This window comes from Pseudomonas helvetica (genome assembly GCF_039908645.1).
GTDB classification, from domain to species: Bacteria; Pseudomonadota; Gammaproteobacteria; order Pseudomonadales; family Pseudomonadaceae; genus Aquipseudomonas; species Aquipseudomonas helvetica.
Map to the genome: position 1 here is coordinate 5,367,433 of NZ_CP150917.1, position 115,343 is coordinate 5,482,775.

The 115,343-nt window shown below is 57.8% G+C and carries 98 protein-coding genes, 3 tRNA genes, 1 other RNA gene and 2 pseudogenes (2 of these 104 only partly in view); 39 read left to right on the forward strand and 65 right to left on the reverse strand.

From position 1 onward, the window contains the following. The 4 genes from AABM55_RS24810 to AABM55_RS24825 form a co-directional block, all read right to left on the reverse strand. Window positions 1–1,343, reverse strand: the 5' portion of a protein-coding gene (locus AABM55_RS24810; RefSeq protein WP_347928020.1) for a methyl-accepting chemotaxis protein. 688 nt of this gene lie to the left of the window's left edge; the window shows 1,343 of its 2,031 coding nt (coding positions 1–1,343); its start codon is at window positions 1,341–1,343; its stop codon lies off the left edge, out of view. Between the two features lie 313 nt (window positions 1,344–1,656). After that, window positions 1,657–2,493: a regulatory signaling modulator protein AmpE gene (gene ampE, locus AABM55_RS24815; RefSeq protein ID WP_054594053.1), complete on the reverse strand. Its 837-nt coding sequence runs from the start codon at window positions 2,491–2,493 to the stop codon at window positions 1,657–1,659. Then, window positions 2,490–3,050: a 1,6-anhydro-N-acetylmuramyl-L-alanine amidase AmpD gene (gene ampD / locus AABM55_RS24820; RefSeq protein ID WP_347928021.1), complete on the reverse strand. Its 561-nt coding sequence runs from the start codon at window positions 3,048–3,050 to the stop codon at window positions 2,490–2,492. Before ampD ends, ampE begins: the two co-directional genes overlap by 4 nt. A 53-nt stretch (window positions 3,051–3,103) precedes the next feature. Then, window positions 3,104–4,228 carry a DUF1631 family protein gene (locus AABM55_RS24825; RefSeq protein ID WP_347928022.1) on the reverse strand — a complete coding sequence of 375 codons (1,125 nt, stop codon included), beginning with the start codon at window positions 4,226–4,228 and terminating at the stop codon, window positions 3,104–3,106. A gap of 353 nt (window positions 4,229–4,581) precedes the next feature. On the opposite strand from AABM55_RS24825, the gene nadC reads away from it, so the two are divergent. Further along, entirely contained in the window at window positions 4,582–5,430 is an 849-nt protein-coding gene (nadC, locus tag AABM55_RS24830; RefSeq protein ID WP_347928023.1) for a carboxylating nicotinate-nucleotide diphosphorylase, read from the forward strand. Window positions 5,431–5,468: 38 nt separating this feature from the next. Here the strand turns inward: nadC and AABM55_RS24835 are convergent, their stop codons facing one another. Continuing rightward, entirely contained in the window at window positions 5,469–5,774 is a 306-nt protein-coding gene (locus AABM55_RS24835) for a DUF6388 family protein (RefSeq protein ID WP_054598178.1), read from the reverse strand. Window positions 5,775–6,076: 302 nt separating this feature from the next. Here AABM55_RS24835 and AABM55_RS24840 point away from each other — a divergent pair, with 302 nt between their 5' ends. After that, window positions 6,077–6,583 (forward strand): hypothetical protein, encoded by a 507-nt coding sequence (locus tag AABM55_RS24840; RefSeq protein ID WP_347928024.1) that lies wholly within the window; start codon window positions 6,077–6,079, stop codon window positions 6,581–6,583. A 10-nt stretch (window positions 6,584–6,593) separates the two neighbouring features. Here the strand turns inward: AABM55_RS24840 and AABM55_RS24845 are convergent. From AABM55_RS24845 to rlmE, 16 genes are all read right to left on the reverse strand, one after another. After that, a tRNA-Thr gene (locus AABM55_RS24845) sits at window positions 6,594–6,669 on the reverse strand. Between the two features lie 190 nt (window positions 6,670–6,859). After that, window positions 6,860–8,965 (reverse strand): polyribonucleotide nucleotidyltransferase, encoded by a 2,106-nt coding sequence (pnp, locus tag AABM55_RS24850; protein WP_103318613.1) that lies wholly within the window; start codon window positions 8,963–8,965, stop codon window positions 6,860–6,862. A 197-nt stretch (window positions 8,966–9,162) separates the two neighbouring features. Beyond that, window positions 9,163–9,432 (reverse strand): 30S ribosomal protein S15, encoded by a 270-nt coding sequence (rpsO, locus tag AABM55_RS24855; protein ID WP_003197723.1) that lies wholly within the window; start codon window positions 9,430–9,432, stop codon window positions 9,163–9,165. A gap of 117 nt (window positions 9,433–9,549) precedes the next feature. After that, window positions 9,550–10,467 (reverse strand): tRNA pseudouridine(55) synthase TruB, encoded by a 918-nt coding sequence (gene truB / locus AABM55_RS24860; protein ID WP_054594058.1) that lies wholly within the window; start codon window positions 10,465–10,467, stop codon window positions 9,550–9,552. Window positions 10,468–10,470: 3 nt separating this feature from the next. Next, window positions 10,471–10,872, reverse strand: coding sequence for a 30S ribosome-binding factor RbfA (rbfA, locus tag AABM55_RS24865; protein WP_019691795.1), 402 nt, complete (start codon window positions 10,870–10,872; stop codon window positions 10,471–10,473). 159 nt (window positions 10,873–11,031) lie between these two features. Next, entirely contained in the window at window positions 11,032–13,548 is a 2,517-nt protein-coding gene (gene infB / locus AABM55_RS24870) for a translation initiation factor IF-2 (protein ID WP_054594059.1), read from the reverse strand. 26 nt (window positions 13,549–13,574) lie between these two features. Beyond that, window positions 13,575–15,056, reverse strand: a complete 1,482-nt coding sequence (gene nusA / locus AABM55_RS24875; RefSeq protein ID WP_019691793.1) for a transcription termination factor NusA — start codon at window positions 15,054–15,056, stop codon at window positions 13,575–13,577. A gap of 47 nt (window positions 15,057–15,103) precedes the next feature. Then, window positions 15,104–15,562, reverse strand: a complete 459-nt coding sequence (rimP, locus tag AABM55_RS24880) for a ribosome maturation factor RimP (RefSeq protein WP_024265126.1) — start codon at window positions 15,560–15,562, stop codon at window positions 15,104–15,106. Between the two features lie 139 nt (window positions 15,563–15,701). Beyond that, a tRNA-Met gene (locus tag AABM55_RS24885) sits at window positions 15,702–15,778 on the reverse strand. Window positions 15,779–15,874: 96 nt separating this feature from the next. Continuing rightward, a tRNA-Leu gene (locus AABM55_RS24890) sits at window positions 15,875–15,960 on the reverse strand. A gap of 22 nt (window positions 15,961–15,982) precedes the next feature. Beyond that, a complete protein-coding gene (gene secG / locus AABM55_RS24895) occupies window positions 15,983–16,366 on the reverse strand; it encodes a preprotein translocase subunit SecG (RefSeq protein ID WP_054594060.1) in 384 nt (127 codons plus the stop codon). 4 nt (window positions 16,367–16,370) lie between these two features. Continuing rightward, window positions 16,371–17,126 carry a triose-phosphate isomerase gene (gene tpiA / locus AABM55_RS24900; protein WP_347928025.1) on the reverse strand — a complete coding sequence of 252 codons (756 nt, stop codon included), beginning with the start codon at window positions 17,124–17,126 and terminating at the stop codon, window positions 16,371–16,373. Between the two features lie 66 nt (window positions 17,127–17,192). After that, window positions 17,193–18,530: a phosphoglucosamine mutase gene (gene glmM / locus AABM55_RS24905; RefSeq protein ID WP_103318611.1), complete on the reverse strand. Its 1,338-nt coding sequence runs from the start codon at window positions 18,528–18,530 to the stop codon at window positions 17,193–17,195. Window positions 18,531–18,546: 16 nt separating this feature from the next. Next, window positions 18,547–19,398 (reverse strand): dihydropteroate synthase, encoded by an 852-nt coding sequence (gene folP / locus AABM55_RS24910; protein ID WP_054594063.1) that lies wholly within the window; start codon window positions 19,396–19,398, stop codon window positions 18,547–18,549. Window positions 19,399–19,406: 8 nt separating this feature from the next. Further along, window positions 19,407–21,308, reverse strand: a complete 1,902-nt coding sequence (ftsH, locus tag AABM55_RS24915) for an ATP-dependent zinc metalloprotease FtsH (RefSeq protein WP_054594064.1) — start codon at window positions 21,306–21,308, stop codon at window positions 19,407–19,409. Window positions 21,309–21,498: 190 nt separating this feature from the next. After that, window positions 21,499–22,149, reverse strand: coding sequence for a 23S rRNA (uridine(2552)-2'-O)-methyltransferase RlmE (rlmE, locus tag AABM55_RS24920; protein WP_019691786.1), 651 nt, complete (start codon window positions 22,147–22,149; stop codon window positions 21,499–21,501). A 106-nt stretch (window positions 22,150–22,255) separates the two neighbouring features. Here rlmE and AABM55_RS24925 point away from each other — a divergent pair, with 106 nt between their 5' ends. Next, the gene (locus AABM55_RS24925; RefSeq protein WP_019691785.1) at window positions 22,256–22,564 is read left to right on the forward strand and encodes a YhbY family RNA-binding protein; all 309 of its coding nucleotides are present in this window, start codon (window positions 22,256–22,258) and stop codon (window positions 22,562–22,564) included. Window positions 22,565–22,573: 9 nt separating this feature from the next. On the opposite strand, the gene AABM55_RS24930 is transcribed toward AABM55_RS24925, so the two are convergent. From AABM55_RS24930 to grpE, 8 genes are all read right to left on the reverse strand, one after another. After that, window positions 22,574–22,978, reverse strand: coding sequence for a hypothetical protein (locus AABM55_RS24930; RefSeq protein WP_054594065.1), 405 nt, complete (start codon window positions 22,976–22,978; stop codon window positions 22,574–22,576). A gap of 28 nt (window positions 22,979–23,006) precedes the next feature. Continuing rightward, entirely contained in the window at window positions 23,007–23,483 is a 477-nt protein-coding gene (gene greA, locus AABM55_RS24935; protein WP_347928027.1) for a transcription elongation factor GreA, read from the reverse strand. Continuing rightward, the gene (gene carB / locus AABM55_RS24940) at window positions 23,480–26,701 is read right to left on the reverse strand and encodes a carbamoyl-phosphate synthase large subunit (protein WP_347928029.1); all 3,222 of its coding nucleotides are present in this window, start codon (window positions 26,699–26,701) and stop codon (window positions 23,480–23,482) included. Before carB ends, greA begins: the two co-directional genes overlap by 4 nt. Before the next feature lie 139 nt (window positions 26,702–26,840). Continuing rightward, on the reverse strand, window positions 26,841–27,977 hold the full coding sequence (carA, locus tag AABM55_RS24945; protein WP_054594068.1) for a glutamine-hydrolyzing carbamoyl-phosphate synthase small subunit: 1,137 nt from the start codon (window positions 27,975–27,977) through the stop codon (window positions 26,841–26,843). A gap of 258 nt (window positions 27,978–28,235) precedes the next feature. Beyond that, window positions 28,236–29,042, reverse strand: a complete 807-nt coding sequence (gene dapB / locus AABM55_RS24950; RefSeq protein ID WP_054594069.1) for a 4-hydroxy-tetrahydrodipicolinate reductase — start codon at window positions 29,040–29,042, stop codon at window positions 28,236–28,238. A 10-nt stretch (window positions 29,043–29,052) separates the two neighbouring features. Next, window positions 29,053–30,177: a molecular chaperone DnaJ gene (gene dnaJ / locus AABM55_RS24955; RefSeq protein WP_054594070.1), complete on the reverse strand. Its 1,125-nt coding sequence runs from the start codon at window positions 30,175–30,177 to the stop codon at window positions 29,053–29,055. Window positions 30,178–30,474: 297 nt separating this feature from the next. Next, the gene (dnaK, locus tag AABM55_RS24960) at window positions 30,475–32,391 is read right to left on the reverse strand and encodes a molecular chaperone DnaK (RefSeq protein ID WP_054594071.1); all 1,917 of its coding nucleotides are present in this window, start codon (window positions 32,389–32,391) and stop codon (window positions 30,475–30,477) included. Between the two features lie 102 nt (window positions 32,392–32,493). Next, window positions 32,494–33,060 (reverse strand): nucleotide exchange factor GrpE, encoded by a 567-nt coding sequence (gene grpE, locus AABM55_RS24965; protein ID WP_054594072.1) that lies wholly within the window; start codon window positions 33,058–33,060, stop codon window positions 32,494–32,496. Window positions 33,061–33,308: 248 nt separating this feature from the next. Between grpE and recN the strand changes: the two genes are divergently transcribed. Next, entirely contained in the window at window positions 33,309–34,982 is a 1,674-nt protein-coding gene (recN, locus tag AABM55_RS24970; RefSeq protein WP_054594073.1) for a DNA repair protein RecN, read from the forward strand. A 75-nt stretch (window positions 34,983–35,057) separates the two neighbouring features. On the opposite strand, the gene fur is transcribed toward recN, so the two are convergent. Then, window positions 35,058–35,462 carry a ferric iron uptake transcriptional regulator gene (gene fur / locus AABM55_RS24975; RefSeq protein WP_019691775.1) on the reverse strand — a complete coding sequence of 135 codons (405 nt, stop codon included), beginning with the start codon at window positions 35,460–35,462 and terminating at the stop codon, window positions 35,058–35,060. A 97-nt stretch (window positions 35,463–35,559) separates the two neighbouring features. On the opposite strand from fur, the gene AABM55_RS24980 reads away from it, so the two are divergent. After that, window positions 35,560–36,087, forward strand: a complete 528-nt coding sequence (locus AABM55_RS24980; protein ID WP_054594074.1) for an outer membrane protein assembly factor BamE — start codon at window positions 35,560–35,562, stop codon at window positions 36,085–36,087. Window positions 36,088–36,147: 60 nt separating this feature from the next. Here AABM55_RS24980 and AABM55_RS24985 read toward each other — a convergent pair whose 3' ends face one another. The 3 genes from AABM55_RS24985 to AABM55_RS24995 are packed head-to-tail and all read right to left on the reverse strand — an operon-like array spanning window position 36,148 to window position 38,303. After that, window positions 36,148–36,465: an RnfH family protein gene (locus tag AABM55_RS24985; protein WP_347928030.1), complete on the reverse strand. Its 318-nt coding sequence runs from the start codon at window positions 36,463–36,465 to the stop codon at window positions 36,148–36,150. Beyond that, on the reverse strand, window positions 36,458–36,892 hold the full coding sequence (locus AABM55_RS24990) for a type II toxin-antitoxin system RatA family toxin (RefSeq protein WP_054594076.1): 435 nt from the start codon (window positions 36,890–36,892) through the stop codon (window positions 36,458–36,460). Before AABM55_RS24990 ends, AABM55_RS24985 begins: the two co-directional genes overlap by 8 nt. Window positions 36,893–36,899: 7 nt before the next feature. Beyond that, complete coding sequence (locus AABM55_RS24995) at window positions 36,900–38,303, reverse strand: sodium-dependent transporter (RefSeq protein WP_103318585.1); 1,404 nt, start codon at window positions 38,301–38,303, stop codon at window positions 36,900–36,902. 118 nt (window positions 38,304–38,421) lie between these two features. Between AABM55_RS24995 and smpB the strand changes: the two genes are divergently transcribed. Beyond that, window positions 38,422–38,904 (forward strand): SsrA-binding protein SmpB, encoded by a 483-nt coding sequence (smpB, locus tag AABM55_RS25000; protein ID WP_019691770.1) that lies wholly within the window; start codon window positions 38,422–38,424, stop codon window positions 38,902–38,904. Window positions 38,905–39,089: 185 nt separating this feature from the next. Here the strand turns inward: smpB and AABM55_RS25005 are convergent, their stop codons facing one another. Then, window positions 39,090–39,857, reverse strand: coding sequence for an FCD domain-containing protein (locus AABM55_RS25005; RefSeq protein WP_103318583.1), 768 nt, complete (start codon window positions 39,855–39,857; stop codon window positions 39,090–39,092). 261 nt (window positions 39,858–40,118) lie between these two features. On the opposite strand from AABM55_RS25005, the gene AABM55_RS25010 reads away from it, so the two are divergent. The 7 genes from AABM55_RS25010 (at window position 40,119) to ssrA (ending at window position 48,637) form a co-directional block, all read left to right on the forward strand. Next, window positions 40,119–41,807, forward strand: a complete 1,689-nt coding sequence (locus AABM55_RS25010; RefSeq protein WP_347928031.1) for a lactate permease LctP family transporter — start codon at window positions 40,119–40,121, stop codon at window positions 41,805–41,807. 150 nt (window positions 41,808–41,957) lie between these two features. After that, on the forward strand, window positions 41,958–42,782 hold the full coding sequence (locus tag AABM55_RS25015) for a (Fe-S)-binding protein (RefSeq protein WP_347928032.1): 825 nt from the start codon (window positions 41,958–41,960) through the stop codon (window positions 42,780–42,782). Continuing rightward, the gene (locus tag AABM55_RS25020) at window positions 42,779–44,233 is read left to right on the forward strand and encodes a LutB/LldF family L-lactate oxidation iron-sulfur protein (RefSeq protein ID WP_054594081.1); all 1,455 of its coding nucleotides are present in this window, start codon (window positions 42,779–42,781) and stop codon (window positions 44,231–44,233) included. The genes AABM55_RS25015 and AABM55_RS25020 overlap by 4 nt, the downstream gene beginning before the upstream one ends. Continuing rightward, entirely contained in the window at window positions 44,233–44,904 is a 672-nt protein-coding gene (locus tag AABM55_RS25025; protein WP_347928033.1) for a lactate utilization protein C, read from the forward strand. The genes AABM55_RS25020 and AABM55_RS25025 overlap by 1 nt, the downstream gene beginning before the upstream one ends. Next, a complete protein-coding gene (locus AABM55_RS25030) occupies window positions 44,901–47,711 on the forward strand; it encodes an FAD-binding and (Fe-S)-binding domain-containing protein (protein WP_347928034.1) in 2,811 nt (936 codons plus the stop codon). The genes AABM55_RS25025 and AABM55_RS25030 overlap by 4 nt, the downstream gene beginning before the upstream one ends. 163 nt (window positions 47,712–47,874) lie before the next feature. Next, entirely contained in the window at window positions 47,875–48,150 is a 276-nt protein-coding gene (locus AABM55_RS25035; protein WP_103318571.1) for a hypothetical protein, read from the forward strand. A gap of 93 nt (window positions 48,151–48,243) precedes the next feature. After that, window positions 48,244–48,637, forward strand: a transfer-messenger RNA (tmRNA) gene (gene ssrA / locus AABM55_RS25040). Window positions 48,638–49,204: 567 nt separating this feature from the next. Here the strand turns inward: ssrA and AABM55_RS25045 are convergent. Both AABM55_RS25045 and AABM55_RS25050 read right to left on the reverse strand, forming a co-directional pair. After that, window positions 49,205–50,569, reverse strand: coding sequence for a hypothetical protein (locus AABM55_RS25045; RefSeq protein ID WP_347928035.1), 1,365 nt, complete (start codon window positions 50,567–50,569; stop codon window positions 49,205–49,207). A gap of 260 nt (window positions 50,570–50,829) precedes the next feature. Then, window positions 50,830–51,000: pseudogene (locus AABM55_RS25050) on the reverse strand (XRE family transcriptional regulator); the annotation flags it as partial. 642 nt (window positions 51,001–51,642) lie between these two features. On the opposite strand from AABM55_RS25050, the gene AABM55_RS25055 reads away from it, so the two are divergent. After that, a complete protein-coding gene (locus AABM55_RS25055) occupies window positions 51,643–52,995 on the forward strand; it encodes an OprD family outer membrane porin (protein ID WP_347928036.1) in 1,353 nt (450 codons plus the stop codon). A gap of 93 nt (window positions 52,996–53,088) precedes the next feature. On the opposite strand, the gene gstA is transcribed toward AABM55_RS25055, so the two are convergent. Beyond that, entirely contained in the window at window positions 53,089–53,748 is a 660-nt protein-coding gene (gene gstA / locus AABM55_RS25060; RefSeq protein ID WP_173860014.1) for a glutathione transferase GstA, read from the reverse strand. Between the two features lie 121 nt (window positions 53,749–53,869). On the opposite strand from gstA, the gene AABM55_RS25065 reads away from it, so the two are divergent. Further along, window positions 53,870–54,721 carry a LysR family transcriptional regulator gene (locus AABM55_RS25065; protein WP_054598182.1) on the forward strand — a complete coding sequence of 284 codons (852 nt, stop codon included), beginning with the start codon at window positions 53,870–53,872 and terminating at the stop codon, window positions 54,719–54,721. A gap of 147 nt (window positions 54,722–54,868) precedes the next feature. Here AABM55_RS25065 and AABM55_RS25070 read toward each other — a convergent pair whose 3' ends face one another. Beyond that, the gene (locus AABM55_RS25070; protein WP_347928037.1) at window positions 54,869–55,753 is read right to left on the reverse strand and encodes an EamA family transporter; all 885 of its coding nucleotides are present in this window, start codon (window positions 55,751–55,753) and stop codon (window positions 54,869–54,871) included. A 119-nt stretch (window positions 55,754–55,872) separates the two neighbouring features. On the opposite strand from AABM55_RS25070, the gene AABM55_RS25075 reads away from it, so the two are divergent. Then, window positions 55,873–56,655, forward strand: coding sequence for a helix-turn-helix transcriptional regulator (locus AABM55_RS25075; protein WP_347928038.1), 783 nt, complete (start codon window positions 55,873–55,875; stop codon window positions 56,653–56,655). Between the two features lie 88 nt (window positions 56,656–56,743). Continuing rightward, complete coding sequence (locus tag AABM55_RS25080) at window positions 56,744–57,598, forward strand: DUF1460 domain-containing protein (RefSeq protein ID WP_347928039.1); 855 nt, start codon at window positions 56,744–56,746, stop codon at window positions 57,596–57,598. Between the two features lie 294 nt (window positions 57,599–57,892). Here AABM55_RS25080 and AABM55_RS25085 read toward each other — a convergent pair whose 3' ends face one another. Genes AABM55_RS25085 through AABM55_RS25095 form a run of 3 tightly spaced genes read right to left on the reverse strand, consistent with a single transcriptional unit; the run spans window position 57,893 to window position 61,998 of the window. Beyond that, the gene (locus AABM55_RS25085; RefSeq protein ID WP_347928040.1) at window positions 57,893–59,233 is read right to left on the reverse strand and encodes an MFS transporter; all 1,341 of its coding nucleotides are present in this window, start codon (window positions 59,231–59,233) and stop codon (window positions 57,893–57,895) included. Between the two features lie 42 nt (window positions 59,234–59,275). Continuing rightward, complete coding sequence (locus AABM55_RS25090; protein ID WP_347928041.1) at window positions 59,276–60,817, reverse strand: AMP-binding protein; 1,542 nt, start codon at window positions 60,815–60,817, stop codon at window positions 59,276–59,278. A 2-nt stretch (window positions 60,818–60,819) separates the two neighbouring features. After that, window positions 60,820–61,998: an acetyl-CoA acetyltransferase gene (locus AABM55_RS25095; protein WP_347928042.1), complete on the reverse strand. Its 1,179-nt coding sequence runs from the start codon at window positions 61,996–61,998 to the stop codon at window positions 60,820–60,822. A gap of 150 nt (window positions 61,999–62,148) precedes the next feature. Between AABM55_RS25095 and AABM55_RS25100 the strand changes: the two genes are divergently transcribed. Further along, on the forward strand, window positions 62,149–62,721 hold the full coding sequence (locus AABM55_RS25100; protein ID WP_054594093.1) for a LuxR C-terminal-related transcriptional regulator: 573 nt from the start codon (window positions 62,149–62,151) through the stop codon (window positions 62,719–62,721). A 113-nt stretch (window positions 62,722–62,834) separates the two neighbouring features. Here the strand turns inward: AABM55_RS25100 and AABM55_RS25105 are convergent, their stop codons facing one another. Continuing rightward, complete coding sequence (locus tag AABM55_RS25105) at window positions 62,835–63,272, reverse strand: YciI family protein (RefSeq protein ID WP_347928043.1); 438 nt, start codon at window positions 63,270–63,272, stop codon at window positions 62,835–62,837. Between AABM55_RS25105 and AABM55_RS25110 the strand changes: the two genes are divergently transcribed. Beyond that, window positions 63,256–63,474 carry a hypothetical protein gene (locus AABM55_RS25110; protein ID WP_347930108.1) on the forward strand — a complete coding sequence of 73 codons (219 nt, stop codon included), beginning with the start codon at window positions 63,256–63,258 and terminating at the stop codon, window positions 63,472–63,474. The two genes, AABM55_RS25105 and AABM55_RS25110, sit on opposite strands and share 17 nt — an antisense overlap. A gap of 45 nt (window positions 63,475–63,519) precedes the next feature. After that, a complete protein-coding gene (locus tag AABM55_RS25115) occupies window positions 63,520–63,798 on the forward strand; it encodes a hypothetical protein (protein WP_347928044.1) in 279 nt (92 codons plus the stop codon). Between the two features lie 83 nt (window positions 63,799–63,881). Here AABM55_RS25115 and AABM55_RS25120 read toward each other — a convergent pair whose 3' ends face one another. Both AABM55_RS25120 and AABM55_RS25125 read right to left on the reverse strand, forming a co-directional pair. Further along, window positions 63,882–64,778 (reverse strand): nucleotidyl transferase AbiEii/AbiGii toxin family protein, encoded by an 897-nt coding sequence (locus tag AABM55_RS25120; protein ID WP_347928045.1) that lies wholly within the window; start codon window positions 64,776–64,778, stop codon window positions 63,882–63,884. Then, on the reverse strand, window positions 64,765–65,361 hold the full coding sequence (locus AABM55_RS25125; RefSeq protein WP_347928047.1) for a type IV toxin-antitoxin system AbiEi family antitoxin domain-containing protein: 597 nt from the start codon (window positions 65,359–65,361) through the stop codon (window positions 64,765–64,767). The genes AABM55_RS25120 and AABM55_RS25125 overlap by 14 nt, the downstream gene beginning before the upstream one ends. A gap of 269 nt (window positions 65,362–65,630) precedes the next feature. Between AABM55_RS25125 and AABM55_RS25130 the strand changes: the two genes are divergently transcribed. Both AABM55_RS25130 and AABM55_RS25135 read left to right on the forward strand, forming a co-directional pair. Then, on the forward strand, window positions 65,631–67,040 hold the full coding sequence (locus AABM55_RS25130; RefSeq protein ID WP_347928049.1) for a DUF2252 domain-containing protein: 1,410 nt from the start codon (window positions 65,631–65,633) through the stop codon (window positions 67,038–67,040). Window positions 67,041–67,207: 167 nt separating this feature from the next. Further along, a complete protein-coding gene (locus tag AABM55_RS25135; protein ID WP_347930083.1) occupies window positions 67,208–68,662 on the forward strand; it encodes a phospholipid carrier-dependent glycosyltransferase in 1,455 nt (484 codons plus the stop codon). A gap of 86 nt (window positions 68,663–68,748) precedes the next feature. Here AABM55_RS25135 and AABM55_RS25140 read toward each other — a convergent pair whose 3' ends face one another. Then, a complete protein-coding gene (locus AABM55_RS25140; protein WP_347928050.1) occupies window positions 68,749–69,423 on the reverse strand; it encodes a histidine phosphatase family protein in 675 nt (224 codons plus the stop codon). A 257-nt stretch (window positions 69,424–69,680) separates the two neighbouring features. Between AABM55_RS25140 and AABM55_RS25145 the strand changes: the two genes are divergently transcribed. From AABM55_RS25145 to AABM55_RS25165, 5 genes are all read left to right on the forward strand, one after another. Then, window positions 69,681–71,600, forward strand: a complete 1,920-nt coding sequence (locus AABM55_RS25145) for a methyl-accepting chemotaxis protein (protein ID WP_347928051.1) — start codon at window positions 69,681–69,683, stop codon at window positions 71,598–71,600. Between the two features lie 223 nt (window positions 71,601–71,823). Then, window positions 71,824–74,385, forward strand: coding sequence for a Tc toxin subunit A (locus tag AABM55_RS25150; RefSeq protein WP_347928052.1), 2,562 nt, complete (start codon window positions 71,824–71,826; stop codon window positions 74,383–74,385). 28 nt (window positions 74,386–74,413) lie between these two features. Continuing rightward, window positions 74,414–78,499: a neuraminidase-like domain-containing protein gene (locus AABM55_RS25155; RefSeq protein WP_347928053.1), complete on the forward strand. Its 4,086-nt coding sequence runs from the start codon at window positions 74,414–74,416 to the stop codon at window positions 78,497–78,499. Then, on the forward strand, window positions 78,499–82,986 hold the full coding sequence (locus AABM55_RS25160; RefSeq protein WP_347928054.1) for a SpvB/TcaC N-terminal domain-containing protein: 4,488 nt from the start codon (window positions 78,499–78,501) through the stop codon (window positions 82,984–82,986). The genes AABM55_RS25155 and AABM55_RS25160 overlap by 1 nt, the downstream gene beginning before the upstream one ends. Beyond that, window positions 82,983–85,784, forward strand: a complete 2,802-nt coding sequence (locus AABM55_RS25165; protein ID WP_347928055.1) for an RHS repeat-associated core domain-containing protein — start codon at window positions 82,983–82,985, stop codon at window positions 85,782–85,784. Before AABM55_RS25160 ends, AABM55_RS25165 begins: the two co-directional genes overlap by 4 nt. 43 nt (window positions 85,785–85,827) lie before the next feature. On the opposite strand, the pseudogene AABM55_RS25170 reads toward AABM55_RS25165, so the two are convergent. From AABM55_RS25170 to AABM55_RS25210, 9 genes and pseudogenes are all read right to left on the reverse strand, one after another. Then, a pseudogene (locus AABM55_RS25170) lies at window positions 85,828–85,932 on the reverse strand (VOC family protein); the annotation flags it as partial. Between the two features lie 17 nt (window positions 85,933–85,949). Beyond that, a complete protein-coding gene (locus tag AABM55_RS25175; protein WP_054594107.1) occupies window positions 85,950–86,369 on the reverse strand; it encodes a type II toxin-antitoxin system VapC family toxin in 420 nt (139 codons plus the stop codon). Beyond that, a complete protein-coding gene (locus AABM55_RS25180; protein WP_054594108.1) occupies window positions 86,366–86,611 on the reverse strand; it encodes a hypothetical protein in 246 nt (81 codons plus the stop codon). Before AABM55_RS25180 ends, AABM55_RS25175 begins: the two co-directional genes overlap by 4 nt. Window positions 86,612–86,693: 82 nt before the next feature. After that, window positions 86,694–87,062: a glyoxalase superfamily protein gene (locus AABM55_RS25185; protein ID WP_054594109.1), complete on the reverse strand. Its 369-nt coding sequence runs from the start codon at window positions 87,060–87,062 to the stop codon at window positions 86,694–86,696. 120 nt (window positions 87,063–87,182) lie between these two features. Continuing rightward, complete coding sequence (locus AABM55_RS25190; protein ID WP_347928056.1) at window positions 87,183–88,640, reverse strand: D-aminoacylase; 1,458 nt, start codon at window positions 88,638–88,640, stop codon at window positions 87,183–87,185. A gap of 1 nt (window position 88,641) precedes the next feature. Continuing rightward, the gene (locus tag AABM55_RS25195) at window positions 88,642–89,502 is read right to left on the reverse strand and encodes a MurR/RpiR family transcriptional regulator (protein WP_054594111.1); all 861 of its coding nucleotides are present in this window, start codon (window positions 89,500–89,502) and stop codon (window positions 88,642–88,644) included. Between the two features lie 16 nt (window positions 89,503–89,518). Further along, on the reverse strand, window positions 89,519–90,868 hold the full coding sequence (locus AABM55_RS25200; RefSeq protein ID WP_347928057.1) for a gluconate:H+ symporter: 1,350 nt from the start codon (window positions 90,866–90,868) through the stop codon (window positions 89,519–89,521). A gap of 209 nt (window positions 90,869–91,077) precedes the next feature. Beyond that, window positions 91,078–91,989, reverse strand: coding sequence for a LysR family transcriptional regulator (locus AABM55_RS25205; RefSeq protein WP_347928058.1), 912 nt, complete (start codon window positions 91,987–91,989; stop codon window positions 91,078–91,080). A gap of 257 nt (window positions 91,990–92,246) precedes the next feature. Continuing rightward, complete coding sequence (locus AABM55_RS25210; protein ID WP_054594114.1) at window positions 92,247–92,837, reverse strand: NAD(P)H-dependent oxidoreductase; 591 nt, start codon at window positions 92,835–92,837, stop codon at window positions 92,247–92,249. Window positions 92,838–93,038: 201 nt separating this feature from the next. On the opposite strand from AABM55_RS25210, the gene AABM55_RS25215 reads away from it, so the two are divergent. Then, window positions 93,039–93,353: a putative quinol monooxygenase gene (locus tag AABM55_RS25215; RefSeq protein ID WP_019691724.1), complete on the forward strand. Its 315-nt coding sequence runs from the start codon at window positions 93,039–93,041 to the stop codon at window positions 93,351–93,353. Here the strand turns inward: AABM55_RS25215 and AABM55_RS25220 are convergent. Continuing rightward, complete coding sequence (locus tag AABM55_RS25220) at window positions 93,343–94,107, reverse strand: sulfite exporter TauE/SafE family protein (RefSeq protein ID WP_347928059.1); 765 nt, start codon at window positions 94,105–94,107, stop codon at window positions 93,343–93,345. The genes AABM55_RS25215 and AABM55_RS25220 overlap by 11 nt on opposite strands. 87 nt (window positions 94,108–94,194) lie before the next feature. Here AABM55_RS25220 and AABM55_RS25225 point away from each other — a divergent pair, with 87 nt between their 5' ends. After that, entirely contained in the window at window positions 94,195–95,094 is a 900-nt protein-coding gene (locus AABM55_RS25225) for a LysR substrate-binding domain-containing protein (RefSeq protein WP_347928060.1), read from the forward strand. A 58-nt stretch (window positions 95,095–95,152) separates the two neighbouring features. Here the strand turns inward: AABM55_RS25225 and AABM55_RS25230 are convergent, their stop codons facing one another. After that, window positions 95,153–96,565: an amino acid permease gene (locus AABM55_RS25230; protein WP_347928061.1), complete on the reverse strand. Its 1,413-nt coding sequence runs from the start codon at window positions 96,563–96,565 to the stop codon at window positions 95,153–95,155. A gap of 205 nt (window positions 96,566–96,770) precedes the next feature. Beyond that, window positions 96,771–98,021: a kynureninase gene (gene kynU / locus AABM55_RS25235; RefSeq protein ID WP_054594118.1), complete on the reverse strand. Its 1,251-nt coding sequence runs from the start codon at window positions 98,019–98,021 to the stop codon at window positions 96,771–96,773. Between the two features lie 176 nt (window positions 98,022–98,197). On the opposite strand from kynU, the gene AABM55_RS25240 reads away from it, so the two are divergent. Beyond that, the gene (locus tag AABM55_RS25240) at window positions 98,198–98,671 is read left to right on the forward strand and encodes an Lrp/AsnC family transcriptional regulator (RefSeq protein WP_054594119.1); all 474 of its coding nucleotides are present in this window, start codon (window positions 98,198–98,200) and stop codon (window positions 98,669–98,671) included. A gap of 21 nt (window positions 98,672–98,692) precedes the next feature. Here the strand turns inward: AABM55_RS25240 and AABM55_RS25245 are convergent, their stop codons facing one another. Further along, window positions 98,693–99,706 carry an AraC family transcriptional regulator gene (locus AABM55_RS25245; protein ID WP_347928062.1) on the reverse strand — a complete coding sequence of 338 codons (1,014 nt, stop codon included), beginning with the start codon at window positions 99,704–99,706 and terminating at the stop codon, window positions 98,693–98,695. 562 nt (window positions 99,707–100,268) lie between these two features. Here AABM55_RS25245 and antA point away from each other — a divergent pair. The 4 genes from antA to AABM55_RS25265 all read left to right on the forward strand — a co-directional run bounded on the left by antA (window position 100,269) and on the right by AABM55_RS25265 (window position 104,670). Continuing rightward, a complete protein-coding gene (gene antA / locus AABM55_RS25250) occupies window positions 100,269–101,657 on the forward strand; it encodes an anthranilate 1,2-dioxygenase large subunit (RefSeq protein WP_347928063.1) in 1,389 nt (462 codons plus the stop codon). Window positions 101,658–101,659: 2 nt separating this feature from the next. Beyond that, window positions 101,660–102,151 (forward strand): anthranilate 1,2-dioxygenase small subunit, encoded by a 492-nt coding sequence (gene antB / locus AABM55_RS25255; protein ID WP_347928064.1) that lies wholly within the window; start codon window positions 101,660–101,662, stop codon window positions 102,149–102,151. A gap of 18 nt (window positions 102,152–102,169) precedes the next feature. Then, window positions 102,170–103,192 carry an anthranilate 1,2-dioxygenase electron transfer component AntC gene (gene antC / locus AABM55_RS25260; protein WP_347928065.1) on the forward strand — a complete coding sequence of 341 codons (1,023 nt, stop codon included), beginning with the start codon at window positions 102,170–102,172 and terminating at the stop codon, window positions 103,190–103,192. Between the two features lie 77 nt (window positions 103,193–103,269). After that, entirely contained in the window at window positions 103,270–104,670 is a 1,401-nt protein-coding gene (locus AABM55_RS25265; protein WP_347928066.1) for an amino acid permease, read from the forward strand. A 67-nt stretch (window positions 104,671–104,737) separates the two neighbouring features. On the opposite strand, the gene kynA is transcribed toward AABM55_RS25265, so the two are convergent. Beyond that, window positions 104,738–105,604, reverse strand: coding sequence for a tryptophan 2,3-dioxygenase (gene kynA / locus AABM55_RS25270; RefSeq protein WP_103318995.1), 867 nt, complete (start codon window positions 105,602–105,604; stop codon window positions 104,738–104,740). Next, window positions 105,601–106,266, reverse strand: coding sequence for an arylformamidase (gene kynB / locus AABM55_RS25275; RefSeq protein WP_347928067.1), 666 nt, complete (start codon window positions 106,264–106,266; stop codon window positions 105,601–105,603). Before kynB ends, kynA begins: the two co-directional genes overlap by 4 nt. Before the next feature lie 280 nt (window positions 106,267–106,546). On the opposite strand from kynB, the gene AABM55_RS25280 reads away from it, so the two are divergent. After that, window positions 106,547–106,891, forward strand: coding sequence for a cupin domain-containing protein (locus tag AABM55_RS25280; protein WP_019691702.1), 345 nt, complete (start codon window positions 106,547–106,549; stop codon window positions 106,889–106,891). Between the two features lie 251 nt (window positions 106,892–107,142). On the opposite strand, the gene mmsB is transcribed toward AABM55_RS25280, so the two are convergent. Both mmsB and AABM55_RS25290 read right to left on the reverse strand, forming a co-directional pair. Continuing rightward, entirely contained in the window at window positions 107,143–108,027 is an 885-nt protein-coding gene (gene mmsB, locus AABM55_RS25285) for a 3-hydroxyisobutyrate dehydrogenase (protein ID WP_103319002.1), read from the reverse strand. Window positions 108,028–108,037: 10 nt separating this feature from the next. Continuing rightward, a complete protein-coding gene (locus AABM55_RS25290) occupies window positions 108,038–109,561 on the reverse strand; it encodes a CoA-acylating methylmalonate-semialdehyde dehydrogenase (protein ID WP_054594128.1) in 1,524 nt (507 codons plus the stop codon). Window positions 109,562–109,711: 150 nt separating this feature from the next. On the opposite strand from AABM55_RS25290, the gene AABM55_RS25295 reads away from it, so the two are divergent. Continuing rightward, complete coding sequence (locus tag AABM55_RS25295; protein WP_347928069.1) at window positions 109,712–110,659, forward strand: LysR family transcriptional regulator; 948 nt, start codon at window positions 109,712–109,714, stop codon at window positions 110,657–110,659. A gap of 278 nt (window positions 110,660–110,937) precedes the next feature. Next, on the forward strand, window positions 110,938–111,501 hold the full coding sequence (locus AABM55_RS25300) for a histidine phosphatase family protein (RefSeq protein WP_054594130.1): 564 nt from the start codon (window positions 110,938–110,940) through the stop codon (window positions 111,499–111,501). A 117-nt stretch (window positions 111,502–111,618) separates the two neighbouring features. Here AABM55_RS25300 and AABM55_RS25305 read toward each other — a convergent pair whose 3' ends face one another. From AABM55_RS25305 to AABM55_RS25315, 3 genes are read right to left on the reverse strand one after another with little or no spacing between them, the layout of a single operon-like run. Then, window positions 111,619–112,122: an OmpA family protein gene (locus AABM55_RS25305; RefSeq protein ID WP_347928070.1), complete on the reverse strand. Its 504-nt coding sequence runs from the start codon at window positions 112,120–112,122 to the stop codon at window positions 111,619–111,621. Window positions 112,123–112,127: 5 nt separating this feature from the next. Further along, on the reverse strand, window positions 112,128–113,396 hold the full coding sequence (locus tag AABM55_RS25310) for a diguanylate cyclase (protein ID WP_054594132.1): 1,269 nt from the start codon (window positions 113,394–113,396) through the stop codon (window positions 112,128–112,130). After that, the gene (locus tag AABM55_RS25315) at window positions 113,393–113,965 is read right to left on the reverse strand and encodes a YfiR family protein (protein WP_347928071.1); all 573 of its coding nucleotides are present in this window, start codon (window positions 113,963–113,965) and stop codon (window positions 113,393–113,395) included. The genes AABM55_RS25310 and AABM55_RS25315 overlap by 4 nt, the downstream gene beginning before the upstream one ends. 349 nt (window positions 113,966–114,314) lie before the next feature. Between AABM55_RS25315 and AABM55_RS25320 the strand changes: the two genes are divergently transcribed. Beyond that, window positions 114,315–115,166 (forward strand): sugar phosphate isomerase/epimerase, encoded by an 852-nt coding sequence (locus AABM55_RS25320; protein WP_054594134.1) that lies wholly within the window; start codon window positions 114,315–114,317, stop codon window positions 115,164–115,166. 12 nt (window positions 115,167–115,178) lie between these two features. After that, on the forward strand, window positions 115,179–115,343 hold the beginning of the coding sequence (locus AABM55_RS25325; protein ID WP_347928072.1) for a 2-oxoglutarate and iron-dependent oxygenase domain-containing protein. The gene runs 894 nt beyond the window's last position; 165 of the gene's 1,059 nt are visible here — the first part of the coding sequence; the start codon lies at window positions 115,179–115,181; its stop codon lies beyond the right edge, outside the window.

The window sequence follows — 115,343 nt, forward strand, 5'->3', positions numbered from 1 at the left end:
TGAGCGGTGGCCGACATCTGGTTCATCGCCGTAGCAACTTGCTCGATCTGCGTACGCTGACCGGCCACCGCCTGATTGCTCCTGGCCGATACCGTTTCCACCTGACTCGCCTGACGCTCCACTTCGTTGACGGTCTTGCCGACCAACTCGATCAGGTCATGGATCTTCGCCACGGTGCCATTGAAGACGTTGCCCAACTCACCCAACTCATCACGGCTGTGGGCGGTAAACGTGATGGTCATGTCACCGGCCGCCACCTTGTCCATGACTCCGCCGAGACGCTTGAGGGTGGTGCGGGTGGAGGCATAGAAGCCGCCATAGAGGTAAAAAATCAGCACGAACACCACCGACAGTGCCACCGCCTGCAGCACCATGTGCGTGCGGTTCTGTTCCAGGCGTTGCTGCAATTGAACGCCGAGAAACTTAAGCGTCGCATCGTTCAGTTGATAGGTCTTGTCCATCAGCCCGGTAACCTGATCGTAAAAACCCTGCCAGGGTTTATCGAGGGTATCGGCCACCACCACTTGCTCTTCAAACAGCTCGCTGGCCTGTTTGAGCGTGGCTTTACTGGCATTGGCCGAGGGCTCCAGCACCTCACGCGCCGCTTTGCCGGCCGCCAGTGCGTCCTGCAACTTCAAGGCGTATTCGGCCTGAAGCTTGTCGATCTGCGCCAGCAGTTCATCGAACCGGGTGCTCGAAGCAGAGTTGAGAAACCCCTGCCCCAGCGAGTAGGCCCCCATCGCCCGGCCCTCGCCGAGGGTTTGCGTCACACGCGGGGTAACGTTGGTGATCAGCTCACTCAATTGGCGCAGATCACTCTGGTTGTCACGACTCAGGCCGGCCTGGCTGGCGATGATCTGACTGAAAATCTGTGCGTTGCCGAGCAGTTTGCCAATCAGCGCACTTTTGCTTTGCACAGACGTCTCCGTTTGTTGAGCCTTGAACGCTGCAATCATTTCATCGCGCTTGCCATCAAAAACACTGACCTGCTCAGGATCATTGGTCGTCGCGGTCAGACTTTGCAGGCGTGCTAGCACGCTCTGCTCAAGGGCGCTGATTTTCGATTCGGTATCGCCCGCCTTGCCAGACTGGCCGAGGGTCGCGTTGATCTGTACCAGGTTGTTCAGGGTTTCCAGATCTCGCCGCAGCGTCAGGCCACTGCCCAGCAGGTCGAGGCTTTGCAACTCGACCTGGGTGCCCTGGAACTCGCGATACGAATCCCGAACCAGATAGAAGTTGGTCACCAGCATGGGGAAGAAAAACAGCACGCTGATCAGACTGAATTTCATGCCGAAGCTCAGGCGATTCATCAGCGCAACGGCGGGATAGAGCAAACTCTTCACGGACGTCCCCCTTTCATTTCTTATTTTTTTGGGCAGGCACGCAGATGCAGCAGATAGCCACTATGGCGCGCTGCTTCTGTATAGCTCAAATCGAAAGGGGGTTTTGTAACTTAAGGTTAACGACTCGAACGCGATCACTCAGGCCGGAAGAAAAACCTGTGGCGAGGGGGCTTGCCCCCGCTGGGGTGCAAAGCGCCCCTAAAATCGAAGTACGCGGTTCGTCAGGAGAAGTGAGTCAACCGGTTTTACGACTGCTCTGCAGCCGAACGGGGGCAAGCCCCCTCGCCACAAAAGCGTTCGCCACACAGCTGGATCAGGGCAGCACGGTCCAAATGGCAAACCCGGCATACCAGACCACCGCCGCTCGCAGCAGCAGTTCCCAGATCTGATCCAGGTTTTGAACCCCTTCAGGCCCCGCCACTGGTGCCGGAATCTCACCCGCTACCACGCCGACGTTCTCGATCAACTGCGCGGCGCTGATATTCCAGTTCAACAATTCATGGAGCATCACCCGGCTGACCGCGACGAAGTTACCGACCAAAGCAAAACTCGCTGCCAGCAAGCGCACCGGCAGCCAGTCAAAGGCATGTCGCAATTGTGCGGCGCGCTCGACCACCGCCGGGTTCTTGCCGTGCTCGGCCGCCAGGGCCAGCAAGCGATAACTCAGGGCCGCCACCGGACCGAGCAGGAAGTACCAGAAAATCACCGCAAAAAAACTCTGATAAGCCTGCCACAGCAAATGAGCTTGAACCTTCTGCAGCAATTGCTCGCCGCTGTCGGCGCAAATATCCAGGTCACGTTTGGCGACCAGTGCCGCCGCTTGCAGATCTTCCCGGCGCCAGGCATCACGAAACGGTCCCAGGCCGCCGAGCAAATCACCACGGCCCAGGCTGTAAATCACCACCAGCAAGTGCACCGGCAGGGCCAGCAAGCCATAGGCCACCGGCTCCAGTACCAGCAACAAAAAGCCGAGTAACGCCACAGGGAACAGCACCAGCAATGCCAGCACCAGCCAGGGCCGATTCGCAAGCTTTGGGCTGGCTTCATATTTGGCCAGCTCCCGCAGCCATCCACTGTCGCGCTGAACTTGATGACGCAAGGCCGAGAACTTCTCGATCCAGACCGCCAGCAGTAACACCAGAAAACTCATTGTGCTTCCCCTTTTTCCAGAGCCCCGCGATAGCGTGCCCAGTCGAACGCCGGTCCCGGATCAGTCTTGCGTCCGGGGGCGATATCGCTATGCCCCTGGATACGTGAATGGGTGATGGCTGTAAACGTAGACTGCAATTGGCGGGTCAGGGCAATCAGCGCGTGATATTGAGCCTCGGTGAACGGCAGATCGTCAGTGCCTTCAAGCTCGATGCCAAGGGAGAAATCGTTACACCCTTCACGCCCCTCGAACCGGGACACGCCTGCGTGCCACGCCCGATCAAGACAAGAGACAAACTGGGTGATCGCGCCGTCACGCTCGATCAGAAAATGCGCAGACACGCGCAAGTCGGCAATCCCTTCAAAGTAGGGGTGCTCGGTGATATCCAGGCGGTTCTGAAAAAATTCCTGCACCTTGCCCGTCGCGAACTGCGCCGGAGGCAGGCTGATATTGTGGATTACCAGCAAGGAGATTTCGCCCGTGGGGCGCGCATTGAAGTTGGGTGACGGGCAATGGCGCACGCCTTCAAACCAACCGCTCGCGGGGTCCAACTGCATACAGGCTCCTTCAATGACGGCTCTGACGGGCTCCAGTATGCCGTGATCACCCCTCAGGTTGCGATCACTTGCCGCAATTGAGGGGCGGCGAGAATGAATTCGAGGAGCATCGCGATCAGATTGATCACATCCTCGTCCGCTACCCCGACCACCCGAGAGTTGCCACTTTTGACGCTGACCCGGGTCAGCAACTGTTCAAGCTGATTGCGCAGGTCAAAATCATCCTGGGCGCCAGGGGCCGGCACGTATTGCTGCAAGTGCGAGAGCAGGCGCAGCAGATCGCGGGTCGAGATGGGCTGGCTCTGGGCGCTGGCTTCGAGGGTCGGCGCAACATTGTCGCGCACGGGGTACAGCAACGCCTGCAAGGTGGCGAAGACTTCTTGCACGCTTTTATCGTCGTGCGTGCTGTTGGATCTGACGCCCGACTCGCTGGACTCCGCATGAACACTGGCCGCCGCCCGGCCCGTGACACGACGTGCGGGGGCGGTCTTGAGTTCAGGCAGAACGCCAGTGGCGATCAGCAATTGGTTGGCTTGCGCATAGAGCTGATCGGCATCGCTGAGCACATAGCGTTCGAACAATTTGAGGATGATCAGCTTGACCTTGATCTCCACCCCCAGATTGCGTCCGGCCTGCAAAAAATACTCGCAGAGCATCGCCGGCCCCATGGGATTGCGCGAATCATCCAGGGGCTTGCCCAGCAGAGAGCTCAGGCGCGCGGTCAGCTGTCCAAGGGCAAAGCCGTCCCGGTTGAGCGCCTTGGCGACCATGGCTTCAAGCGCCGCTTGCCGCTCAGGCTGGTCATCGGGGAGTTCGATCGAAGGGTCTGGATTCATCGCCAACGGCAAGGCGGCGTGAGTCGGGTCGTACTGGATGAGGCCGGCAAAGGCCTCGAAGAAAAGCTCGTGAAAGCCGCGCTCGATGTTTTTGCGCTTGAGGCGCAAATCGCGCATGGCTTCAAAGAAGATGTTCTGCTCGACATTGGTCTGTGCCCGGTCAGCCATTTCGAACAAGGTGTCGTCGGCATTATCAAACATCTCCTGCAAACCAAGCCTGAGTTGTTGCGCAGCCTTGTCGCGAACCTGAAGCAGAATCACCGGCAGGCGGGCGAGCGGCGATGGATTCGCCTGACCGGTAGCGGCCTTGTGCAAAGGCACTACATTCCCGTCGTTGTGCATCCAAGCCTCCTGCAAAGGGGGGATTCCTCCATTCAATGTGAAGCGACAAACGCACACGGCCGGCTCACAACGCAATCGTGATGCACCGCGCTGCATTTCAAGTGTCGGGAAGCCAAAGAAACGTCAAGGCCATGACGTCAAACGCAAGGCGCGATTATCTGCAAAAGACCTCCCGAGTGCCAGCAGACTCTGCATCGGTCCATGAAACAGCGCCCGATCACAGATCGGCATGCAGGGGTAATGCGGGCGAGTCGACCAAGTGCAGGTTTTAGAACCTGCTGAAAGTGCTGGGCGTCTTGGGTTCGCTTGCAGCATGGCCCTATAATCGAGCCACTTTGTTTGTGGAGCCCGTTATGCCGAATCTACGCCTCGCCGATTTGACCGCCGAAATCGAAGCCAACGTGCGCCGTGCGTTGCTTGAAGACATCGGCAGCGGCGACATCACCGCACAATTGATCCCGGCCGAACGCCTGGCCAAAGCCACGATCATTACCCGTGATGCGGCCGTCATCAGCGGCACCGCTTGGGTCGACGCGGTGTTCCGGCAACTGGACCCGCGCGTTGCGGTGCACTGGCAAGTGCGCGACGGTGAGCGCGTGAACCCCAATCAGGCGTTGTTTCACCTCGAAGGCCCCGCCCGCTCGCTGCTGACCGGCGAGCGTAGTGCGCTGAATTTTCTGCAACTGCTTTCCGGTGTCGCCACTCGTGCGCAATACCTGGCCGACTTCGTTGCCGATACTCAGGTGAAACTGCTGGATACCCGCAAAACCCTGCCTGGGTTGCGATTGGCGCAAAAGTACGCCGTGACCTGCGGCAGCTGTCACAACCACCGCATCGGCCTGTACGACGCTTTTCTGATCAAGGAAAACCATATCGCTGCCTGCGGCGGCATCCCTCAAGCCATCGCCGCCGCGCACAAGATCGCGCCGGGCAAACCGGTGGAGATTGAAGTGGAAAGCCTGGAGGAGCTCAAGGAGGCCCTGGCGGCGGGGGCCGATATCATCATGCTCGATGAGCTGAGCCTGGAGGACATGCGTGAAGCCGTGCGGCTGAATGCCGGCAAGGCGAAACTCGAGGCCAGCGGTGGCGTCAACGAAAGCACCTTGCGACCGATCGCCGAGACGGGCGTGGATTACATCTCGATTGGGGCGATGACCAAGGATGTGAAGGCCGTAGACCTGTCGATGCGCTTGAGTCTCTGACAAAAAGAAACGCCAGCCTCATGAGGCTGGCGTTGCTTTCAAACCACCAGATTGTTCATCTCGCAGTATTCTTCCCACTCGACGCCCAGCACTTCGGCTGCTTCCTTGTGCAACGCAAGGCGCGTCGCTTCGTATTCTTCCGGCGTTGAGGTGTACTTGAGCGTCAGCTCCCAAGGCTGCAAGCCCTGTGCTTCTGCCTCGTCCTCGAACGCCCACTGAATCTGATCTTTCTGATCGTCGGCGCTCAGGTTCTTGATCTCTTCCATCAATTCTGGCGCATCAAGCATGTACTTCTTGAGGGCCTCTTCGTGTCTTTGCTCTTGAGTCATTTCGTTCACGGTCATGGCGTTCTCGCTGATCATGGGAATGGAAGATGGATCTGGATCATCAAGGATCTCTCTGACGCAGGAAACCGTTTGAAGCCCGGTTTATCTGGCCTTCAGAACCATTCGGGATCATCTGAAAACTGCTGGGCGATGCTCATGCAGGCACCGAATATAGGACGTTTGGCCCACGAATTACACGGCTCTTTACATCTATTCCACAAAAAGTTTCACGCAGGGTGCGTCGAGAGCCTCGGGAACATAATTTCAAATCCAAAGTCATAGCGATGTGCCATATCGGTACTTCACAAGGAACCTCAGTGATGCGCAGTTTTTCGAAGCTTTCCTCTGTTCTGTCCGCCAGCGCAATGACCGCCCTGCTGGGTGTCCTGGCTCTGCCGGGCACCGCAATGGCCAGCATTGAGCTGAGCAACAGCGGTCCGTCTTACGATGACAAACTCTCCGCCATCCACTATGAATACGGCAAGGACGTTCTGGTCAAAAGTGATTTCCGCATCGACGAACTGAAAAAGATGCAGGAAACCATCAACAACCAGACGCGCCAGATCGAAGAACTCAAGCGCAGCAGCGGTTCCAGCTCAAGCTCCAGCAGCAAGGAGATCGACGACCTCAAGAGCAAGGTCAAAGAGCAGGAACGTGATCTGGATAAGCTCGGTCGGCAGGTGGAAGACCTCAAGCGCAACAGCGGCTCCAGCTCCAGCTCGAACAGCAGCGAGATCTCGAACCTGAAACGGACCATCAGCGATCAGGATCGTGCGATGGATCAGCTCAAACGTACCGTCGAGGAGCTGAGTAGAAAGGTGAAATAACAGGGGGAAGTGGTGCCCGAGACAGGAATCGAACCTGCGACCTTCGCGTTACGAGTGCGCTGCTCTACCGGCTGAGCTACACGGGCGGTGGGCTAAAGCTAGCACTGAGTTTGGGGTCGGGCAACCTGGACAAGCGCCTCATTTTTCACGGATTTGCTCTGAGCCTCTGTAGCAGCTGGCTTCGCCAGCTGCTACAAGGGCGCATTTACTGCACACAGCAAAACGCCCCGAACCAGTCGGGGCGTTTGCTTGTTCAGCGCTTAAGCTGCGGGGTAATTAAACGCCCGAAGCCTTGGCTGCTGCTACGTCTTTGATGGACAGCTTGATACGGCCGCGGTTGTCCACGTCCAGTACCAGTACTTCCACTTCCTGGCCTTCTTTCAGGATGTCGGTCACTTTCTCAACGCGAGCGTCGCTCAGCATGGAGATGTGAACCAGACCGTCCTTGCCCGGCAGGATGTTGACGAATGCGCCGAAGTCGACGATGCGCTCAACTTTACCGACGTAGATCTTGCCGATTTCAGCTTCAGCGGTGATGCCCAGAACGCGCTGACGAGCGGCTTCAGCGGCTTCCTTGGTTTCGCCGAAGATCTTGATCGAGCCGTCGTCTTCGATGTCGATCGAAGCCTTGGTCTCTTCACAGATCGCACGAATGGTCGCGCCGCCTTTACCGATAACATCACGGATTTTGTCGGTGTCGATTTTCATCGCGATCATGGTCGGAGCATTTTCCGACAGCTCGGTACGCGACTGGGCAATGATCTGGTTCATCTGGCCGAGGATGTTCAGGCGCGCTTCCAGGGCTTGGCCCAGAGCGATTTCCATGATTTCTTCGGTGATGCCTTTGATCTTGATGTCCATCTGCAGCGCGGTAACACCTTTGGAGGTACCGGCTACTTTGAAGTCCATGTCGCCCAGGTGGTCTTCGTCACCCAGGATGTCGGTCAGGACGGCGAACTTCTCGCCTTCTTTAACCAGACCCATGGCGATACCGGCAACCGGCGCCTTCATTGGCACGCCAGCGTCCATCAGGGCCAGGGAAGCACCGCAAACCGACGCCATCGAGCTGGAACCGTTGGATTCGGTGATTTCCGATACCACACGGATGGTGTACGGGAACACGTCGGCAGCAGGCAGCATGGCCTGAACCGAACGACGGGCCAGACGGCCGTGACCGATTTCACGACGACCAGCGCCACCCATGCGACCACACTCGCCCACCGAGAACGGAGGGAAGTTGTAGTGCAGCATGAACGGGTCTTTTTTCTCGCCTTCCAGGGTGTCCAGCAGTTGTGCGTCACGGGCGGTGCCCAGTGTCGCAACGACCAGAGCCTGGGTTTCGCCACGGGTGAACAATGCCGAACCGTGGGTCTTCGGCAGAACGCCAACTTCGATGTTCAGCGGACGTACGGTGCGGGTGTCGCGGCCGTCGATACGCGGCTTGCCGTTAACGATGTTTTCGCGAACGGTACGGTATTCGATTTCACCGAAAGCTGCTTTGACTTCGCTGGACGAAGGCTGGCCTTCTTCACCGGACAGCTTGGCTACAACCTGGTCTTTCAGTTCGCCCAGGCGAGCGTAACGGTCGGCCTTGACGGTGATGGTGTAAGCCTGGGAAATCGCGTCGCCGAACTCGGCACGGATAGCGCCCAGCAGTGCGGTGGCTTCAGGCTGAGGAGCCCAGGTCCAGGTTGGCTTGGCAGCTTCGGCAGCCAGTTCTTTAACAGCGTTGATCACAACCTGGAACTCGTCGTGAGCAAACAGTACCGCGCCCAGCATCTGGTCTTCGGTCAGCTCTTTGGCTTCCGATTCAACCATCAATACCGCTTCCGAAGTACCGGCAACGACCATGTCCAGGCTCGATGCTTTCAGTTGTTCGTAAGTCGGGTTCAGCAGGTAGCCAGTGCTTTCGTGGAACGCAACGCGGGCAGCGCCGATCGGGCCATCGAAAGGAATGCCGGAGATCGCCAGCGCAGCCGAGGTACCGATCATCGCAGCGATGTCCGGATCGGTCTTCTTGCTGGTGGAAACGACGGTGCAGACAACCTGCACTTCGTTCATGAAACCTTCCGGGAACAGCGGACGGATCGGACGGTCGATCAGTCGGGAAGTCAGGGTTTCTTTCTCGGAAGGACGGCCTTCGCGCTTGAAGAAACCGCCAGGGATCTTACCGGCAGCGTAGGTTTTTTCCTGGTAGTGAACAGACAGGGGGAAGAAGCCCTTGCCTGGATCGGCTTGCTTGGCACCGACTACGGTCACCAATACGCTGACGTCGTCGTCAACGGTGACCAATACTGCGCCGGAGGCCTGACGGGCGATACGGCCAGTCTCGAGGGTAACGGTCGACTGACCGAACTGGAATTTTTTGATTACCGGGTTCACGGTGTCCTACCTTCTTTGTGGCTCTTGGGGGAACTGGTTTTCTTGCGAAATTCTTGGGCAATGCCGGGAATCGGCCCGACTTTGATTGTCCAGATAAAACTGTTGTCCAGATAAAACTTGAGGCTGGGAGCCTGCCATGCGCCGGCGGGAAACCCGCTGACGCACGACAGACAACCAACCTCTAGCGCAATCGCTTATTAGCGACGCAGACCCAGGCGAGCGATCAGAGCGCTGTAACGGCTCACGTCCTTGCCTTTCAGGTAGTCCAGCAGCTTGCGACGCTGGTTTACCATGCGGATCAGACCACGACGGGAGTGGTGATCTTTACCGTTGGCCTTGAAGTGACCTTGCAGTTTGTTGATGTTGTGGGTCAGCAGTGCAACTTGCACTTCTGGCGAACCAGTGTCACCAACAGCTTGCTGGTAGTCAGCTACGATTTGAGCTTTTTCTTGAACGTCGAGAGCCATGAGGCAATCCTTTTATCAGGAAACTGTTTCAAAGAAACAGCTTCAACAGGCCAGGGACAAATCCCTGTATCTAAAAATGAGTAGTGACCGTGCCTGTTAACAGCCACCCTCGTTCGGTCATTCTGACCGAATCAGTCGACGTGGCGCGATGCGCCCATCTTCGCTCACTTCACCGATACCGATGAAGCGACCATTGTGATCCTGTACGCGTACCATACCGAACTTCGGTGCATCCGGGGCGCGTACCGGCTGGCCGTTTAGCCAGTAGAACGAGCTGTGCTCCGAGAACTGCAACAGTGGCCAATCCAGCAAGCCGCTGTCCGATGGCATCAGGAAGCGATCAACCGCTTCGTTGCCGCCTTCGGCATGTACTGCTTCCAACTCTTCCAGCGTGACCGTCTGGGCCAGGCTGAACGGACCGGCCTGGGTACGTCGCAACTGCGCAACGTAAGCGCCACAACCGAGTGCTTCACCAATATCCTCCACGAGGGTGCGGATATAGGTGCCTTTACTGCAATCTACGGCGAAGCGCGCAGTATCACCTTCAAAGGCCAGCAATTCCAAGCGCGCAATAGTAACAGAACGCGGTTCGCGCTCCACCACTTCACCTGCACGCGCCAACTTGTACAACGGCTGACCGTCACGCTTGAGGGCTGAGTACATCGGCGGTATCTGACTGATTTGCCCACGAAATTTCGGCAAAACCGCTTCGATATCGGCGCGACAAACGGTCACCGGGCGCTCCTGCAAAACCTCACCTTCAGCGTCTGCCGTGGTGGTGGTCTTGCCCAATTGCGCCAGGGTTTCATAGCCCTTGTCGGAGTCGAGCAGGTATTGCGAGAACTTGGTCGCCTCACCGAAGCACAGCGGCAACACGCCGGTGGCCAACGGATCAAGACTGCCGGTGTGCCCGGCCTTCTCGGCATTGAGCAGCCAGCGAACCTTCTGCAAGGCCGCGTTGGAGGTGAACCCCAGCGGCTTGTCGAGCAGGATGATACCGCTGACGTTACGACGGATACGTTTGACCTGAGCCACCGATTACTCCTTGGTGTCTACGGGTTCTGCCGCAACCGGGTGCTGATTGTCTTCAGCCACGGCGCGTTCGATCAATGCCGACAGATGAGCGCCACGCACGACGCTTTCGTCGTAGTGGAAGTGCAGCTGAGGAACGCTGCGCAGCTTCATCTCGCGAGCCAACTGCATGCGCAGGAAACCGGCGGCCGAGTTCAACACCTTGATGCTTTGAGCGATATCGTCTGCGCTGTCCTGCCCCATCACGGTGATGAAAATCTTGGCGTGACCGACGTCACGGCTGACTTCAACAGCGGTAATGGTGACCAGGCCGACGCGCGGGTCTTTGACTTCACGACGGATCAGCTGTGCCAGCTCACGCTGCATCTGATCGCCGATACGTTGGGTACGGCTGTATTCTTTTGCCATGTCTTGTTACCTGTTACTGCCTCACGGTGAAACCCGTGTGGTCTGAAAGCGGCAAACGCCCGGCCTGACAGAAGCCAGACCGGGCGTTGCGTTTAGAGTCCGGGTGATGCGCCGTGCATTTGCATGCGGCTGCCCATCACGGCTCTTGAAGTGCGCGAGTTAGAGGCTGCGAGCAACCTGAACCTTCTCGAAGACTTCGATCTTGTCACCGACTTTGACGTCGTTGTAGCTCTTCACGCCGATACCGCATTCCATGCCGGCACGTACTTCGGAAGCGTCATCCTTGAAGCGGCGCAGGGACTCCAGCTCGCCTTCGAAGATAACGATGTCTTCACGCAGTACACGGATTGGACGGTTACGGTGCACAACACCTTCGATAACCATGCAACCGGCGATCGCGCCGAACTTCGGCGAACGGAACACGTCGCGGACTTCAGCGATACCCAGGATGTTCTCCCGAACGTCGCTGCCAAGCATACCGGTCAGGGCTTTCTTGACGTCTTCGATGATGTCGTAGATCACGTTGTAGTAACGCATATCCAGACCTTCCTGCTCGACGATCTTGCGAGCGCCAGCATCGGCACGCACGTTGAAGCCGAACAGTACAGCGTTGGAGGCCAGTGCCAGGTTGGCGTCGCTCTCGGTGATACCACCGACACCGCCACCGACTACACGCACTTGCACTTCGTCGTTACCCAGGCCGTTCAAGGCGCCGTTCAACGCTTCCAGCGAACCACGGACGTCGGATTTGAGGACGATGTTAAGCGTCTTCTTCTCTTCCTGGCCCATGTTCTCGAAGATGTTTTCCAGCTTGCCTGCGTGAGCACGAGCCAGTTTGACTTCACGGAACTTGCCTTGACGGAACAGAGCCACTTCACGGGCTTTCTTCTCGTCGGCAACCACGCTCATCTCGTCGCCAGCGTCCGGGGTACCGTCCAGGCCGAGAATCTCGACAGGGATGGAAGGACCGGCTTCCTTGATTGGCTTGCCGTTCTCGTCGAGCATGGCGCGAACGCGGCCATAGTTCGAACCGACCAACACCATGTCGCCTTGGCGCAGGGTGCCGTCCTGAACCAGAACGGTTGCAACCGGGCCACGACCTTTGTCGAGACGCGATTCAACCACGACACCACGGCCAGGAGCCGAAGGAGTCGCTTTCAGTTCGAGAACTTCAGCTTGCAGCAGAACAGCTTCGAGCAGCTCGTCTACACCGGTACCGACTTTCGCCGAAACCGATACGAACGGAGTGTCGCCGCCCCACTCTTCCGAGGTCACGCCGTGAACCGACAGTTCGCTACGGATGCGATCGAGATCGGCGCCCGGCTTGTCGATTTTGTTCACTGCAACAACCAGTGGAACACCAGCAGCCTTGGCGTGCTGTACGGCTTCAATGGTCTGCGGCATCACGCCGTCGTCCGCTGCAACCACCAGGATCACGATGTCGGTCGCCTTGGCACCACGAGCACGCATAGCGGTAAACGCGGCGTGACCCGGGGTATCGAGGAAGGTGACCATGCCGCGTTCGGTTTCAACGTGGTACGCACCGATGTGCTGGGTGATACCGCCGGCTTCGCCAGCCGCTACCTTGGCACGACGGATATAGTCGAGCAGCGAGGTCTTACCATGGTCAACGTGGCCCATTACGGTCACGACTGGCGCACGGGAGAAAGCCTCACCTTCAAACTTCAGGGACTCGGCCAGGGAATCTTCCAGGGCGGTGTCGCTGACCAGGGTCACTTTGTGGCCCAGCTCTTCAGCAACCAATTGAGCAGTTTCCTGGTCAAGTACCTGGTTGATGGTCGCTGGAGTACCCAGTTTGAACATGAACTTGATGATTTCAGCAGCCTTGACCGACATCTGCTGAGCGAGATCGCCAACAGTGATGGTTTCGCCGATCTTCACTTCGCGCACGACAGGGCCGGTTGGGCTCTGGAAACCGTGGGCGTTGCGTTTCTTCAGCTTGGCCTTGCCGCGACCACCACGACGGAAGCCATCGCTTTCTTCGTCGGTAGTCCGTGGAGCAACGCGTGGAGCAGGCGCCTTTTCCTTGACCGAAGCGCGATGTGGAGCGTTTTTGCGCTCACCATCACCCGCGCCACGACGATTGTTATCGTCGGCACGTGGTTTGTCCGGACGACGCTGTTCGTCGCGTTTGCGAGTGTCAGCCGCTGGCGCTGCTGCTACAACCGGTGCTTCACGCACTGGCTCGGCAACTGCGACAGGTGCTGCAACAGCTTCAGTAGAAGCAGATTGCACAGCAGCAGGCTGGCGACGCGCTTCTTCTTCGGCGCGACGCTTGGCTTCTTCTTCAGCCTTCTGACGTGCAGCATTTTCTACTGCGCGACGCTCTTCCAGTTCGCGTTTGCGCTCGGCTTCGATTTCTTCCGGGCTGCGCTGTACGAAGACTTTCTTCTTGCGTACTTCAACGCTGATGCTTTTGCTGCCAGCAACACGCAGGGTGCTGGTGGTTTTACGCTGCAACGTGATTTTGCGCGGTTCTTCCACTTTCGCCTTGTGGCTGCTTTTCAAGTGAGTCAGCAAAGACTGCTTCTCACTGTCGGTCACATGTTCCTCGGCGGCGGTGTGCGGCAGACCTGCCTCACGCATCTGCTGCAGCAGGCGCTCTACCGGTGTTTTGACCTCATCGGCCAGTTGTTTCACCGTGACTTGCGTCATGCACTTCTCTCCTCAGGCCGCGCCTATTACTCGAACCAATGGGCTCGGGCGGCCATGATCAACTTGCCGGCACGATCATCGTCAATGCCGTCGATGTCGAGCAGGTCGTCAATAGACTGCTCGGCCAGGTCTTCGCGGGTAATTACGCCGCGCACCGCCAGTTCCATCGCCAAATCCTTGTCCATACCCTCAAGCGAGAGCAGGTCTTCGGCCGGATGGGCGTCTGCCAGCTTTTCCTCAGTAGCGATGGCTTTAGTCAACAAACGATCCTTGGCCCGAGCGCGAAGCTCGTTGACGGTGTCTTCGTCAAAGCCATCGATGTTGAGCATTTCTTCCAACGGTACGTAGGCAATCTCTTCCAGGCTGGTAAAGCCCTCATCAACCAGCACCTGTGCCAGATCTTCGTCGACTTCCAGCTCGTCGATGAAGTTGCGCAGGATGTCGCCGGTTTCTGCTTGCTGTTTAGCCTGGATGTCCGATTCGGTCATCACGTTCAGGGTCCAGCCAGTCAACTGGCTAGCCAGACGCACGTTCTGACCACCGCGACCGATGGCCTGAGCCAGATTGTCTGCGCCAACGGCGATGTCCATTGCATGGGCATCTTCGTCAACGATAATTGCCGCAACCTCAGCCGGGGACATGGCGTTGATCACGAACTGCGCCGGGTTGTCGTCCCACAGGACGATATCCACACGCTCACCGCCCAATTCGCCCGATACCGCCTGGACGCGCGAACCGCGCATACCAATGCAAGCACCTTGCGGATCGATACGTTTGTCTTTGGAGCGAACCGCGATCTTGGCGCGCGAACCCGGGTCACGGGACGCAGCCATTACTTCGATCAGGCCTTCAGCGATTTCCGGCACTTCGATGCGGAACAACTCGATCAGCATTTCTGGCGCGGTACGCGACAGAATCAGCTGCGGGCCGCGGTTCTCGGTGCGGATTTCCTTGAGTAGTGCACGCAAGCGCACACCCACCCGGAAAGTTTCGCGAGAAATGATGTCTTCACGAGCCAGCAGCGCTTCAGCGTTGTTACCCAGATCAACGATCACGTTGTCGCGGGTTACTTTCTTCACGGTGCCGGAGATGATTTCTCCCAGACGCTCGCGGTAGGCATCAACGACTTGAGCGCGCTCGGCTTCGCGAACTTTCTGCACGATAACTTGCTTGGCAGTCTGCGCAGCAATGCGGCCGAATTCGATGGACTCGATTTTTTCTTCGACTACATCACCGACCTTCGCGCCAGGATGCGTTTCCTGAACCTTGCTCGGCCAGGTTTCAACAGCCGGATCATCCAGGTCTGCTTCTTCGACTACCGTCCAGCGACGGAAAGTTTCATAAGCACCGGTGTGGCGATTGATTTCCACACGCAGATCAACTTCGTCTTCAAAACGCTTTTTGGTAGCGGTGGCCAGAGCCAGCTCCAGCGCTTCAAAAATTACGTTTGCCGGTACGCCCTTTTCATTGGATACCGACTCAACAACCAGCAGTACTTCTTTGCTCATCGTACGCCTCGCCTTTCGCAAGCCATTGGATCCGCGGGATCCGCGTCTCAGTCAAAACTGGGAATAATGTTGGCCTTGTCGATCATATCGATCGGCAACAGGAACTCATGGTCTTCAACCTGCACCACGACGTCCTGCTCTTCTACACCGCGCAGAAGGCCCTGAAAGTTGCGTCGACCTTCGAAAGGCGAGCGCAGCTTGATCTTCACTTGGTCACCGGCAAACTTTGCAAACTGTTCAAGCGTGAACAGCGGGCGTTCCATGCCAGGCGAGGAAACTTCAAGGGTGTATTCAACGGAGATCGGATCTTCAACATCCAGCACACCGCTGATCTGACGGCTGACGATGGCACAATCGTCCACCAGCACACCGCCTTCTTTATCGATATAAACGCGCAACAGTGAGTGGCGACCTTGAGCCGAAAACTCAATACCCCAGCATTCATAGCCAAGGGCCACGACCACCGGGGCCAACAAGGCCTGCAACTGTTCTAGCTTGCTCGACACCTGAACCCCCTCGTGCATGTAAATGCATGCTATGCAAAATAAAAAAATGGGCGAAACGCCCATCCCTGAAACGCCGTTGAACAGCGGCGTTATAAAGTGTCCAGCTAACAAAAAGCCCCTGAAAAGGGGCTCCTGAAACTGGTTGCGGGGGCCGGATTTGAACCGACGACCTTCGGGTTATGAGCCCGACGAGCTACCAGACTGCTCCACCCCGCGACAAAGCTGGGGCGGAAGTATACGACCGATCCCTAACAGGGTCAATGTAACCTTCCACCTACAAGAAAGCCCGCAACAGCGGGCTCTCCTGATAATTGGTACCGAGAAGGGGACTCGAACCCCTACACCCTATGGGCACAACCACCTCAAGGTTGCGTGTCTACCAATTCCACCACCTCGGCAATACTACGTTTGAAACCCTTCTTACTTTTGCTCTTGAGCTGGAGGCACGTCAGTCGCATTGGTTGCCGACTTTTGCTCTTGAAGCACCGGGACATCATCAGAAGCCGGTTTTTGCTTTGGAACTTCCAACACTGCTGGGTTTGGCAAACCTACTTGAGTCAGCTGGTGAGCTTTCTCTTTAGCAAAGTAACCTAACCCTAAGCTGGTTATGAAGAAACCTGCGGCAAGTATAGCAGTAAACTTACTAAGAAAGGTAGAGGAACCTTGGCTTCCGAACACAGTATTTGAAGCACCTGCTCCGAAAGACGCGCCAGCGTCCGCACCTTTACCCTGCTGCAGCAATACGAGAGCAACTACGCCCAGTGCACCCAGCAGATGAAAAACGACTACGACTGTTTCCAGCATTTTTTCAGTTTCCCGCGGCGCGACAAATCGCACCGAACTCATCTGCATTCAGGGAAGCTCCACCAATGAGCCCCCCATCGATATCCGGCATGCCGAACAGTTCGACCGCATTGGCCGCCTTCACGCTGCCGCCGTATAGAAGCCGCACACCTTGTGCGACCTCAGAATTCTCTGCCGCCAACTGCGCACGAATGACTGCATGCACATCCTGCGCCTGTTGCGGCGAAGCAGTCAGCCCGGTGCCAATGGCCCAGACCGGCTCGTAAGCGATTACTGCTTTTGCAAATACACCAACACCCAGCTCGTCGATGATGCTGCCCAGCTGATGCCCGACAACCTCAAGCGTTTTTCCGGCCTCACGCTGCTCAAGGGTTTCCCCTATGCACAACACCGGAATCAAGCCACATGCCTGCGCCGCTGCAAACTTGCGAATCAGCGTCTCATCACGCTCGCCGATGATCTGGCGACGCTCTGAGTGCCCAATGAGCACCAGGGAACAACCTGAATCCACCAACTGACTCGGCGCAATCTCACCGGTCAATGCACCTTGCATGGCTTCCACCGCAGAATTCTGCGCGCCGACCGAAATCGACGTACCTTCCAAGCCATCAATCACTTGATTGATATACAAGCAAGGCGGGAATACCGCGACCTCAACACCGCTCGGCAAGGCCAGATGACGAAGGCCGTTTATCAGCTCAGCGACGCTGGCGCGGGTACCGTGCATCTTCCAGTTACCAGCTACCATAGGGCGACGCATGCTGTACCTCGTCGGTCAAAGTGGGCGCAGATGTTACCCAACCACATCATTACTGGCAAGCCGAAATCAGGCAGAAACTTCAGCAACCAGTTTTGCCAGCTCCTCGGCGTAACCGCGAACCAGTGTTTCGTCCTCACCTTCGACCATGACCCGTACCAGCGGCTCTGTGCCAGACTTGCGCAACAACACGCGACCACGCCCAGCCATAGCCTTGGTGACGCGCTCGCTGACTTCTTTGACAGTCGCATGCTCGACCGGATTTTCGCCGCCGCCGAAACGCACATTGATCAATACCTGAGGACACTTGCGCAGTGCCTGACGCGATTGCGCAAGACCTTCGGAACGGCGCTTCAGAGACATCAACACCTGCAACGCAGCGATAATCGCGTCACCCGTGGTGGTATGACTGAAGCACACAACGTGACCGGAGTTTTCACCACCCACCAGCCAGTTACGCTCAAGCAGTTCGGCGATTACATAACGGTCACCGACGTTGGCCCGCACAAAAGGAATCCCCAGATCCGCCAGGGCCAGTTCCAACCCCAGATTACTCATCAAGGTTCCAACAACACCACCCTGCAACTTGCCACGCTCATGCAAGTCACGCGCGATGATGAACAACAATTCGTCGCCATCGACGATCGCTCCAGTGTGATCGACCATCAATACCCGGTCGCCATCACCATCGAAGGCAATGCCCAGATCTGCGTGCTCAGCCAATACAACTGCCTGCAATTGCCCCATATGGGTGGAGCCGCAATTGTGATTGATGTTCAGACCGTCAGGCTGCGCAGAAAGCACCGTCACCTGCGCACCCAACTCACGAAAAACACTCGGAGCCACCTTATAGGTAGCACCGTGTGCGCAATCGATCACGATTTTCAAACCAGCGAAATTGGTGCCGGTTGGCACACTGCTTTTGCAGAATTCGATATAACGACCTGAGGCATCGTTGATTCGCGAAACCTTGCCGATCTTGCTCGACTCAACCACGGTCATCGGCATATCGAGCAATTCTTCGATCATCAGCTCAACATCATCCGGCAGTTTCGTGCCTTGCCCAGAGAAGAACTTGATGCCGTTATCATCATGAGGATTGTGCGAAGCGCTGATTACAATACCGGCCTCAGCATTGAAGGTGCGCGTCAAATAGGCGATAGCCGGAGTAGGCATCGGCCCCAGCAGCATGACATCAGCCCCGGCAGAGGTAAGCCCGGCCTCAAGCGCCGATTCGAACATATAACCAGAGATTCGAGTGTCCTTGCCGACAAGAACCTTGCAAGCACCCTTACTGCGAAAGGCCATGCCGGCAGCCCAACCAAGCTTGAGCATGAACTCAGGGGTAATCGGATATTCGCCGACCCGACCACGAATGCCGTCGGTGCCAAAATACTTCTTAGTCATAAGTGCTCCATCATTCTTATTCGGCTGACTCAACTGCTGCGATCATCCGCACCACATCGACTGTTTCGGCCACGTCATGCACCCGCAAGATGCGCGCCCCCTTGACGACAGCCAACGCCGCGAGAGCCAGGCCGCCATGCAGCCGCTCTCCCACCGGGCGATTCAATGCCTGCCCGATCATGCTCTTTCGCGAAACCCCGACCAACAGGGGCCGTCCCAAGGCATGCAGGGCTTCCATATGCTTGAACAGACTCAAATTGTGCTGCAAGTTTTTCGCGAACCCGAAACCCGGATCAAGAATGATCCGTTCGGCCGGAATACCGACCGCAGCACACGACGCCATACGCTCGGCAAGAAACTCACCAACCTCTCTCGTCACGTCATCATAATGCGGGTTGTCCTGCATATCTCCCGGCTCACCGAGCATATGCATCAGGCACACCGGCAATCCGGTGGCTGCTGCTGCATCCAGCGCTCCGTCTCGACGCAGCGAACGCACGTCGTTGATCAGACCTGCTCCCAGGCGTGCAGTTTCACGCATGACCGCAGGTGTCGAGGTATCGACCGAGATAATAACGTCCAGTTCGCGATGAATACGCTCGACGATCGGCGCCACGCGCTCCAGCTCCTCAAGCGGCGAGACCGCCCGTGCGCCAGGCCGGGTCGACTCGCCACCTACATCAATGAGGGTCGCACCAGCAGCCGCCATCGCCTCAGCGTGTCGCAGAGCAGCATCGAGCTGACTGAAGCGACCACCGTCGGAGAAAGAATCGGGAGTGACATTGAGGATGCCCATGACATGCGCATGAGCCAAATCAAGAACCCGGTTACCGCAAGGCAACCGGGTTGAGGACTGTACAAGAGTCATTTCAAACCTTAGACGTCAGCGGCCGGGCCACCGATGGGAGTTTCCGGACGCTCTTCCTGTACGACAGGAGGAGTACCGGTACCACCCGACCAGTCACGAGGCTCACGCGGCGTGCGGCCAGCCATGATGTCATCGATCTGTTCGGCATCAATGGTTTCGTACTTCATCAGCGCATCGGCCATGGCATCGAGCTTGTCGCGGTTATCCGTTAAAATCTGCTTGGCCGTGCCGTAGCACTGGTCAATGATGCTGCGCACTTCCGAGTCGATCAGCTTGGCAGTCTCGCCCGAGAAGCTGGCGTGCTGACCACCGCCGCCGCGACCGAGGAACACTTCACCCTCTTCTTCGGCATACATCAAAGGACCGAGTTTTTCCGACAGACCCCACTTGGTGACCATGTTTCGTGCAATCTGGCTGGCACGCATGATGTCATTCGATGCACCCGTGGTCACGCCATCGAAGCCCAAGGTCATCTCCTCAGCAATACGGCCACCGTACAGCGAGCAGATCTGGCTGATCAACGCACGCTTGGACAGACTGTAGCGATCCTCTTCCGGCAGGAACATCGTCACACCCAACGCTCGGCCGCGCGGGATGATCGAGACCTTGTAGACCGGATCATGCTCGGGAACCACACGACCAACGATCGCGTGTCCCGCTTCGTGATAGGCAGTGTTCTGCTTTTCTTTTTCGGACATGACCATGGACTTGCGCTCAGCGCCCATCATGATCTTGTCTTTCGCCAGCTCGAACTCTTTCATCTCGACAACGCGCTTGCCGGTGCGGGCAGCAAATAGCGAAGCCTCGTTCACCAGGTTGGCCAGGTCGGCACCGGAAAAACCAGGCGTACCACGTGCGATAACCGCCGGAGCAACATCATCACCCATCGGCACTTTGCGCATGTGGACTTTCAGGATTTGCTCACGACCACGAATATCCGGCAGCCCTACGACAACCTGACGGTCGAAACGGCCCGGACGCAGCAGCGCAGGGTCAAGTACGTCAGGACGGTTGGTTGCGGCGATGACGATGATGCCGTCATTCATTTCGAAACCGTCCATCTCTACCAGCAACTGGTTGAGAGTCTGTTCACGCTCGTCGTGACCACCGCCCATGCCCGCACCACGATGGCGACCGACAGCGTCGATTTCATCGATGAAGATAATGCACGGAGCGTGTTTTTTCGCCTGCTCGAACATATCGCGAACACGGCTGGCACCCACACCAACGAACATTTCGACGAAGTCGGAACCGGAGATGGTGAAAAACGGCACCTTGGCTTCACCGGCAATGGCTTTGGCCAACAGGGTTTTACCGGTACCCGGTGGACCCACCATCAGCACACCGCGAGGAATACGCCCACCCAGGCGCTGGAACTTGCCCGGATCACGCAGGAACTCGACCAGCTCACCCACTTCTTCCTTGGCTTCGTCGCAACCGGCAACGTCTGCCAGGGTAGTTTTCACCTGATCTTCGGAGAGCAGGCGCGCCTTGCTCTTGCCGAAGCTCATCGGTCCACCCTTGCCGCCGGCACCGCCCTGCATCTGCCGCATGAAGAACATGAAGACGGCGATGATCACCAGGATCGGGAAGCTGGCAACCAGGAGCTGAGTCCAGATGCTTTGCTGTTCAGGCTGCTTGCCTTCAACGACTACGTGGTTATCCACCAGGTCGCCGATCAGACCGTTGTCCTGAATGGCCGGACGAATGGTCTTGAAGCTGTCGCCATCATTGCGCTTGCCAGTAATGACATAGCCGTCCACGGCTACGCGCTCGACCTTGCCATCCTTGACCTGCTGGATGAAGTCGGAATAGTTGAGGGTCTGTGGCTCGTTAGGGCTGGAGAAGTTGTTCATCACCGTCACGAGGACAGCCGCGATGATCAACCACAGGATCAGATTCTTTGCCATATCGTTCAATTAACTACCCTCTGAAGCAAGCTCCGCTACTGGCGCGCGCTTCGCATGATATTCACCGGCCTAACTTACTACATTACCTACGGCTCTGGCAGGCGCCGTCTGTAACCCTTTGTGAAACAATGACTACACAATATTCGTTATACCGGCTCTGTAAAGCGATACAAAAAAACCTATCGCCCCCTTAGAAACGCTCAACGCTCTCGGAACCTTCAACACCGCGGAAACCGCGTCCCAGCAAGTACTGCTCGCGAGACCTGTCACGCGAAGACAAAGGCTTGCGCATTTGTACTTTGTCAAACAGCTTGCGGATTTCCTTGTGGTATTCATCGAAGCCTTCACCCTGGAAGACCTTGATCAAAAAATCACCACCTGGCCGTAAAACCCGACCGGCGAGATCCAGTGCCAACTCGCAGAGGAACATCGCCCGAGGCATATCTACAGCTGCCAATCCACTCATATTGGGGGCCATATCGGAAATCACAAGGTCTACCTGCGTATTTCCGACCGCCTCGAGGATCTGAGCCAGCACCGCATCTTCGGTAAAGTCGCCCTGAATGAAGGTCACATCGGGGATGCTGTCCATTTCCAGGATGTCGGAGGCGATCAAACGACCCTGACCACCAATCAGACGACTGGTCACTTGCGACCAGCCACCCGGCGCTGCACCGAGATCGATTACGGTCATGCCCGGACGGATCAGGCGATCCTTTTCCTGGATCTCCAGCAATTTGTAGCTGGCACGCGAACGATACCCGTCTTTTTGCGCCATTTTGACGTACGGGTCGTTGAAATGCTCTTTCAGCCAGTTAAGGCTAGTCTTGGAACGGGCCACGGGCCACCTCAAAAAAATAAACGAGTCGCGATTAACTGGGCGGTCCCGGACTCGCTCGGGTAAACTGGCCGCCGCTTTTTACAAGATCAGACGCAGGGGTCAGATTATGCCGCTCACTCAAGAGCAGAAGAAACAGTACAAGTCCATTGGCCACCATCTGAAACCAGTTTTGACTGTGGCTGACAACGGTTTGACTGAAGGTGTTTTAGCCGAACTGGAACGCGCATTGGGCGATCACGAGCTGATCAAGATCAAGCTCAGCATCCTCGATCGCGAATCGCGCCTGGCAGCCATTGCAGAACTGTGCAAGGCCGGCAAAGCGGATCTGGTGCAAGTCATCGGCAAGATGGCGCTGATTTACCGCAAGAACTTCAGCGTCAACAAGCAGTTGTCGAACGTTCATCGCTTCAAGTGATGATACGGGTCAAGGGTGTGCTTCGCGCACCCTGCCACCCCATCCCGGCACCGGCTGTAAAACCAGCAGCAACCCGGAAAAACCCAGCACAAGATAGCTGAACAACAACCAGTGCTGCGCCTGCGGCCAGTCGATTCGCACGACGAAGTACATTGCACTCGCGTATAGCGCCATCAACAGCAGTTGCCCGCGAATATCGCGCCATAGACTGACAAGGCCCTTGGCCTGAACCAGCACCAAAACCTGAAAAACCACGCACGCCGCTGAAAACCCGACCAGCAGCGCACTCAGCATGCTTGAAATTTCTTCGATCAGCAGCGGTGCCAGGCCAATACGGCTCAGCACCGGCAGCAGACCGATGTGCAACAACCACAAGCCACCAACCCATAACATCTGAGTCAGTTGCCAAAGCATGGCGCCCGCACGAAGCAGGCGCTTGCCTTCAGATATGGCGGACTTCGACAATCTCGTACTCGATAACGCCGCCAGGCGTTTTGACCGCCACCACATCACCCTCTTCCTTGGCAATCAAGGCGCGAGCAAGTGGCGAACTGACGGAGATCTTGCCGAGTTTGAAGTCAGCCTCATCCTCGCCCACGATGTGGTAAGTGACACTTTCATCCGTTTCGACGTTGGCGATTTCAACGGTGGTACCGAAAATCACTTTGCCGGTGTGAGGAATGCTCGTGACATCGATGATCACCGCATTCTGCATGCGGCCTTCGATATCACGGATCCGCGCTTCGACCATACCCTGCTGCTCGCGAGCAGCGTGGTATTCGGCGTTTTCCTTCAAGTCACCCAACTCGCGAGCCGTACCGATGTCCTGGCTGAGCTTCGGACGGACGACCTTGGTCAGGTGAGCGTGTTCTTCTTCGAGGGCTTTCGCCCCCTTAACGGTCATTGGGTATTTGATCATGCCTTCAATCCTGCGTGTAGATCCTGCAAGCGGCGCACAGTCTTCTCGGGACCGAACTTCAGCGCTTCACAGATAGCTTCGCCAGCAGCAATGGTGGTAGTGCAGTAGATCTTGTGCTGCAAGGCATTACGACGAATGGAGTACGAATCAGCGATCGACTGACGACCTTCGGTGGTGTTGATGATCAACGTGACTTCGTCATTCTTGATCATGTCGACCACGTGCGGACGACCTTCGGTCACCTTGTTCACACGGCGCACTTTCAGGCCTGCAGCTTCGATCAGCTTGGCAGTACCGGCAGTGGCGACCACTTCGAAGCCCAAGTTGATCAGATCACGGGCTACGCCTGCAACCAGTGGCTTATCATCATCACGCACGCTGATGAAGGCAGTACCGCCGGTCGGCAGCACTTCGCTGGCACCCATCTGGGCTTTGGAAAAGGCTTCGCCGAAGGTATCGCCCACACCCATCACTTCACCGGTGGACTTCATTTCCGGGCCAAGGATCGGGTCAACGCCAGGGAACTTGGCGAATGGGAACACCGCCTCTTTCACGCTGTAGAAGTTAGGAATGATTTCTTTGGTGAAACCGATTTCCTTCAGGGTTTTACCGGCCATCACGCGAGCCGCGATCATTGCCAGGGAAACACCGATGCACTTGGACACGAAAGGTACGGTACGGGAAGCGCGCGGGTTGACTTCGATGACGTAGATGTCTTCGCCTTGCAGCGCCAACTGAACGTTCATCAGGCCGACCACGCCCAGCTCCAGGGCCATTTTCTTGACCTGCTCACGCATCTCGTCCTGGATATGCAAAGGCAGCGAGTACGGCGGCAGCGAGCACGCGGAGTCACCGGAGTGAACACCTGCCTGTTCGATGTGCTGCATGATCGCGCCGATCACCACGTCGGTGCCGTCGCAAACCGCATCCACGTCCATTTCGATGGCGCAGTTGAGGAAGTGGTCCAGCAGCACAGGGCTGTCGTTGGACACTTGAACCGCTTCACGCAGGTAGCGCTTGAGTTCTTCTTCTTCGTAGACGATTTCCATCGCACGACCGCCCAGTACGTAGGACGGACGCACCACCAGCGGGTAGCCGATCTTCGCGGCAGCACGAATGGCTTCGTCTTCGCTGCGCACGGTGGCGTTTGGCGGCTGACGCAGGTTCAGGCGCTGGACCATCTGCTGGAAGCGCTCACGGTCTTCGGCGCGGTCGATTGCGTCAGGGCTGGTGCCGATGATCGGCACGCCAGCAGCTTCCAGAGCCCGAGCCAGTTTTAGCGGAGTCTGGCCGCCGTACTGGACGATCACGCCTTTTGGCTTCTCGACGCGGACAATTTCCAGCACGTCTTCCAGGGTCACCGGCTCGAAGTACAGGCGATCGGAGGTGTCGTAGTCGGTGGATACGGTTTCCGGGTTGCAGTTGACCATGATGGTCTCGTACCCGTCATCGCGCAGGGCCAGTGCCGCGTGTACGCAGCAGTAGTCGAACTCGATGCCTTGACCGATACGGTTAGGACCGCCGCCCAGGATCATGATCTTGTCGCGACCCGATGGCGCGGCTTCGCACTCTTCTTCGTACGTCGAGTAGAGGTAAGCAGTGTCGGTGGCGAACTCGGCGGCGCAAGTGTCGACGCGCTTGTAGACCGGGAACACTTCAAGCTTGTGGCGATGGGCACGCAGGCTCTTCTCGGTCACACCCAGCAACTTGGCCAGACGCTGATCGGAAAAACCCTTGCGCTTGAGGCGGAACATCATGTCGCGGTCGATGCTGGTCAGACCCAGGGTCTTGACCTTCTCTTCGTCCTTGATCAGATCTTCCATCTGCACCAGGAACCAAGGATCGATCATGGTCATGCCGAAGATATCTTCAACGCTCATGCCGGCGCGCATTGCGTCAGCCACGTACCAGATACGCTCGGCGCCCGGCACGGTCAGTTCGCGCTTGAGCACGCTCATGCTTTCCGGATTGCTCAGGTCGAGCTTCTCGTCCAGACCGCACACACCGACTTCCAGACCGCGCAGGGCTTTCTGCAGGGATTCCTGGAAGGTCCGGCCGATAGCCATGACTTCGCCAACCGACTTCATTTGAGTGGTCAGGCGGGCGTCGGCTTTCGGGAACTTCTCGAAAGCGAAGCGTGGCAGCTTGGTCACGACGTAGTCGATGGACGGCTCGAAAGACGCTGGAGTTTTACCGCCAGTGATGTCGTTCGACAGCTCATCCAGGGTGTAACCCACAGCCAGCTTGGCCGCGACCTTGGCAATCGGGAAACCGGTTGCTTTCGAAGCCAGCGCCGAGGAACGGGATACCCGCGGGTTCATCTCGATGACCACCATGCGGCCAGTGTTCGGGCAGATGCCGAACTGGACGTTGGAGCCACCGGTTTCCACGCCGATCTCGCGCAGTACCGCCAGGGAGGCGTTACGCAGAATCTGATATTCCTTGTCGGTCAGGGTCTGTGCCGGAGCCACGGTGATCGAGTCACCAGTGTGCACGCCCATCGGGTCGAAGTTTTCGATCGAGCAGACGATGATGCAGTTGTCCTTCTTATCGCGGACAACCTCCATTTCGTACTCTTTCCAGCCAATCAGCGATTCGTCGATCAGCAGCTCTTTGGTCGGCGACAGGTCCAGACCGCGGGCGCAGATTTCTTCGAACTCTTCGCGGTTGTAAGCGATACCGCCACCGGTGCCGCCCATGGTGAAGGACGGGCGGATGATGCACGGGAAGCCGAGTTTCTCGAGGACCGCATTGGCCTCTTCCATGCTGTGGGCGATGCCGGAACGCGGGCAAGCCAGGCCGATGGATTTCATCGCCTTGTCGAAACGCGAACGGTCTTCAGCCTTGTCGATGGTGTCAGCGTTGGCGCCGATCATCTCTACGCCGAACTTCTCCAGAATGCCTTCGCGCTCCAGGTCCAGGGCGCAGTTCAGAGCGGTCTGGCCGCCCATGGTCGGCAGCAGCGCGTCCGGGCGCTCTTTCTCGATGATCTTGGCAACGGTCTGCCACTTGATCGGTTCGATGTAGGTGGCGTCGGCCATGGCCGGGTCGGTCATGATGGTGGCCGGGTTGGAGTTCACCAGGATGACGCGGTAACCCTCTTCGCGCAGGGCTTTGCAAGCCTGGGCGCCGGAGTAGTCGAATTCGCAAGCCTGGCCGATCACGATCGGGCCAGCGCCGAGAATCAGGATGCTTTTAATGTCTGTACGTTTTGGCATGGGTAGTCACTCAAATCCGCAGGTCCGACGGCAATCCCCTAGGAGAAGCCGTCTTGATCAATCTCTGAAGCCCTTCAGGGACCGCCGGGTTACCGGGGCCACCCTCAGGGACTTCTCGCTACATGCTCAAGCCCGGCGATTAACGTCGCTTGGCCATCTCGTTGATGAAGCGATCGAACAGCGGCGCCACATCGTTCGGACCAGGGCTGGCTTCAGGGTGACCCTGGAAGCTGAACGCGCTCTTGTCGGTACGCTCGATGCCTTGCAGGGTGCCGTCGAACAGCGATTTGTGGATCGCCCGAACGTTGCCTGGCAGAGTCGCTTCGTCTACCGCAAAACCGTGGTTCTGGCTGGTGATCATGACGACACCGGAATCCAGATCCTGAACCGGGTGGTTGGCACCGTGGTGACCGTGGCCCATTTTCAGGGTCTTGGCGCCAGAGGCCAGGGCCAACAGTTGGTGGCCGAGGCAGATGCCGAACACCGGAATCTCGGTTTCCAGGATGTCCTTGATCGCCTGGATCGCGTAGTCGCAAGGCTCAGGGTCACCCGGGCCGTTGGACAGGAACACACCGTCCGGCTTCAGAGCCAGAACGTCAGCAGCCGGCGTTTGAGCTGGCACCACGGTCACGCGGCAACCGCGCTCGACCAGCATGCGCAGGATGTTGACCTTGACGCCGTAGTCGTAGGCAACCACGTGGTACGGCAGATCGGAAGCGTCGAGGGTCGCGTGGCTGTCGGTTTTCAGATCCCAGACAGTCGAGCGCCATTCGTACTGCTTCTTGGTGCTGACGACTTTCGCCAGATCCATGCCCTTCAGGCCCGGGAAGCCGCGCGCTGCTGCAATCGCAGCTTCGTCGGAGATGTTGTCGCCAGCCATGATGCAGCCGTTCTGCGCGCCTTTTTCACGCAGGATGCGTGTCAGGCGGCGGGTGTCGATACCGGCGATTGCCACAACGTTGTTGGCTTTCAGGTAGTCGGACAGGGACATCGTGTTACGCCAGTTGCTCGCAACCAGTGGCAGGTCACGAATAACCAGACCTGCAGACCAGACGCGGTCGGACTCGGCGTCTTCCGGCGTGGTGCCGGTGTTGCCGATGTGCGGGTAAGTCAGGGTAACGATCTGTTGGGCGTAGGAAGGATCGGTAAGGATTTCCTGATAGCCGGTCATGGCAGTGTTAAACACCACCTCACCAACGGTTTGACCGTCGGCTCCAATGGCTTCGCCGCGAAAAATGCTGCCATCAGCAAGGGCGAGTATGGCTGGCTTAGTCAAGAAGACCTCCCGTAAATAAAGCCTGAAAGGGCGATCGCAGGTTGCAAAAAAGCGGAGTGACGTATGGACACGTCACCCCGCTTCTTCACTGAATTATTCTGCGCGCTTTTAGTGGACACACTAAAGCTGTAGCTTACAGAAAAAGGCTTTTTTGGTCTACCGCCAATGAGCCTAAAAGGCCGGGGAATGCGACAGGACGTCGCTTGGCGGGATAAATCGGGCTCAAACGCTGTGTTTGAGCCCGATTCCGACTGCATCTTAACGCAGGTCGAGCACGTCTTGCATGTCGTAAAGACCCGGCTCACGACCATCCAGCCACAACGCGGCACGTACCGCGCCCTTGGCGAAGGTCATGCGACTGGACGCTTTATGGGTGATTTCCAGGCGCTCGCCCTCGCAGGCGAACAGCACCGTATGATCGCCGACCACATCACCGCCGCGAACCGTGGCGAAACCGATGGTTTCGCGCTCGCGCACACCGGTGTGGCCTTCGCGCCCATAGACCGCAACCTTCTGCAGATCACGATCCAGTGCGCTGGCGATCACCTCGCCCATGCGCAAAGCCGTACCTGAAGGCGCATCGATCTTGTTTCGATGATGGGCTTCGATGATTTCGATATCAGCATCATCACCCAACACACGAGCCGCCATATCGAGCAGCTTCAGCGACAGGTTCACGCCAACACTGAAATTGGCGGCGAAGACAATTGGAATGTCCTTGCCTGCCTCGGCCAGCAACTGCTTTTGCGCAGCATCCAGCCCCGTAGTGCCGATGACCATGGCCTTGCCCACCTTGCGGCAGAACGCCAGGTTCTTCAGCATGACCTCCGGGAGCGTGAAGTCGATCAACACATCGAACTCAGCCGCCACCATTTCCAGGTTACCGGACAGCGGCACACCGATCCGCCCCAGCGCGGCCAGCTCACCAGCATCCACGCCGATCAGCGTGCTGCCAGGGCGCACGATTGCCGCCGTCAGACCAGTGAGTGGTGCGCGTTGCTGCACCGCTTCGATCAGGATCTTGCCCATGCGCCCGGCAGCGCCCATCACAGCTATACGTCGCATGCCCGACTCCTTACAGATCGCCGAAGAAGCGCTTCACGCCTTCGAACCAACCGGTGGTTTTCGGCGAATGGCTGTTGTCGTCCGCCAGGGAACTGCGGAACTCTTCCAGCAGTTCGCGCTGACGACGCCCCAGATTGACTGGAGTCTCGACCACCACACTGCACATCAGGTCGCCCGCGCCACCGCCACGAACCGGTGCCACGCCCTTGCCACGCACCCGGAACTGCTTGCCGGTCTGCGTGCCTTCAGGAATCTTCAGCCTGACCCGACCATCAAGGGTCGGAATCTCCAGCTCGCCGCCCAGCGCTGCATCGACGAAGCTGATCGGCACTTCGCAAAACAGATGCTTGCCGTCACGCTGGAAGATCGCGTGCTCGCGCACGTTGATCACCACGTACAGGTCGCCAGTCGGCCCACCTTGAGTCCCCGCCTCGCCTTCGCCAGACAGACGAATACGGTCGCCGGTATCAACGCCAGCCGGCACTTTCACCGACAGGGTCTTGTACTCTTCGACACGGCCTTCGCCATTGCAGGAGTTGCATGGATCGGAAATGATCTTGCCCTGACCATGGCAACGCGGACAGGTTTGCTGCACCGAGAAGAAGCCTTGCTGCATGCGCACCTGACCGATACCGCCGCAGGTTGGGCACGTGACCGGCGCAGAACCTTTCTTGGCACCCGACCCGTCGCACGGCTTGCAGTTGACCAGTGTTGGAACACGGATATTCACGGTTGTGCCACGCACCGCTTCTTCCAGGTTCAGCTCCAGGGTGTAGCGCAGATCGCTACCGCGCTGAGCACCGCCACGGGAACCGCCGCGACCACCACCGAAGAAGTCACTGAACACATCACCGAAGATATCGGAGAAGTTCTGACCACCAAAACCAGCACCGCCGCCACCCATGCTTGGGTCGACACCGGCATGACCGTACTGGTCGTACGCCGCGCGCTTGCTGGAATCGGACAGTACTTCGTAGGCCTCGTTGGCCTCCTTGAATTTTTCTTCCGACGCTTTGTCGTCAGGATTACGGTCCGGGTGGTGCTTCATTGCCAAGCGACGGTAGGCCTTTTTCAGGTCCGTTTCGCTCGTGCCACGCTCAACACCCAACACTTCGTAATAGTCACGCTTTGCCATAAGTCTTTGCACTCTTAAGGACGTTCGGCAAACCCCTCCTGAGCTTCGCCAAACTCGTTGAGCCCCAATACAGGCCCGGACCCAACTCACGTCAATTCAACGATCCTGGTCTTTGATTCGATGCGATACCTGTGGATCGGAAAGCAGGAGCATCCCCGTCCGCACCGCCAGCATCCGAACGCTGTCGCATGCTGTAAAAATTCGTCTACTCCAGACACGCCAACGCGGGAGCAAGCTCCCGCGCGGCGACATCCTACCAGTCACCGCACAAAGGCAGTCAACCGGCCGACCAACAACTTACTTGTGTTCTTTGACTTCTTCGAACTCAGCGTCGACAACGTCGTCAGCCTTCTCAGCTTTTTCAGCGTGCGGTGCCGCACCGTCAGCTGGCTGAGCCTGTTCGGCGTACATCTTCTGCGCCACTGGAGCGGAGACTTTCGACAGCTCTTCAACCTTGGCCTCGATAGCAGCCTTGTCGTCGCCTTTAACAGCGGCTTCCAGGGCAACCACGGCGGCTTCGATTGCGGTCTTCTCTTCAGCAGTCACTTTATCGCCAGCGTCAGCGACCATTTTGCGCGTCGAGTGAACCAGCGCGTCGCCCTGGTTACGGGCAGTGGCCAGCTCTTCGAACTTGCGGTCTTCGTCAGCGTTGGTTTCAGCATCGCGAATCATCTGCTGAATTTCTTCCTCGGACAGACCGGAGTTGGCCTTGATCACGATCGACTGAGTCTTGCCGGTAGCCTTGTCTTTGGCGCCTACGTGCAGGATGCCGTTGGCGTCGATGTCGAAGGTCACTTCAATTTGTGGCACGCCACGTGGTGCTGGTGGAATCTCGGCCAGGTCGAACTTGCCCAGGGACTTGTTCTGCGCAGCTTGCTTGCGCTCACCTTGCAGCACGTGAATGGTCACTGCGCCCTGGTTGTCATCGGCAGTCGAGAACACTTGCGATTTCTTGGTAGGAATCGTGGTGTTTTTCTCGATCAGCGCAGTCATCACGCCACCCATGGTTTCGATACCCAGAGTCAGCGGGCTGACGTCGAGCAGCAGGACGTCTTTCACGTCACCGGCCAATACTGCACCCTGGATAGCAGCACCCATGGCAACGGCTTCGTCCGGGTTAACGTCTTTACGGGCTTCTTTACCGAAGAACTCGGTCACCAGTTTCTGAACCAGTGGCATACGGGTCTGACCGCCGACCAGGATCACGTCGTTGATCGCGCCAACGTCGATACCCGAGTCTTTCAGGGCAATGCGGCAAGGCTCAATGGTGCGTTGAACCAGGTCTTCAACCAGCGCTTCCAGCTTGGCGCGGGAGATTTTCACGTTCAAGTGCTTAGGACCGGTCGCATCTGCAGTGATGTACGGCAGGTTAACGTCGGTCTGCAGGCTCGAAGACAGCTCGATCTTGGCTTTCTCAGCGGCTTCTTTCAGGCGCTGCATGGCCAGCGGGTCACCTTTGAGGTTCATGCCGCTTTCTTTCTTGAATTCGTCAACGAGGTAGTCGATCAGACGAATGTCGAAGTCTTCACCGCCCAGGAAGGTGTCACCGTTGGTGGCCAACACTTCGAACTGGTGCTCGCCATCAACTTCGGCGATCTCGATTACGGAGACGTCGAAAGTACCGCCACCCAGGTCATAAACGATCACGGTGTGATCGCCCTTGGCCTTGTCCATACCGTAGGCCAGAGCGGCTGCGGTTGGTTCGTTGATGATGCGTTTTACGTCCAGGCCAGCAATACGGCCGGCGTCTTTGGTCGCCTGACGCTGACTGTCGTTGAAGTAGGCCGGAACGGTGATGACCGCTTCAGTCACAGTCTCGCCGAGGTAGTCTTCGGCGGTCTTCTTCATTTTTTTCAGGATTTCAGCCGAGATCTGTGGCGGCGACATTTTCTGGCCGTTCACTTCAACCCAAGCGTCGCCATTGTCAGCCTTGGCGATTTTGTAAGGGACCATCTTGATGTCTTTCTGTACGACTTCTTCGTCGAACTTACGGCCGATCAGACGCTTCACCGCATACAGGGTGTTGTGCGGATTGGTCACAGCCTGACGCTTGGCCGACTGACCCACCAGGATCTCGCCATCGTTGGCATAAGCGATGATCGACGGCGTAGTACGCGCGCCTTCAGCGTTTTCGATAACTTTGGCTACGCCGTTTTCCAGCACGGAGACGCAGGAGTTGGTAGTCCCCAGGTCGATACCGATAATTTTGCCCATGTTCACTCTCCCGAAACTTTGGATTTGGTTGCCGCAGCAGTGGTGGCTAACTGCGGTAGCACTTAAACGCTTGACATCTAAATGGGGGCCTTACGGCGGATTTCAAGCCTGCTCGTCAATCGAAGGCGAAACCGGCGCCGGAGCCTTGCTGACCACGACCATGGCCGGGCGCAGCAGACGACCGTTGAGCATGTAACCCTTCTGGAACACCTTGAGCACGCTGTTGGGCTCGACGTCTGCACTTTCCTGCATGGCCATCGCCTGATGATGCGCAGCGTTGAACGGCTCACCTTCAGGATCGATCGCTTCCAACTGATAACGCTTCAGGGTGTCCTGGAACATTTTCAGGGTCAGCTGGATGCCTTCACGCATAGGGCGGATGCTTTCGTCGTCCGGGTTGGACAGCTCAAGACCACGCTCCAGGCTGTCGACGATCGGCAGCAAGTCGTTGGCGAACTTCTCTAACGCGAATTTGTGAGCTTTTTCTACATCCTGCTCAGCGCGACGGCGGACGTTCTGCAGATCGGCAGCAACACGCAAAGACTGATCCTGCGCGCCAGCCAGTTGCTCTTCGAGCACTTGTACACGAGCCGCCAGGTCTTCACCCGATGCTTCGGGAGCCTGATTGGCGTCTGGATTTTGCGTATCCAGCGTCTGTTCGTCAGCCATAGATTTCTCCTTTCAAAATCGTGCGCGAACTCGACTCGCGCTTCTGCCCCGGTATATGGGGTCGCAAATTCCAGGTTCAAGGGCTGCCGGAACTCTGAACGCTATTACCCTTACAAAACGACTGATTTAATATCCCGGCGGTTTTAAAAAAATCCATTTTCCAAGCAAATCGAGCTAAACACGGGCATTGTCAGCCAGAAACAAAACACTGTATAAATAACCAGACCTAAAGCCTGGGAGCGGCCTCTATGCTGGTGCACCTGTCCGTACATAACTACGCAATCGTTGAACATCTCGATCTGGAACTTGATCGCGGGATGAGCGTGATCACAGGGGAAACCGGTGCAGGCAAGTCGATCATGCTCGACGCCCTGGGCCTGACCCTGGGCGATCGCGCCGACAGCGGCGTGGTTCGCCCAGGCGCCGAGAAGGCCGACATCCTGGCCACATTCGACCTGGCCGATATTCCGGAAGCCAGTACCTGGCTGGCCGAGCGCGACCTCGATACCGACGGCCCATGCATCCTGCGCAGGGTGATTACCGCCGAGGGTCGCTCGCGTGGCTACATCAATGGCAGCCCCTGCCCGCTGGGCGACCTTAAAGCCCTTGGCGAACTGCTGATCGATATCCACAGCCAGCATGAACACCAATCGTTGCTGAAAACCGACACGCACCGTCGGCTGCTCGACGAATATGCCGGCGCCACGGACCTCGCCCGCCAGGTGCAACTGGCCGCCCAGCGCTGGCGCCAGACTCGCCAGGAGCTGGAGCGCCTCTCCAACTCCGGCGACGAGCAGCGCGCTCGCCACCAATTGCTCAGCTACCAACTCGAAGAGCTGGAAAACCTCGGCCTCGGCGAGAGCGAGCTGGAGCAACTGGAGCAGGAACACAAAAACCTGACCAACGCCGAAACCTTGCTGGGGATTTGCCGACAAGTGGTCGAGCAGTGCAGCGAAAGCGATTCCGGCAATGTACTGAACGCCCTGACAGCCAGCCTCAATCGCCTGTCGAGCGTGAGCAACTCGGTCGGCGCCCTGGGCGAAGCAACCAATCTGCTGACCAGCGCGCAAATTCAGGTGGAAGAAGCTGTCGGCGAGCTGAACCGTTTTCTCGACCATTTCGATGCCGATCCGGCACGCCTCCAGCAACTCGAAGAACGCCTGGATTCGATCTACACCCTGGCGCGCAAACACCGGATTCAGCCCACCGAAGTCGCAGAACTTCAGCAAAGGCTGCTGGACGAAATCGAGACACTGAATGCCAACGACGAGTCCATCGAACGACTGAGCGAAGAACTGGGTGCATTCGCCCGGCATTACCAGGAAAAAGCCCGAGAGCTAAGCGATCTGCGTCATCAGGCTTCGACCAGCCTGGCCAATGCCGTCGAACAGGAAATTCAACGCCTGGGCATGCCCGGCGGCCGCTTCACCATTGAGCTACGCCCCAACACCAGCACTGAACTGCTGCCCAACGGCCTCGAGCAGGTGGAACTGCTGGTCAGCGCCAACCCAGGGCAACCGCTCAAGGCACTGGCCAAAGTCGCATCGGGGGGTGAGTTGTCACGAATCAGTCTGGCCATCCAGGTGATCACCGCACAAACCTCGCGAGTGCCAACACTGGTGTTCGACGAAGTGGACGTCGGGATTGGCGGCCCGACAGCGGAAATTGTCGGCCAGCTCTTGCGCCGCCTCGGAGAGCGCGGACAGGTGCTGACCGTCACTCACTTGCCGCAAGTAGCCTCCCAGGGCCATCAGCATCTATTTGTCCACAAGGTGCGCGGTGACGATGCCACGCACACCGCCGTGTCCAAGCTGAGTAAAAACGAGCGTATTGAAGAAGTGGCGCGAATGCTGGGAGGGATCGACCTGACCAAGGAGTCCCTGGCCCACGCAAAGAAAATGGTCGTGACGGCAAAAATCTAAAGTCACCAGACAGCACGAAGGCGACCCTTGGGTCGCCTTCGTTCGTATCGCGGACCAGAAATCCGCGCGACATGCTTACTTTTTCTTGCGTACGTACAGCACCAGGTTGTGATCCACCAACTCGAAGCCGTGCTTCTCGACGATTGCCTTCTGAAGCTTTTCGATTTCTTCCTCGAAGAACTCGATCACTTCACCGTTCTCCACGTTAACCATATGGTCGTGGTGACCGCCGTCCGCCAGTTCGAAGACCGCGTGACCGCCGTCGAAATTGTGACGGACCACCAGACCAGCCGCTTCGAATTGGGTCAGTACACGGTAAACCGTGGCCAGACCGACATCCTCGCCAGCTTCCATCAGCGCCTTGTAAACATCTTCAGCACTCATGTGACGTTGCTCGGCGGAATCGAGCATTTGCAGAATTTTGACCCGTGGCAGGGTCACTTTAAGGCCGGCTTTGCGTAGTTCGCTATTTTCAACCATGGTCAGCTTTCTCGCGATGCTGCTTCGCAGCTACTCTTAATGCGGGTATGATCGGCGTTTACGTTGTCCCAGCCAAGATAGTGGAAGTCGCCCACCGATGCAAAACACCAAGCTCTTGCTAACCAGTTTCACCTTTGTGGGACTGCTCGCACTCGCCGGTTGTTCATTCCCCGGGGTTTACAAAATCGACATCCAGCAGGGCAATGTCGTCACGCAGGACATGATAGACCAGTTACGCCCGGGAATGACCCGTCGGCAAGTACGGTTTATCATGGGCAACCCTCTGCTGACCGACACGTTCCATGCCGATCGCTGGGATTACTTGTATAGCCTGCAGCCAGGCGGCGGTGAACGCCAACAGGAACGCATCAGCGTTATCTTCAACCCTAACGACCAGCTTGTCAGCCTGTCGGGTGATTTCATGCCTGGCGTGAGCCGTGACGAAGCGATTCTCGGCAAGAACAGCGGCACCACCGTAACCGCCCCTGCTGAAAACGCCGAGAAGCCAAAGCCAGAGAAACCGGTAAAACCAGGTTCGCTGCTGGACCAGATCCAGAAGGACGTCGACAAGGTCGAAACCGTTCCGGTCCCGACGCCAACACCGTTGGACACATCGCCGCAATAAATTGCGACACAACAAAAAGCCCGGCATGCCGGGCTTTTTGTTGCCTGTCATTTGGGAAATCTACTGATCCCGGGCCTTGGCCTGCGCCGCAGCCTTGGCCGCACGTAATCGGCGCACCTCTTTTGGATCCGCCAGCAACGCTCGATAAATCTCGATGCGGTCACCCGCCTGAACCTGACGATTCTCAGGGTCGGCAATCACCTTGCCGAAAATCCCCACGGGGCACGCCGCCAGGTCCAGTTCGGGGAATTGCTCGGCGATGCCTGATTCAGCCAATGCCGCTCGCAGTGTAGTGCCTACAGGCACCGCCACCTTGAGCAACATCTGCCGATCGACGGCGGCATACACCACCTCGACGTCAATCACCGGCTTAACCATGCAACTGCTTGGCGCGCTGACAGAACGCGTCCACCAACGTGTTAGCCGCCTGATTGAACAACGGTCCCAGGGTCGCCCGAACAATCGGCCCGGCATAATCGAACGACAGGTCCAGGCTGATCTTGCAGGCTTTCTCGCCCAATGCCTTGAACACCCAAACACCATGCAACTGATTGAACGGCCCCTCTTCGAGATGCATCTCGATCGAAGACCCGGCCACCAGCGTATTGCGCGTCACAAAGTGCTGGCTTAACCCGCCCTTGGCAACGCCTACGCTTGCACGCATGTGCACGGCAGAGCTCTCCAGCACTTCAGCCTCGGAACACCAAGGCAAAAATTCCGGATAGCGCGCCACGTCATTGACCAGGTCATACAGCGCTTGTGCCGGATACGGCAACAGGGCCGAACGTTGAATATGTGTCGTCATGTCAGCGTCACTTCCACAGCTGGGCGGCAAACACTACAAGAATGCCGATTGGCGCCACATAGCGCATCAAGAACAATGTCAGAGCAAACAATGCCGGGCTGCGCATCGACAGTTCGTCGCGCACCGCTTCACGGCCCATCACCCAACCTGCAAACACCACAAAGCACAAACCACCGAGCGGCAACATGATCCGCGAGGTGAAGAAATCGATCACACCAAAGAAATCCAGACCATTTTGCGCCCCCCACTGGTAGAGGTGAAACGCACCGCCATCATTCACGAAAAACTTGGCCTGCTTCCAGATATTGAAGGAAAACACCGTTCCCAAACCAACAAACCAGCAACTGAATGCCAGCCAGAACGTCACCCAGCCACGACGGATGTTGGTCCGCTCAACCAGGTAGGCCACCATCGGCTCCAGCAAGGAAATCGCCGAACTCCAGGCCGCAATCGCCACCAGCACGAAAAACACCACCCCCATCAACTGGCCGAATGCGACGTTACCAAAGGCAAACGGCAGGCTGACAAACATCAATCCTGGCCCTTCACTTGGGTTCAAACCGGCAGCAAACACAATCGGAAACAACGCCAGGCCGGCCAGCAACGAAACAAAGGTATCCAGTAACGCAACGCCGACGATGGTCCCGGAAATCGACGAATGCTTAGGCATATAAGCACCGTAGATCATGATCGAGCCCACACCGACGCTAAGGGAAAAAAACGCATGCCCCATGGCTGGCAGCAAGCCGTCCAGCAATTTGTCCGGGTTGAAGTCGAACATGAAATGCACGCCTTCCATGAAGTGCCCGGTGGTCAGGCTGTAGCCCAACAGAATCACCAGCATCACGAACAGCAACGGCATCATGATCCGCAAGCTGCGCTCAAGCCCCGCGACGACGCCTTTGGCGATAACGAATGCCGACAGCAACATGAAGAGGGTATGCCACAGCGTCAGACGCCAAGGGTCGGCGATCACCCCGCCAAAATAGGCGCCGACCTGATCGGCCGTCACGCCCTGGAAATCACCGCGCCCCATATCAATGATGTAATCCAGCGACCAGCCACCCACCACACTATAGAAAGACAGGATCAGCAGCGCCGTGATCATCCCGGCAAACGCGCCCCAGGACCATTTCGCCGAATGCCCGGCTTCAAGCGCCAGAACCTTCAAGGCATTTGCCGGACTTTGCCGGGCACGACGACCGATCAGGGTTTCGGCCAGCATCACCGGCACGCCGATCAGCGCAATACACGCCAGAAACACCAACACAAACGCGCCGCCGCCATAGACGCCGACCATGTAGGGAAACTTCCAGATACTACCCAGCCCCACGGCTGAACCGGTCGCAGCGAGTATGAAAACCCAACGGCTAGCCCAACTACCGTGGACTGAAACCTTGTCTGACGACATCCTGAACACGCCCAACCGATCAAAAAAGAGGGCGCATTGTCCGGGATTCACTCAATGCGCTCAAGCACGCAGGTTCACCGTAGCCGACTCGCGCGCAACTCCCTATAATGCCGCCCCTATGGCTAAACAGAAGAAACACCCCGAAGGGACCATCGCGCAGAATAAAAAGGCGCGACACGATTACTTCATCGAACATCGATTCGAGGCTGGCATGGTCCTGGCCGGCTGGGAAGTAAAGAGTCTGCGTGCAGGCAAGGCACAACTGGTCGACAGTTATGTGCTGCTCAAGGATGGCGAGGCGTGGCTGCTCGGCAGTCATATCACTCCGCTGACCACCGCCAGCACCCACGTCATCGCCGACCCGACGCGCACGCGCAAACTGCTGCTCAACCAGCGCGAGCTGGAGAAGCTGTTTGCCGCAGTGCAACAGAAGGGTTACGCCTGCGTCTGCCTGTCGTTGTACTGGAGCAAGCACTTGATCAAGTGCGAGATCGCTCTGGGCAAGGGCAAGAAGGAATACGACAAGCGTGATACCGAGCGCGAACGCGATGCCGGTCGCGAGTTGCAGCGCGCGGTGCGGAACAAGGGCAAGGAAGATTAATCTTCCAGCCCGAACGCGACCACTGTGGCGAGGGAGCTTGCTCCCGCAGGCCGGCCCGCGCTCGGGCGAAGCAGTCGTAAACCGGTAAACATATTCCGTCTGCGCGATTGTAATGACTGGCTTGAGGGCCGCTTCGCATCCCAGCGGGAGCAAGCTCCCTCGCCACACAAAATCCACTCACACAGCTACATCCCCTTGCGCCGCTCCGCCCGAGCCATGCGCTGCATTTCCTGACGCACTTCTTCGAGCACTTCCTGCACATACAAAATGTGTCGACTGGAAATTTCTCGCGCCTGCTCTGCACGCCCTTCGATAATCGCCTGATACAACTCCCGGTGCTGACTGATCAGCATGTCGCGGGTTTCGACGCGCTGCTTGTACATGCCACCGATGTTGGTCACCACGTTGCGCTTGAGCAGATCGAACAGTCCGCGAATTGTGTGCAACAGCACCGCGTTGTGACTGGCTTCGGCAATAGCCAGGTGAAAGTTCGCATCCGCCGCCCCCTCTTCCGCACGACTCACCTGATCATGCCGCGAGTAGCAATCCTGCAACTCTTCGAATGCCGCAGTCAGTCGCTCACGATCAACATCCGTCGCGCGCAATGCAGCGTAATAAGCGCATGAAGCTTCCAGCGTATGGCGAAACTCCAGCAGATCACGCTGGGCTTCGGGGTTGCTTTCCAGCAGATGCAGCAGCGGATCACTGAAGGTTGAACCGAGTGATTCAACCACATAGTTGCCGCCGCCCTGGCGACTGACCAGCAGCCCCTTGGCCGCCAGTTTCTGGATCGCCTCACGCAATGAAGGGCGCGATACACCGAACTGCTCAGCCAGAGCGCGCTCCGCCGGCAATCGCTCACCGGACTTCAGCGTGCCCTCCAGGATCATCCCTTCGAGCCGCTCGACAATATCGTCAGACAAACGGCGCTGACGAATCTGATCAAACCCCATAACTCATTCTCCACGATCCCGACGGCTCGCCGGGCTCTCTATTCTGGCCTATTGGCGTCGTGCCAGCACCTACCAGACGGCGTTTGATCGAACAGATCAGATGACCTCTGCACCGCTCATTCGACGAAAGTTTCAGGGCGGCAAATTGACACACCACACCCAAGGCTTTTACCCTAGCCAACAGCGATTGTAAATTGGTATTACCAATTAACCAAGAACGCTGACCAGTGCCTGACCAACAACAATTAGGGGCCACCCCATATGCAAACCTGGCAACAGCTCTACAGCCCGCTCGGCAGCCTCGGCTTGTCCGCACTCGCGGCCGTTATCCCCATCGTATTTTTCTTCCTCGCTTTGGCCGTGTTTCGCCTCAAAGGACACGTCGCCGGGAGCATCACCCTGGCGCTGTCGATTCTGGTGGCGATCTTTGCCTTCCAGATGCCTGTCGACATGGCCTTCGCTGCTGCCGGCTATGGATTTGCCTACGGACTGTGGCCGATTGCCTGGATCATCGTGGCCGCGGTGTTCCTCTATAAACTGACGGTCAAGAGCGGACAGTTCGAAGTGATCCGCAGCTCAGTGCTGTCGATTACCGACGACCAACGCCTGCAAGTGCTGCTGATCGGCTTTTGCTTCGGCGCATTCCTGGAAGGTGCCGCCGGATTCGGCGCACCGGTAGCAATTACCGCCGCGCTGCTGGTAGGGCTGGGTTTCAACCCGTTGTACGCCGCCGGCCTGTGCCTGATTGCCAACACCGCGCCGGTAGCCTTCGGTGCACTGGGGATTCCGATCATCGTGGCCGGGCAAGTAACCGGTATCGACGCGTTCAAGATCGGCGCCATGGCGGGTCGCCAACTGCCACTGCTGTCAGTGTTCGTGCCGTTCTGGCTGGTGCTCATGATGGACGGGCTGCGCGGCGTCAAAGAGACCTGGCCGGCAGCGTTGGTGGCGGGCTTGAGCTTTGCCGTGACCCAGTTCTTCACCTCGAACTTCATTGGCCCGGAGCTGCCCGACATCACCTCGGCACTGGTCAGCCTGGTTTCCCTGACCCTGTTCCTCAAGGTCTGGCAGCCCAAGCGCTCGTTCGCCGAAGCGACCGCCAGCGTCGGTGCCGCAACCGTGAGAAGCGCCGGCGGCTTCGGTCAACCGCGTACGACCCAGCCTTCGCCGTACAGCTTCGGCGAGATCTTCAAGGCCTGGTCGCCGTTCCTGATCCTCACCGCGTTGGTGACCATTTGGACCCTCAAGCCCTTCAAGGCAATGTTCGCCGCCGGCGGTTCGATGTACAGCTGGGTGTTCAACTTCGCCATCCCGCACCTGGACCAACTGGTGATCAAGACGGCCCCGATCGTAGCCGCCCCGACTGCGATTCCTGCAGTGTTCAAACTTGATCCGATTTCGGCGACCGGCACGGCGATTTTCTTCTCCGCACTGATCTCGATGCTGATCCTGAAGATCAACTTCAAAATTGGTCTTACCACTTTAAAAGAAACCTTCTTTGAACTGCGCTGGCCTATTTTGTCGATCGGCATGGTGCTGGCCTTCGCCTTCGTCACCAACTATTCGGGCATGTCATCGACCATGGCGCTGGTACTGGCAGCCACCGGCGCGGCCTTCCCGTTCTTCTCGCCATTCCTTGGCTGGCTGGGCGTGTTCCTGACCGGTTCGGACACCTCGTCCAACGCGCTGTTCAGCTCGTTGCAAGCGACCACCGCACACCAGATCGGCGTCAACGACGTGCTGTTGGTGGCAGCGAACACCAGTGGTGGCGTGACCGGCAAGATGATCTCGCCACAATCGATCGCCGTGGCCTGCGCCGCGACTGGCCTGGTGGGCAAGGAATCCGACCTGTTCCGCTTCACCCTCAAGCACAGCCTATTCTTTGCCACTATCGTCGGCCTGATCACACTGGCCCAGGCCTACTGGTTTACCGGCATGCTGGTGCACTAAGACTACGAGCAACACAGAAAGAACCGACGCCGGACTTTAACTCCGGCGTCAGCGACTCACCACCCGGTCTGCAAGGCTGCTGAAAGCTTCCCGCTTTATAGTCAGCAGCCTCAGCGGACGGATAACCGGGCCCACCCGGAGACACGCCTGATGAGCGAGCTTTTTTACAACGCTGTGCCGAACGCGACCCGTGTCGCCCCGCCACTGCCTGAACCGCGCCAGTACCCCAGCGAGAAACCGCAGCGGGTCTACCTGTTCGGCACGTGTGTGGTCGACCTGTTTTATCCCGACGCCGGGATGGACGCGATTCACTTGCTCGAACGCGAAGGCATTCGCGTGGAGTACCCGCAAGGGCAAAGCTGCTGCGGACAACCGGCCTACACCTCGGGTTACACCGAACAGGCCCGGACCGTAGCGCGCTCGCAACTGGCGCTGTTTGCCGGGGATTATCCGGTGGTGGTGCCTTCAGGCTCCTGCGCGGGCATGCTGCGTGAACATTACGCCGACTTGTTCAAGGACGAGCCGGACACCTTGAAACAGGTCCAGGCCCTTGCAGCACGGACTTATGAGCTGGCCGAGTTTCTGCTGTTCGTCTGCAAGGTGCAGCTCAAGGACAGCGGCAAGCCGGTCAAAGTGGCGTTGCACACCTCGTGCTCGGCACGGCGGGAGATGAACACCCACTTGCATGGTCGCGAGTTGTTGTCGCAGCTGAGCAACGTGAAGCGGGTCGACCACGATCACGAAAGTGAATGCTGTGGCTTTGGTGGGACATTCAGCGTCCGAATGCCAGACATTTCCGGTGCAATGGTCGCTGACAAGACCAAAGCCCTGAAGGAATCCGGCGCACACACGGTGCTGAGCGCCGACTGCGGCTGTTTGATGAACATCAACGGCTCGTTGGAAAAACAGAACGAAGCGTTACGCGGCCAACATCTGGCCAGCTTCCTCTGGCAGCGTACCGGAGGTGCAAAATGAGCACTTCCACGCTGATTCCAACGGTGGCGGTTGAAGAAGATTTTCGCACCCGGGCTCACGAGGCGTTGGGTGACAAGCAACTGCGAAACAACTTTCGCAGTGCAATGGATTCACTGATGGCAAAGCGGGCAGCGTCCTTCAGCGATGCCTTCGAGCGAGAACACTTACGCGCACTGGGCAATGCTATTCGTGCCCGCGCGTTATCCAAGTTGCCCGACCTGCTCGAGCAACTGGAACAGAACCTGACCCGCAACGGTGTGACAGTGCACTGGGCGGAAACGGTGGACGAGGCCAATGGCATCGTCTTGTCGATCATCCGTGCTCACGAGGCGCGGCAAGTGATCAAGGGCAAATCGATGGTCAGCGAAGAGATGGAGATGAACCATGTCCTCGCTGAACAAGGCGTTGAATGCCTTGAGTCGGACATGGGCGAGTTCATCGTCCAGCTCGACCACGAGAAGCCTTCACACATTATTATGCCGGCGATCCACAAGAATGCCGGTCAGGTCGCGTCCTTGTTCCACGACAAACTTGGCGTGGAATACACCAAGGACGTTGACCAACTCATTCAGATCGGCCGCAAGGTCTTGCGGCAGAAATTCTTCGAAGCGGACATCGGCGTCTCCGGCGTCAACTTCGCCGTGGCCGAAACCGGCACCCTGCTGCTGGTGGAAAACGAAGGCAACGGCCGCATGTCGACCACCGTGCCGCCGGTACACATCGCCGTTACCGGGATCGAGAAAGTCGTCGAAAACCTGCGCGACGTTGTACCGCTGCTCTCCTTGCTGACACGCTCGGCCCTCGGTCAGCCAATCACCACTTACGTCAACATGATCTCCGGCCCGCGCAAGGCACATGAACTCGACGGCCCGCAAGAAGTGCACCTGGTTTTGCTCGACAACGGTCGCAGCCAGGCCTTTGCCGACAGCGAACTGCGCCAGACGCTGAACTGCATTCGCTGCGGCGCCTGCATGAACCATTGCCCGGTTTACACACGCATCGGTGGCCACGCTTATGGCGAAGTTTATCCGGGGCCGATCGGCAAGATCATCACCCCGCACCTGGTTGGCCTGGCGAAAGTCCCGGACCATCCGAGTGCCTCGTCTCTGTGCGGCGCCTGCGGTGAAGTCTGCCCGGTAAAAATTCCGATCCCGGCACTGCTGCGCCGCCTACGCGAAGAAAACGTCAAAGCCCCAGACAGCCCTCATCAAGTGATGCGCGGCCAAGGCAGCAAGTACTCGCGCAAAGAGCGCTTCATCTGGAACGCCTGGGCCAAGCTCAACAGCTCGCCGACGCTGTATCGGCTGTTCGGCTTTTTCGCCACTCGCCTGCGCGCCCTCACGCCAAACAACATTGGCCCGTGGACACAAAACCACAGTGCGCCGAAACCTGCCGCTCGCTCACTGCACGACATGGCCCGCGAGCATCTGGCCAAACAGGGAGATCGCTGATGAGCGCCAAGCAAAACATCCTCGCCAAACTGCGCAATAGCCTGACCGGCACCACGCCAGTGCCTGACAACTTCGACGAAGCACTGGTGACCGAGCCTTACACCTACACCCCGGAACAACGCATCCCGCAACTGCGCAAACTGATGGAAGCGGTGCACACCGAAATCCACCTGACCAGCGAGCAAGGCTGGCCCGAGTTGCTCGCGCAATTGCTGCGCGACCGACAGTTGCCGAGCCTGCTGATCGCACCGACTACACCGCACGGTCAACGTGTCACGCAGCACTGGGCGAACAATCCCGAGCTGCCCACACTCAAGGCCTACGACCGTCCGGTGGAAGAGTGGAAGGCGGAACTGTTCAACGACACCCCTGCCAGCCTGACTACCACCCTCGGAGCGATCGCCGCCACCGGCAGCTTGATCATCTGGCCGACCCGCGAAGAACCACGGCTGATGAGCCTGGTGCCGCCGGTGCATTTCGCCCTGCTCAAGGCCAGTGAAATTCGCGACAACTTTTATCAGGTGCAACAAGAGTACGAGTGGGCCCAAGGCATGCCGACTAACGCCTTGCTGGTATCCGGCCCGTCGAAAACCGCCGACATCGAGCAAGTCCTGGCTTACGGCGCCCACGGCCCGAAAGACCTGGTGGTGCTGATCCTGGAGGACCAATGAGTCTACCGGCGGCTTTCCTGCGTGATGCGCAGCGACTGATTCCAGAGGACCGGCGTTTCGACGACCCGCTCTCGACCCTGGCCTTCGGCACCGACGCGAGTTTCTATCGGCTGATCCCGAAGCTGGTGATTCGTGTCGAGTCTGAAGATGAAGTGGTTGCACTGCTCAAACTGGCCCAGCGTGACCGGGTGCCGGTGACCTTCCGCGCCGCTGGCACCAGCCTCTCTGGCCAGGCCATCAGCGACTCGGTGCTGATCGTCCTTGGCGACAACTGGAACGGTCGCGAGATCCGCAGTCAGGGCACACAAATCCGTCTGCAACCGGGCGTGATCGGCGCACAGGCGAACGCTTGGCTGGCACCGTTTGGCCGCAAGATCGGCCCCGATCCGGCGTCAATCAATGCCTGTAAAATCGGCGGCATCGTCGCCAACAACGCCAGCGGCATGTGCTGCGGCACTGCGCAAAATACCTACCACACGCTGGCCGGCATTCGCCTGGTACTGGCCGATGGCAGCCGGCTCGACACCGAGGACGCTACCAGTGTCGCGGCGTTTCGCAACAGTCATGCTGAACTGCTGGAACGCCTGGCGACACTCGGCCGCGAGACCCGCGCCAATAGCGAATTGGCCGCAAGGATTCGCCACAAATACCGTCTGAAAAATACCACCGGCCTGTCGCTCAATGCCTTGGTGGATTTCGACGAACCTGTGGATATCTTGAGCCACTTGCTGGTGGGCTCCGAAGGCACGCTGGGGTTTATCAGCGCAGTGACCTACGACACGGTGATCGAACATCCGAACAAAGCCTCGGCGCTGATCGTCTTCCCGGATGTCGCAACCTGCTGCAACGCCGTGACGGTGCTGAAAACCCAACCGGTCTCGGCTGTGGAATTGCTCGACCGTCGCAGCCTGCGCTCGGTGCAGGACAAACCCGGAATGCCGGCCTTCGTCCAGCAACTGTCGGCCAACGCCTGCGCCTTGCTGATCGAATCCCGCGCTGCATCAACTGCGTTGTTGCACGAACAGCTGGCGCAGATCATGAATTCACTGGCCGCGTTCCCGGTGGAGAAACAGGTCGACTTCACGCAAGACCCGGCAGAAAACGCCAAGCTGTGGGCGATCCGCAAAGACACCTTCCCCGCTGTCGGTGCGGTGCGCAAAACCGGCACCACGGTGATCATCGAAGACGTAACCTTCCCGGTGGAGCAACTGGCGGCTGGTGTGAACCGTTTGATCGAGCTGTTCGACAAACATCACTACGACGAAGCAATCCTTTTCGGCCATGCGCTGGAAGGCAATCTGCACTTCGTCTTCACCCAAGGCTTCAACAGCCCGGAAGAAGTCGCACGCTACCAGGCGTTCATGGACGACGTGGCGCAATTGGTCGCCGTCGAGTTTGGCGGCTCGCTGAAAGCCGAACACGGCACCGGACGCAACATGGCGCCCTTCGTCGAACTGGAATGGGGTAGCGATGCCTATCAGTTGATGTGGCAGCTCAAGCGCCTGCTCGACCCGAACGGGATTCTTAACCCGGACGTGGTGCTCAGCGAAGATCCGCAGATCCACCTCAAGCACCTGAAACCGCTGCCGGCCGCCGACGAGATTGTGGATAAATGCACCGAATGCGGCTTCTGCGAACCGGTCTGCCCGTCAAAAGGCCTGACCTTGAGCCCGCGCCAGCGCATCGTGATCTGGCGTGACATTCAGGCGAAAAAACGCGCTGGCGTCGACACCTCGGCGCTGGAAGAGGCTTATCAATATCAAGGCCTCGACACCTGCGCCGCCACCGGCCTCTGTGCACAACGCTGCCCGGTCGGAATCAACACCGGCGAACTGGTGAAAAAACTCCGTAGCCACACGGCAACCCGGACGAAAACCGCCAACTGGCTCGAAGGAAATTTCGCCACCGCGCTGCAAGGTGCGCGCTTCACGCTGCACGTGGCCAACGGTGCGCGGATGCTGCTGGGTGCGCCGCGGCTGACGAAGATTTCTGCTGCGCTGACCAGGCTGTCGAAAGGGCAAATCCCGCAGTGGACCAACGCCATGCCGCAACCGGAACGAGCGATTCGCTTCAGCCCGACAGTGACCGACGAGCGTCCGCGCGTGGTCTATCTGGCGGCGTGCGTGTCTCGGGTCATGGGTCCGGCGGCGGGAGACAAGGAGCAAATGTCGCTCTACGACAAGACCCGTGGCCTGCTGGAAAAGGCTGGCTACCAGGTAGTTTCGCCGGACAATCAGGACAACCTCTGCTGCGGTCAGCCATTCGCCTCCAAGGGCTATGCCGAACAAGCCGAACACAAACGCCAGGAACTGATCGGTGCGCTGCTGCACGCCAGCCGCGGCGGGCTCGACCCGATCTATTGCGACACCAGCCCCTGCACCTTGCGCCTGGTGCAAGACCTTGGCGATGTACGCCTGGACCTGTACGACCCGGTGCGCTTCATTCGCACGCATTTGATCGAGCGACTGGACTTCACGCCCCAGGAAGCGCCGATTGCGGTGCACGTGACCTGCAGCACTCAGCACCTCGGCGAGAGCCAGGCGTTGATCGATCTGGCGCGACGTTGCAGTAAGAACGTGGTGATTCCGGAAGGCATTCACTGCTGCGGGTTTGCCGGCGACAAGGGCTTCACCACGCCCGAGCTGAACGCTCACTCACTGCGCACATTGAAAGACGCCGTGCAGCATTGCAGCGAAGGCATCTCCACCAGTCGTACCTGTGAAATCGGCCTGAGCCAGCATGGCGGGATCGACTACCACGGGCTGGTTTACCTGGTAGACCGGGTGACCCAAGCCAAAACGGTCTGAAATCGACGCTATCCAGCAAGGGGCACTCGGCCCCTTTGCTGTACTCTCCTGCCGACGAAAACAACGCTATTTTTCTCGCACCACAAGAACCCTTGTGCGCCGCCACAGTCTATCTGTTAAGCCCAAGCCCCTTGCTTCCCGACGCTGTTCAAGGAGAAACCCCATGAAGCGATCCGCCCTGGCCGGACTGCTTATCTGCGCGACACTGACAACCTCCCACGCCTTTGCCTCAAACGAGAGCGATATGTGCGCAAGGAATCTTCAAACACTCACCAGCGAACTGGCCAATGCGACCAAGCTCGATGCCGCCACACAAAGCGACGCCACGAGCAAACTCCAGCAAGCCAAATCCGCCTATGACGCGAAAAACGACCGGGAATGCGTAGCCCTGACGCAGCAAGCGCTGCAGTCCGTCCAAAGCCACAAGAACAGCCAGTAATCCGCCTCTGATACGCAAGCGTGGACAGAAGGTCGACTCGCTCCACGCATTGGCGTACACTGTGTTCACCTGCTGGTTACACACAGCAGGTTCGGGGCCGTTTAGGATTCGACGCCGGTTGCGAAACTTTAGGTGCATGCCGAGTTGGTAACAGAACTCGTAAATCCACTGTTGCAACTTCCTATAGTTGCCAATGACGAAACCTACGGGGAATACGCTCTCGCTGCGTAAGCAGCCTTAGCCCTTCCCTCCTGGTACCTTCGGGTCCAGCAATCATCAGGGGATGTCTGTAAACCCAAAGTGATTGTCATATAGAACAGAATCGCCGTGCAGTACGTTGTGGACGAAGCGGCTAAAACTTACACAACTCGCCCAAAGCACCCTGCCCGTCGGGTCGCTGAGGGTTAACTTAATAGACACGGCTACGCATGTAGTACCGACAGCGGAGTACTGGCGGACGGGGGTTCAAATCCCCCCGGCTCCACCAAACGAAGCATCAACAAAGCCCGCCTAGTGCGGGCTTTGTTGCATCTGGGGTTTGGGGCTTGGGGCTTGGGGCTTCTAGCTTGTTGCGCAAGCACTCTTTGTTGAAAGCCGGCCCGGAACGCGGCATTACGTTGTTTTCCAATCCGTGCCAGCAGCTCAACCTCGCGATACTCAACCCGGATCAGGCCATGCTTGAAAACGACTTTCAGCTTGCCAGCCTCCACCTTGATATCCTCCGCGACCCGAATGTGAGCAGGTACGGCTACGCCTCGACTCGCAAGCCACCGCATTTGAAACCAGCAACGCCGTGCTCTTCGCGATGCTAGACCCAGTCAGCAAAAAAATGATCGTTGCCTGCAACTTCACTGGCATCACTCGCGGTGCTGTCCAAGCCTATTTCCTTGGCTACGTCCTAGCCGAACTCCATCGGGGACACCCGTCAAAAATAAATTCCCCCCCTTTTCCACAGCTTTTATCTAATACTCGCGGCCGCCCTTAGCATCAGTGCCTTGTTGGTTGCCAAACGAAAGTTGAAGTTGTTGTAACTCAACCCATCTGACCGAACACCTCACCAAAACCAATAAGGCAGAAACTTTGGTGTCGGCTCATGGGCCAACTCCAAGTTGTAAGTAATAGAGTTAAAGAAAAACATATCCAATATAAGGAAAGCGATAGCACCAAAAGAAAAAATCACAAACTCACGATGTGGATGCGCGCAGAAATTCGACTCCATCCAGGGCCGAACTGCAACAAGGGAAATCAACCCCACTAACGCACCGAAATAGTTTGGCCGAAGAGGTGTCACAGCATAAAAACCATATGTAAATACAAGCAGCAACAGTCCCAACCCAATAACTGGCAAGTTCAAGCAAAAGCCCAACAGCTTATCTCTGGCGCTTGCAAATAGTTGGCTGCGATCTACAAAAATGTAGGCAGCCAACAAGGAAATAGCGGGGGTAATTGAAAGTACATAACGCGCCTTTTTAGAGCTTGGAATCGTGAACAGCACGACTACCACAAGGAGCCAGCCCGTGAGATACAAGAGCATGTTCGTGGCCGGATGAGCTGAACGCTCAAAAAAGTACTTACCCGTCTTGATGATGACGCTCAAAGCAATAAAAGCGGTTACGCCATAGGTCAGCAAGCCTGCAGAGAAATAGAAGTAATAACGGGGCGCGTGATCACTGCCAAACCGCCCCAACCCCTGCATGATCAAGACCTCTTGTAGAAAGGCGTCACCACCTTGTACGTAGGCAGCCCATGCCAGCACTGCAATACCTGTGGCCAGGACGAGGCCCGCGAACAAGGAGAACACCACCAGCATGCGCCACTGCCGGCTTAACAGATAATAGGAGGCAACTACACTGGCAGGGCCGATCAGGCCAATAGGGCCACGAAATGCAAAGCCCAGCGCAAGCCCCGCGAGTACCAGTAGCAACCGAAAACGTTGTTTATGCACCTCTCCCGAATAGGCCAGGTAGAAGCACATCACGGTAAAAAGTGCAGGGTATACATCCAGCGCCAAGGAGTTTACGCCGTCCAAGAATGACCAAGTGAACAGAGCAAACACAACACCATAGGCACCCCATTTTTTTTCATGCAGCGCACCCAGCTTGTAAATAAACACCAGCATCAAGGCGGCGGCAACACAAAAAGGGAAACCCATCGAAAGGATGGATACACGGCCAAACGGCAAGGAAACCAGATACACGAGGAGCGTGTTGAGCACCGTATAATCAGGGTATGGCTGCAGATCATCAGCGATTGGAAACAGCGTAATCCCATGCTGCAACATATACTGGGCAAAGTCGACAAAGCGCGTGGTGTAATTGAGCACGGCAGGCTTATATTGCAGAATAGCCAATATAATAAATGCCATTATGAAAATAAATGTGCATGGCTTATTTACAGCCACTTCCTTTAACCGTTTCATGTGACCCTACCGCCCCCTGAAAATGCGCAGGCTACCATGTTGTTTTTGGGCCATCCAGATTGCAAAAGTAAAGAGTTGTTAAAAGCAGTACAGCCTATTTATTCAAACTATCCAGATGCGTGCGCTTTCTGAACGCGAGCTGAACAGCACTTAAAAAAGGTGTACACACTCCATTACAGGCCTTGTTTTTTACAAATAAACTCTAACAACGTGAAGACTCAGGGTGTTTAAAAAGTTGGTTTTAACTGACTCCGACAACCTCATGATTCCGGCATCACTACCATCACTTCAGCAACTGCCCCCTCCTCGCCTTCCGCCAGATAGATATGACCAATTGAGCTATTGAAATAGGTTGTTTCGCGGCAACCGATGCCGAGGGATTCGCCGGTCTCGAACTGAATCCGCACGCGCCCCGACAGGACCCCGGCCCACCAAACAAAGCATCAACAAAGCCCGCCTAGTGCGGGCTTTGTTGCATCTGGGGTTCTAGCTTGTTGCGCAAGCAACTCTGCCAGAAACGCGGCATGACGTTGTTTCCCATTCCGAGCCTGCGGATCAACCTCGCGATACTCAACCTGGATCAGGCCCAGCTTGAAAACGACTTTCAGCTTGCCAGCCTTCCCCACCTCCCCCCTTGATATCCTCCGCATCCCGAATGCGAGCAAGTAAGGCTACGCCTCGACTCATAAACCACTGCATTTGAAATTGGTTACGCCACGCTCTTCGCGATGCCAGACCTGGTCAGCAAAAGAAATGATCGATTCCCGCAACTCCACCAGCGTCATTCGCGGCGCTGTCCAAACCTGTTTCCTGGCTACGTCCTAACTGAACTCCATCGGGGACACACTTCGTTTTCTTCTTCAGCGCCTTTTTTATATGCAGGTCAATGCAACGAACATCTAAAGATCGCGTAACCGAATTGTCATATTCGAAGCCCTTAATGCGTTTCAAAATATTGCAGCGATTCAAATGCTTGGCATCAGCGCTGCAAAACTGCCGATGCATGGGTAAAGGATTGCCTTGGATGAACAAGTCCGTCGGCAGGGTGAATTACCCTGTGAACGAGATCCATGATGATCAAGAAACTAGCCGTATCCCTCGTTGGCGCTTTGCTGGGAGGCGCGATGTTGCCTGCCCATGCGGACTTCATCGACGACAGCCATGCCGACTTGACCCTGCTCAACCGCTACCTCAATCAACAAGGCCGTGACGTGGTGGGCAGCACCGCCAAGGCCAAGAGTTACCGCGACTGGGGACAGGGTTTTCAGTTCAATTTCCGCTCCGGTTATACCGACGGTGCTGTGGGTTTCGGCCTGGATCTTGAGGCCTTTTACGGCCTCAAGCTCGACTCTGGTGGTGACCTGAATAACAAGGATCACCAGAGTCGTTATCCCGGCAGCATGTTCCCGCTGGATGATGGGAAATCCGCTAATGACTTTAGTGTCTTGAGCCCGACCTTCAAGATGCGCTTCCTCAAGGATGAGTTGCGCGTTGGTATGCTCAGCCAAAATAACCCGATGCTGGCCAACACCGATGGGCGTCTGTACCACCAGACCAACACCGGCGTGCAACTGGTGTCGAAAGACCTGTCCGACTTCACCTTCACGGCTGGCGACATCGTCCGGACGAAAATTCGCAATGAAAGCAACGACAGTGACATGACCACTGGCGGCGGTGCGAAACTCAGCGACCGCTTCCTCTATGGCGGTGCTGACTATACAGGCCTTGCCGACACCACCTTAAGCCTGTGGTACTCCAATCTTCAGGACTACTACCAACAAGCCTTCATCGGCGCCAAGCACACCAGCGCGCTACCGGTCGGTAGCCTCCTCAGTGATTTCCGCGCCTACCGCAGCCTGGGCGTAGGCGGCAACGCGAATGGCGACAGCGACTTTGCCACCGCGGGCTCTTACGGTGACGGCTTGACCAAGGGGCGTATTAACCAGTCCACTATCAGTTTGATGGAAAGCTACAGCCTGGCGGGCCACACCATTGGCTTGGGGGCCCAGAAAAACACCGGTGACAGTGACTTCCCTTACCTGGACTCCGGGCTTAACAGTGGCGCTGCCCGACAAGGTCCTGGCGCCGGCGCTGATACACCGGCACTGACCAACCTGCAACTGAACAAATTCCAGCATGCTGGCGAAGAAACCTGGATGGCTCAGTACAAATACGACTTCGGTCAGTTGGGCATCAAAGGCCTTGGCTTTCTGGCCACTTACGCGCACGGCGATAAGATCAAAGTAACTAAAGGCGGCGACAGCGAATGGGAGCGCGACTTGGCGCTGAGCTACCAGGTGCCTGAGGGTAAGTTGAAGGGACTGGGCGTGACCTGGAAAAACGCCCAGGCCAACCCTAGCCTGACGGGCCAGACCAAGCAGGATGAAAACCGGCTCTACGTGAGTTATATCGTACCGCTTTGGTAAGCACCGATAGTGCAAAAAAGCCCGCAAATGCGGGCTTTTTTATACGTGCGCCAGGCATGGCGCGTTGCGCGTAAGCGCCCTCGCCGAGAGCGGTTAGGGGGAAACGTTATGTAAAGGACGCAAAGAATGTGGAGGCCCTTCAACCTTCAATGCCTCGCCCACTGCCGACCTTGCACTGACCCTCTGGAAATAGGCCTGCAAATTGTCCCATGCCGATAGATCGATTTCTAATCGCTTGGCCCACGTTAGCATTGTGAACAGATAGGCGTCAGGGGCGCAAAACCCGTCCCCCATCAGGTAGTCCCTCTCGCGCAGCTCATGATCGACATACGCTAGCCGTGGCGAAACCAGGCGCCGCGTCGCGCTCTGCCCTTCGATCGTCTTCGCCAGAAAGTTTGCACTGACCCCGCCATGCCGCTCGGGCGTGATGAAGTTCTTGTGTACCTCGGTCGAAATGAAGCCAAGCCATTCCAGTGCGCGATAGCGCTCAAAGCGCCCCTGCGCCGGGAGAAGATTGCGCTCCGAGTGCTGATCCGAGATGTACTGCAGAATGACGGCACACTCGGTCAGGATCGCCCCATCGTCTGTTTTCAGGGTCGGCACGTACGACTTCGGATTGATCAGGTCGTAATCTCCGCCGGACCACTGCTTACTCATCAGATCAACTTTCTCAAGCGAAAAGGAGGCGCCTGCTTCACGCAGGAGAATATGAGGAGCAAGGGAACTGGCCCCAGCCGCGTAGAACAAAATCATGATTGTCTTCCCGTATTTGCTCACAGGGCGGTAAGCCTGATGATGCATGCAGGGACTATAGGGTTACGGGAAAAACCGGAAAACGCGTGCTGGCGCAACTCAAGTGTGCGAAATTGCACTCATGATGAATTGGCAAGATCTGCACCATTTTGTTGTCGTTGCTCGCCTCGGCTCATTCACTGCCGCGGGGAAAGAGTTACGCGTCGATCACGCAACAGTGGGCCGACGTATTACGGCCCTTGAGACATCTCTCGGGATGAAACTGGTGGAGCGTCTGCCACGCTCATCGCGACTCACGGAGGACGGCTTGGCGCTGGCCGCGATTGCCATGCCGATGGAAGCCATCACCGATGCGATAGGCCGTCATGCACGTGGTACGGCTCCTTTGTCAGGGACCGTGAGACTGAGCGCTCTCCCCATTCTGGCGAGTGCATTGATAGCACCGAGTCTCGCCCGCTTGCGCTCGCACTATCCGGCCCTCAAGGTCATTCTCAGCGCGGCCTCAGGTGTTGCTTCACTTGAAAAGGGGGAGTCGGACGTCGCCATCGGGTTCGTACGACCTGAAACAGCCGGTCGCATTGTTCGCAAGGTAGGCTCAATGAAGCTCGGCCTCTATGCCAGCCCAGCGTATGCGTTGAGGCCCTCACCGACCTGGACATTCATTGGCTTTGAGGAGGCGCTCCATCAAATTCCCCAACAGCGCTGGATACAACGCTTTGCAGATGGGCGCCCCTTCGTGCTTCAAAGTAGCGATGTCGCAACGCAGCTAGCTGCCGCACGAGCAGGCATCGGCGTGGCGATACTTCCCTGTTTTCTCGCTGATCGAGATACGGCGCTGGTCAAGATTGAGCTTGATGACGAACCGACAGCGCGGGATATCTGGATGTCTGTTCATGCTGACGTACGGCGCTCCCCCGCTGTACGCGTCACCATGGATCATCTGATTGATCTACTGGGCCATGAACTGGGATAGGTGCTGGAGCTTGGCCAACTCGGATTCGTAGCGGTACGTTTTCGTCAGGTGCGATTGTGTCGAGACACCTGACCTACCGAAATGGGAGCCCGGAAACGGTGTTCTGTCTTTCATGGCGCTCGTTCAAACATCGCCAACTCCCCCGCCCTATTCACCAGCCTGTGCAATCCGCACCCGCTCGCGCCCCTTCATCAACCCCACTGCAAGCGCCGACAGGATCAACGCAATAGAAATCCCTTCGTTGAAATCAACCCGATGCCCGAGCATCAGCATCGAGCCGGCGACGCCAAACACCGGTATCAGTAAAGACAGCGGTGCCACCCTGGAAACCGGGTACTCTCGCAGCAGTAGATTCCAGCCCCAATAACAGAAATGTGTCGCCGCGTAGACTTGAAACAACAGCGAGAACACTGACACCCATTCAAGGTGTGTGACCAGGGAGGTAAACGGAGCGGAACCGTGTGCCAGCCAGGTGAGCGCCAGTAAGGGGATCGGCGGGAACAGGCTGGCCCATACCACAAAGGCAAACATTTCCCGGACCTTTGACTGTTTGATGATGATGTTGCCTACACTCCAGCTAAATGCACTCACCAGCAACAAGCCATAACCCACTGTCGTTGCCTGGCCCGGGCTGCTGAAAATAATGCTGATCAAACCCAGTGCTGCAAGCCCCACCCCAAGCGTCTGTCCAAGGCTCAATTGTTCGCGAAACAGCAATACACCCCAGCCCAAGGTAAAAAACGCACTGAACTGAATCAACAGGGCTGCGGTCCCTGGTGGCACACCCAGTTCGATACCCAGGTTGATCAACGCCCACATCGCGACCCCGAAAATCAATCCATAGGCGGCCAACCACCCCATGGCGATCGACGGCCGCCGGACAAAAAACACCCACGGCAACGCCGCCAGCGTAAAGCGAAGAGCCGTCAGCAACAGTGGATCAATAGCCGCCAGACCCAGTTTGGTGATGGGAAAGTTCAGACCCCAGACAGCCGTCACCAACACGGCCAGGATCAGGTGTTTTTTCTGCATGAAGTTCTATTTCCAGTATGCCGGGCCAGTGGCTGTATGCCCCAACCGCGACGCCACTATGCGCAACAGGGGCAATGGCTCGCTTGCACTATCAGGTCATAAATCATTAAATTCGGGCCATGCGCGAAACTGAAATAGATCCCTACGAAAACACTCCCCGCGATGCAGTGGTCACGGCCAATAACTATCTGGATGGCCAACACTTTGATCTGCATACGCACCAACGTGGCCAGTTTGCCTACGCCGCCTGTGGCGTCATCACGGTATTCACTCGCCAGGGCAACTGGGTCGTCCCCCCACAAAGAGCTATCTGGGTACCGGCAGGCGTCCCCCATGAGATGAGCATGAGCGGACCGGTGACCATGCTTAATACCTACATCCGTAACCGCGCCGCCGCTCGACTCGGTCTGCCTGCGCACTGCCAGGTATTCGGCGTCTCGGCATTGCTCAAACAACTGCTGATCCGGGCCATGGACGTTCCGGCACTGTATGCCAAGGAAGATCTGGACGGATATTTGATGACCTTGCTGCTCCACGAAATAGCCGGCATGTCGCCCTTATCGCTCAATGCACCGCTGCCAAGCGAACCAAGGCTGGCGCACGTCTGTCGAACGCTGCTGGAGCAACCGTCGCTGGAAACCGGAATTGATGATATGACTCGGCAGGTCGGGATGAGCCGCCGCACATTTACCCGGCTGTTTCGCCAACAAACCGGTATCAGCTTTGTCGAATGGCGTCAGCAGGCATGTCTGTTGGCGGCCGTGGTGCGTTTGGGTAACGGAGAGGCAATTACGCGGGTGGCAACTGATCTGGGCTATAGCAGCCCGAGTGCCTTCACCAGTGTTTTCCGTCGAGTACTGGGCGAAGTACCCAGTCGGTATTTCCCGAAAAAAATGCTTTGAACTTTCCCCGGCAGTCTCAAAATCCCCACAGACCTATCAATAAACATTACCATTTACGACGTAACAGCCGAAAACGATGGAAACTCGAATGCGCAGGTCTGCTGTATTTCTTTTGGTATCCATGCTGACAGCGTGCGGGACTGGGTTGCCCGTCGAGAAAACGAAAGCAGTGGAGAACGTAGCCTCCGCAAATGGGCACGCCCCACTGAACATGGATGGTTATACCGCCAGCAAACTGGATGCCCTGCTCAAAGAACGCTCAGCGATCAATCCCGAAGACATAGGGCAGATGAACAATCTGATTTCACGGGAGTTTTTGGGACGGCCCTATTCCGCGAACAGGTTGCAGGGCTCTGCTACCACGCCGGAAGCATTGGTCGTCGACTTCAGGGGCCTGGACTGTTTCACCTATCTGGATTACGTCGAAGCGCTGAGAAAGTCCAACAATGAAGCGGACTTCTTCAAAAACCTCATTCAGACGCGTTATGTGAACGGCAATCTCGATTACCTGCATCGCCGGCACTTCTTCACCGACTGGTCGCAGGCCGAGCAAAAACTGGCCGACGACGTCACCGCGCAAATCAGCCCTCATGCGGTAACCGTGGTTAAGCGCCTCAATCGAAAAGCCGATGGCAGCGCTTACTTGCCGGGCGTGCCCATGACCGAGCGCACGATTACCTATATCCCCAGCGCGTTTGTTAACGACCATGTGATCAGCCGTTTGCAGACTGGCGATTACGTTGGCATCTACACCCAACTCGCCGGCCTCGACGTTACCCATACCGGATTCTTTATCAACAAGGACGAAGGGCCCGTACTGCGTAATGCCTCTTCGAAGAAAAAGAACCGGGAAGTCGTAGACTCTCCCTTCAAGGACTACATCGCGAAGACCCCGGGGATCGTGGTGTTACGAGCGCGGCAATCTGTGCCAGAGAGTCAATGAATTCTGGTTCGCCCATCTTGTGCGAACCCTCTCCCCTCAAAAATCAACAAAGCCCGTCTTGTGCGCAATGCTGTTCACTTAAGGAAGTCTGGAGGCCTGAGAAGTATCTGTGGCGAGGGAGCTTGCTCCCGCTGGACTGCGTAGCAGGCCCAATTCAGGGCCGCTTCGCGCCCCAGCGGGAGCAAGCTCCCTCGCCACAACTGCGGATGTGCCTGAAACATCGGCTTAAGTGAACAGCATTGCCGTCTTGTGCGGGCGTTGTTGCATCTGGGGCTTTGTCTATCACTCACCTGTTCAAGGTGCGGGCGCCAACGCCAGCTCGGCTCGCCCAGTCTTCGGCACCTCGGCGGGACTTGCGCAGGCGACAAAATCCTCCTTGCGCAGTAGCACCAGTGCGATCAGCGATACCACGCCCGTGCCGATGTAAAAGTACCAGGGCGAGGTAATGTCGCCGGTTACCTTGATCAGCCAGGTAGAAATCAGCGGTGCGCTACCGCCAAATACCGCCACCGGAATGTTGTACGCCACCGCGATGCCGGTGGAGCGGATTCGCGTGGGCAACAACTCGCTCATCAATGCGTAAGTCGACGAGGCATACAGGCCGAACAAAATCGCCACCGTCATCAACGGATAGATAAACGAAGCCGGCGTCGCCGTGGGTGCCGATTTGAACAGCCAGTACATCGCCAAAGTGGCCAGGGTGCCGACCACCAGCAAAAACGGTTTGCGCCCGTATTTATCGGTGAACGCGCCGCCGAACGGCATGACCACTGCGGCCGAGAGGCTGGCGACGAAGACGTAGAGCAAGGTCGTGCCGCTGTCGAACTTGAGGATGCTCGACATGTAGGTCGAGGCGAAGGTCAGCACCAGATAGAAGATCGAGCTGTGCAGGGTAATGATGAAGAACACCAGGGCAATCGCCCGTTTCCACTGCCAGACTTCTCGCAGAGGAGCTTTGGAGGTTTCCCCTGCGCGCTGCAGCGCGAGGAACTCGGGACTGTCTTCGAGCTTCAGGCGGATATACATCGAGATCAGGCCCAGCGGCGCCGCTATCAGGAACGGAATGCGCCAGCCCCAGGCTTGCATCAGGTCAGCGCCCATCACCCAGGTCATGCCGTTGGCCACCGCACCGCCCAGCAACAGGCCGAGCACCGCTGTCACCATCAACCAGCACGTCGCAAATCCGCGTCGCCCGGGCCCAGCGTACTCGGAGATGAAGCTGGTGATGGTGCCGATCTCGCCACCGGCCGAGAAGCCTTGCACACAGCGGATCAGCACCAGAAGAATCGGTGCTGCGATACCCAGCGTGGCATAGGTCGGCAACAGCCCGAGCAGAACGGTAGAGCCGGCCATCATCACCAGCACCGTGATCAGGGTTTTGCGCCGACCGATCTTGTCCGCCAGCGGACCGAAGAACAGCCCCCCCAGCGGACGGATGAAAAAGCTCAAGGCAAAAGCCGCAAAACTGGCGAGCAGGCTGCTGGTCGGGTCGTCGGAGACGAAGAACGCCTTGCCGATATAGACGGCGAGAAAACCATAAACGCCGTAGTCGTACCACTCGATCAGGTGGCCGGACGTTGCACCGATAAACGCCCGACGCCGTTGCCGGGCCGGGTTTTTCTGTTGAATGCCCACGAGAGGGACTCCTGTCTGATTTCTATCCATGGAAAACACAACTCAAGGAACAGCAGTGCCGCTCGCGGCCTCCTTCAACCAGAGGCGCAAGTCGGTCTTGAGAATCTTGCCGTAACTGTTCTTGGGCAGCTCTGTGCGAAACACATACTTCTTCGGCTTTTTGAACGACGCCATGCGCTCGATGAACCAGGCATTGAGCAAAGACTCGTCGAGCACCCCGGCACTGCGGGGGACGACAAACGCTACCACCGATTCCCCCCACTGCACATCCGGCTCGCCGACCACGCAGACTTCAAATACTTCAGGGTGTTGCGCCAGCACTTCCTCGACTTCTCGCGGGTACACGTTGCAGCCCCCGGAAATGATCACATCCTTGGAGCGATCGGTCAGCGTCAGATATCCCGCGCAATCAAGAAAACCGATGTCGCCAGTCAATAGCCAGCCATCCACCAAGGTCTGGCGAGTCGCGGGCTCATTGCGCCAGTAGCCCTGCATGACGGTGGGTCCGCGCACGGCAATTTCCCCCGACTGGCCGGCTGGCAACGGCCGGTGCTCAGGGTCCAGAATCCTGATTTCCACGCACGAATGTGCTCGCCCCACGGAAGCGGCCAGCAAGGCCCAGTCGGGACGGTTGCGATCGGCAATCAGTTCTCGCGACAAGGCGCTGATCGTCATCGGGCTCTCGCCCTGACCGTAGATCTGCACCAGCCGTGCACCAAAGGTCTCGACCGCGTCTTGCAGATCCGCCAGGTACATCGGCGCGCCACCGTAGACGATGGTTTTGATCCCGTCGCCGCCATAGCCTTGGCGACGGGCCTGCTCAACCATGCGCTTGACCATGGTCGGTGCGGCGAACAGGGTGATATTGCGCAGCCCGCTCGCCAACTCGAACAGCTCGTCGGCCTTGAAGCCACGGGATTCGGGGACCACATGGCGAGCACCGCAACGCACATGGATAAAGTTGTAGAGACCGGCGCCATGGGACATTGGGGCCGCGTAGACCACCGCGTCATCCGGGCTGACCGGATCAACGTCGAGCGGATAACACAGCGACATGGCCGTCAGGTTGCCATGAGAGAGCATCACCCCTTTGGATCGCCCAGTGGTGCCGGAGGTGTAGAACAGCCAGGCAAGGTGATCGGCATCACAAGAACGGGGATCTTCCAACGTCGTTACATCGACCGAAGCGCACGCCAGACTGGCCGCTGCATTCAGTTCTCGACAGTCCTGCGGCAACGCCTCGGGCAAGAACACCTTGCCGCCATCGGTTAAAATCAGCCGGGCTTGCGCATTGTCGACGATCCAGCCGGCTTCAGCAGGGTGCAGCTTGCAGTTGATCGGCACCACTACCGCGCCCACCCACCAGACGGCATAAAGCAGTTCGAGGTATTCGCAACTGTTCTTCATGAACAGCGCCACACGGTCGCCGGGCGCAATACCGTGCTCGTTTATAAGTTGCGCTGCACGGCTACGGACACGGACGGCAAACGTGGCGTAGTCGGCGACTTGCCGCTGCCCCTCGAACAACGCTGGACGCTCTGGCCAGCGTCGGCCGGCGTCGTTCAACCAGTTAGCAATATTCATGTTCAAGCCCTGCGTGCCTGAAGCACCGAAGCATAGTTGGCGACCGCCATGCCGCCCATGTTGAACAGCAGACCGAACTCGGGATTCGGCACAGCCAGGCCAATCGGCTCGCCAGTCAGCTGCCGAAAGGCCATTGCGTGCATCGACACTCCCGTGGCGCCCACCGGATGCCCCTTGGCCTTGAGCCCGCCCGACAGGTTCACCGGCAGACGTCCACCCGCCCGCACGATACCGTCATCCAGCGCCCGATGGCCCTCGCCTTTGGGCGTCAGGCCCATGGCTTCGTAGATCAGCAATTCGGCGATGGTGAAGCAGTCATGGACCTCGGCAAAGCTCAGGTCGGCCAAGGTGATATTGGCCCCGCGCAGGGCCGAATGGATCGCGCGCTGCGGGCCTTCAAACGCGAGAATGTCGCGCTGGGCAATCGGCAGGAAATCGTTGACCTGTGTCGCCGAGCGAATCAGTACGTCACGCCGAAACCGCCTGGCGCGCTTGGACGAGGCCAGCACAATGGCCGCAGCCCCGTCGCTGATCAGCGAGCAATCGGTCAGGCGCAACGACTCCGCCACATATGGATTGCTCTTCGACACGTTGTTGCAGTGTTCGAAATCCATGACCCGGTGCATCTGCGCCAAGGGGTTGGCCATGGCATTGGAGTGGTTCTTGGTGGCGATCGCGGCCATCGACGCCATCGGGCACTGGTAGCGGTCCCGGTACTGTTGCGCGGCCAGGCCGAACAACTGCGGAAAACTGAGCCCGGCCTCTTCGACATCGTTTTGATAACCGGCTCCGGCCAAGGCCTTGGTGACATCGGCCGTGGAGTTGGAGGTCATCTTCTCGGCGCCCACGACCAACACCAGTTCAGCTGAACCTGAGCGGATCGCGTTGATCCCCGCGTGAATCGCCGCCGAACCCGAAGCGCAGGCGTTTTCGCAACGGGTCGCGGGCTTGAAGCGCAAGCCAGGGTCAGCTTGCAGCATCAACGAGGCGGGAAAACCATCCGCAACCATGCCCGAGTTGAAATGCCCGAGGAACATCGCGTCGATGGCTGAGGCGTCGATGGCGGCGTCTTCCAGGGCTTCGCGGGTGACCTGAACGATCAGGTCTTCCAATGTGGAACCGTCCAGACGGCCAAATCGAGAGTGCGCGGCAGCGACGATGGATACGGAATCATGGGGCATGGTGATTTTCTTCTGTGCTTGGATCAGGCATTCCCTACAATGACCTACCGCCCGGATCGCTCGCTAGTTCGTACAACTACGTACATGAATAAGTAAGCGCTCTGATACAAAGCGTCGTCAGTACCGGATTTAATCGAGGCAGGATGCCCAATGACCGTCTTCGCACATCAACTGAAAGACCTTGAGCGCCTGGCATTCAAGGTGTCGCCCGCCCCGCAACTCATCACCGGCAACCGCGTGATGCTCGACTGCAACGAGGCATTTCTGGAACTGTTCGGCTACCAGCGCGAAGAGCTTCTGGGTCATCTGACCCTGCTGATCTATCCCTCCCAGGCGGACTACAAAGCCATCGGCAATCGCAGCCAGACCTGGTTGCGCAACAGCCAGAGCGGCTCCTATTCCGACGAACGCTTCATGCAACACAAAAGCGGCGAAGTGTTCTGGGCCAGGTCGCACGGTTATAGCTTGACCCCCGACGATCCGTTCAAACTGATGGTCTGGCACTTCGAACGCATGGACCGGCCGCACCACGCCACGGTCAATCTCACACCCCGCGAACGCGAAATCTCGATGCACATCGTCAATGGCCTGACCTGCAAGGAAGTGGCCAAAAAACTGGCAATTTCCCACAGAACCGTGGAAGTCCACCGCGCCCGCCTGATGAAAAAACTGCAGGCCAAGAACAGCGCGGAGTTGGTGTCGAAGATTATTTTTGTGAGTTGATCAACAAGCACTGCCACACGGGCCTTAGCGTTGATTGCCGAGCAAGCTGATCGGGGACGCAGGAAAAGGTATCCGATTCACGTCTCGATCCTTTCCCCCGCCCCCTTTGCGTTTCAGCACTTCTTCGCCTGATCTTTCGCCTGCGCCCACACACGCTCTTCCTGCTCGCGCAGCTCCGGTGTGAACTCGGCGCCGAAATCTTCCGCCTCGAACACCTGGCGAATTTCTATTTCGGCCTCTGTGCCCGGCATCGGGTTTGGGCAGCGTTTGACCCAGTCGATGGCTTCCTGCTTCGACTTCACCTGCCACAGCCAATAGCCGGCGATCAGCTCCTTGGTTTCGGCGAACGGGCCGTCGATCACCGTGCGTTTCTCGCCAGAGAAGCGCACGCGGGAGCCTTTGCTGCTGGGGTGCAGGCCTTCGCCGCCGAGGAGGATGCCAGCCTTGACCAGCTCTTCGTTGTAGTTGCCCATCGCGGTCAACAATTCCTGGGTAGGCATCACGCCGGCTTCGGAGTCCTGGCTGGCTTTTATAATGATCATGAATCGCATCGTCGTCTCTCCGTTGGATGTGAACTATTCACTACCTTGTCGAACGGTAGCGCCCCAAATCGACAGCCCTTCATTTTTTATTGCCGCGCGCCCAACGATCCTAGGACATTTCCCGCACACTGCGGCGGCATTGATGAACTGGAAAGCCTCTCGTCATGAAGATACCTTTGAATCGTCACTGCAAATGAGCGACCGGTTGTGACAGGCCGTAAAAGTGTAGGCCTCTCGAGACTACCGGAGTTCCACCATGAAAAAGATCCCCCTCAATCTCCCCGAGAAAACCACCACTTCTGTAAGCAATCTCTTCACCCTTCGTCCTGACATCAACACCGAAGCGCCACTCGACGTGCTGCATGAAACAGCCGCCTACCGAATCCGTACCGCGACCCAATTGCTGGAGATCGTCGCCACCGGCGAGGGAATTCACAGTGAACTGGCGCGCGCGTTGGTGGTTTCACTGCGCGATGGTTGTGATTTGCTGGACGTCGTTGGGCGACGATTGCAGGCGCAGGTTTTGTTGTCGTAAAAGTAAATGGGCGGCCTCATCAAGGTCGCCCATTTCAGTTGGAGCAGTAGAATGCTGCCGGTTAGCACGCCTCAGACCCGCCATCACATCTTGAAACCCTGCGCACCATCACTTCCATTCAACACGCGTTCAGTCGTCACATACAACTCACGTATATGCCCCACCAAAAACGTCCAGAACGCCGGTTCATTAACGGTTTTCATCACCAATTCACCCGGCAGGAACCGGCTCATTTCCTTGCGAAACTCGGCGACGATTTTCGGATCAGCAACCAGCGCCGCTGAACGCTCCTTGAACAATCTCAAGAACTCGTCCTGCTCGCAATGATGATCAGCGAGTTTTTTTGCAACCAGATCCAGCTGCGGCGTTACGCCTTGCTGACGCAACCAGACCATGTCCCACAGATCGCGGTTCTTGATTCGATTGGGGCGCAGGGCAAACGCAACGATCTTGTCGGCATAGATTTCTTCACGTGTTTCAGCCTGTAAGATCAGACCGCTGGTGCCCATGTCGACCCCATACGGATTGAGCAGCAGCATCGGTTGTGGCTGGTAACTCGGGATGGCGCAAACGTCGATGTTGATGCGCTGGGCAGGCAAATCCTTGCGTCCGGGTCGGGTCTGGACTTTCAGTTTCCAGGTGTCGACATTACCTTCCTCGCGAACCGGTTCACCGACTTCGACTTCAAGACCATATTTGGCCTTCAGGGTATCAACCAGTACCTGAGCAAGTTGGGTCAGGCTTTCACGATTGAAGTCAGCCCCACCGGTGAAGTCGAGATCTTCGCTCAAACGATTCGAGCCATAGCAGGCGCGCAGGCAAGTACCGCCGATAAAGGTCAGTTTTACGAGCATGCCAGCGGAGCTCAGCGCCAGCATGATGTCGTGGTGCAGCAGTTCCTTTTCTACAACAACTCGCAACGGTGCAAGATTTTGCTGGTTTCTAAGCGCTTCATCGACCAGCTCATCAAACAAACTCATTGGCGGCACTCCAATCGATCAGGTCCATGTTCCGTTTCGCAACTTTCATGTCACGTAATGCCTGTTGCGGTGTTGCTCGCCATAGCCGGCATCGCGCATCGTAATGAATCTGACCCACCAGATCCTGGGGTTGCTGACGGGTATGTACAAACTCGATGGTGCCCCAGCGTCCACATGAAATAATGCTGCTGCGCCCGGATGACATCAGCGAGATCCAGTTGATGGGGATCTGTGAGATGACCCCGCAATCGCTCAATGCTGTTTCCAGGCTGATGTAGTTGAATTGCGTGGCGCGCAATCTGGCAGCCGCATGAAACAGCACCAGACCACTGACGGGTTTGGCCGCCTCAAACAGGTAAAGCCCTCTGCACACCCGCGCCAGATGGCCTTGCGAGACAGCACGGCTCAACAAGGTTTTATAGGCACCTTCGGAGATATCCGGCACAAGAACCCTGAGGTCGTCCGGAGTAAAAAGATAGCGCTCTTCACTGGCCAGACTGCTCAGTTTTCGGATGAGGCGCCCCATGGGCTGCATCGATGTTGTGTAGGATTGCATGCCGCATGACTCTACGGAAGGTTTCACTTAATGTAACTTACCGTAGAGCCAACCCACAAGCATTGGGCACCGCCTCAAAACAACCGATAAGGGAAATGCATTCGTTTCACGGATGCCCGAGCAATATGAAGGTCTGAAAGAAGGCCCTATGCAGTGCTAAAAGGCTGTTCATCGATACCAAGCCAACCGCTGGCTTTCAGGAGGATTCCTGCTAGCTTTCAAGCGAGTCCTACACTTCGCCCAGCGGCGCCTTTCCTGTCTGCGCCAGTCTTTCAGCCCACCTCGAAAGGGACCTCATGACCACCCTCAAAGACCGTCTGAAGCAGGGCAAGGATGCGCGCAAGCAGTGCTCGCGTAATGCTCAGGCGCTGCTCGGCAAGACTGATCGCGACCCACTCCCCTTGATCAAGGCCTCCAGTGCAGGGCGAATCCGTTCGCTGAACGAGTTGCGCTTCGGGCGCATGCTGGTTTCGCCTTTCGCCTTCTATCGTGGCAACGCTCTGCTCCATGCCCACGACCTGTCCGGGACGCCGGACATGGGCCTGCATTCAACCATTTGCGGCGACTGTCACCTGATGAACTTCGGTGGTTTTGGCACACCGGAACGCAACCTGCTGTTCAGCGTCAACGACTTCGATGAAGCTCACCCGGGTCCATGGGAGTGGGACCTGAAACGGCTGGTGACGAGCTTTCTGGTCGCCATTCGCGACCTGCGCCACGTTGCGTCAGTGGAGGAAGACATCTGTCGCCGTGTGGTCTCAGCCTATCGAGAGAGCATGGCCGAATGCGCCGAGCAGAGTGCCCTGGAAATCTGGTACGACGCCCTCGGTTACAACGAATTGCTCAAACAGGAACCCTCCACCAGCACGCTGGAGCATGTGAAAAACGCCATTAACAAAGCCGAGCATCGCACCCACGCGGAACTGCTGCCCAAGATATGTGAGCGCGATAAACACGGCCGCTTGCTGATCCGTGATGATCTGCCACATATCTTCCATCTGCACAAAGACTCCACGCTACTGGACGCCAATGATGACTGGATGCGCGTGGACGATTGGCGACCACCGTACGACAGCCTCATGCACGATTACCGAGCCACGCTGATGGGCGATCGTCGTGATTTGCTGGCGCGCTTCCAGGTCCAGGACCTGGCGTTCAAAGTCGTTGGGGTGGGCAGCGTCGGGACACGCTGCCTGGTTGCTCTGCTGACCGACGACCAGGAGCGACCGCTGTTTTTGCAGCTCAAGGAAGCACGCCGTTCGGTGATTGCCGATTACGTCAAAGCCAAATCGCGGATACGCCATGACGGCCAGCGCGTGGTTGAAGGCCAGCGCCTGATGCAGTCGGCCAGCGATCTGTTCCTCGGTTGGACCACCAGCCCCAATGGCCAGCACTTCTATGTGCGCCAGCTACGGGACATGAAAATATCGGCGGAGCTGGAAACCTTCGATGCCGAAACGTTTTCCGCGTATGGCCACATCTGTGGCAAAGCCCTGGCTCGAGCCCATGCCAAAGCTAGCGGACAAGCTGCACAAATCAGCGGTTACATTGGCAAGAGCGAGGTCATGGCCAATGCCCTGTTCAAGTACGCCAAGGCCTATTCCGAGCAGAACGAGTGCGACTTCGAACGCTTTCAACGAGCCTGCCGCAAAGGCAAACTACAGGCCCGTTCGGAAACTGATTTTGCCGCTGATCATCTGCCTTAGGTGCGCACCTCAATCAATGCAAAGGGTGACCGACCCGGTTCTACTGAGCTATAAACCGGCCGGCCTTGCCCATGATGTTTCCAATTCACATTTTGTTAAGAAGTGGCCTCGTATACTTACGAGTCCTGTTTTACTCTCGGCCCTCATCCTTCGGTAGCCTGATGCCTATGTCACGCCCTGCCCCACTCCTGTTGCTACTTACCTGCCTGCTGTTCTTCTTCGCCCTTGGCAATCACCAGTTACAAGGTTCCACCGAACCCCGCGTTGCCGGGATTGCGATGGAAATGCACCTGGATAACGACTGGGTGACTCCGCGCCTGTTCGGTCAGCCCTTTCTGGAAAAACCACCGCTGAGCCTTTGGCTCGATGCCGGAGCGATCCGTGCGTTTGGTGGCACGCCATTGGCCGTGCGCCTGGCCTCGGCCTTCGCCGGGTTGTTCAGCGTGATGCTGCTGTACACCATGCTGCGCCGATTTGGCCGTCCAACGACCATCGCCTGGGTTGCCGGGATCATGCTGGCGACCATGGCCAGTTACTGGGGCAACGTTCGCGGTGTTGGCGAAGATGCACTGCTGAGCCTGGGCGTAACCCTGGCGCTGCTGTCGTTCTATCAGGCTTATCGCCAACAAGCCGAACAGCGCGCAGCCTTGGGTAGCTGGCTGCTCTTCGCTGTCGGCATCGCCATCGCCACGTTGAGCAAAGGTGTGCTGGGCCTGGCAATGCCGGGGGTGGTGATCTTCGCCTACCTGCTGGCCGAAAGCCTGATCGACAAACGCTTCAGCCTGCCGCGCTGGATGGGGCCGGCACTGGCGACCCTGCTCGGGCTGGTCCCTTTGGTGATCTGGCTGTTCATGCTCTATCAGCGCGGTGGCTCGCAGGCACTGGCCGAAGTGCTCCTGACCAACAGCGTCGGGCGCTTCAACGGCTCGTTCGTTGAAGCCGGCCACTACGAGCCGTTCTATTACTACCTGGCCAAACTGCCGGAAGCCTTCCTGCCGTGGAACATCCTGGTGTACCTGGGGTTGTGGCATTTCCGTAAGAGCCTGGTGAACAATCGCTACCTGCTGTTTTTCACGCTGTGGCTGCTCGCCCAGTTCTTCATGCTGACCCTCGCGTCGAGCAAGCGCACGGTGTACCTGATGTCGCTGACGCCGGCCGCCGCCGTACTGGCCGCAGAATATGCGGCAGTGCTATACGAGCGCTTGCGCAAGCACACCGAAGCATCAACTTTGCTCGGCAAAATCGCCCGCAATCGTCGCGGTATCGCAATCGGCATCATCAGCGTGCTGTTCGTCAGTTATCTGGCCGCAGCCCAATGGATCGTCCCGCGTGCTGACCGCAAACTGTCGTTCCTGCCATTGACCGAGCAGATTCAGACCATGCAGGCCAACGGACAAGAAGTTGCGCTGTATCAGGCGAACGAACGGACTGCCGGGGCAACGGTGTTCTACACCCACACCCTGCTCAAGGACTTGCAGACCGAAGCCGAGCTGACGGCATTTCTCGCCGCCTCTCCCACGCATGTGGCGCTGATTGCCGCCGAGACTGAGCCCAAGGCCCCGTTGAAGGTACTGAAGAAAATGCTGGTGGGGCGTCAGGATTACTATTTCGTCGCACAGTAAAACGGCCAGCAAAAAAAACGGCACCTGATGCAGGTGCCGTTTTTTATTGCCTGGCAAAAGTAGCCTGGGAGGATCAACCCGCCGGGCTATTTGATATCGACTGATTGCCAGTCAGAGGCTTCGATCAGCCCCAGCAGTTTCGGCTGGGTTTGCGCGGTATCCAGCGTAAAAAATAGCGACGCGCCATACCCAGGGGTCGATGCTGGCAACTTCAGTTCTTTTTCCAGATCCGCCATGCACTCGCTGTGGGTGACCAGCACCAGGTTACGGCCGGCGACCTTGTGCGCCAGCACGTCACGCAGCATCGTGCCTTTGCAGTTGAAGAGCCAATCCTGGGCACTGCCGAGCGTATTGAACATATAGCGCGACGTTTGCGTGGTCCGCGTCAACGGACTGTTGTAGATGTCGGTGTTAGTCAGGCCCAGGTGAGCGAATTGCGAACCTATCCCGACAGCCACCGCACGCGCGCGTTCGGTAATGCCATCGGCACTGTCCAGGCAAGGAGCAGTGGAGTGGTCGCATCGCTCAACGTGACGGATCAGCACAATCGTATCGCCCTTGGCCCAACTGGCCGCCAGGGCCTTGTCTCCGGCAATGTTGCCGTGGGCCAGGTCCGCCGGACCGACTGGGCGCAGCAGCCAGAATGCCAACGCGATAACAAAGAGTGATGCCAGTAGTGCAAGGGCAATGTATTTAGCGCGAGTGAGCCCACCCCGGTTCAGTGAACGCTTGATACCCGCAAAACCCAATCTTGACTCCACCTTCACACTGCCTCGGACACACGAATACCCAATTGTACGGGCAACATTAAAAGTCGATGCGTAAGTACCCAGTGAAATGAATGTGAAAAAATGCTCAACCGACAAGCATGCCCCGTATTTTCTTGTTACGAAAAACGTTTCAGCTATCGCGCCTGCCGCCGATATGCCCTCTACGAATACATTCTGCTGGCCTCCAAAAACAATAATCTTCCAGCCAACTGACGATAAGCAGCACAACGTTCCTGGAGGAATTTTTGATGAATAGCTGGTTCGCCAACATCAGCGTCAACCTGAAGCTGAGCTTGGGCTTCGGCCTGGTGCTGGCCCTTACGTGCATTCTCGCCCTGACCGGCTGGACCAGCCTGGGTGGACTGATCGACCGCAGCAACTGGATGAGCGATATCACTCAGCTCAATGCGGGTCTGACCAAACTGCGGGTTACCCGTTTGCAGTACATGCTGGCCAACGGTGACGAAACCGTGGCGCAGACTGTGCAAACCGCCCTCGACGGCTTCAAGGCCCAGCAGCAAAAACTGCTGTCGAGCCTCAAGAGCCCGGAAAACCTCAAGCTGCTCAATGAACAGGGCACAGTCATCGATGCCTACCAGCAATCGCTGAACAAAATGCGCAGCGCCTATCGGACCGTGAGCAGTGTGCGTCAGACCATGGGTGAGAATGCCGAAAGCGCCAACACGCTGATCAATGACATCGACACCCGTGTGCGCCAGATGCCCTTGAGCGATCAACGCTTCGAACAACTCCTGGCCATCACCGAAGCCAAGGAACAGTTTCAGCTCGCCCGCTACGAGGTTCGCGGTTACATCGCTGACAGCAATCCGGCCACCGAGCAAAAATCCTTCGCCCAGATGGACGCGGCCATTGCCAGCCTGAAAACACTCAACACGCATTTCGCCGACAGCCAGCAAGATGCGTTGCGCCAATTGCAAAGCGCCTTGCTCAATTACCGCAACGCATTGCAGGCCTACAAAGCGGCCAACAATGACGCGGTGGTGGCTCGCCAGGAAATGACTGTCCAGGGCAATGACATCGTTACGCGCAGTGACGCGCTGTATCAGATCCAGCTGGATCGCCGTGACGCCGAAAGCACTCAGGCGCGCACCCTGCAACTGATCAGTACAGTGCTGGCATTGCTGGTTGGCGTTCTCGCGGCCGTGATCATCACCCGACAGATCACTCGCCCACTGCGCGAAACCCTGGCGGTGGTCGAACGCATCGCCGGCGGCGACCTGACCCATGATGTCCACGTCACCCGTCGTGACGAACTTGGCGTATTGCAGCAAGGCATCGCACGGATGGGCGTCACCCTGCGCGAACTGATCAGCGGTATCCGCGACGGCGTCACCCAAATCGCCAGCGCTGCGGAAGAGCTGTCGGCGGTGACTGAAGAAACCAGTGCCGGGGTCAACAGCCAGAAAATCGAAACCGATCAGGTTGCCACCGCCATGCACGAAATGACCGCCACCGTGCAGGAAGTCGCGCGCAACGCCGAAGAAGCGTCGCAAGCGGCAGCAGCGGCTGACGGTGAAGCCCGCGAAGGCGATAAAGTGGTCAACGAAGCGATCGCTCAGATCGAACGCCTGGCCAGTGAAGTGGTGCGTTCCACCGAAGCCATGACCGTGCTGCAACAGGAAAGCGACAAGATCGGCAGCGTCATGGACGTGATCAAGGCAGTGGCCGAACAGACCAACCTGCTGGCGCTCAATGCTGCCATTGAAGCGGCACGCGCCGGTGAAGCCGGCCGTGGTTTCGCCGTGGTTGCTGACGAAGTGCGTGGCCTGGCCCAACGCACACAGAAATCCACCGAAGAAATCGAAGGCCTGGTCGCCGGCCTGCAGAACGGCACCCAGCAAGTCGCCGCGGTGATGAACAACAGCCGCAGCCTCACCGACAGCAGCGTCGAGCTGACCCGCAAGGCCGGTGTATCACTGGAAAACATCACCCGCACGGTGTCGAACATCCAGTCGATGAACCAGCAGATCGCCGCCGCTGCCGAGCAGCAAAGCGCGGTGGCCGAAGAGATCAGCCGCAGCATCATCAACGTGCGCGACGTCTCCGAGCAAACGGCCGCCGCCAGCGATGAAACTGCCGCGTCCAGCGTTGAATTGGCACGGCTGGGTAATCAGTTGCAGATGATGGTCAGCCACTTCCGCGTCTGACCTGCCAACCGTCAATACTCTCGGCCCGTAACGCGCCCATTCAGCCCCTTTCCTGCAACTGGTATGGGGGCTGAATACCGGCGTTCTCTCGACGATAAATCCGAACAACGGATTGCTTTTTCGTACAGCCCAATCCCCAGCCAACCTACCGCGATTCCAGACTGACTCCTGTACGTTTTCTTCTGCCCAAGAACATTCCGTTCGAACAGGAGAATGACAACACATGGACGTAAGCAACGGCTCGCTGTTACACAGGTTGATTGACTCCCCAGGCAACGAAGACGAGACAAAAGCAGACTTCAAGACAGCCATGCAGCACATGGGCTTTGAGTCGGTGTTCGACATCGTGCGCATGACCAAAGAGGAGTTCACCCTTGAACTCGCCAGGCATACCGACGCAAACGCCGAGCAGGCGTATGGCAACGCGCTGAGCTATGCCCGACAGATCAGCCGTCTGTATCAGGAGCATCAGCTGTCATCCGGCGATGCCAGTCGACGTGTTCGGCGCAGTGTTGGTACCGAGTCGACGTCAGGGCCCGCCACCTATCAAGCATTGTTCAACGAGAATTGGGAGCAGTTTTGCAAGGACGGTGATATCGCTGCAATCGACTCGCCAGTGGCCTATCTGCGAGCGCTGTATCTGTTTGCCGGACAACTGGAAAAATCGTCCACACACCCCGACAAGATCACCCTGGAGACGAGGCGTCCGGACCTCAAAAACCTGACGCTGGATCACCAGAGTGCCTTCGCAGCAAAGCCGATGCTGAGCATCGTCAATGACACCTTGAGCAGTCATGTCCAGGAACACCTGAAAAAAACCAACAACACGAAGTCCGTTCACGAAGTATTGGCCTGCGAGCGCTACCCGCTCTCTCTGCCCTATGACCTTCATCATCACCAGTGCTTGCTTGGGTTGGGTGCAGATAAACCGGCGCTGGGCGAGTTGAATTATCAGGTCAGTCTGAAACTGCCTTTTTTGCTCGACGAGTCTGAATACGGAAGCATTTCCAAGCCCTCTTCCGAGGCTCAGAGACTGATGTCCGGCCTGAGCCCGGAACAGCAGAAGATACTGATAGAGCCACTCGACCCCGATATAGAGGTGAAGGCTTACGGTACTAAAGTCTCCGATCCAAGGCTTAGCGTTGAGCGCTTCAAGGAGCTTACCGGGCTGACGATGGAGCGGATTGATCAGTTGCTGGCGCAGGGTAAACACCGTCCGAAAGCCTCAACCAACAGCCCGGGGGCCGGTCGTCATTTTTATGGCTGCGAGTACATCAACACGGCGTCAGCTCGCGACAAGATAATGGTGGTAGCGACGAGCCCCGCGACGTTCAATATCCTCCCCGTAATTTGTTTTGACGTCCTGTTGCGTATGGTCCGGCTGCAGCGCTGGACCGGTATCCCCGCGGCCGAACTGGACACACTGATCGTCAACGCCATGCACTCGGACGGCACGACATCACTGCCCGGCCTGAAATCCCTGTGGCTCAATCCAAACACCCTCCGTGTCCTGGGGGTGTATCGATACCTGAATCAGCGTTACGGCATCGCGCCCGAGGAGTTTGCTTCGCTACTGCACGACATGCCGACATCCGCTTGCGGTGATCGTGCTCCGTTGTTCGATCAAGTGTTCAACCGCACTCAATTGCTCCCGAATCCTCTGCTGCAAAACGCGGGACAGGACATTGATATCAAAGCCCCCAAATCGCAACCGAGCCTCAACTATCTCGGCGCGGGGTTGGGGCTGACCGTCACGCAAGACTCGCTGTTACTGCTCGCGGCACAGACCAAAGAACACCTTTCTTCGCTTAAACACGACTTACCCACGGTGTCTTCACTTTACCGCCAGGCCCGCATCGCACAGATGTTTGGCTTGTCGCCTGTCGAATGCGCAGAAATGGCGCGAACGCTGGGAGGGGAAGCGTTCTGCGAGCTGTTGGCTAAAGGTAAATTGAGCGACCCCTATAATCATTCAAGCGACATACTTGACGTATTGATGGCCATGGAATGGGCGGTTGACTGGCTCAAGCAAAACAACCGTGATGTGCTGCAATGGTGTCGCTTGTTCAGTTCAACGAAGGACGACTTACCGTTCCCCCCTGAGCTGGAGAGACGGCTGGAGACATTTCGAGCTGACACCAATCCTTCTGCTGACCATCAACAGCGCCTGGTAGAAACGCTGCTGCATGACATTGCCGACTTATCCGCCGAATACGTCCCCAGCGTGATGGCGATGGGCGACACCTCCACAATGGCAGTCGTCACGGAGATCAAAAATTTCTCGCCAGGAAAAATACCCCAATCGTTGGCGAAGGTCCTTCGCGCTGCCGGAGCCTGCAAGGGGCTGCACCTGAACAGCAGCACGCTACAGCAATTGATGAGTAATCCTGCGTGGCTCGCCTCGAACTGCCCAGGAACCCTGACACCTCAAACGCTGTACTTGCTCGAACGCTTCAGTCATTGCGCCCGCCATCAGCCGCAGTCAGAAGAAAACCTTTTGCATTACTTGCGTTTGGCGAATGAGGCCCCAGCGAAAGACTCCAACGGCCTGCTGGCCAACCTCCTGAACTGGAGCATCGAAGAGGTCAGTTGCCTGACCGCGCTATTAGGGCAAAACCGCGCCAGGACAATGGAAGAAGTGGATTGGATCATGCGCTGCCAAGCGTGCTGCAAGAACACAGGACTGTCGGCAAGCCTCCTGCTCAACGCTACGGCCCTGACAGCCGACAGCTCAACATCCGACTGGAAAACCGTGGGTGAAGCCGTGCTCGCTGCCCGTCATTGACCCGTACACCTCTATTCAAGGATCGAATATGACCGTTGCCATTAAAAAGCAGCTCGATGAAAGCCTGCGCGATGCACTGTTGGCGCTGTACCTGAACAAAGTCGTGCCCGCCGACGCCACGACAAAAAACCTCAAGCTCAAGACCGCCCAGGATCTCTACGAATACTGGTTACTCGATGTGCTGGTCAGCCAGGATGTGCCCACCACCCCCGTGGCCTGTGCCATTGCCAGCCTGCAGCACTACATCAATCGCATTCTGATGAACATGGAGCCCGGTTATGACTCGGCAACCGATGCTCCCGAGCATGTGCAGACATGGCGCAATGAGATGCACCAGTACCCAACCTGGGCCGCCCATCAAAAGCTGCAGTACTTCCCCGCGATCTATCTGGACCCCGGCCTGAGAAACAACAAGAGCGATAACTTCCAGCAACTGGAAAACGACCTCAGCCAAAACCGGATTCAACCCGATGCCGTTCAGACTGCCGTGCAGGCCTACCTGACCCGGCTCGAAGAGGTCGCCAACCTGAACATCCTCAATGGCTATATCGAGGGTGTAGATTTCGCCAACAGCACTTATTACTTCATCGCCAAATCCCGTAGCGAGAACACCTATTTCTGGCGTTCGCTGAACATGGCTCAACGCCCCCAACAAACTGATCAACCCGACCCGTTCGCCTGGTCGGACTGGGAAAAAGCCGATGTGCCCATTCCGGATGACGCCATCGAGCATTCGATTCGCCCGGTCTGGTTCAACAATCGCCTGTTTGTCGTCTGGGCCGAATGCATTCATCAGGATCCTGCCGCCCACTCCAGCGAAAGCCAAACGACCAGGAACAATCCCCTGTTTCGGCTAAGCCTCAGCTACCGTAAACACGATGGCAGCTGGAGCACCGCGCGAACCTGCCTGCAGGGTTACGGCGACGATGTAACACTGCAAGACAAGGACTTGAGTTCAATCAAGTCGCTGACAGGTACTGTCGCCGTCCATCACCAGGAGAACTCGCAGGATTGCCTGATTATTGCCCTATACGTTAACCCGCAAGATGCCAAGGCCGATAACAGTTTTATCTTTCTGAAAACAGCCAGCGTCGACAAATACCTCACGCACAGCCCAGGAGTATTCATTCCTAAAGAAGACACAGCAAAAAACCGACGGCATCTGCATTACACACTTACGCAAGATCTCTGCGTGCTTTCCAACACGCACTCACTTCAACCAAAAATCTCTGCACAAGCAAGATCCAATGCACGCACAGCATTATTAAAGACTTCAATACCCATTGATTTAAAAGATAAAAATGTAGCACCCATTGAAAAGCCCGACGAATTTACCGCCAACATAAGCTATGAGCCAACCGAATCAACGCTCACCATGAGTCTTAAATTAAAGGAGGCTTATCCCCTCAAAAGTGGCGATTCAATTAAATACGTTATATTACGGCCACTATCCGTTAGAGACTCCCAACGCGAACGTACCTCTTCGTCCAAGACCCTGCCTCACCTAGATAAAGAGTTTACAGCCACATTCGACACCGACCAAATCAAGACAGAAGGTGAACCTTTTTACTACGGATATTGCATTACTAACGACGCGGTAAAAAAAACAGAAATTTACTATCTTGCTGCCATCAGACTCAGGATTCGCAACGATTTCCGCACTCCCACAATTAAACGTTCGGGCACGGTGCAGTTTCTCGACTTCTCGGAATCGACGATTTCGCACAGCGACGAAGGACTTCCCGGTCGTCAGCCAATCAGACTCAACACCGCATTCGCCGCAGAGTTGATCCAACGTACCGAAAACAGTCTGGACAAACTGTTCAGTACGGAAACACAACGTCTGCCAGAGCCAAAAATTGCAGACACCGATTCCGGAACAACCATGGATTTCCACGGCCCTTACGGTCGTTACTTCACAGAACTGTTCCTGTACCTGCCGTGGCTGATCGCCCATCGGTTGAACACAGAACACCAATACGACGAGGCCGAACGCTGGATTCGCTATGCCTTCGATCCAGGCCGTAAGCAGTCCGGTTACTGGAATGCGGTCCCTCTGACCGGCCCCGATGTCCCCTCATATTCCAGCCAGGCACCTCACGATCCGCACCAGATCGCCCTTAGCCATCCGGTGCATTTTCGCAAGACGCTGTACTTCCTGTACCTCGACATTCTGATCAACCGAGGCGATGCCGCGTACCGCGAACTGACACCCGATAGCCTCGGCGAGGCAAAGCGCTGGTATGTGCGGGCATTGGATCTGTTGGGGCCACGCCCGGTTGTTCAACAAGTCGATCAGTGGTCGGCTATCAGCCTGCAAGCGTTGAGCAAGGCACCCAGTAAAAGCCTGCGCACATTCGAAGATTCACTGATCCGTTCAACCCTGCAATTACGCGAAGGCAGTCCGCAGAACTCCTTACCCGCTATCGATACCCCGCATCTGCGTTTGCCGTTCAACCCGGAACTGCTCAAGCGCTGGGACATCGCCGAGAGTCGTTTATACAACCTGCGGCATAACCTCGACATCGTCGGCAAGCCCTTGCATTTGCCGTTATTCGCGGCGCCATTGGAGCCTCGCGCCTTGCTCAGCGCCAATGCATTGAGCGCTTCAAGCGGCGGAGCTTCGAACCTGCCGAGCACACAAATCCCGCACTATCGCTTCACGGTCATGCACAGTCAGGCCCTGAGTGCAGTGGAAAGTGTCAACCAGTTCGGCGCCACGCTGCTGTCGCTGATCGAGCGTAAAGAACAAACCCGGTTGCAGGAATTGCAGCAACAGCACGCCTGGGACCTGGCGAAAATGTCCGTCGGCCTGCAAACCCAGGCGCTACGCATCGACCGGCAAAACCGCCAGGCCCTGCTGGCCAGCAAAGCGATCGTCCGGGGTCGAATCAGCCACTATCAGCAGTTGCTGGAGAAGGATGTCACTCAAGAAGAAGCTGCCGCCAGCCAACTGTATTTGAGCAGCGGCGCATCCGAACTGGCAGCATCAGCCTCCCAGGTCGTCGCGGGCGGCATGATGATGGTCCCCAATATTTTTGGTTTTAGTAATGGTGGTAGCCGCTGGGAAGGCGGGATGCATGCCGCCACTGCGCTCGCCCAAGGCTCCGCCATAGCGACTCGCACCGCGGCCAGCCATCTCGACCGTACGGCGCAATTCAGTCGTCGGCGGGAGGAGTGGACCCTGACCCGTGATCAGGCACAACTCGAACTGGACCAGATCGACGCACAACTCGCGCACTTCACCGAGCAGGAAACCGCCACACGCCTGCAATTACGCCAGGCTGAAACAGCACTGAGCCAGACCAAGGCCAGCTACGACTTCCTCAGCAAACGCTTTACCAAAGCGCAGCTCTACCAATGGCTCAACAGCCAGTTTGCCACGCTGTACTACCAGGCCTACGACGCGACATTAGCCTTGTGCCTGGCCGCCGAAGCCTGCTGGCAATACGAGCACGCCGACTTCAGCACGCGCTTTGTTCAACCCGGGACCTGGAACACAACTTACCGTGGGCTTGGAGCAGGTGAGCAGCTGAAGCTGAGCCTGCTGAAAATGCAGGCCGAATATTTGCAGCGTAACGAGCGAGAACTGGAGATTCGTAAAACCGTGTCGCTGCGTCAGATCAAAGACCAGGACAGCTCCAGCTCAATCAACAAAGAATGGAAGGACCTTCAAATCGATCTGAAGGATGGTATCTGTGATTTCGAACTGACCCACGCCATGTTCGAAGACGATTACAAAGACCAGAAGCATTACCTGCGACGCATCAAGACCCTCAGCGTCTCCTTGCCAGTCCTCCTCGGCCCCTATGAAAACATCCGGGCAACGCTGACCCAGACCGCAAGCAAAGTGTTCATGTCTCCAGGTGACCAGGGACAGCTCATGGAAAACAAGCGAGCCAGCCAGCAAATCGCCCTTTCCACCGGAGTCGACGACAACGGCCTGTTCACCCTGAACTTCAACGATGAACGCTACCTGCCCTTCGAATACACCGGCGCCATCTCCACATGGCGCCTGACCTTTCCCAATCCCGAAGCGCAGAAAGCCATGCTGGACTCACTGACCGACATCATCGTGCACGTGAGCTACACGGCCAGAGCGGGAGGTGCGTAATGAGCGAACAAAACGCATTGCCTGTCATCGCGCCGTCGCTGCCCAAAGGTGGTGGTGCCATTCAAAGCATTGGCAAAGGCTGGGGAGCCGTCGGCGCCCACGGCGCGGCCTCTTATGAGCTTGCCTTGCCGATTTCGCCGGGTCGCGGCTTTGCTCCCTCCTTGTCTCTGAGCTATGGCAGCTCGGTGGGTAACAGTGTGTTTGGCATCGGTTGGGGGATGTCATTACCCACCGTCGGGCGACGCACCAGCAAAGGTGTGCCGGCCTATACCGAGGATGACGAGATTGTCGGCCCCAGTGGAGTTGTCTGGTTGCCCGAGCGCGATCTACAAGGCGTCATCACCTCAACCCGCATCGACCATTACAACGACCTGGAACTGGGCGAAACCTATACCGTCACGCGCCACTTCCCGAGAATCGAAAGCAGCTTCGACCGCATTGAACATTGGTCCTCACAGAGCGACAAAGCGGGCTTCTGGCTGGTGCATGGTGCTGATGGCAGCCTTCATGTGTTCGGAAAAAAACCTGCATCGCGTCGTGCCGATCCGCAGAATTCGCAGCGTGTCGGCGAATGGCTGCTGGAGGAGAGCCTGAACGCACATGGCGAGCACATCCTTTACCAGTACAAGGCAGATGGCGCCAAGGCCCAGCGCTATTTGAGCCGTGTGAGCTATGGCAATTTCAAGGCCGATGCGCACCTTTACTTATGGAAAGCCGATCGCCTGAGGCTTGTGCAATGGCACTTCGAACTGGTGTTCGACTACGGCGAACGGAGCACGGCGTACGAACAGAAACCGGAATATGACGGCCAACAGTGGCAACCCCGTAGCGACGGGTTTTCCAACTTCGCCTACGGCTTTGAATTACGTACAGAGCGCCTGTGCCGCCAGGTGCTGATGTTTCACCGCTTTCCCGATGAATTGGGTACCGACCCCGTTCTGGTCCGACGCCTGCTGCTCGATTACCGTCAAACGTCTCTGGGCTATCAACACCTGACAGCGGCCCATGAACAGGCGTTCGGCAACGCGATAGCAGCCGATAGCCGTCCTCCCGTTGAGTTCAGCTACAGCCCGTTCAAGCTCCCGGCCGACGCCCACAACTGGCAGCAGTTTCAGGACATGCCCGGTCTCAACGACGGTCAGCGTTACCAACTGGTAGACCTGTACGGTGAAGGGCTACCGGGGGTACTTCATTCCAGTGAAAATGCCTGGTATTACCGCGAGCCCCTACGCGCCAAAGCCAAAAGCAATGAAGTGACTTACGATCAGTGGCGCGCCCTGCCGACGATCCCGACCGCCGATACTGCCAAACCTGTGCGCCAATCACTGAGCGACCTCACAGGCGATGGTCGACTGGACTGGGTCATTGCTCAGCCAGGATTGAGTGGGGTTTTCTCCCTGGGCCCCGATCGAAACTGGTCGAATTTTGCCTCGCTCGACGCGTTCCCTACGGAGTTTTTTCATCCACAAGGACAGTTGGCCGATCTGATGGGCGAAGGGCTAAGCGACTTGACGCTGATAGGCCCACGCAGCGTTCGTCTGTATGCCAATCTACGAGAAAAGGGCTTTGCTGCTGCCCGCGAAGTGCCTCGCGAAGAGGACGAAGACGCCCTTCCCGTGCTCACGTCTTCGCTCACCGAGCTGGTGGCTTTCAGCGATATCCTGGGCAGTGGCCAACCGCACTTGGTCCGTGTTCGCCACAATGAAGTGAAGTGCTGGCCAAACTTGGGACATGGACGTTTCGGTAAAGGCTTCGTGCTGGGCTCGCCGAAACTTGACTACGAGACATTCGACGCTTCACGTATTCGCCTGGCAGATCTGGACGGTTCGGGCGCCGCCGATCTGATCTACCTGCATGCGGACCATGCGCAGATATTCATGAACCGCTGCGGCAATGCTTTCGACCTGTCAGTTGCCCTGCCCTGGCCGCAAGGTGTGCGCTACGATCGTTTCTGCCAGGCGAGCATCGCTGACCTGCAAGGGCTCGGTTGTTCCAGCCTGATACTCAGCGTGCCGCACATGACAACGCAGCATTGGCGCTACGACTTCGTCAGTGAAAAACCGTATTTGCTCACTGGCACCAATAACAACATGGGCGCCGCCGGCAGCATCCGCTACCGAAGTTCGGCGCAGGAATGGCTGGATGAAAAAGCAGAGAGAATCAAAGCCGGCAAGCCCCGCAGCTGTCATCTGCCCTTTGCCCTGCATCTGGTTTCGAGCCAGACCCAACTCGACGAGATTACCGGCAATCAACTGACCCAGAGCTTTTCCTATCGCCAAGGCTATTACGACGGTATCGAACGGGAATTTCGCGGTTTCGGCCTGTTGCTGCAAACCGACAGTGAAGCCAATCCCGGTGATGCCGGCTCGCAAGGTTTTACGACACCGAGCCTGAAAAAGAGCTGGTACCACACCGGACAAGCAGTGGACTTGCCCCGAACCGGTTATCACAGCGCTGACAAAGCAGCGGTGGCACTGGGCAAGGCACTGCTTTGCCAATACCAACCCGAGATCGGGGGCGACACACTCGTTACCCCTGATACTGCGACAACCCTCGAAATGGCGCGCGCCCTGAGTGGTCATTTACTGCGCAGCGAGATCCTCGGAATCGATACACGCCTGAAAACCAGAACGCTTTATTCGGTTCAGGAAAACCGCTATCAGGTCCGTCTGCTACAAGTGCCAGACAGTAGCCAGCGCTACGCCCGGATGTTGCCGCTGCCACTGGAGTCCATCAGTTACCAGTACGAGGGCATTACCGATGATCCGCAATGCCAGCACATCTTCAATCTGCAGCACGACAGGTTCGGCGTACTGATCCACAACGTAAGCGTCCACTATGCCCGACGTAAAACCGACAGTGATACACCGCCGTTCAGCGATGCCGACCAACAGCAATGGTGGCGCGATGCTCATGATCCGGCGCAACAGCTCTACTACCTGAACGAAACCCGCACCGAGTTCATTCATCTGGATTCACCCCAGGGATGGCGGTTGGGTCTGCCTTATCGCCAGCGTACCCATGCCCTGAAACGACCCAAGGCGCCTGCATCTGGAGGGCTGGCCACAAAGGACATGACTTACGAAAAGCTCATCGAACTCATCAAGGGAACCGACTGGACGACCCAGAGCATCCTGACGGGCCTGTCCGTGCAACGCTACAAGAACACTTCTACCGCAGAAACCTTGCCAGACGGCACCGCTCACTTCGAAGCCCTGGCCGACCATCTGGAAACCGCCGAGCTGGACGATACAGCCCTGAAAGCCTTCGATGTGTTGTCGCAAGCAACTCGCCCCAAGGGAAAACTGCTTGAACGAAGTGGCTATCACCGCATGACCGATTTTCTCCCGACGTCCACGTCCCCCAAAAAGCTCTGGTCAGTCAAAAGCGGTTTCTCGACCTACGCCACACTGGAGGGCTTTTACAAAGTAAAAACCCTCCAGCCGAGCACAAGCCAGGGCGTGACCGAGATCAGCCACGACAAGTACGGCTGCCTCATCACCGCGTTCAAACTGCCCGATGGCTGCATCACCCAGGCCACCTACGATTACCGCTCGCTTGTGCCCCGACGCATCACCGATCCGAACGGGAACATTCAAGAAGGCCTCTACGACAGTTTTGGCCAGATACTGGCCAGCAGTTTTTATCGCAGCGAGGGTAACAAGCTCACAGGTTTCAAACCTGTTGCCCAATACAGACGTCCGGTATTCACCCGTCCGAGCGAGGCGATCACCAACAAAGAAGACGCTCTGAAAGACGCCGCCATTGCCATCTATTACGCACCCTTTAGCTGGATGGGGCGCGCCTCGGACACCGCTCTGAAGGACACCGACTGGCTGACCCGTTGCGTAGCCAACGGCGACTTACTGCCGAGCGGACATATCTGTGCCTCGATTCGGCGTCGTCTGGCGGGCCTTGAGACACTCTCGGCCGATGAAGCGAAACTGAAAGCCGAACTCGACATCTCGGCTCGCGAGCCGGTGCACATTGCGGCACTGACCGCCGATCGTTATCCCGATGACGACCAAAGGCAAATCCGAATCGCCGTGACCTGCAGTGACGGCTTTGGCCGGACACTGCAACAAAAGCTCAAGGTCGAGTCAGGAACAGCCTACGTCGTCAGCAACACAGGAGAGCTGACGCTCAACGGAAAAATACCGCAGCAACAGATCGCCGCGCAGCGCTGGCGCGTCAGTGAACGTATCGAATACAACAACAAGGGATTGGCGATCCGAACTTACCGTCCTTACTTCGCCGATCAGCACCGCTACATCAACGATGTGTCCTTTCGGAAGTTCGGCCACTGCGATTTGCAGTTTTACGATGCATTGGGGCGACCGACTCACACACGACTCGCCAAACAAGGTGATCTTTCCTGTCTGCGGCGGCAAACCCGTCATCCCTGGTACACCGTGGATGAAGACGAGAACGACACACTCGAAGAGGTCATGCCCAAACCACTCCCGACAACCGGAGGTGAGGCATGAACGTACGCCTTCACCGCAAGACACCCACGATCAACGCCATCGACAGCCGTGGCCTGCCTGTGCGGCACATCGCTTACTGGCGCGGCAGCGCAGACGACAGCCCTCAAGCACGAATTACCCGCCAGGACCACGACACTGCCGGACACCTGGTTGCGCAGTGGGACCCACGACTGTTTGGCAAAATGCCAAAGGCCAATCTGACCACCGTCTACAGCCTGTCCGGCAAGCCGCTGTTGGTCGACAGTGTCGATGCCGGGTGGCGCCTGAGTCTGCATGGTGACGCCGGACAGACACTGCGCAGCTGGGATCAGCGTGGCAGCCACTGGCAAACGAGCTACGACAATCAGCTCCGGCCGACCGAAATCCAGGAGCAAGCAGCAGGCCAGGATCTGCGCGTGATCGAACGCTTCAGCTATGGCGATAATTCGTCAGCCGCTGCGGCGAGCAACCTGTGTGGTGCACTGACCCGTCACGATGACAGCGCCGGTACCCTGCTCATCCATGAATATGCACTCTGCGCCAAACCTGCTGGTCAGACACGGCGCTTCCTCATCGATCCCCGGCAGCCGCATTGGCCAACAGACGAGAAGGACCGCAATGTACTGCTTGAAAAGGGCGAGGGTCACAAAACGATCTGGCGCTACGACGCGCAGGGAGAAATGATCCAGCAAATCGATGCCGGTCAGCACCAACAACGTTTCTCGTTTGATGTTGCGGGTCAACTCAAGTCCGTGAGCCTGAAAATAAAAGACGCCGTGATCGAAAATAATATCGTGAAGGATCTGCTCTACAACGCGTTTGGCCAAGTGGAATCCCAGACTGCCGGTAACGGGGTTACCAGTCGCGCCCTGTTCGACCCGGCCAGCGGACGCTTGACCTCACTCGGCGCGTCCGTGTCTGGCAGCACCCTGCAGGACTTGCACTACACCTATGACGCAGTGGGCAATGTGACGCAGATCGAGGACAAGACCCAGCCAGTGCAATTTGGCAGCAACCAGCGAGTCGAAGCCATCAGCACCTACACCTACGACAGCCTTTACCAACTGACCAGCGCAACGGGCCGTGAAGCGGAAGGCCCCAACAACCAACCCCACCTTCCGATCTCCAGCAGAGCACCGATCGACGCCCGGCAATTGTTCAACTTTACCGAGCTTTATACGTACGACACCGGGGGCAACCTGACCGAACTGCGCCATGTTCGCGATCGTAATAACTACACCCGGACCCTGAACATTGCCGCCGCAAACAATCGCCTCCAGTCCTGGAACAAGGGCGACTCAACTCCTGACATTGCAGCAAACTTCGATGCCAACGGTAACCTGCACGCGCTGCAACCGAGCCAGGCGCTGGAATGGAACACCCGCAATCAACTCGCCAGTGTCATGCTGATCCAGCGTGAAGACGGGCGCGATGACATTGAGCGCTACAGCTACGACAGCAGCGGTCAACGTGTACGCAAGATTCAAACTACCCATGCAGCGTCGGTGACTCACACCCGAGAAGTTCGCTATCTGCCGGGCCTCGAAATCCGCACCCGCACTCACGAGCGACTGGAAGTCATCACCCTGCAAGCCGGTCGCTATAGCGTTCGCTACCTGCACTGGACCCAAGGCCGACCGGCCGATATCGCGGCCAATCAAATACGCTACAGCCTTGATGACCATCTGAGGTCCAGCTCGCTGGAGCTTGACGACCAGGCGTCGCTGATCAGTCAGGAAGGTTATTTGCCTTATGGCGGTACGGCGTGGACGGCGTCCCGTTCGGCTGTGGAGGCCGATTACAAAACGATTCGATATTCCGGCAAGGAGCGTGATGCCAGTGGACTGTATTACTACGGGCACCGGTATTACGCGCCATGGTTACAGCGTTGGATCAGTCCTGATCCGGCGGGAGCGGTTGACGGGTTGAATCTGTATTGCATGGTGGGAAACAACCCGGTGAGATTTGTCGATCACAAGGGCCTGATGCGAGACGAAGACCTCAGAGAATTCGAGGATTGGGGCAGAGCCCGCTCACAGGAAATCATGGATACCGCTAACGGTGACCTTACCTATCGCTTGATACCGGATGACTACGACAAAAGCTCTGATCAATTTTTAGACAAGAGATTGCTGAGGCAGGAATTTCTTGCTCACTCGTATGGATACATCAAAACGAGCGAAATTGGGCTCAGCGACTTTTTTAATATCCCAAAGCCTCAAGGCAGTATGAGGGGATATGCAGGGGTAGATATGCGTTACTCAGGCAACGCCACGAACGCCGGTCACTACTTGCAATTCGGAACCTACAGGATCAGTAACACGGCTGACTATGTGACCGATGTGTCCAACCGGTACGCCGCGGCGGGCAATGACATGTTCCACAATTTAACAATCGATGAAGACGTATTAAGAGATGCGCCTACGATCAGCAGGCTGTCCAGTAACGCCCATGAACTGCAACAACCTACGCGAGACTGGATAGCAACTCATATCGATAGAATGGCGGGGATCATGCCGATACTCGCCGGTGGCCCCGGGACCCATGCAGAAGTCCGACTGGTGAACTCAATTGTTGCGCTCTATCCGGATAGAGCGGAAAGGATACTTGCCGACACCACTGTATTCACAGACACATTATCTCGGGGGTCTAACCCTCAGCCATTCCCTGCCTGCATTAACTGCAGCGGGATCATTCCGCATGCGGTCAACATTCCAACCGGACGCAATCCCCCCGACTATGCGGGATACAACGCACGTGTCCAGCAAATAAACCAGGTACAACGCACGCGTCCGGGAGGTAGTCGGAATAGAAGATGACAGGTCTGTCTTGACTGACCCGCCACCCCATACAGTTATCCGCTCAAACACAAATCGCATGGGTAAACACCAACCGATTCCCGAACGGATCGCTGACGGTCATGTCCTGGCTCCCCCAGGGCATGGCCTGAATCTGTGGATGAGCAAAGGTGATCAATCCAGCGCTCAGGCCTCCCACGGATTGATCACCTCAACCCCGGGAAACTCAAAGTCCCGAACATTGCGAGTAGCAATCGAGGCACCGTGAGTTCGGCAAATGGCGGCAATCTGCGCATCGGCCATCGACGCCGCTCGGCCGTTGGCTTCGCAGCCCGCCACCAGCGTCGCGTACTCGACAGCGGCATGAGCATCAAAAGGCAATATTCTTCCGGCAAAGTCCTCTTCGAACATCGCCATCGCATGCGCTTCAAGTTTCTGTTTACGCTTACCGAATGGCAGCCGGGCAATACCATGGAGAATTTCTGCGACGGTAACCGCGCTGATTGCCAGATCCATCGCCGGTTGTGCGTCAACCCAGGCCAACACGTGTATATCGGGCTCAGCCCGCATGAACTCTGAAAGAACATTGGTATCGAGCACTATCATTCGGAGAAATCCACCGCTGTCGCTTTCTCCTGGCGCGAAGGCAAATCGAGTTCAACCCCACCGTTTGCGCTAAACCGGCTGCGGATCCGACTACCAAGCCCTCCTGCCCGATCAACAGTGGCCAATGCTCTTCCCAGAATCAAACGGGCTTCTTCTTCCATCGAATGCCCATTGTGGGCAGCGGCTATTCGCAGTTGTTCTTTAATCTGGTCGTCAAGGTTTCGAATCGTGATGCTGGCCATGATGCCTCCTGCAATCAATGAAATCATTGATTGAGACTAGCACACCCCCCGCTTGTACAACTCAGTAGACCGCCCAGCGGTCTCAAACACAAATCGCATTGGTAAACACCAACCGATTGCCGAACGGATCGCTGATGGTCATGTCCTGGCTCCCCCAGGGCATGGCCTGAATCTGTGGATGAGCGAAGCGGTATTCCTTGGCCAGCAATTGCTGCTGGAACACTTCCAGCTCATCGGTCTCGATGCGCAGCGCCGAACCCGGCGTTGCGTCGCCGTGGTGCTCGGACAGATGCAGCACGCATTCACCTCGCGACACCTGCAGGTAGAGCGGGAAGTTCGCCTCGAAACGGTGCTGCCAGTCGAGCGTGAAACCGAGGAAGTCGACGTAGAACTCCAGCGCCTTGGCTTCATCGAAGATCCGCAGGATCGGGGTGGTTTTACCGAAGCTCATTGCGCTACTCCCAAACTGAAAGGCCCCACTCTAAGTGGGTTGCATGACAGCGCTTCGGCTTGGGGAAGGCATTCTTTAATTGCACAGTGCCACCATTGTGATCAACCCCACAGATCGCTGTTACCTGAAGCCTGAACCGAGAGTTCCTTCGCGCGCCAAAAACCGCCCTTCCCGACGTCCATTCGGCTGACCATCGATATAGCTGCGCACCCCATTGACCCACACACCGTCGATGCCTTCGGCCGAACGTTGCGGGTCGTTGAAATCCGCCACATCACGCACGCGCAACGGGTCGAACAGCACCAGATCCGCCCAATGCCCTTCGCGGATTTCACCGCGCTGTTTCAGGCCGAAACGCGCCGCCGAGAGCCCGGTCATTTTGTGCACCGCCGTGTGCAGCGGGAACAATCCGAGATCCCGACTGAAGTGCCCCAGTACCCGTGGAAATGCGCCCCACAACCGTGGATGCGGGAACGGGTCTTCCGGCAAACCGTCGGAACCGATCATCGATAACGGGTGGGCCAGAATGCGCCGCACATCCGCCTCATCCATGCCGTAATAGACTGCCCCGGCCGGTTGCAGGCGACGGGCCGCATCCAGCAACGGCACGCCCCACTCGGCGGCGATGTCCATCAGGTCGCGGCCGCCCACTTCAGGGTGTGGTGTCGACCAGGTGATGGTGATGCGAAACGCGTCCGTCACCTGTTTGAGATCCAGGGTCGAGGAGCTCGCCGCATACGGATAACAATCGCAGCCCACCGGGTGGGTTTTCGCTGCGTGTTCAAGGGACGCCAACAGCTGCGGACTGCGCCCCCAGTTGCCGGCGCCAGCGCATTTGAGATGGGAAATGATCAGCGGACTTTTCGCGTGGCGAGCAATCTGGAATGCCTCGTCCATGGCCTCCAGCACCGGTTCGAATTCGCTGCGCAAATGGGTGGTGTAGACCGCGCCGAAAGCTGTCAGCTCTTCAGTCAGTTGCATGACTTCGTCGGTAGATGCCGAGAAGGCGCTGGCGTAGGCCAACCCTGTGGACAAGCCCAGCGCACCGGCTTCCAGGCTCTCGCGCAATTGCTCACGCATTGCCGCAATTTCGCGCGGTGTCGCGGTGCGAAACAGGTCATCGAGGTGGTTGCTGCGCAGTGCCGTGTGGCCGACCAATGCGGCCACGTTCAACGTCGGGTTGGCCGCTTCGACTGCCGCCCGGTAATCACTGAAACGCGGATAAACAAAGGCTGCGGACGTACCGAGCAGATTCATCGGGTCCGGCGGATCGCCGCGCAAACTCACCGGCGAGGCGCTGATCCCGCAGTTGCCGACGATCACCGTAGTCACGCCCTGACTGAGTTTGGGCAGCATCTGCGGCTGGCGGATCACCACTGTGTCGTCGTGGGTATGTACGTCAATGAAGCCTGGCGCGAGCACCCGTCCGGCCGCGTCGATTTCCTCATCGGCGCTGGCCTCCTGCAAATCACCGATGCACGCGATCCGTCCGTTCATAATCGCCACGTCGGCGGTATAGCCCGGCGTGTTGCTGCCGTCGATGATCAGGGCGTTGCGGATCAGCGTGTGGTACTGCATGTCAGTCTCCCAGCGGCAGATGATCATCGCCGCCACGGTAGTCGTCGAGGGCGAGTTTGATCCGCCGCAGACGTTCTTGATTGTCTTCAGGATTTGCCAGCGCCAGCTCGGTAGCCAGCACATCAATGGCCAGCAGCATGCCGTAACGCGCCGCCGTCGGTTTGTAGATGAACGAGGTTTCGGCGCTTTGCAGCGGCAGCAGCACATCGGCCAATTGCGCCAGCGGCGAGTCGGCCAGGGTGATCGCCAGAATGCGTGTGCCGTAGCTGCTCGCCAACTCGACAGCCTCCAGCAGTTCCGGGGTGATGCCGGTCAGCGAACAGGCAATCAGCGCATGCTCCGCGCCCAGTGAAGCGGCGGTCACGCGCATCATCACCGGGTCATGACAGGCGGCAATCGGGTAGCCGAGGCGCACCAGCCGCACTTGCAGCTCATCGCTACAGAGTGTCGAGCAACCGCCCATGCCGAATGCGTGAATCATCCGCGCCTTGCCCAGCAATTTCACTGCGTCGGCGAAACGCGACTCATCGAACGCCGACAAATGTTGACGCAGCGTCGACTCGATATCGCCGACGATCTGCCGATAAAACGCCGACTGTTCCGGCGTCCCTGCCGGGTCGAGAAAACGACTGCCGACCCCGCTGGCCTGAGCCAGTTGCAGGCGCAGATCGCGCAGGTCTCGGCAACCGACGCTGCGGGCAAAACGCGAGAGTGTCGCGCTGCTGACCTCGGCTCGCAGTGCCAGTTCGTCGAGGCTCGCTGACGCAGCGAAGCCCACGTCGTCGAGCATCAACCGGGCAATCCGCCCTTCACCGGCGCTGAAGGAATCCTGACGCGCACGAATCTGATAGAGGATGTCCATTTACCGCACCTGCTGTTCAAAGCACATAGGAAAGACCAAGGGTCAGGCCGAACGCGATCACCGAAATCAAGGTCTCGAGCACCGTCCAGGTCTTGAAGGTCTGGGTCACGGTCATATTGAAGTACTCCTTGATCAACCAGAAGCCGCCGTCGTTGACGTGAGAAAAGATAACCGAGCCCGCACCTGTCGCCAGCACCAGCAGCTCCGGATGGGGATAGCCCAGACCAATGGCCACCGGCGCGACAACGCCGGATGCGGTGGTCATGGCCACGGTCGCAGAACCGGTGGCGATGCGCATCAAGGCCGCGAACAGCCAGCCCATCAACAACGGCGACAAGTGAAACTCATGGGCCAGGCCGACGATCTGGTCAGTCACCCCGGCGTCCACCAGAATCCGGTTCAAGCCACCGCCGGCGCCCACCAGCAAGGTAATGCTGGCGGTGGGTGCCAGGCACTCATTGGTGAATTTGAGGATCGATTCGCGGTTGAAACCCTGGGCCAGACCGAGGGTCCAGAAGCTCAGCAATGTCGCCAGCAACAGGGCGATCACCGAGTTACCGATGAACAACAGGAATTGGTTGAAACCGCTGCCCGGCGTGGAGATCAGATTGGCCCAACCGCCAATCAGCATCAGCACCACCGGCAGCAGAATTGTCGCCATGGTGATGCCGAAACCCGGCAAGCGGTCCCGTGGTTCGCGCTCGATGAACTGTCGTTCCAACGGGTTTTCCGCAAGCAACTGGATGCGCGGCACGATGAATTTGGCGTACAGAGGACCGGCAATGATCGCCGTCGGGATGCCGATCAGAATCGCGTAGAGCAACGTCTGCCCCACCGAGGCCTGATAGGCCTGCACCGCGAGCATCGCCGCCGGATGCGGCGGCACCAGCGCGTGCACCACCGAGAGCCCGGCAACCATCGGCAAACCGACCATCAGAATCGACACGCCTACCCGCCGCGCCACGGTAAAGGCAATCGGCACCAGCAACACAAAACCGACTTCGAAGAACAGCGGCAGGCCCACCAGAAAGGCGATGCAGACCATCGCCCAATGCGCGTTTTTCTCGCCGAAACGCTCGATCAGCGTACGCGCCATCTGCTCGGCACCACCGGACTCGGCCATCATCTTGCCGAGCATCGTGCCCAGCGCCACCACCAGCGCAATGTGCCCCAGGGTTTTGCCGACGCCCGCTTCATACGCGCCCACCACCCCTGACGGCGGCATTCCGGCGAGCAGCGCCAGACCAATGGAAACCAGGGTAATGACAATGAACGGATTGAGTCGGTAACGGGCGATCAGAACGATCAGCGCAATGATGGCGATAGCGGCATAAACCAGCAGCCAATAGCCGAAGGACGGTGCCATGCGGTACTCCTCGAAAAGGGTCACGTCGATGTGTTGTGAAACCCATAAATCATTTCGAGGAGCCGCTTTCAAACCTGATGAAAGTAATTTTCGTGAAGAGACAAGAAATGTCGCTCACAGACATGCCATGTCGTGATTAATGAAAATGCGCGGTGAGTATTTTCATGGGGCAGAACGAGAACACCGACGGCTGCTGGTGATGGCAAGGATCAGCCTTCAAACACCTCGTTCGCGTAACTCGCCAGCTTGCCCTGGATGAAGTCCAGGAAGCATTGAATCCGCAACGCCAGTTGCGAGTTGCGGTAGTACACCGCATTGATCGGCTGGCGATAGCCACTGTTGGCCTGCGCCAGCAGCAATTTCAGCCGTCCGGCCTTGATGTCATTGATGGTCATGAAATGCGACAGGCACACAATGCCCTGCCCCTCCAGCGCCAGCTGACGCAGGGTTTCACCGCTGGAGGCGCTGAGGCTCGGCTGAATCTGCCAGCGGTCGCCGTGCACATGACGCAGCGGCCAGTGATTGAGGCTTTCGGTCTGGGTGAAACCCAGCAACGAGTGGCCGACCAGTTCGGCAACCGTGGTCGGTGTGCCGTGTTTTTCCAGGTACGCGGGGCTGGCGAGGATGTGCAGCGGGCTGCCCCCCAGCGAGCGCGCGTGCAGGGTCGAATCCGCCAACGGCCCGATGCGGATCGCAATGTCGGTGCTTTGCTCCAGCAGGTCGATGATCAGGTCGTTGCTGTTGAGTTCCAGCTGGATGTCCGGGTACAGACGGCGGAACTCATCGATGTAAGGCACGATGGCATGCAGCATGAACGGCGACGCCGCATTGATCCGCAGCCGTCCGGAAGGTGTCTTGTGACGCGAGGACAGACGCTCTTCGAGCTCGTCCATCTGGTCGAGAATCAGCTTGGCCTGTTCGAAGAAGTACTTGCCCTCCTCGGTCAGGTCCATGCGCCGCGTGGTGCGGTTGATCAACGTGGTGTCGAGCTTGGCCTCCAGACGCGACAGCGTGCGACTGACCGCCGAAGGCGTTTGCCCGACCTGTTCGGCCGCCGCAGAAATCGAACCGCACTCGATCACGCAGACGAAAATCTGCAACTCATCGGATCTGGCTTTCACGTATGTCCTTCCTATCGAATGCGCCTTGTGGCGGGAGTCAGGCATTCCTTGTGGCGAGGGGGCTCGCCCCCGTTCGGCTGCGCAGCAGTCGTAAACTCACTGCCCGCACTTAGTCTGAAAATACACGGTGACTGATGTCAGGACCGCTTCGCGCTCCAAAGGGGCGGTGCGGCGTTCCGACAAGCCCCCTCGCCACAAGTAAAAACGTGCCACTGCTCAGGTGTTCGATAGTAGCCGGATGCGAGACATAACGCAGGTTACGCCGGCAAGTTGAATACTTGCTTGAGGTGCTGTTCGTAGCGCGCGACGTCGGCTTCAATGTTCGGCCGCTTCATCACGTCGACACACAGGAAGGTCGGTAGACCGCTCATGCCGAGGAAGGTGTTGGCCTTGTGGAACGGGAAGTACACCGCATCCACGCCCTTGGCTTCGAAGAAGTCGCTCGGGTCGTCGAACGCTTGCTGCGGTGCGTTCCAGGTCAGCGACAGCATGTACTGCTTGCCCTGCACCAGGCCGCCACTGCCGTATTTTTGCGAAGCATCGGAGCGGGTCCGGCCGTCGCTGGCGTAGAGGCTGCCATGGCCTTCGGTGAAGACTTCGTCGATGTACTTTTTCACGATCCATGGTGCGCCCATCCACCAGCCCGGCATCTGGTAAATGATCACGTCGGCCCAGAGGAACTTGGCGACTTCTTCAGCGACGTCGTAGCCCTCGTCGATGTGGGTCACTTTCACGTCGACACCGCCGCGATCCAGCACGCTCAAGGCAGCTTCGTGCAGGGTAGCGTTGTAGCGACCGTCAGAGTGGGCGAATTTCTTGCCACCGTTGAGCAACAGAACTTTTTTCATGGGAAGCCTCATCAGGGTCCGATGCACCGCGCTGTGGATAAGTCGCGGGATCGAAAAGTTTTAAATTTGATGGCGGCAGAGTATCGATGACCCTTCCCATGAATAAGCCCGAAGCCGGCAAAATACATTTGACCGAAACGCACGAATCACCAGCTGATTGTTGCCATAGAATTTTCTCAACCCTGACTTGAGGAGTTCTGCATGAGCGAGCAACACGGTTTCATCCTGCACGCCAAAACCCGCCCGGAAAAAGCCGACGCCTTCGAAGCCCTGTTCCGCGCTTACGTCGAACCCAGTCGCGCCGAACCTGGCTGCATCGAGTACCACATGCTGCGCGACCAGCAAGACCCGACGCTGTTTATCTTCTACGAGATCTGGCAGTCCCGGGCCCATCTGGACGTGCACTCGAACCTGCCGCACATGCAGCAGTTTTTCGAGAACCGCATGGATTACCTGGAACGCGATTTCGATATCCGCCGCATCGACATGCTCAGTCCATCATCGGCTAGCCGCTGATCAGCAGATGGCCGCCGAGTATTCCAAGGCCGACGAAGAACACCCGCTTGAACAACACGGCGCTGATCCGCTCTCGCAACCATTGCCCCAGCAGCATGCCGAGCAGCGCCGGGATCAGGGCGAGCAGTGAAGCACTCAATTCGCCGTCGCCGAGCGCCCCGCGCCACATCAAGCCGGCAGCGAGTGCCAGGGTCGACACGGTGAACGACAGGCCCAGCGCCTGCACCAGTTGATCCTTGTTCAACCCCAGCGCTTGCAGATACGGCACCGTCGGAATCACAAAAACCCCGGTGGCCGAGGTGATGATGCCAGTCAGCGCACCACTGAGCGGGCCGAGCCAGCCTTCGGTTTTACTACTGACCCGCAAGGTGGGCAGAAACAATCCGCTCAAGGCATAGAGCAATAGCGCCGCCCCAAGTCCTCGCACCACCCACTCCCCGCTTCCAATCCCCACCCACAACGTACCCGCACCGGTACCGACAAATATCGCCAGCAGCATGGGCCACAGCCGTTTGATCAACGGACGCAAATGCCCACCGAACGCCAGTTGCCAGACGTTGGTCAGCGTCGCCGGAATGATCAGCAATGCCGCAGCCTGTGCCGGCGCCATAGCCAGACCAAGCAAGCCCATGGCAACGGTCGGCAGCCCAAGGCCGATCACGCCTTTGATCATCCCGGCCATCAAAAAGGTGATGATCACCAATAAAGACAAGGCCAAACCGAGGTTTTGATAGAACGCGAGAGGAGTATTCATAGCGTTATCCTGGGCCTTTCGAAGGGCCCTGAAAATCTGCCATATACTGAGCCTGCCTCTTGTTTTAACAGAGCCTTGGAAACGCCCATGCACTTCGACCTGATCGACCTCAAGCTCTACCTGAACATCCTCGACGCCGGCAACATCACCGCTGGCGCAACCAGCAGCCACCTGTCACTGGCGGCGGCAAGTGCGCGAATCCGTGCGATGGAAGCTTCGCTGGGTACAGCATTTTTCGAGCGTGGGCGTCGCGGCATCAGCCCTACCCCGGCCGGCAAGGCACTGGCGCAACATGCCCGGGTATTGCTGCGACAGGCCGAACGCATGCAACAGGATCTGGCGGAATACGCCAAAGGCGCCAAAGGTCAGGTGCGGTTGTTGTGCAACACCACGGCAATAACTGAATACCTGCCCGAGTTGCTGGCGGACTTTCTGCGAGAGCACCCCAACCTCGACATCGACCTGCAAGAACTGCCGAGCCTGCGCATCACCCATGCCTTGCGTCAGGGAGCGGCGGACCTTGGTATCGTTTCCGATGCGGTGGACACCCATGACCTCGACACCCGAGCATTCCGCGATGATCCGTTGGTGCTGATCATGCCGAGCGATCATCCATTGGCTGAAGGGGAAGCACCGAACTTCAGCCAGACCTTGTCTCACGATTACGTCGGGCTCAGTGCCAACAGCGCGTTGGCGATCTATCTGGAAGAACAGGCGCTGCATGCCGGACTGCGCATGCAGATCCGCATTCGCGCCGAGGGTTTCGATGGGGTTATTCGCATGGTCGCCCATGGCGCGGGATTGGCGATTGTGCCACTGGCAGCGGTCGAGCGCTGGGCCCGTGGGCAAGCATTCAAACATCTCGCGCTGAACGAGCCATGGGCCCAGCGAAAACTACTGCTGTGCGCACGCTCGTTCGACGCCCTGCCCCGTTACGCCAAAGCCCTGCTTGAGGCGTTATCCGAAACCGCTGACACAAACTTGTAGGAGCAAGGCTTGCCCGCGATGGCGATTTTGCGGTCGCCATCGCGGGCAAGCCTTGCTCCTACGGGGCCGGGGCGTTGTCCAGTGTGCCGGCCAATGCCCTGGTTTTTCTGAAGAACACCCCGTAGACCAACGACAGGATCAGCAGGAACGGCACACCAAACACCAAGGTCATTTTGAACGCCTCGGTGAAGTAGGTGGTGATCATCACCGCGCCCATCAGCACCAGCCCCAACAGCGTGGTGTAAGGGAACAGGCGCATGCGGAACGACAGCTTCCGCTCGCCGTGACGCTGGTGATAGCGACGGAAACAGTAGTGCGTGAGGAAGATCATGAACCAGGTGAAGATCGCGCCGAACATGGAAATCGCCATCATCAAGGTGAAGGAGCTTTCCGGGTACATCACGTTCAACAGCGTCGCCAGCGCAATGCCCGAGCTCGACAGCAGCAAGGCGTTGAGCGGGATGCCGCTCTTGCTCAACGCGCCCATCGCCTTGGGGGCGTAACCGCCACGGGACAGGCTGAACATCATCCGCGTGGTGATGTAGAGCTGACTGTTCATCGCCGACAACGCGGCAATCAGAATCACGAAATTCATCACCCCGGTGGCGCCGGGAATGCCGATGGTTTGCATGACCGTGACGAACGGGCTCTGCGCATGACCCGCCTGAACCCACGGCACAATCGCCAGCATCAGGGCCAGGGTCAGCAGGTAAAACACCACCAGCCGCACGATGGTCGCGCGAAAGGCTTTCTTCACCGCCCGCTCCGGATCCTCGGCTTCACCGGCTGCCACCGCGATCATTTCCACGCTCAGGTAGCTGAAGATCGACACGATCACCGCCACCCACATCCCTTGCAATCCATTGGGGAAAAATCCGCCGTGGCTGGTGTAGTGATGCACGCCGTACTCCGGGTTGCCCGAGCCGAACACCACATACACCGCGAGAATGATGAAACCGACAATCGCGCCGATCTTGATGGTCGAGAACCAATACTCAAAGGTGCCGAAGGTCTTCACGCTGATGGCGTTGAGCACGATCAGAATGCTCGAGAACGAGACGATCCAGATCCACTCAGGCACGTTGGCGAACCAGTACTTCATGTACATCGCCACCGCCGTCACCTCGGTGCCGACCGCCAACACAATCGCCGCCCAATAGGCGTAGCGCACCAGAAACCCGGCCAGCGGGCTGATATAGAACTCGGCATACGCGCCGAACGAACCCGAGGTCGAATGGGCCACGGTCATTTCCGCCAGACAGCCCATCAACAGCAGCGTGATGACCGCGCCAATCGCATAGCTGAGCAGCACGCTCGGCCCGGCATAGCCGATGGCATAGGCGCTGCCCATGAACAGGCCGGTGCCTATCGCACCGCCGATGGCGATCATGCTCATCTGCCCCGAGGTGAGCTGGCGCCTGAGGCCGTGCTCACGGCTGGAGATGGTTTCAAAACCGAGGGTGTCGGTCATTTCTCTGTCCTCTGAATATTGTGTTTTTTTAGAGAGCACATCGTTTGGATAAACCGGGTCACACGGTCGAACTAAACCCTGTGGCGAGGGAGCTTGCTCCCGCTGGGCTGCGTAGCGGCCCAAAAATCTTCGCAGTGAGTATCGATTTTGTGAGTGCTGCGCACTCAAGCGGGAGCAAGCTCCCTCGCCACGGACAGTGCTGGGATCAGGTGACGCTGTGGCGTACCTGGAACTGCGCTTGCGACCAGGTTTGCTGATCGAGAATCTCGCCAAGAATCTGCACCGCATCAAAGACTTCGGTGAAGCTGGTGTACAGCGGCGTGAAACCGAAGCGCATGATCCGCGGCTCGCGGTAATCACCGATCACGCCTTGGGCGATCAAGGCCTGTATCACCGCGTAGCCTTGCGGGTGTTCGAAGCTGACATGGCTGCCACGCCTGGCGTGTTCGCGCGGGGTAATCAGTTTCAAATCGTGAGCGGCGCAGCGCTGCTCCACCAGCTGGATAAACAGGTCAGTCAGCGCCAGGGATTTGCGGCGCAGGCTGGGCATGTCGGTCTGGGCGAAAATCTCCAGGCCGCACTCGACCATGGCCAATGAGGTGATCGGTTGAGTGCCGCACAAGTAGCGAGCGATACCGCTGCTCGGCTCGTAGCCTGAGGCCATGTCGAACTGTCGGGAGTGACCGAACCAGCCGGACAACGGCTGCGTGACCAGATCGCACAGCTGCGGCGCAACCCAGACAAACGCTTGCGAGCCGGGGCCGCCATTGAGGTACTTGTAGGTGCAACCGATGGCGTAGTCCGCGCCCGCCTGACGCAAATCGACCGGAACCGCACCGGCGGAATGCGCCAGGTCCCAGATCGCCAGCGCGCCGCATTCGTGGATCAACGCCGTCACGGCCTGCATGTCGTGCATGTAGCCGGTTTTGTAGTTGACGTGGGTGAGCATGACCACTGCGGTGTCCTGGTCTATCGCCTGCGCCAGCTCTTCCGGGCTGTCGACCAGACGCAAGCTATAGCCCTGCTGGAGCAAATCCATCAGCCCTTCGGCGATGTACAAATCGGTCGGAAAGTTGCTCGACTCACTGACAATCACCCGCCTCGTCGGTGCCCGCATCGCCTGCACACGCAAGGCCGCACCGAGGACCTTGAACAGGTTGATCGAGGTGGTGTCGGTGACCACCACTTCGCCCTCACCGGCACCAATCAGCCCGGCCAGGCGATTGCCCAGACGTTCCGGCAGGTCGCGCCATCCCGCGCTGTTCCAGCTGCGGATCAAGCCATTGCCCCACTCCTCGGCGATGACCGCCTGAGCACGCTCAAGCGCCGCAACCGGACGCGCGCCAAGGGAGTTGCCGTCGAGGTAAATCACGCCTTCGGGAAGCGCAAACTGGTGACGCAAATGAGCCAAAGGGTCTTGCGCATCAAGCGCCAGGCAATCGTTTCTTGTGATCATTATCGGTCCTGTTCTCTAGATGACATGCCGCGGTGTTTTCAGCATTTTTGCGCCGGCACAATGAGCAAATAATGAACGAAGCTTCGGAGAATTTTCGTGCAAAGTGGATGGCCATATAGTAGTTGTCTCGAAGATAATTCGAATCCAACTCCAAAAATCGCGGATTTATTCAAACCATGACCCTCGACTCGACAGACCTGCGGATCCTGCATTACTTGCAGCAGGACGGGCGTATCAGCAATCAGGAATTGGCGGAGAAAGTTGCGCTGTCGCCGTCGGCTTGCCTGCGGCGTTTGCGGCTGCTGGAAAGCGAGGGAATCATCACCGGCTATCGCGCGGTGCTGAACGCCGAACGGCTGGGCATCGAGCTGGAAGCCATCGTCCATGTGTCATTGCGACAGGACGTCGAGGACTGGCACGAGACCTTTATCAAGAAGGTGCAAGAGTGGCCGGAAGTCGCCACCGCGTACGTGATTACCGGCGCCAGCAACTATGTGCTGCGGGTTCAGGCGCGCAACCTGAAACACTTCTCGGATTTCATCGTCAACAAGCTCAATCGCACCGCGGGTGTCACCGATATTCGCTCGGAAATCGTCCTGCAGAAAATCAAGGAACGCGACGATCTACTGGATCTGGTCGCCCGCAAATAAGCCTTATTGACTGCCTCTGCGTCAAAGCCCGCGCATGCGCCGGGCCTCGTTGCGCTGCAAGGTTGCGCTCGGGGCTTCGTCGAACAACTTGCGGTACTCGGCGGAAAAACGCCCCATGTGGGTGAACCCCCAGCCCATGGCAATCTCCGAGATATTGCGCGCCAGCCCCTGTTCAAGAATGTCCTGGCGCACCGCATTCAAGCGGTATTTTTTCAGATAAGCCATCGGCGACAGGGCGAAGTACTTCCTGAATGCCTCGAACAACTTGAACCGCGAAACCCCGGCCGCCGCTTCGATGTCTTCCAGGTGCACGGCTTCGCGAGCGTTGTCGTGAATGTACTGTTTGGCCCTGATCAGATAGTGCGGCAATTTCACCCCCAACACCTCCCGCAGCTCATCGGAGTAATTGTTCGGCTGGGCGAGGATCAGGCCTTTGATCAACGAGCTTTCGATGTCCCGCGTGAAGACGACCTGCTCAAACAGTGCGCTGCTGCGCTCGAGTTCGCCGATGAAATACCGCGCCATGCGCCACCACGAGGCCGACGCACCGTCCACCGCATCCATCACTGATTCAAAGCGCAGCGGCGCATCCAGCGGGCGCTGCAACATCCCTTCAAGGGATTCGCTCATGGCCGCCCGAGTGATCACCACCTGGACCTTGCGGCAGTCACCGGAGATCGCCAGCATCTGGTTTTCATTCGGGGAGATGATCACGCCCTGATCGCGATTGGATTTGAGCAGCGTGCCGTTCTTGCTCAGCTCCTGCTCACCGACCAAAGGCAGGCTGAGGCTGTAGCTGCTGAAATGCTCGGCGTCTTCGATATCGACGGTCACGTCAGTGCCGTATTCGATAGTGCCCAGGGTCGTGGCCATCGACTTGAACACATTGGCCGTGTGATGAAAACGGATACGTTCGGGCGTCGAGGTTTCGAGACGGTGCGGCCCGCAGATCCCTGACATCCAGGTCCGCGCGCCCTCAAGGTCATAGTGATCGATACGAATATCGCGAAACTGCGGATCGGCTTTGCTACTCATCACGGCGCACCCACGGCAATATTTTTCTCGCGCGCTCTGACGGCGCACCTCTGACTTGAGCCGAGCAAGTTCCAGACCACTGAACGCCTGCGCCAACCCGGTGGATAGCAATCATCGACTAAGTGGATAACGCGGCAGTTCCGGAGCCGGGGCTCACCCTCGAACAACGCTCAAGGCTGCCCAAGACAGTACCTCAATGCTGCAAACAGGGGCGGCCGTTCATCGAATGGTGCAGGGTCTTGAGTATTAGCTGCCCACCTTGATACACGCGGGTGTTACCCGCAAAGATCGCAGTGAGAGGCACTTGCTCCCGCCGACCGGTCCGCGCTCGGGCGCAGCAGTCGTAAAACCTTCGGATGCGTCCTATCTGAAAAATTGCAATTGCCGACTTCAGGGCTGCTTCGCAACCCAGCGGGAGCAAGCTCCCTCGCCACAGGGGCAGTGCAGCCAGCGGCCGCCGAACTTTGTGGACTGCCTTCGTCGACAAACCGGATAGACCCCTGCCCGCCCCACTCTCTCTAATGGGCGCACCGATTGACCCGAATAAAAAAGGTGCACACCCATGAGTGGCGAAAAAAGCGTCGAGCAGTGGAAAGCGTTCATTGAAGGCTGCCTGGACTTCCGTCCGGCAGAAGGCGTATTTCGCATCGCTCGGGATATCTTTACCGAGCCGCAACTGTTCGATCTGGAGATGGAGCTGATCTTCGAGAAGAACTGGATCTACGCCTGTCACGAAAGCGAGCTGGCCAATAACCACGACTTCATCACGATGCGCGCCGGTCGCCAGCCGATGATCATCACCCGTGACGGTGACGGCCAACTCAACGCACTGATCAACGCTTGCCAGCATCGCGGCACCACATTGACCCGCGTCGGCAAAGGCAACCAATCGACGTTTACCTGCCCGTTCCACGCCTGGTGCTACAAAAGCGACGGACGCCTGGTCAAGGTCAAGGCCCCCGGCGAGTACCCGGAAGGTTTCGACAAAGCCACACGCGGCCTGAAAAAAGCCCGCATCCAGAGCTACAAGGGCTTCGTCTTCATCAGCCTGGACGTTCATGGCGATAACAGCCTCGAAGACTTCCTCGGCGATGCCAAAGTGTTCTTCGACATGATGGTCGCCCAATCGCCCACCGGGGAGCTGGAAGTACTGCCCGGCAAGTCGGCCTACACCTACGACGGCAACTGGAAACTGCAAAACGAAAACGGCCTGGACGGCTATCACGTCAGCACGGTCCACTATAACTATGTGGCCACGGTGCAACACCGCCAGCAGGTCGACAACGAGAACGGCACCCGCGCCAGCGGCACGCTCGACTACAGCAAGCTGGGGGCTGGCGACGCCAATACCGACGACGGCTGGTTCGCCTTCAACAACGGTCACAGCGTGCTGTTCAGCGACATGCCCAACCCGACGGTGCGTTCCGGCTACGCGACGATCATGCCGCGCCTGATCGAGGAACACGGTCAGGAAAAAGCCGAATGGATGATGCATCGGCTGCGCAACCTGAACATCTACCCCAGCCTGTTTTTCCTCGATCAAATCAGCTCGCAGCTACGGATCATCCGTCCGGTGGCCTGGAACAAGACCGAGATCATCAGCCAGTGCCTGGGTGTGAAAAACGAGTCGGACGCGGATCGGGAAAACCGGATTCGCCAGTTCGAAGATTTCTTCAACGTGTCTGGACTCGGCACCCCGGATGACCTGGTGGAGTTTCGCGAAGCCCAGCGTGGTTTCCAGGCACGACTGGAACGCTGGAGCGATATCTCGCGCGGCAGCCACCAGTGGGCAACCGGCGCCACGCCCAACAGCGAGGCGATCGGCATTGCACCGGCCATGACCGGCACCGAATTCACCCACGAAGGGCTTTACGTCAACCAGCACAGCAACTGGCAGAAGTTCTTGCTCGACGGCCTGGACGCGAAATCCCTGAAGCTACGTGAGGTGTGAATATGAATCCGCAATTGCAGTATCAGATCGAGCAGTTTTTCTACCGTAAATCCGAACTCTGCGACGCCAAGGACTGGGACCCCTACATCCAGCTCTTCGACGAGCAGAGTGAGTTTCACCTGCCGCAATGGGACTCCGAACACGTCTACACCCGTGACCCCAAGCGCGAAATGTCGTTGATCTACTACGCCAATCGCTCGGGCCTGGAAGACCGTGTATTCCGCCTGCGCACCGGCAAGGCTGCCTCGGCCACGCCGATGCCGCGCACCCTGCACCTGATCAACAACGTGCGGATCAGCGAACTCGAAGCCGGTGAGCTGGAGGTGCGGCTGAACTGGCACACCCTGTTTTATCGCCTGGCCACCTCCGAGCAGTTCTACGGGAACGCGACCTATCGCCTCAAGCCTCACGCAGACAGCTGGCTGATTACCCGCAAACACGTGTTGCTGCTCAACGACACCATCAACTCGGTGCTCGATTTCTACCACCTCTGAAGCTATGGAGACCGGGGCATGAACCACAAGGTCGCGTTCAGTTTTGCCGACGGCAAAACACTGTTTTTTCCCGTGCAGGCCAACGAAATATTGCTCGATGCCGCCCTGCGCAACGGCATCAATATTCCGCTGGATTGCCGCGAGGGTGTCTGCGGAACCTGTCAGGGCCGCTGCGAATCCGGCGACTACAGCCAGGATTATGTGGATGAGGAAGCCCTCTCCAGCCTCGACCTGCAACAACGCAAAATGCTGACTTGTCAGACCCGAGTGAAGTCCGACGCCGCGTTTTATTTCGACTTTGCTTCCAGCCTGTGCAATGCCGCGGGGCCTGAACAACTCAGCGGTACGGTCACGCATGTGCGTCAGGTCTCGGCCAGCACCGCGATCCTCCATCTGGATTTGGGCGCGGCCACCCAGCCACTGGATTTCCTGCCGGGGCAATATGCGCGCCTGTTGATTCCAGGGACCATGAGCAAGCGCTCCTACTCCTTCGCCAACCGCCCGAGCAGCAGCAATCAGCTGCAATTTCTGATTCGCCTGTTACCCGACGGAGTGATGAGCAATTACATTCGTGAGCGCTGCCAGGTCGGCGATGAAATCGCTCTGGAGGCACCGTTGGGCGCGTTTTATCTTCGCCACATCGCCCGGCCGCTGATTCTGGTGGCCGGCGGCACCGGACTGTCCGCGCTGCTGGGGATGCTCGACGAAATCGTCGCGCGCGGTTGCGAGCAGCCTGTGCATTTGTACTACGGTGTACGGGACGCGGCCGATCTGTGCGAAGGCGAACGGATCAGCGCCTATGCTCACCGCATTCCAGGATTTCGCTACACGCCGGTGGTCAGCGACCCGTCACCGGGCTGGGAGGGAAAACGCGGCTACATTGCCGAGCATTTCGAGGCCAGCGAACTGCGCGATGCCGCAGTCGACATGTACGTCTGCGGGCCACCGCCGATGGTTGAGTCGATCAAGAGCTGGTTGCAGGACCAAACCCTCGACAACGTGCAGCTGTATTACGAAAAGTTCACTGAAAGTAACGTCTGAGGCTCACAAACGCGTGCCAATTGAATAAGCTGTCGACCTGCAACAAAGCCTGACCATAACAACTAGAAGGTATCCAGATGGCGGATGAACAACAGCAACAGGGCGTACTGAAGCGGGGGCTGAAAAACAGGCATATTCAGCTGATCGCACTGGGCGGCGCGATTGGTACAGGGCTGTTTCTCGGCTCCGCCGGCGTGCTCAAATCGGCCGGCCCGTCGATGATCCTCGGCTATGCCATTGCCGGTTTTATCGCCTTTCTGATCATGCGCCAACTGGGAGAGATGATTGTCGAGGAGCCGGTCGCCGGGTCCTTCAGTCATTTCGCACACAACTACTGGGGTAGTTTTGCCGGCTTCCTGTCCGGCTGGAACTACTGGGTGCTGTATGTGCTGGTGGGCATGGCGGAGCTGACAGCCGTCGGCAAGTACGTGCAGTTCTGGTGGCCAGAGGTCCCCACCTGGGTCAGCGCGGCGGTGTTCTTCGTACTGGTCAACCTGATCAACACGATGAACGTCAAAGTCTTCGGTGAAATGGAGTTCTGGTTCGCCATCATCAAGGTCGTGGCAATCATCGGCATGATCGCCCTCGGCTGCTACATGCTGGTCAGCGGCACCGGCGGTCCGCAGGCCTCGGTGAGCAACCTGTGGAGTCACGGCGGTTTCTTCCCCAACGGCACCAACGGTTTGCTGATGGCGATGGCGTTCATCATGTTCTCCTTTGGCGGCCTGGAACTGGTCGGCATCACCGCCGCCGAAGCCAGCGAGCCGAGGAAAGTCATTCCCAAGGCGATCAACCAAGTGGTTTACCGCGTATTGATCTTCTACGTCGGCGCACTCACCGTGCTGCTGTCGTTGTACCCGTGGGACCAACTGCTACAAACAATGGGCGCTTCCGGCGATGCCTACAGCGGCAGTCCGTTTGTGCAGATTTTCGCCTTGATCGGCAGCGACACCGCGGCGCAGATCCTCAACGTTGTGGTGCTCACCGCAGCACTCTCGGTCTACAACAGCTGTGTCTATTGCAACAGCCGCATGCTCTACGGCCTGGCGGAACAGGGCGATGCCCCCAAGCCACTGATGAAGCTGAACAAACGGGGCGTGCCGTTACGGGCGCTGGGCGTATCGGCGCTGATGACGATGTTGTCCGTGCTGGTTAACTACGTCGCCCCGCATGAAGCGCTTGAGTTGCTGTTCGCGCTGGTGGTCGCCTCGTTGATGATCAACTGGGCGATGATCAGCCTGACGCACCTGAAGTTTCGCAAGGCCATGGGCCAACGCGGCATCGTCCCGGGCTTCAAGGCATTCTGGTCGCCGTACACCAATTACCTGTGCCTGGCGTTCATGGCCATGATCATCTATGTGATGTTGTTGATTCCTGGGGTGCGTGCGTCGGTCTACGCGATCCCGGTCTGGGTGCTGATCCTGTTCGTGTTCTACCGGATTCGGGTCGCCAGAACTCGCGCGTTGTCGGTCGCTTAATAGCCTTCAGCCAGTCGACAAAAAGCCCCGGCATTCGATGAGTGCCGGGGCTTTTTTGTATCTCGGGTCAGAGGGTCGAACGCACGCGCCACAACTCCGGAAACAGCACGGTGTCGAGCATCTTGCGCAGATAACCCACACCTTCGGTGCCGCCGGTACCCGGTTGGAAGCCGATGATCCGCTCAACCGTGGTGACATGGCGGAAGCGCCATTGACGGAACGAGTCCTCGAGGTCGATCAGTTTCTCCGCCAACTGGTACAGGTCCCAATACTGCGAAGGGTCGGTGTAGACCACACGCCAGGCGGCTTCGACCGAGGCGTCATAAGCGGTCGGGCTGGCCGGGTCGCGCTCGAAGCGCTGCGGATCAATCGCCAACCCTGCGCTGACCATCAACCGAATCGCCTCGTCATACAGCGACGGCGTGGCAATCGCCTTTTCCAGCTCCGCCAACAGTTCCGGCCGGTGCGCATGCGGACGCAACAGCGTTGCACTTTTGTTGCCGAGGATGAATTCGATCTCGCGGTACTGGAACGACTGGAAGCCCGATGACTGGCCCAGAAACGGCCGGATCGCGTGGTATTCGGTCGGCGTCATGGTCGCCAACACCGTCCAGGCATGCACCAGTTGATCGAAAATCCGCGAGACCCGCGCCAGCATCTTGAACGCCGGAGGCAACTCGCCCAGCCTGACATGCTCACGAGCCGCCTTGAGCTCGTGCAGCATCAGCTTCATCCACAGCTCGGACGTCTGATGCTGGATGATGAACAGCATCTCGTTATGGTCCGGCGACAAGGGGTGCTGGGCACTGAGAATCTTCCCCAGATCTAGGTAATCGCCGTAGCTCATGGAGTCGGAAAAATTCAGCTCGGCGTTATGCCATTCTTCTGGCGGGTTTGAAGGTGACTGATCTGAAGAATAGGGACATTGGCTCATTGAGCAGGCTCCTCAAGTGGCGGTTTGTTCAGTGGACGCAAAATAGCCCTGACCGGACTGGCGTCCAGGTTGGCAAACCGCAGCGGCAGCGCAATCAGTTCATAGTCGCCTTCCGGCACGTCATCGAGCACGATGCCTTCGAGAATCGCCATGCCATGGCGGGCCACTGCGTTGTGCGAATCCATGGTCTTGGACTGTTGAGGGTCCAGCGACGGCGTATCGATACCGATCAGCCGCACGCCAAGGCTCGCCAGCAGGTCGACGGTTTCCTTGGCGACTGCCGTGAAATCCGGATCCCAGGCCGTCAGCGGCGCCTGTTGATAAGTGCGCAGCAAGACGCGCTCGGGCAGATCGGCAAGGCGTCCTTCCAGTTGCCCCGGCTGAACCAGGCGACCGCTGTCCAGACAATGCAAGACGCGACACGGCCCGATATAGACATCCAGCGATACATCGCCGATGGCTGCACCTTCGGCGCTGTAATGTAACGGTGCATCGACATGGGCGCCAGTGTGGGGGGACAGGGTGATGCGGCCGACATTCACCGGGCATTCAGGCCCGAAGGTCCAGACACGCTCTTCCTGAAACGGCGTATCACCCGGCCACGTCGGTGTTGCGGTGCTCAAGGGCGGGCTGATATCCCACCACGACATTGTTTTTTTCATTGCATAGCTCTCGACAACTCTCGCGTGAATGATACGAGTGATGCCTGTGAAGATTCTTGCGAAATCCGTCGGGAACGCCCAAATGTTTCGCACTTAATGCCAAGAATTTGAAGTTTAGCGGATGGAAATTTCAATGCGCGAATCGGACTCCCGGATGTCCGCTTGAGCGGGTTTGCTCAATAGCGCGTTTCTGGACAGCTGAGTGTCGAGCACAGACAACTGACACCGAGCCGGGCGCTATAGGGTGCGACTTCAGTCCTGCCTAACGCTCGGAGTCAGCATGTCCAAACCCATTACCGTTCTTCGCGATACCCATCCACTGCCGGTGCTTGATGCCTGCAAATGGGAGAAACTCGAAGGTGACCCGCACACCGTCAACCTCAACGCCTACACCAGCGAAGACGGCAGCAAGATCATGGGCACCTGGATCTGCACACCGGGCAAGTGGTACGTGGAGTATGTGAAGTGGGAATACTGCCACTTCCAGGAAGGCTACTGCGTGATCACCCCGGACGGCATGGAACCGATCCATCTGCGCGCGGGTGATATTTTCGTCATTGAGCCGGGCATGAAAGGTACGTGGGAAGTGGTCGAGACCGTACGCAAGTACTTCGTTTTCGCCTGATTCAGCAATAAAAAACCGAGAGCCCACCCGACGTGGGCTCTCGGAAAGATATCTATTGGAATGCGCCGCACTTGTGGCGAGCGCGGCTTTTGTGGCGAGGGAGCTTGCTCCCGCTGGTTCGCGAAGCGGACCCATGAGGCCAATGCGACTTGTCAGATACGCCGCGTGTTCAGGATTGACGACTGCTTCGCAGCCGAGCGGGGCGTTGCGGCGTTCCGACAAGCTCCCTCGCCACAGTCCCGTCCCCCCTATCAGGGTTTGCGATAGCTGTTGATGATTGCCGAGAAATCCTTGCCGCCTTCGCCACGCTGACTCATCGCCTGATACAGCTGCTGAGCCACCGCGCCGAGCATCACCGGTTGATGCGCCTGACGTGCAGCTTCAGTCGCCAGCCCCAGGTCCTTGAGCATCAATTCGGCACCAAAACCACCGGTATAACCACGCGACGCCGGTGCTGTTTCGACGATACCCGGCCACGGGTTGTACATCTCCGAACTCCAGCAACGACCGGTCGAACTGTTGATGATCCCCGCCAGCACCTTGGTGTCGATGCCTAGGGCATCACCCAGGGCCATGGCTTCGCTGACGCCGACCATGGAAATCGCCAACAACAGGTTGTTGCAGATCTTGGCGATTTGCCCGGTGCCGACTTCACCGCAATGCACAATGTTGCGGCCCATCTGCGCCAGTACCGGTTGCAGGGTGGCGAACAATTCCGGCGTGGCGCCGACCATGAAGGTCAGCGTCCCGGCCGCAGCGCCACCGGTGCCGCCGGAAACCGGCGCATCCGCCATGGCCACACCTTGCTTGGCCGCCGCCGCGGCGACATCGCGGGCGGTCTGCGGGTCGATGGTGCTGCAATCCACGGCGGGAACGCCCTTGGCGATCCCGGCCAGCACGCCATCTTCACCCAGCCAGACGCTACGCACGTGGACAGCGGCCGGCAGCATGGTAATCACCAGTTCTGCGCCTTGGGCTGCCTCACGCGCCGTGGCGCTGATAGTGCCGCCCAGTTGCGCCAGTTCTGCGAGTACGGCTTTGTTCAGGTCGACCAGGTTCAGCGAATGGCCAGCCTTGATCAGGTTGCGCGCCATCGGCGCGCCCATGTTGCCGAGACCGATAAAAGCGATTTTCATGTCCGGCTCCTTAACGCAAATTGATGGTTGTGTTCACACCGTCATTGACGCTGTCATCGTCGAACCAGCGACTGGTGACGGTCTTGGTTTGAGTGTAGAACTGCACCACTTGCTTGCCATACGGACCGAGGTCGCCAAGCTTGGAACCGCGCGAGCCGGTGAAGCTGAAGAACGGAACCGGCACCGGGATCGGGATGTTGATGCCAACCTGACCGACGTCGATTTCGTTCTGAAATTTACGCGCCGCGGCGCCGCTCTGGGTGAACAGGCCGGTGCCGTTACCGAACGGGTTGGCGTTGACCAGCGCAATGGCCTGATCGAGGGTGTCGACTTCCAGCACCACCAGCACCGGACCGAAGATTTCCTGGGTGTAGATCTGCATGTCGGTGGTCACGCCGGAGAACAGGGTCGGGCCGACAAAGTTGCCTTTTTCGTACCCGGGGACGGTGATATCACGACCATCGAGCTCCAGTTTTGCGCCTTCCTTGATGCCGCTTTCGATCAGATCAAGAATCCGCGCCTTGGCCCGTTTCGAAATCACCGGACCAACGTCAGTGCCCGGCTCGCTGCCGGCATTCACTTTGAGTTTTTGCGCCAATGCCTTGAGGTCTGGCAGCCACTGCTTGGCCGCGCCCACCAGCACCACCACCGAGGTGGCCATGCAGCGTTGACCGGCGGCGCCGAAGCCGGCACCGACCAGCGCATTGAGAGCTTGCTCACGATTGGCATCGGGCAGTACCACCGCGTGGTTCTTGGCGCCCATCATCGATTGCACGCGTTTGCCGTGTTTGCCGGCCAGGTCGTAGACGTGAGTACCGACTGCCGTCGAACCGACGAACGATACGGCCTTGATGTCTTTGTGGGTGCAGAGCGCGTCCACCACATCCTTGCCGCCGTGAACCACGTTGAGCACGCCGGCTGGAATGCCCGCCTCGATGGCCAGTTCCACCAGCAGCATGGTCGACATCGGGTCTTGTTCGGACGGTTTGAGCACAAAGGTGTTGCCGCAGGCGATGGCCATCGGGAACATCCACAGCGGGATCATCGCCGGGAAGTTGAACGGCGTGATACCGGCGCAGACACCGATCGGTTGGCGCAGGGTGTAGGTATCAACACCGCCCGCGACGTTTTCAGCGAATTCGCCCATTTGCAGGCTGCCGATGGAGCACGCGTGCTCGACCACTTCCAGGCCACGGAAAATATCGCCTTCAGCATCGGCGATGGTTTTGCCCTGCTCGGCGCTGAGGACCACGGCGATGCGCTTGGAGTGCTCGCGAATCAACGCCTGAAGCTTGAGCATGATGCGCATCCGCGCGCCAATCGGTGTCAGCTTCCAGGTCTGGAAGGCACGATGAGCGGCGCTGATCGCGGCGTCGACTTCCGCAGGCGTAGCGAACGGTACTTTAGCCAGCACTTGCTGGGTTGCCGGATTGACGATGTCGTGCCATTCGGTGGTCTGGGACTCGACCCATTGGCCGTCGATCAACAGCTTGACCTTTTGCACAGTGGTTTCTGGCGTGAGCGATGCGTTCATGACGGTCTCCTGGACTTGTTGTTATGCAGGGAGCCAAGGCGAGAAAAGTCGCCTTGTGATGAGGCGTGTGTCGCGAATTGGTTGTCGGACTGTTTTTGGAGTATAGATGTGCAAACTTCTAATAAGAACGCACATAAAATCCGGTCCAACATGCAAAAAAACATCACATCGTTAGGCTCGTTGAACTGGGACGACCTGAAGTTTTTCCTCGAGGTCGCCCGTACCCGCAAGGCCAGCAGCGCTGCCAAACGCCTGGCCGTGGATTACACCACCGTGTCACGGCGGATCAGTTCGCTGGAAGGTGCATTGGGGACATTGTTGTTCGAAAAATCACGGACCAATGGCTTTGTATTGACCGCCGAGGGCCAGCGTTTACTGGGTTATGCCGAATCCATAGAAAGCACGCTGCACATGGCGTGCGAGCAGGTGTCCGGCTCGGGCGTGGCGTTATCCGGCCATGTGCGGATGGGCTGCACCGAGGGTTTCGGGAGTTTTTTCATCACCCCGCAGCTCAGCCACTTCGTCGATGCCTATCCGGCGATTTCGGTGGATATCCTGCCGCTGCCGCACTTCATCAGCTTGTCCAAGCGCGAGGCAGATATTGTCATCGCCTTGGAACGCCCGGAACACGGCCCTTACGTCTGCTGCAAACTCTGCGACTACCGTTTGCAGCTGTACGCGACCCAGGATTACCTCGACCAACACCCGCCCATCCGCCGCCCGGCAGATTTGGGCAAGCATCAGTTCATCAGTTATGTCGACGATCTGGCATTCAGCTCGGAGCTGCTGTACCTGGCGAATGTACTGCCCGGCGCCAGCGCCAACCTGCGCAGCACCAGCGTAATTGCGCAATTCGTGGCCGCGCAGCAAGGCCGCTCGCTGGCGATTCTGCCCTGCTTCCTGGCGGCCCAGGATCCACGACTGCTGCCGGTGCTGCCGGAGGAAATCAACATCACCCGGCAATTCTGGATGTACTGCCGCGAGGACCTGCGCAAGCTCAAGCGGATTACTTTGCTCTGGGACTACATCCGCGCCGTGACCGAGCAGAATCAGGCACTATTGATGGGTGAAACCCGAACGATGTACTTCGCCGACTGACAGCCCTTCAAGGAATCAGGTAGCGGCGTCGTAACGAGGTCAGCAGGCCTTTGCCAAGGCTCGATGACAGGGATTGGTACGCAACTTGTGACATCGAAGGGCTGGGGGGGGGATGGAGCTCGTTCACGCAAGCTGCAAATGTCGCTCCCTTCACCTAACGTCCAGATGATAACCTCACGCCTCAATGTGCGGTTTACACCGGCACGATCAGCATGCTTCAAATGCCCGCCGGGTGCATTTTCAGCACTCCTGGGGCAGTAAAACAAGGACGTAAACACATGAGCAGGGAGATCATCCTGATGCGCCATGGGCAGCCGAATCTGGCCGTGACCAACAAGGTTTCAGCGCTTGATATGAAACGCTGGATCGAGCAATACAATCTATCCGAAATCATCAACCAGCCCGCCCCAGAGGCGAGTGTGCAACTGGCCGCTACCGCCCAAGTGATTGTATCGAGCAGTGCGCCTCGGGCTCTGACATCCGTTCGGGCGTTGGGCCTTCAGCCCACCCTGGTAGACGCGATTTTCTGCGAGGCGCAACTGCCCCATGGCCGCTGGACACTGCCGCGTCTTTCACCGTTTACATGGGCATTTATCCTTCGAGTCTCATGGTTATGCGGCTTCTCAGGGACGGTCGAGTCTTTCCGTCAGGCCAAGATTCGGGCCAACGAGGCCGCTCAACAACTTCGATCCCTTGCGAGCGCAGGCCCGGTCCTGTTGCTCGGTCATGGAGTCATGAATCGAATGATCGCCAAGCAGTTGGAGGCTGCCGGATGGACTCGCCAGAAACGCAATGGCAACCGTTACTGGAGCGCAATGGTCTATCGAATGAATCAGAGTTAAGGCACGTCGATAGAAACCGGGACACACCCGGCTTATGACATGCAAATGCATCCGTGAAGTGACTGAGCAGAATCAAGCGCTATTGATGGGGGAAACCCGCACGAAGCACTTTGCCGACTAGTCCGCGATCACCACAATCGATACCCGGCGATTCTCGGTGCGTCCGGCGGTGGTGGTGTTGGATGCCACCGGCTCGGCGCTGCCAAGGCCGCGCAGTCGAATGTTCTCCTCACGCAGGCCAACGCTGGTCAGCACCGCGACGACACTCTTGGCGCGGCGAAGGGAAAGTTGCTCGTTATAGGCCTCTTTACCCGACCCGTCGGTGTGACCATCGACCCGCACGCGCTCAATGCCGGCACCGTGCAATGCCTTGCCGATTCGCTCAACGATTTCGGTGCTTTGCGGGTTCAAGTGATCAACGTCGCTGCCAAACAACACCTTGCCCGACAAACCGAAGGCCCAGCCCTCCTCGGTCAATTCGAAACCCTGCTGTTTAAGCACCACGATCTGCGCCGGGCTGAGGCCTTTTTGCGGCGCGGTCTGGCAACCGCTCACTGCCAGCACGGCCATGAGCAAGGTAAAGGTAAAGAATCGCAGGGAACGCTGGGTCAGTGAAAACAAGGCTGTTAACTCCTGGTTTGAACATTGGCGACAAGGTGCTCCGACCCTGCCGTGTATTGCCCGCCTCGGGCGAGGCGTTTGGCTTGATACATTGCCGCATCGGCGGCATCGAGCAGGGTACCGGGTGTGGCGCCATGATCAGGATAAATCGCAATGCCAACGCTGAGTGAGGTCAACACCTGGGTATCGCCTGGCAACTGAACCGGCAGCTCCATGCTGGCGATGATCTTTTCGGCAATTCGTTCGGCGTCTTCGGTTTTGTGCAACGGCGTCAACAGCACAGCAAACTCGTCACCGCCCAAGCGGGCGACCAGATCCTCTTCACGCAATTGCGCCCGGACTCGGGTTGCCACGGCAACCAGCACGGCATCGCCAGCAGCGTGGCCGAAGTTGTCATTGATACCCTTGAACCGATCGCTATCGAGAAACAGCACGGCAACCCGTTCATCGTGTTTGTTGGCATTACGTAACGCGCGAATCAGTCGACCTTCGAAAAACGCCCGATTCGGCAAACCGGTGAGGCTGTCATGACTGGCCTGGTGGGCCAGCGTTTCGTTTTCGCTTTGCAGGTGGGTTTGCCAGGACTCCAGCTCATCAAGCAAGGCATTGAAGTCGTTGCCCAGACTGTCGAGTTCGGCAATGCGTGCTGGCGGCACACGACGATCGAGGACCCGCTCCTGGCGCGCGGCGTGAGCGACCTCGGCAAGGCTGCGCAGTGGGCCGGTAATCCCGCGTAGCTGACGGCGTGCCAGATACAACGCGACCCAGGCGCTAACCGCCGTACACAAGACAATCCCGGCCAGACCGCTGAGCAAAAAGCGCATCAGACTGCCGCCATGCCCGGTCAGCAGGATGCTGCCGATTTCCTGACCTTGATGGAGGATCGGTATGTTGATCGGCTTTTCCAGAAGCGATCGAGCGATCTGCATTTCCAATTCGGAAACCAGACCGGTTTCCGGTCGCTGCCAACGAGCGAGCAGTTGGCCCTTTTCATCGAACACCTGGGCATCGGCCACTTCTTCTGTGGACGCGATCAGCGCCAGCGCTTCGGTCGCCGCCGCGCTGTCGTTGAACACCACTGCAGCTTCCACCGTGTAATTGATCGAACGGGCAATCAGCTGCAGGTTGTGATCGGCATACACCCGCAAGGCCAGTACCCCGAGCAAGGTCAGGGACAGACTGGCCATGGCCACGCCAACCAGCGCAACGATCAGGTGTCCACGGCCAATGACCGATTGCAAAGTTGGGCGGTTGCCGGACCTGAACAGGTTCATGGGGCCGCCGCTTTACGGCGAGAGAGTTGCAAGACGCTGGGGTGAATGCGCACACCACTGCGGGCTACCGAGTCGAGGTTGACCTCAAACGAGACTTGATGGTCACTGACACGCAGGCAGAACAGGCTGCCTACCGTGCATTGATCGCCCCCCTCGCTGATACTCAGCACCGGATGGCCTGTCAAAGAAGCGAAGAGCGTGCTGCGCTCTTCATTGGTCAGTTTACCGATGTAGATTGCGTCACACTCACTGGCGATCGCCGGGTAATTGGCCAACAGTCGCCGAACGACCACCGGACGCCCCGTGGCTTGAGTGGTGCCTTTGACTAAATCGTCGGTGTACTCGGTGGGACCGACCACGCACAAACGCAATTGCGCGGGCTCCACCGGCCAGCGAGCGTAGCTGAGGATTCCCAACACCACTTGAGTGACCGACATGGCGCGCTGATCAGCCATGCTCGGTGGCGCCTGCAACTCAGCGAATACAGGAAGGCTCAACAAACAGAAAAGGCCGGCCAGCAGCTGCTTCCAGCCAGCAATGCGTTCTGTCGTCCAGACAGCCAGCTTCATGCGGGAATTCTCGTTGATCGTCATGGATGATGCCGCAACGATAGCATATCCGGTGAAATGCTCACGAAAGCAGCGAGTATTGATAGGCGCCTATTTGTTTATAAAATCCTGAAGTAACAATTTGGGGTTTCCTATTTTCTCTGTTTCACCCCATGTCTACCATCGGCACCAACGTGACCTGTAACCGCACTGCGGTCTTAATAACAATAAAAGCTGACAGCGACGTAAGTGAGAGCGGATCCACCGAGATCCGACTCATGAACACCTTTTGCTACTGCCATAACAGCTCGATTCGGTCATGCACCGGCGTCGAGCCTTGAGTAGTTGAAGGCGTCGTGGAGGTTCACCGATGAAACTGGAAATATTTCGTACCCTCTGGGGCTATAGCGCGAGCAAGGCCCAGGCGCTCGACGAGTTGCTGGAAGCCGGCTTCGATGGCATGGAAGCTCGCCTGCCGTTGGACGTCCGCGAACGAACCGAGTTCGGCGCCTTTCTAAAAGCCAATGAACTGGCTTACATCAGCACCGTGTTTACCGCTTATGACGTGCTGCCGGAACAATCCGCGTCGCCCACCGAACACCTTCTTGACCTGGACAAAAAGCTCGCTTGGGCTGCCGAGCTCAATCCACGCTTCGTCAATGTGCTGGCCGGCAATGACCGTTGGCCGCTGTCGCAGCAGGTGGAGTTCTTCGGCCAGGCCATGGCGCTTGCACGCAAGCACGGGCAATTCTGCAGCTTCGAAACCCACCGCTCACGTTCACTGTTCAACCCTTGGCTGACGCTTGAACTGATCCGGCAGCTACCCGACCTGCGGTTCACCAGCGACATCAGCCATTGGGTCGTGACGTGCGAGCGGTTGTTGAATGATCCGGCGGATGACCTGAGTGCCTTCGTCGAGCGCGTACACCATATCCAGGCCCGCGTCGGCTATGACCAAGGCCCGCAGGTTCCCCATCCCGCCGCCCCGGAATACGCCCGGGAACTGGCCTTCCATCAACAGCACTGGGAAGCCATCTGGCACTCCCAGCAGGCTCGCGGCTATCAGGTCAGCACCCTGACGCCTGAGTTCGGTGCCGACGGCTATTTGCACCACTTGCCCTTCACCAATGTGCCGGTCGCCGACCTGTGGTCGCTGAATATCTGGATGGCCAACACAGAGCGCGAACACTTCGATCGCTTCAATCACTCAACCCTCGCGTGAGGTGCTTGCAACATGTCCGAGCAGATCAATAACACTACGCCCCAAGCGAACTTCAAGAGCATTCCGGTGGTGGATATCGCCGGTCTGTTCAGCATCGAACGGGAACATCGGCTGGTCGTCGCAGAGCAGCTCGGGGTGGCTGCCAGTGACGTCGGCTTTCTCTATATCACCAGCCAT

Coding starts and splice junctions, on each gene's coding strand:
- ampE (WP_054594053.1), bottom strand. CDS start 2,493: ATGAGTTTTCTGGTGTTACTGCTGGCGGTCTGGATCGAGAAGTTCTCG.
- ampD (WP_347928021.1), bottom strand. CDS start 3,050: ATGCAGTTGGACCCCGCGAGCGGTTGGTTTGAAGGCGTGCGCCATTGC.
- AABM55_RS24825 (WP_347928022.1), bottom strand. CDS start 4,228: ATGCACAACGACGGGAATGTAGTGCCTTTGCACAAGGCCGCTACCGGT.
- nadC (WP_347928023.1), top strand. CDS start 4,582: ATGCCGAATCTACGCCTCGCCGATTTGACCGCCGAAATCGAAGCCAAC.
- AABM55_RS24835 (WP_054598178.1), bottom strand. CDS start 5,774: ATGACCGTGAACGAAATGACTCAAGAGCAAAGACACGAAGAGGCCCTC.
- AABM55_RS24840 (WP_347928024.1), top strand. CDS start 6,077: ATGCGCAGTTTTTCGAAGCTTTCCTCTGTTCTGTCCGCCAGCGCAATG.
- rpsO (WP_003197723.1), bottom strand. CDS start 9,432: ATGGCTCTCGACGTTCAAGAAAAAGCTCAAATCGTAGCTGACTACCAG.
- rbfA (WP_019691795.1), bottom strand. CDS start 10,872: ATGGCAAAAGAATACAGCCGTACCCAACGTATCGGCGATCAGATGCAG.
- infB (WP_054594059.1), bottom strand. CDS start 13,548: ATGACGCAAGTCACGGTGAAACAACTGGCCGATGAGGTCAAAACACCG.
- nusA (WP_019691793.1), bottom strand. CDS start 15,056: ATGAGCAAAGAAGTACTGCTGGTTGTTGAGTCGGTATCCAATGAAAAG.
- secG (WP_054594060.1), bottom strand. CDS start 16,366: ATGCTGGAAACAGTCGTAGTCGTTTTTCATCTGCTGGGTGCACTGGGC.
- tpiA (WP_347928025.1), bottom strand. CDS start 17,126: ATGCGTCGCCCTATGGTAGCTGGTAACTGGAAGATGCACGGTACCCGC.
- glmM (WP_103318611.1), bottom strand. CDS start 18,530: ATGACTAAGAAGTATTTTGGCACCGACGGCATTCGTGGTCGGGTCGGC.
- folP (WP_054594063.1), bottom strand. CDS start 19,398: ATGACTCTTGTACAGTCCTCAACCCGGTTGCCTTGCGGTAACCGGGTT.
- ftsH (WP_054594064.1), bottom strand. CDS start 21,308: ATGGCAAAGAATCTGATCCTGTGGTTGATCATCGCGGCTGTCCTCGTG.
- AABM55_RS24925 (WP_019691785.1), top strand. CDS start 22,256: ATGCCGCTCACTCAAGAGCAGAAGAAACAGTACAAGTCCATTGGCCAC.
- AABM55_RS24930 (WP_054594065.1), bottom strand. CDS start 22,978: ATGCTTTGGCAACTGACTCAGATGTTATGGGTTGGTGGCTTGTGGTTG.
- greA (WP_347928027.1), bottom strand. CDS start 23,483: ATGATCAAATACCCAATGACCGTTAAGGGGGCGAAAGCCCTCGAAGAA.
- carB (WP_347928029.1), bottom strand. CDS start 26,701: ATGCCAAAACGTACAGACATTAAAAGCATCCTGATTCTCGGCGCTGGC.
- dapB (WP_054594069.1), bottom strand. CDS start 29,042: ATGCGACGTATAGCTGTGATGGGCGCTGCCGGGCGCATGGGCAAGATC.
- dnaJ (WP_054594070.1), bottom strand. CDS start 30,177: ATGGCAAAGCGTGACTATTACGAAGTGTTGGGTGTTGAGCGTGGCACG.
- dnaK (WP_054594071.1), bottom strand. CDS start 32,391: ATGGGCAAAATTATCGGTATCGACCTGGGGACTACCAACTCCTGCGTC.
- grpE (WP_054594072.1), bottom strand. CDS start 33,060: ATGGCTGACGAACAGACGCTGGATACGCAAAATCCAGACGCCAATCAG.
- recN (WP_054594073.1), top strand. CDS start 33,309: ATGCTGGTGCACCTGTCCGTACATAACTACGCAATCGTTGAACATCTC.
- fur (WP_019691775.1), bottom strand. CDS start 35,462: ATGGTTGAAAATAGCGAACTACGCAAAGCCGGCCTTAAAGTGACCCTG.
- AABM55_RS24980 (WP_054594074.1), top strand. CDS start 35,560: ATGCAAAACACCAAGCTCTTGCTAACCAGTTTCACCTTTGTGGGACTG.
- AABM55_RS24985 (WP_347928030.1), bottom strand. CDS start 36,465: ATGGTTAAGCCGGTGATTGACGTCGAGGTGGTGTATGCCGCCGTCGAT.
- AABM55_RS24990 (WP_054594076.1), bottom strand. CDS start 36,892: ATGACGACACATATTCAACGTTCGGCCCTGTTGCCGTATCCGGCACAA.
- AABM55_RS24995 (WP_103318585.1), bottom strand. CDS start 38,303: ATGTCGTCAGACAAGGTTTCAGTCCACGGTAGTTGGGCTAGCCGTTGG.
- smpB (WP_019691770.1), top strand. CDS start 38,422: ATGGCTAAACAGAAGAAACACCCCGAAGGGACCATCGCGCAGAATAAA.
- AABM55_RS25005 (WP_103318583.1), bottom strand. CDS start 39,857: ATGGGGTTTGATCAGATTCGTCAGCGCCGTTTGTCTGACGATATTGTC.
- AABM55_RS25010 (WP_347928031.1), top strand. CDS start 40,119: ATGCAAACCTGGCAACAGCTCTACAGCCCGCTCGGCAGCCTCGGCTTG.
- AABM55_RS25015 (WP_347928032.1), top strand. CDS start 41,958: ATGAGCGAGCTTTTTTACAACGCTGTGCCGAACGCGACCCGTGTCGCC.
- AABM55_RS25020 (WP_054594081.1), top strand. CDS start 42,779: ATGAGCACTTCCACGCTGATTCCAACGGTGGCGGTTGAAGAAGATTTT.
- AABM55_RS25025 (WP_347928033.1), top strand. CDS start 44,233: ATGAGCGCCAAGCAAAACATCCTCGCCAAACTGCGCAATAGCCTGACC.
- AABM55_RS25030 (WP_347928034.1), top strand. CDS start 44,901: ATGAGTCTACCGGCGGCTTTCCTGCGTGATGCGCAGCGACTGATTCCA.
- AABM55_RS25035 (WP_103318571.1), top strand. CDS start 47,875: ATGAAGCGATCCGCCCTGGCCGGACTGCTTATCTGCGCGACACTGACA.
- AABM55_RS25045 (WP_347928035.1), bottom strand. CDS start 50,569: ATGAAACGGTTAAAGGAAGTGGCTGTAAATAAGCCATGCACATTTATT.
- AABM55_RS25055 (WP_347928036.1), top strand. CDS start 51,643: ATGATCAAGAAACTAGCCGTATCCCTCGTTGGCGCTTTGCTGGGAGGC.
- gstA (WP_173860014.1), bottom strand. CDS start 53,748: ATGATTTTGTTCTACGCGGCTGGGGCCAGTTCCCTTGCTCCTCATATT.
- AABM55_RS25065 (WP_054598182.1), top strand. CDS start 53,870: ATGATGAATTGGCAAGATCTGCACCATTTTGTTGTCGTTGCTCGCCTC.
- AABM55_RS25070 (WP_347928037.1), bottom strand. CDS start 55,753: ATGCAGAAAAAACACCTGATCCTGGCCGTGTTGGTGACGGCTGTCTGG.
- AABM55_RS25075 (WP_347928038.1), top strand. CDS start 55,873: ATGCGCGAAACTGAAATAGATCCCTACGAAAACACTCCCCGCGATGCA.
- AABM55_RS25080 (WP_347928039.1), top strand. CDS start 56,744: ATGCGCAGGTCTGCTGTATTTCTTTTGGTATCCATGCTGACAGCGTGC.
- AABM55_RS25090 (WP_347928041.1), bottom strand. CDS start 60,817: ATGAATATTGCTAACTGGTTGAACGACGCCGGCCGACGCTGGCCAGAG.
- AABM55_RS25095 (WP_347928042.1), bottom strand. CDS start 61,998: ATGCCCCATGATTCCGTATCCATCGTCGCTGCCGCGCACTCTCGATTT.
- AABM55_RS25100 (WP_054594093.1), top strand. CDS start 62,149: ATGACCGTCTTCGCACATCAACTGAAAGACCTTGAGCGCCTGGCATTC.
- AABM55_RS25110 (WP_347930108.1), top strand. CDS start 63,256: ATGATCATGAATCGCATCGTCGTCTCTCCGTTGGATGTGAACTATTCA.
- AABM55_RS25105 (WP_347928043.1), bottom strand. CDS start 63,272: ATGCGATTCATGATCATTATAAAAGCCAGCCAGGACTCCGAAGCCGGC.
- AABM55_RS25115 (WP_347928044.1), top strand. CDS start 63,520: ATGAAAAAGATCCCCCTCAATCTCCCCGAGAAAACCACCACTTCTGTA.
- AABM55_RS25120 (WP_347928045.1), bottom strand. CDS start 64,778: ATGAGTTTGTTTGATGAGCTGGTCGATGAAGCGCTTAGAAACCAGCAA.
- AABM55_RS25130 (WP_347928049.1), top strand. CDS start 65,631: ATGACCACCCTCAAAGACCGTCTGAAGCAGGGCAAGGATGCGCGCAAG.
- AABM55_RS25135 (WP_347930083.1), top strand. CDS start 67,208: ATGTCACGCCCTGCCCCACTCCTGTTGCTACTTACCTGCCTGCTGTTC.
- AABM55_RS25145 (WP_347928051.1), top strand. CDS start 69,681: ATGAATAGCTGGTTCGCCAACATCAGCGTCAACCTGAAGCTGAGCTTG.
- AABM55_RS25150 (WP_347928052.1), top strand. CDS start 71,824: ATGGACGTAAGCAACGGCTCGCTGTTACACAGGTTGATTGACTCCCCA.
- AABM55_RS25155 (WP_347928053.1), top strand. CDS start 74,414: ATGACCGTTGCCATTAAAAAGCAGCTCGATGAAAGCCTGCGCGATGCA.
- AABM55_RS25160 (WP_347928054.1), top strand. CDS start 78,499: ATGAGCGAACAAAACGCATTGCCTGTCATCGCGCCGTCGCTGCCCAAA.
- AABM55_RS25165 (WP_347928055.1), top strand. CDS start 82,983: ATGAACGTACGCCTTCACCGCAAGACACCCACGATCAACGCCATCGAC.
- AABM55_RS25175 (WP_054594107.1), bottom strand. CDS start 86,369: ATGATAGTGCTCGATACCAATGTTCTTTCAGAGTTCATGCGGGCTGAG.
- AABM55_RS25180 (WP_054594108.1), bottom strand. CDS start 86,611: ATGGCCAGCATCACGATTCGAAACCTTGACGACCAGATTAAAGAACAA.
- AABM55_RS25185 (WP_054594109.1), bottom strand. CDS start 87,062: ATGAGCTTCGGTAAAACCACCCCGATCCTGCGGATCTTCGATGAAGCC.
- AABM55_RS25190 (WP_347928056.1), bottom strand. CDS start 88,640: ATGCAGTACCACACGCTGATCCGCAACGCCCTGATCATCGACGGCAGC.
- AABM55_RS25195 (WP_054594111.1), bottom strand. CDS start 89,502: ATGGACATCCTCTATCAGATTCGTGCGCGTCAGGATTCCTTCAGCGCC.
- AABM55_RS25200 (WP_347928057.1), bottom strand. CDS start 90,868: ATGGCACCGTCCTTCGGCTATTGGCTGCTGGTTTATGCCGCTATCGCC.
- AABM55_RS25210 (WP_054594114.1), bottom strand. CDS start 92,837: ATGAAAAAAGTTCTGTTGCTCAACGGTGGCAAGAAATTCGCCCACTCT.
- AABM55_RS25215 (WP_019691724.1), top strand. CDS start 93,039: ATGAGCGAGCAACACGGTTTCATCCTGCACGCCAAAACCCGCCCGGAA.
- AABM55_RS25220 (WP_347928059.1), bottom strand. CDS start 94,107: ATGAATACTCCTCTCGCGTTCTATCAAAACCTCGGTTTGGCCTTGTCT.
- AABM55_RS25225 (WP_347928060.1), top strand. CDS start 94,195: ATGCACTTCGACCTGATCGACCTCAAGCTCTACCTGAACATCCTCGAC.
- AABM55_RS25230 (WP_347928061.1), bottom strand. CDS start 96,565: ATGACCGACACCCTCGGTTTTGAAACCATCTCCAGCCGTGAGCACGGC.
- kynU (WP_054594118.1), bottom strand. CDS start 98,021: ATGATCACAAGAAACGATTGCCTGGCGCTTGATGCGCAAGACCCTTTG.
- AABM55_RS25240 (WP_054594119.1), top strand. CDS start 98,198: ATGACCCTCGACTCGACAGACCTGCGGATCCTGCATTACTTGCAGCAG.
- AABM55_RS25245 (WP_347928062.1), bottom strand. CDS start 99,706: ATGAGTAGCAAAGCCGATCCGCAGTTTCGCGATATTCGTATCGATCAC.
- antA (WP_347928063.1), top strand. CDS start 100,269: ATGAGTGGCGAAAAAAGCGTCGAGCAGTGGAAAGCGTTCATTGAAGGC.
- antB (WP_347928064.1), top strand. CDS start 101,660: ATGAATCCGCAATTGCAGTATCAGATCGAGCAGTTTTTCTACCGTAAA.
- antC (WP_347928065.1), top strand. CDS start 102,170: ATGAACCACAAGGTCGCGTTCAGTTTTGCCGACGGCAAAACACTGTTT.
- AABM55_RS25265 (WP_347928066.1), top strand. CDS start 103,270: ATGGCGGATGAACAACAGCAACAGGGCGTACTGAAGCGGGGGCTGAAA.
- kynA (WP_103318995.1), bottom strand. CDS start 105,604: ATGAGCCAATGTCCCTATTCTTCAGATCAGTCACCTTCAAACCCGCCA.
- kynB (WP_347928067.1), bottom strand. CDS start 106,266: ATGAAAAAAACAATGTCGTGGTGGGATATCAGCCCGCCCTTGAGCACC.
- AABM55_RS25280 (WP_019691702.1), top strand. CDS start 106,547: ATGTCCAAACCCATTACCGTTCTTCGCGATACCCATCCACTGCCGGTG.
- mmsB (WP_103319002.1), bottom strand. CDS start 108,027: ATGAAAATCGCTTTTATCGGTCTCGGCAACATGGGCGCGCCGATGGCG.
- AABM55_RS25290 (WP_054594128.1), bottom strand. CDS start 109,561: ATGAACGCATCGCTCACGCCAGAAACCACTGTGCAAAAGGTCAAGCTG.
- AABM55_RS25295 (WP_347928069.1), top strand. CDS start 109,712: ATGCAAAAAAACATCACATCGTTAGGCTCGTTGAACTGGGACGACCTG.
- AABM55_RS25300 (WP_054594130.1), top strand. CDS start 110,938: ATGAGCAGGGAGATCATCCTGATGCGCCATGGGCAGCCGAATCTGGCC.
- AABM55_RS25310 (WP_054594132.1), bottom strand. CDS start 113,396: ATGAACCTGTTCAGGTCCGGCAACCGCCCAACTTTGCAATCGGTCATT.
- AABM55_RS25315 (WP_347928071.1), bottom strand. CDS start 113,965: ATGAAGCTGGCTGTCTGGACGACAGAACGCATTGCTGGCTGGAAGCAG.
- AABM55_RS25320 (WP_054594134.1), top strand. CDS start 114,315: ATGAAACTGGAAATATTTCGTACCCTCTGGGGCTATAGCGCGAGCAAG.